General features: G+C 44.2%; 104 protein-coding genes and 7 tRNA genes (2 of these 111 only partly in view). 55 read left to right on the top strand and 56 right to left on the bottom strand.

The genetic code is table 11. The features are described 5' to 3' along the window. A protein-coding gene (locus FLAVO9R_RS11505) for an efflux RND transporter permease subunit (RefSeq protein ID WP_159531416.1) crosses the window boundary here: on the bottom strand, positions 1 to 1,940 show its 5' portion. 1,105 nt of this gene lie to the left of the window's left edge; only the first 1,940 of its 3,045 coding nucleotides appear in the window; its start codon is at positions 1,938 to 1,940; its stop codon lies beyond the left edge, outside the window. A gap of 3 nt (positions 1,941 to 1,943) precedes the next feature. Next, entirely contained in the window at positions 1,944 to 3,017 is a 1,074-nt protein-coding gene (locus FLAVO9R_RS11500) for an efflux RND transporter periplasmic adaptor subunit (RefSeq protein WP_201299261.1), read from the bottom strand. Between the two features lie 156 nt (positions 3,018 to 3,173). On the opposite strand from FLAVO9R_RS11500, the gene FLAVO9R_RS11495 reads away from it, so the two are divergent. Beyond that, complete coding sequence (locus FLAVO9R_RS11495) at positions 3,174 to 3,806, top strand: TetR/AcrR family transcriptional regulator (RefSeq protein WP_159531414.1); 633 nt, start codon at positions 3,174 to 3,176, stop codon at positions 3,804 to 3,806. Between the two features lie 60 nt (positions 3,807 to 3,866). On the opposite strand, the gene pobA is transcribed toward FLAVO9R_RS11495, so the two are convergent. Next, positions 3,867 to 5,102 (bottom strand): 4-hydroxybenzoate 3-monooxygenase, encoded by a 1,236-nt coding sequence (pobA, locus tag FLAVO9R_RS11490; protein WP_232370636.1) that lies wholly within the window; start codon positions 5,100 to 5,102, stop codon positions 3,867 to 3,869. A gap of 119 nt (positions 5,103 to 5,221) precedes the next feature. On the opposite strand from pobA, the gene FLAVO9R_RS11485 reads away from it, so the two are divergent. After that, positions 5,222 to 6,103, top strand: coding sequence for a helix-turn-helix domain-containing protein (locus tag FLAVO9R_RS11485; RefSeq protein WP_159531412.1), 882 nt, complete (start codon positions 5,222 to 5,224; stop codon positions 6,101 to 6,103). A 12-nt stretch (positions 6,104 to 6,115) separates the two neighbouring features. Here the strand turns inward: FLAVO9R_RS11485 and FLAVO9R_RS11480 are convergent, their stop codons facing one another. After that, positions 6,116 to 7,012 (bottom strand): LysR family transcriptional regulator, encoded by an 897-nt coding sequence (locus tag FLAVO9R_RS11480; protein WP_159531410.1) that lies wholly within the window; start codon positions 7,010 to 7,012, stop codon positions 6,116 to 6,118. 227 nt (positions 7,013 to 7,239) lie between these two features. Between FLAVO9R_RS11480 and FLAVO9R_RS11475 the strand changes: the two genes are divergently transcribed. The 9 genes from FLAVO9R_RS11475 (at position 7,240) to pckA (ending at position 16,028) form a co-directional block, all read left to right on the top strand. Next, entirely contained in the window at positions 7,240 to 7,926 is a 687-nt protein-coding gene (locus tag FLAVO9R_RS11475) for a 4-carboxy-4-hydroxy-2-oxoadipate aldolase/oxaloacetate decarboxylase (RefSeq protein WP_159531408.1), read from the top strand. After that, complete coding sequence (locus tag FLAVO9R_RS11470; protein WP_232370635.1) at positions 7,923 to 9,041, top strand: 4-oxalomesaconate tautomerase; 1,119 nt, start codon at positions 7,923 to 7,925, stop codon at positions 9,039 to 9,041. Before FLAVO9R_RS11475 ends, FLAVO9R_RS11470 begins: the two co-directional genes overlap by 4 nt. 94 nt (positions 9,042 to 9,135) lie before the next feature. After that, on the top strand, positions 9,136 to 10,155 hold the full coding sequence (locus FLAVO9R_RS11465; RefSeq protein ID WP_159531406.1) for an amidohydrolase family protein: 1,020 nt from the start codon (positions 9,136 to 9,138) through the stop codon (positions 10,153 to 10,155). Continuing rightward, positions 10,152 to 11,054, top strand: a complete 903-nt coding sequence (locus tag FLAVO9R_RS11460; protein WP_159531404.1) for an amidohydrolase family protein — start codon at positions 10,152 to 10,154, stop codon at positions 11,052 to 11,054. Before FLAVO9R_RS11465 ends, FLAVO9R_RS11460 begins: the two co-directional genes overlap by 4 nt. Positions 11,055 to 11,070: 16 nt before the next feature. After that, positions 11,071 to 11,463, top strand: a complete 393-nt coding sequence (gene ligA / locus FLAVO9R_RS11455; protein ID WP_159531402.1) for a protocatechuate 4,5-dioxygenase subunit alpha — start codon at positions 11,071 to 11,073, stop codon at positions 11,461 to 11,463. Further along, positions 11,456 to 12,295: a class III extradiol dioxygenase subunit beta gene (locus FLAVO9R_RS11450; RefSeq protein WP_159531400.1), complete on the top strand. Its 840-nt coding sequence runs from the start codon at positions 11,456 to 11,458 to the stop codon at positions 12,293 to 12,295. The genes ligA and FLAVO9R_RS11450 overlap by 8 nt, the downstream gene beginning before the upstream one ends. A gap of 9 nt (positions 12,296 to 12,304) precedes the next feature. Next, positions 12,305 to 13,243 carry a Gfo/Idh/MocA family oxidoreductase gene (locus FLAVO9R_RS11445; protein ID WP_159531398.1) on the top strand — a complete coding sequence of 313 codons (939 nt, stop codon included), beginning with the start codon at positions 12,305 to 12,307 and terminating at the stop codon, positions 13,241 to 13,243. A gap of 28 nt (positions 13,244 to 13,271) precedes the next feature. Continuing rightward, positions 13,272 to 14,258 carry an aldo/keto reductase gene (locus FLAVO9R_RS11440; protein WP_159531396.1) on the top strand — a complete coding sequence of 329 codons (987 nt, stop codon included), beginning with the start codon at positions 13,272 to 13,274 and terminating at the stop codon, positions 14,256 to 14,258. A 135-nt stretch (positions 14,259 to 14,393) separates the two neighbouring features. Continuing rightward, positions 14,394 to 16,028 carry a phosphoenolpyruvate carboxykinase (ATP) gene (pckA, locus tag FLAVO9R_RS11435; protein WP_159531394.1) on the top strand — a complete coding sequence of 545 codons (1,635 nt, stop codon included), beginning with the start codon at positions 14,394 to 14,396 and terminating at the stop codon, positions 16,026 to 16,028. Between the two features lie 137 nt (positions 16,029 to 16,165). On the opposite strand, the gene FLAVO9R_RS11430 is transcribed toward pckA, so the two are convergent. Both FLAVO9R_RS11430 and FLAVO9R_RS11425 read right to left on the bottom strand, forming a co-directional pair. Next, positions 16,166 to 16,690, bottom strand: coding sequence for a DUF3237 domain-containing protein (locus tag FLAVO9R_RS11430; RefSeq protein ID WP_159531392.1), 525 nt, complete (start codon positions 16,688 to 16,690; stop codon positions 16,166 to 16,168). 61 nt (positions 16,691 to 16,751) lie between these two features. Continuing rightward, the gene (locus tag FLAVO9R_RS11425) at positions 16,752 to 19,661 is read right to left on the bottom strand and encodes a TonB-dependent receptor domain-containing protein (RefSeq protein WP_159531390.1); all 2,910 of its coding nucleotides are present in this window, start codon (positions 19,659 to 19,661) and stop codon (positions 16,752 to 16,754) included. A gap of 706 nt (positions 19,662 to 20,367) precedes the next feature. On the opposite strand from FLAVO9R_RS11425, the gene FLAVO9R_RS11420 reads away from it, so the two are divergent. The 6 genes from FLAVO9R_RS11420 (at position 20,368) to FLAVO9R_RS11395 (ending at position 28,522) form a co-directional block, all read left to right on the top strand. Continuing rightward, positions 20,368 to 21,993 (top strand): tannase/feruloyl esterase family alpha/beta hydrolase, encoded by a 1,626-nt coding sequence (locus FLAVO9R_RS11420; protein WP_159531388.1) that lies wholly within the window; start codon positions 20,368 to 20,370, stop codon positions 21,991 to 21,993. 53 nt (positions 21,994 to 22,046) lie between these two features. Next, positions 22,047 to 23,081: an AraC family transcriptional regulator gene (locus FLAVO9R_RS11415; RefSeq protein WP_159531386.1), complete on the top strand. Its 1,035-nt coding sequence runs from the start codon at positions 22,047 to 22,049 to the stop codon at positions 23,079 to 23,081. A 267-nt stretch (positions 23,082 to 23,348) separates the two neighbouring features. Continuing rightward, on the top strand, positions 23,349 to 24,695 hold the full coding sequence (locus tag FLAVO9R_RS11410) for an MFS transporter (protein ID WP_201299260.1): 1,347 nt from the start codon (positions 23,349 to 23,351) through the stop codon (positions 24,693 to 24,695). 42 nt (positions 24,696 to 24,737) lie between these two features. Next, positions 24,738 to 26,135, top strand: a complete 1,398-nt coding sequence (locus FLAVO9R_RS11405; protein WP_159531384.1) for an aldehyde dehydrogenase — start codon at positions 24,738 to 24,740, stop codon at positions 26,133 to 26,135. 65 nt (positions 26,136 to 26,200) lie between these two features. Then, entirely contained in the window at positions 26,201 to 27,040 is an 840-nt protein-coding gene (locus tag FLAVO9R_RS11400; protein WP_159531382.1) for a p-hydroxycinnamoyl CoA hydratase/lyase, read from the top strand. Between the two features lie 6 nt (positions 27,041 to 27,046). After that, complete coding sequence (locus FLAVO9R_RS11395; protein WP_159531380.1) at positions 27,047 to 28,522, top strand: AMP-binding protein; 1,476 nt, start codon at positions 27,047 to 27,049, stop codon at positions 28,520 to 28,522. Between the two features lie 62 nt (positions 28,523 to 28,584). Here FLAVO9R_RS11395 and FLAVO9R_RS11390 read toward each other — a convergent pair whose 3' ends face one another. Together FLAVO9R_RS11390 and FLAVO9R_RS11385 are read right to left on the bottom strand one after the other, a co-directional pair. Next, the gene (locus tag FLAVO9R_RS11390) at positions 28,585 to 29,133 is read right to left on the bottom strand and encodes a GDSL-type esterase/lipase family protein (protein WP_159531378.1); all 549 of its coding nucleotides are present in this window, start codon (positions 29,131 to 29,133) and stop codon (positions 28,585 to 28,587) included. Then, positions 29,118 to 29,603 (bottom strand): GNAT family N-acetyltransferase, encoded by a 486-nt coding sequence (locus FLAVO9R_RS11385; RefSeq protein ID WP_159531376.1) that lies wholly within the window; start codon positions 29,601 to 29,603, stop codon positions 29,118 to 29,120. The genes FLAVO9R_RS11390 and FLAVO9R_RS11385 overlap by 16 nt, the downstream gene beginning before the upstream one ends. A 174-nt stretch (positions 29,604 to 29,777) precedes the next feature. Here FLAVO9R_RS11385 and FLAVO9R_RS11380 point away from each other — a divergent pair, with 174 nt between their 5' ends. Beyond that, positions 29,778 to 31,712: an extracellular catalytic domain type 1 short-chain-length polyhydroxyalkanoate depolymerase gene (locus FLAVO9R_RS11380; protein ID WP_232370634.1), complete on the top strand. Its 1,935-nt coding sequence runs from the start codon at positions 29,778 to 29,780 to the stop codon at positions 31,710 to 31,712. 95 nt (positions 31,713 to 31,807) lie between these two features. On the opposite strand, the gene FLAVO9R_RS11375 is transcribed toward FLAVO9R_RS11380, so the two are convergent. From FLAVO9R_RS11375 to FLAVO9R_RS11340, 8 genes are all read right to left on the bottom strand, one after another. After that, a complete protein-coding gene (locus FLAVO9R_RS11375) occupies positions 31,808 to 32,569 on the bottom strand; it encodes a hypothetical protein (protein ID WP_159531374.1) in 762 nt (253 codons plus the stop codon). Positions 32,570 to 32,638: 69 nt separating this feature from the next. Beyond that, the gene (locus tag FLAVO9R_RS11370; protein WP_159531372.1) at positions 32,639 to 33,019 is read right to left on the bottom strand and encodes a VOC family protein; all 381 of its coding nucleotides are present in this window, start codon (positions 33,017 to 33,019) and stop codon (positions 32,639 to 32,641) included. Positions 33,020 to 33,132: 113 nt separating this feature from the next. Next, entirely contained in the window at positions 33,133 to 36,288 is a 3,156-nt protein-coding gene (locus FLAVO9R_RS11365; RefSeq protein ID WP_159531370.1) for an efflux RND transporter permease subunit, read from the bottom strand. A 10-nt stretch (positions 36,289 to 36,298) separates the two neighbouring features. Continuing rightward, positions 36,299 to 37,453 (bottom strand): efflux RND transporter periplasmic adaptor subunit, encoded by a 1,155-nt coding sequence (locus FLAVO9R_RS11360; protein ID WP_159531368.1) that lies wholly within the window; start codon positions 37,451 to 37,453, stop codon positions 36,299 to 36,301. 168 nt (positions 37,454 to 37,621) lie between these two features. Further along, positions 37,622 to 38,731, bottom strand: a complete 1,110-nt coding sequence (locus FLAVO9R_RS11355; protein WP_159531366.1) for a GGDEF domain-containing protein — start codon at positions 38,729 to 38,731, stop codon at positions 37,622 to 37,624. 10 nt (positions 38,732 to 38,741) lie between these two features. Beyond that, entirely contained in the window at positions 38,742 to 39,356 is a 615-nt protein-coding gene (locus tag FLAVO9R_RS11350; RefSeq protein ID WP_159531364.1) for a PqiC family protein, read from the bottom strand. Positions 39,357 to 39,480: 124 nt separating this feature from the next. Further along, positions 39,481 to 41,115 (bottom strand): intermembrane transport protein PqiB, encoded by a 1,635-nt coding sequence (gene pqiB, locus FLAVO9R_RS11345; protein ID WP_159531362.1) that lies wholly within the window; start codon positions 41,113 to 41,115, stop codon positions 39,481 to 39,483. Then, positions 41,112 to 42,107, bottom strand: a complete 996-nt coding sequence (locus tag FLAVO9R_RS11340; protein ID WP_232370633.1) for a paraquat-inducible protein A — start codon at positions 42,105 to 42,107, stop codon at positions 41,112 to 41,114. Before FLAVO9R_RS11340 ends, pqiB begins: the two co-directional genes overlap by 4 nt. A 349-nt stretch (positions 42,108 to 42,456) precedes the next feature. Here FLAVO9R_RS11340 and FLAVO9R_RS11335 point away from each other — a divergent pair, with 349 nt between their 5' ends. After that, positions 42,457 to 43,587 carry a hypothetical protein gene (locus FLAVO9R_RS11335; protein ID WP_159531359.1) on the top strand — a complete coding sequence of 377 codons (1,131 nt, stop codon included), beginning with the start codon at positions 42,457 to 42,459 and terminating at the stop codon, positions 43,585 to 43,587. Positions 43,588 to 43,686: 99 nt separating this feature from the next. Here FLAVO9R_RS11335 and asnS read toward each other — a convergent pair whose 3' ends face one another. Further along, positions 43,687 to 45,084 carry an asparagine--tRNA ligase gene (gene asnS / locus FLAVO9R_RS11330; RefSeq protein WP_013784826.1) on the bottom strand — a complete coding sequence of 466 codons (1,398 nt, stop codon included), beginning with the start codon at positions 45,082 to 45,084 and terminating at the stop codon, positions 43,687 to 43,689. Positions 45,085 to 45,376: 292 nt separating this feature from the next. On the opposite strand from asnS, the gene FLAVO9R_RS11325 reads away from it, so the two are divergent. After that, the gene (locus FLAVO9R_RS11325) at positions 45,377 to 45,772 is read left to right on the top strand and encodes a hypothetical protein (protein ID WP_159531357.1); all 396 of its coding nucleotides are present in this window, start codon (positions 45,377 to 45,379) and stop codon (positions 45,770 to 45,772) included. Here the strand turns inward: FLAVO9R_RS11325 and FLAVO9R_RS11320 are convergent. Beyond that, entirely contained in the window at positions 45,765 to 46,733 is a 969-nt protein-coding gene (locus FLAVO9R_RS11320; protein ID WP_159531355.1) for a calcium/sodium antiporter, read from the bottom strand. The two genes, FLAVO9R_RS11325 and FLAVO9R_RS11320, sit on opposite strands and share 8 nt — an antisense overlap. A gap of 340 nt (positions 46,734 to 47,073) precedes the next feature. On the opposite strand from FLAVO9R_RS11320, the gene FLAVO9R_RS11315 reads away from it, so the two are divergent. Continuing rightward, positions 47,074 to 48,573, top strand: coding sequence for a RimK family protein (locus FLAVO9R_RS11315; protein ID WP_159531353.1), 1,500 nt, complete (start codon positions 47,074 to 47,076; stop codon positions 48,571 to 48,573). Positions 48,574 to 48,575: 2 nt separating this feature from the next. Next, positions 48,576 to 49,787, top strand: a complete 1,212-nt coding sequence (locus tag FLAVO9R_RS11310; RefSeq protein ID WP_159531351.1) for a GNAT family N-acetyltransferase/peptidase C39 family protein — start codon at positions 48,576 to 48,578, stop codon at positions 49,785 to 49,787. Positions 49,788 to 49,954: 167 nt separating this feature from the next. Here the strand turns inward: FLAVO9R_RS11310 and FLAVO9R_RS11305 are convergent, their stop codons facing one another. From FLAVO9R_RS11305 to bioA, 3 genes are all read right to left on the bottom strand, one after another. After that, positions 49,955 to 50,236 (bottom strand): hypothetical protein, encoded by a 282-nt coding sequence (locus FLAVO9R_RS11305; protein WP_159531349.1) that lies wholly within the window; start codon positions 50,234 to 50,236, stop codon positions 49,955 to 49,957. Positions 50,237 to 50,508: 272 nt separating this feature from the next. Next, a complete protein-coding gene (locus FLAVO9R_RS11300; protein WP_159531347.1) occupies positions 50,509 to 51,030 on the bottom strand; it encodes a DUF2937 family protein in 522 nt (173 codons plus the stop codon). An 82-nt stretch (positions 51,031 to 51,112) separates the two neighbouring features. After that, the gene (gene bioA, locus FLAVO9R_RS11295) at positions 51,113 to 52,390 is read right to left on the bottom strand and encodes an adenosylmethionine--8-amino-7-oxononanoate transaminase (RefSeq protein WP_159531345.1); all 1,278 of its coding nucleotides are present in this window, start codon (positions 52,388 to 52,390) and stop codon (positions 51,113 to 51,115) included. A 98-nt stretch (positions 52,391 to 52,488) separates the two neighbouring features. Here bioA and bioB point away from each other — a divergent pair, with 98 nt between their 5' ends. The 4 genes from bioB to bioD are packed head-to-tail and all read left to right on the top strand — an operon-like array spanning position 52,489 to position 56,526. Continuing rightward, complete coding sequence (gene bioB / locus FLAVO9R_RS11290; protein WP_013784818.1) at positions 52,489 to 53,607, top strand: biotin synthase BioB; 1,119 nt, start codon at positions 52,489 to 52,491, stop codon at positions 53,605 to 53,607. Then, complete coding sequence (locus FLAVO9R_RS11285; protein WP_159531343.1) at positions 53,607 to 54,962, top strand: aminotransferase class I/II-fold pyridoxal phosphate-dependent enzyme; 1,356 nt, start codon at positions 53,607 to 53,609, stop codon at positions 54,960 to 54,962. The genes bioB and FLAVO9R_RS11285 overlap by 1 nt, the downstream gene beginning before the upstream one ends. Beyond that, positions 54,959 to 55,858 (top strand): methyltransferase domain-containing protein, encoded by a 900-nt coding sequence (locus tag FLAVO9R_RS11280; protein ID WP_159531341.1) that lies wholly within the window; start codon positions 54,959 to 54,961, stop codon positions 55,856 to 55,858. The genes FLAVO9R_RS11285 and FLAVO9R_RS11280 overlap by 4 nt, the downstream gene beginning before the upstream one ends. After that, positions 55,855 to 56,526, top strand: coding sequence for a dethiobiotin synthase (gene bioD, locus FLAVO9R_RS11275; protein ID WP_159531339.1), 672 nt, complete (start codon positions 55,855 to 55,857; stop codon positions 56,524 to 56,526). The genes FLAVO9R_RS11280 and bioD overlap by 4 nt, the downstream gene beginning before the upstream one ends. Here bioD and pepE read toward each other — a convergent pair. Beyond that, complete coding sequence (gene pepE, locus FLAVO9R_RS11270; protein ID WP_159531337.1) at positions 56,497 to 57,219, bottom strand: dipeptidase PepE; 723 nt, start codon at positions 57,217 to 57,219, stop codon at positions 56,497 to 56,499. The genes bioD and pepE overlap by 30 nt on opposite strands. Before the next feature lie 94 nt (positions 57,220 to 57,313). Here pepE and FLAVO9R_RS11265 point away from each other — a divergent pair, with 94 nt between their 5' ends. From FLAVO9R_RS11265 to FLAVO9R_RS11250, 4 genes are all read left to right on the top strand, one after another. After that, positions 57,314 to 57,781: a low molecular weight protein-tyrosine-phosphatase gene (locus tag FLAVO9R_RS11265; protein WP_159531335.1), complete on the top strand. Its 468-nt coding sequence runs from the start codon at positions 57,314 to 57,316 to the stop codon at positions 57,779 to 57,781. A 2-nt stretch (positions 57,782 to 57,783) separates the two neighbouring features. Beyond that, the gene (locus FLAVO9R_RS11260) at positions 57,784 to 58,752 is read left to right on the top strand and encodes a FecCD family ABC transporter permease (protein ID WP_201299259.1); all 969 of its coding nucleotides are present in this window, start codon (positions 57,784 to 57,786) and stop codon (positions 58,750 to 58,752) included. Further along, positions 58,749 to 59,522 carry an ATP-binding cassette domain-containing protein gene (locus tag FLAVO9R_RS11255; RefSeq protein ID WP_159531333.1) on the top strand — a complete coding sequence of 258 codons (774 nt, stop codon included), beginning with the start codon at positions 58,749 to 58,751 and terminating at the stop codon, positions 59,520 to 59,522. The genes FLAVO9R_RS11260 and FLAVO9R_RS11255 overlap by 4 nt, the downstream gene beginning before the upstream one ends. An 85-nt stretch (positions 59,523 to 59,607) precedes the next feature. Continuing rightward, complete coding sequence (locus tag FLAVO9R_RS11250) at positions 59,608 to 60,951, top strand: class II 3-deoxy-7-phosphoheptulonate synthase (protein WP_159531331.1); 1,344 nt, start codon at positions 59,608 to 59,610, stop codon at positions 60,949 to 60,951. A 95-nt stretch (positions 60,952 to 61,046) separates the two neighbouring features. Here FLAVO9R_RS11250 and FLAVO9R_RS11245 read toward each other — a convergent pair whose 3' ends face one another. The 3 genes from FLAVO9R_RS11245 to FLAVO9R_RS11235 all read right to left on the bottom strand — a co-directional run bounded on the left by FLAVO9R_RS11245 (position 61,047) and on the right by FLAVO9R_RS11235 (position 64,660). Further along, on the bottom strand, positions 61,047 to 62,249 hold the full coding sequence (locus FLAVO9R_RS11245; protein WP_159531329.1) for an MFS transporter: 1,203 nt from the start codon (positions 62,247 to 62,249) through the stop codon (positions 61,047 to 61,049). Positions 62,250 to 62,467: 218 nt separating this feature from the next. After that, positions 62,468 to 62,683: a DUF3820 family protein gene (locus FLAVO9R_RS11240; RefSeq protein WP_013784808.1), complete on the bottom strand. Its 216-nt coding sequence runs from the start codon at positions 62,681 to 62,683 to the stop codon at positions 62,468 to 62,470. Between the two features lie 174 nt (positions 62,684 to 62,857). Next, on the bottom strand, positions 62,858 to 64,660 hold the full coding sequence (locus FLAVO9R_RS11235) for an ABCB family ABC transporter ATP-binding protein/permease (RefSeq protein ID WP_159531327.1): 1,803 nt from the start codon (positions 64,658 to 64,660) through the stop codon (positions 62,858 to 62,860). Between the two features lie 300 nt (positions 64,661 to 64,960). On the opposite strand from FLAVO9R_RS11235, the gene moaA reads away from it, so the two are divergent. Then, the gene (gene moaA / locus FLAVO9R_RS11230; RefSeq protein WP_159531325.1) at positions 64,961 to 65,929 is read left to right on the top strand and encodes a GTP 3',8-cyclase MoaA; all 969 of its coding nucleotides are present in this window, start codon (positions 64,961 to 64,963) and stop codon (positions 65,927 to 65,929) included. Between the two features lie 81 nt (positions 65,930 to 66,010). Then, entirely contained in the window at positions 66,011 to 66,538 is a 528-nt protein-coding gene (locus tag FLAVO9R_RS11225; protein ID WP_159531323.1) for a GNAT family N-acetyltransferase, read from the top strand. Here FLAVO9R_RS11225 and FLAVO9R_RS11220 read toward each other — a convergent pair. The 4 genes from FLAVO9R_RS11220 to FLAVO9R_RS11205 form a co-directional block, all read right to left on the bottom strand. Then, on the bottom strand, positions 66,526 to 68,151 hold the full coding sequence (locus FLAVO9R_RS11220) for a response regulator (RefSeq protein ID WP_159531321.1): 1,626 nt from the start codon (positions 68,149 to 68,151) through the stop codon (positions 66,526 to 66,528). The two genes, FLAVO9R_RS11225 and FLAVO9R_RS11220, sit on opposite strands and share 13 nt — an antisense overlap. A 411-nt stretch (positions 68,152 to 68,562) precedes the next feature. Further along, positions 68,563 to 68,638: transfer RNA gene (locus FLAVO9R_RS11215), tRNA-Val, on the bottom strand. A gap of 184 nt (positions 68,639 to 68,822) precedes the next feature. Continuing rightward, a tRNA-Val gene (locus FLAVO9R_RS11210) sits at positions 68,823 to 68,898 on the bottom strand. Positions 68,899 to 69,008: 110 nt separating this feature from the next. Next, positions 69,009 to 69,084: transfer RNA gene (locus tag FLAVO9R_RS11205), tRNA-Val, on the bottom strand. 313 nt (positions 69,085 to 69,397) lie between these two features. Between FLAVO9R_RS11205 and gltX the strand changes: the two genes are divergently transcribed. The 9 genes from gltX to dusC all read left to right on the top strand — a co-directional run bounded on the left by gltX (position 69,398) and on the right by dusC (position 74,585). Further along, entirely contained in the window at positions 69,398 to 70,807 is a 1,410-nt protein-coding gene (gltX, locus tag FLAVO9R_RS11200) for a glutamate--tRNA ligase (RefSeq protein ID WP_159531319.1), read from the top strand. Between the two features lie 85 nt (positions 70,808 to 70,892). Beyond that, positions 70,893 to 70,968 (top strand) — tRNA-Ala (locus tag FLAVO9R_RS11195). A gap of 273 nt (positions 70,969 to 71,241) precedes the next feature. After that, positions 71,242 to 71,317: transfer RNA gene (locus FLAVO9R_RS11190), tRNA-Glu, on the top strand. Positions 71,318 to 71,606: 289 nt separating this feature from the next. Further along, positions 71,607 to 71,682: transfer RNA gene (locus tag FLAVO9R_RS11185), tRNA-Glu, on the top strand. A 165-nt stretch (positions 71,683 to 71,847) separates the two neighbouring features. Further along, positions 71,848 to 71,923, top strand: a tRNA-Glu gene (locus FLAVO9R_RS11180). 128 nt (positions 71,924 to 72,051) lie between these two features. Further along, a complete protein-coding gene (locus tag FLAVO9R_RS11175; RefSeq protein WP_159531317.1) occupies positions 72,052 to 73,002 on the top strand; it encodes a M14 family metallopeptidase in 951 nt (316 codons plus the stop codon). 67 nt (positions 73,003 to 73,069) lie between these two features. Then, positions 73,070 to 73,300 (top strand): hypothetical protein, encoded by a 231-nt coding sequence (locus tag FLAVO9R_RS11170; protein WP_159531315.1) that lies wholly within the window; start codon positions 73,070 to 73,072, stop codon positions 73,298 to 73,300. Continuing rightward, on the top strand, positions 73,300 to 73,473 hold the full coding sequence (locus FLAVO9R_RS11165) for a DUF1289 domain-containing protein (protein ID WP_159531313.1): 174 nt from the start codon (positions 73,300 to 73,302) through the stop codon (positions 73,471 to 73,473). The genes FLAVO9R_RS11170 and FLAVO9R_RS11165 overlap by 1 nt, the downstream gene beginning before the upstream one ends. Positions 73,474 to 73,646: 173 nt before the next feature. Next, complete coding sequence (dusC, locus tag FLAVO9R_RS11160; RefSeq protein WP_159531311.1) at positions 73,647 to 74,585, top strand: tRNA dihydrouridine(16) synthase DusC; 939 nt, start codon at positions 73,647 to 73,649, stop codon at positions 74,583 to 74,585. A gap of 65 nt (positions 74,586 to 74,650) precedes the next feature. Here the strand turns inward: dusC and FLAVO9R_RS11155 are convergent, their stop codons facing one another. The 3 genes from FLAVO9R_RS11155 to FLAVO9R_RS11145 form a co-directional block, all read right to left on the bottom strand. After that, positions 74,651 to 75,631, bottom strand: a complete 981-nt coding sequence (locus tag FLAVO9R_RS11155) for a hypothetical protein (RefSeq protein WP_159531309.1) — start codon at positions 75,629 to 75,631, stop codon at positions 74,651 to 74,653. Positions 75,632 to 75,710: 79 nt separating this feature from the next. Then, entirely contained in the window at positions 75,711 to 75,899 is a 189-nt protein-coding gene (locus FLAVO9R_RS11150) for a hypothetical protein (protein ID WP_159531307.1), read from the bottom strand. A 74-nt stretch (positions 75,900 to 75,973) separates the two neighbouring features. Beyond that, positions 75,974 to 76,624, bottom strand: coding sequence for an arylesterase (locus FLAVO9R_RS11145; protein ID WP_232370632.1), 651 nt, complete (start codon positions 76,622 to 76,624; stop codon positions 75,974 to 75,976). Between the two features lie 17 nt (positions 76,625 to 76,641). On the opposite strand from FLAVO9R_RS11145, the gene FLAVO9R_RS11140 reads away from it, so the two are divergent. Both FLAVO9R_RS11140 and FLAVO9R_RS11135 read left to right on the top strand, forming a co-directional pair. Next, the gene (locus FLAVO9R_RS11140; protein WP_159531303.1) at positions 76,642 to 77,340 is read left to right on the top strand and encodes an ABC transporter ATP-binding protein; all 699 of its coding nucleotides are present in this window, start codon (positions 76,642 to 76,644) and stop codon (positions 77,338 to 77,340) included. After that, a complete protein-coding gene (locus FLAVO9R_RS11135; RefSeq protein ID WP_159531301.1) occupies positions 77,341 to 79,863 on the top strand; it encodes an ABC transporter permease in 2,523 nt (840 codons plus the stop codon). Between the two features lie 275 nt (positions 79,864 to 80,138). Here the strand turns inward: FLAVO9R_RS11135 and FLAVO9R_RS11130 are convergent, their stop codons facing one another. Both FLAVO9R_RS11130 and folX read right to left on the bottom strand, forming a co-directional pair. Further along, positions 80,139 to 81,035, bottom strand: coding sequence for a TIGR01777 family oxidoreductase (locus FLAVO9R_RS11130; RefSeq protein ID WP_159531299.1), 897 nt, complete (start codon positions 81,033 to 81,035; stop codon positions 80,139 to 80,141). Positions 81,036 to 81,094: 59 nt separating this feature from the next. Beyond that, positions 81,095 to 81,463, bottom strand: a complete 369-nt coding sequence (folX, locus tag FLAVO9R_RS11125) for a dihydroneopterin triphosphate 2'-epimerase (RefSeq protein ID WP_057792815.1) — start codon at positions 81,461 to 81,463, stop codon at positions 81,095 to 81,097. 81 nt (positions 81,464 to 81,544) lie between these two features. On the opposite strand from folX, the gene FLAVO9R_RS11120 reads away from it, so the two are divergent. Continuing rightward, positions 81,545 to 82,582, top strand: a complete 1,038-nt coding sequence (locus tag FLAVO9R_RS11120) for an AI-2E family transporter (RefSeq protein ID WP_013784792.1) — start codon at positions 81,545 to 81,547, stop codon at positions 82,580 to 82,582. Here the strand turns inward: FLAVO9R_RS11120 and FLAVO9R_RS11115 are convergent. Genes FLAVO9R_RS11115 through FLAVO9R_RS11105 form a run of 3 tightly spaced genes read right to left on the bottom strand, consistent with a single transcriptional unit; the run spans position 82,579 to position 84,867 of the window. Next, positions 82,579 to 83,904 carry an ATP-binding protein gene (locus tag FLAVO9R_RS11115; RefSeq protein ID WP_159531297.1) on the bottom strand — a complete coding sequence of 442 codons (1,326 nt, stop codon included), beginning with the start codon at positions 83,902 to 83,904 and terminating at the stop codon, positions 82,579 to 82,581. The two genes, FLAVO9R_RS11120 and FLAVO9R_RS11115, sit on opposite strands and share 4 nt — an antisense overlap. Before the next feature lie 10 nt (positions 83,905 to 83,914). Beyond that, a complete protein-coding gene (locus FLAVO9R_RS11110) occupies positions 83,915 to 84,589 on the bottom strand; it encodes a response regulator transcription factor (RefSeq protein WP_063458348.1) in 675 nt (224 codons plus the stop codon). A gap of 2 nt (positions 84,590 to 84,591) precedes the next feature. After that, positions 84,592 to 84,867 (bottom strand): PepSY domain-containing protein, encoded by a 276-nt coding sequence (locus FLAVO9R_RS11105; protein WP_159531295.1) that lies wholly within the window; start codon positions 84,865 to 84,867, stop codon positions 84,592 to 84,594. A gap of 691 nt (positions 84,868 to 85,558) precedes the next feature. On the opposite strand from FLAVO9R_RS11105, the gene FLAVO9R_RS11100 reads away from it, so the two are divergent. Further along, positions 85,559 to 86,023, top strand: coding sequence for a pyridoxamine 5'-phosphate oxidase family protein (locus tag FLAVO9R_RS11100; RefSeq protein WP_159531293.1), 465 nt, complete (start codon positions 85,559 to 85,561; stop codon positions 86,021 to 86,023). 234 nt (positions 86,024 to 86,257) lie between these two features. Here FLAVO9R_RS11100 and FLAVO9R_RS11095 read toward each other — a convergent pair whose 3' ends face one another. Genes FLAVO9R_RS11095 through FLAVO9R_RS11065 form a run of 7 tightly spaced genes read right to left on the bottom strand, consistent with a single transcriptional unit; the run spans position 86,258 to position 93,264 of the window. Then, complete coding sequence (locus FLAVO9R_RS11095) at positions 86,258 to 86,557, bottom strand: YciI family protein (RefSeq protein ID WP_159531291.1); 300 nt, start codon at positions 86,555 to 86,557, stop codon at positions 86,258 to 86,260. Positions 86,558 to 86,568: 11 nt separating this feature from the next. After that, entirely contained in the window at positions 86,569 to 87,378 is an 810-nt protein-coding gene (gene trpA / locus FLAVO9R_RS11090; protein WP_159531289.1) for a tryptophan synthase subunit alpha, read from the bottom strand. Further along, positions 87,378 to 88,559, bottom strand: coding sequence for a tryptophan synthase subunit beta (gene trpB / locus FLAVO9R_RS11085; protein ID WP_159531287.1), 1,182 nt, complete (start codon positions 88,557 to 88,559; stop codon positions 87,378 to 87,380). Before trpB ends, trpA begins: the two co-directional genes overlap by 1 nt. Positions 88,560 to 88,574: 15 nt before the next feature. After that, a complete protein-coding gene (gene trpCF / locus FLAVO9R_RS11080; RefSeq protein WP_159531285.1) occupies positions 88,575 to 89,972 on the bottom strand; it encodes a bifunctional indole-3-glycerol-phosphate synthase TrpC/phosphoribosylanthranilate isomerase TrpF in 1,398 nt (465 codons plus the stop codon). After that, a complete protein-coding gene (trpD, locus tag FLAVO9R_RS11075) occupies positions 89,965 to 90,996 on the bottom strand; it encodes an anthranilate phosphoribosyltransferase (protein WP_159531283.1) in 1,032 nt (343 codons plus the stop codon). The genes trpCF and trpD overlap by 8 nt, the downstream gene beginning before the upstream one ends. Before the next feature lie 4 nt (positions 90,997 to 91,000). Then, on the bottom strand, positions 91,001 to 91,630 hold the full coding sequence (locus tag FLAVO9R_RS11070; protein WP_373996595.1) for an aminodeoxychorismate/anthranilate synthase component II: 630 nt from the start codon (positions 91,628 to 91,630) through the stop codon (positions 91,001 to 91,003). Then, positions 91,627 to 93,264, bottom strand: coding sequence for an anthranilate synthase component 1 (locus tag FLAVO9R_RS11065; RefSeq protein WP_159531281.1), 1,638 nt, complete (start codon positions 93,262 to 93,264; stop codon positions 91,627 to 91,629). Before FLAVO9R_RS11065 ends, FLAVO9R_RS11070 begins: the two co-directional genes overlap by 4 nt. A gap of 284 nt (positions 93,265 to 93,548) precedes the next feature. On the opposite strand from FLAVO9R_RS11065, the gene FLAVO9R_RS11060 reads away from it, so the two are divergent. The 5 genes from FLAVO9R_RS11060 (at position 93,549) to rluB (ending at position 97,494) form a co-directional block, all read left to right on the top strand. Next, the gene (locus tag FLAVO9R_RS11060) at positions 93,549 to 94,433 is read left to right on the top strand and encodes a PHP domain-containing protein (RefSeq protein WP_159531279.1); all 885 of its coding nucleotides are present in this window, start codon (positions 93,549 to 93,551) and stop codon (positions 94,431 to 94,433) included. Between the two features lie 82 nt (positions 94,434 to 94,515). After that, positions 94,516 to 95,136: an L-threonylcarbamoyladenylate synthase gene (locus FLAVO9R_RS11055; protein WP_013784779.1), complete on the top strand. Its 621-nt coding sequence runs from the start codon at positions 94,516 to 94,518 to the stop codon at positions 95,134 to 95,136. A 9-nt stretch (positions 95,137 to 95,145) separates the two neighbouring features. Next, on the top strand, positions 95,146 to 95,958 hold the full coding sequence (locus FLAVO9R_RS11050; protein WP_159531277.1) for a segregation and condensation protein A: 813 nt from the start codon (positions 95,146 to 95,148) through the stop codon (positions 95,956 to 95,958). Positions 95,959 to 95,960: 2 nt separating this feature from the next. Continuing rightward, a complete protein-coding gene (gene scpB, locus FLAVO9R_RS11045) occupies positions 95,961 to 96,605 on the top strand; it encodes an SMC-Scp complex subunit ScpB (protein ID WP_159531275.1) in 645 nt (214 codons plus the stop codon). After that, a complete protein-coding gene (gene rluB / locus FLAVO9R_RS11040) occupies positions 96,598 to 97,494 on the top strand; it encodes a 23S rRNA pseudouridine(2605) synthase RluB (RefSeq protein WP_013784776.1) in 897 nt (298 codons plus the stop codon). The genes scpB and rluB overlap by 8 nt, the downstream gene beginning before the upstream one ends. A 147-nt stretch (positions 97,495 to 97,641) precedes the next feature. On the opposite strand, the gene FLAVO9R_RS11035 is transcribed toward rluB, so the two are convergent. Then, entirely contained in the window at positions 97,642 to 98,400 is a 759-nt protein-coding gene (locus tag FLAVO9R_RS11035; RefSeq protein ID WP_159531273.1) for a hypothetical protein, read from the bottom strand. A 224-nt stretch (positions 98,401 to 98,624) separates the two neighbouring features. Here FLAVO9R_RS11035 and dkgB point away from each other — a divergent pair, with 224 nt between their 5' ends. Next, complete coding sequence (gene dkgB, locus FLAVO9R_RS11030; protein ID WP_159531271.1) at positions 98,625 to 99,428, top strand: 2,5-didehydrogluconate reductase DkgB; 804 nt, start codon at positions 98,625 to 98,627, stop codon at positions 99,426 to 99,428. Between the two features lie 74 nt (positions 99,429 to 99,502). Here the strand turns inward: dkgB and FLAVO9R_RS11025 are convergent, their stop codons facing one another. After that, positions 99,503 to 100,066: a sugar O-acetyltransferase gene (locus FLAVO9R_RS11025; RefSeq protein WP_159531269.1), complete on the bottom strand. Its 564-nt coding sequence runs from the start codon at positions 100,064 to 100,066 to the stop codon at positions 99,503 to 99,505. A 31-nt stretch (positions 100,067 to 100,097) separates the two neighbouring features. Beyond that, on the bottom strand, positions 100,098 to 100,769 hold the full coding sequence (locus FLAVO9R_RS11020; protein ID WP_159531267.1) for a DUF4097 family beta strand repeat-containing protein: 672 nt from the start codon (positions 100,767 to 100,769) through the stop codon (positions 100,098 to 100,100). A 390-nt stretch (positions 100,770 to 101,159) separates the two neighbouring features. On the opposite strand from FLAVO9R_RS11020, the gene arsC reads away from it, so the two are divergent. Next, complete coding sequence (gene arsC, locus FLAVO9R_RS11015) at positions 101,160 to 101,576, top strand: arsenate reductase (glutaredoxin) (RefSeq protein WP_159531265.1); 417 nt, start codon at positions 101,160 to 101,162, stop codon at positions 101,574 to 101,576. A gap of 3 nt (positions 101,577 to 101,579) precedes the next feature. After that, complete coding sequence (locus FLAVO9R_RS11010) at positions 101,580 to 102,875, top strand: DUF445 domain-containing protein (RefSeq protein WP_159531263.1); 1,296 nt, start codon at positions 101,580 to 101,582, stop codon at positions 102,873 to 102,875. An 87-nt stretch (positions 102,876 to 102,962) separates the two neighbouring features. On the opposite strand, the gene tmpT is transcribed toward FLAVO9R_RS11010, so the two are convergent. The 8 genes from tmpT to FLAVO9R_RS10970 form a co-directional block, all read right to left on the bottom strand. Beyond that, complete coding sequence (tmpT, locus tag FLAVO9R_RS11005) at positions 102,963 to 103,604, bottom strand: thiopurine S-methyltransferase (RefSeq protein WP_159531261.1); 642 nt, start codon at positions 103,602 to 103,604, stop codon at positions 102,963 to 102,965. Positions 103,605 to 103,753: 149 nt separating this feature from the next. Continuing rightward, entirely contained in the window at positions 103,754 to 104,110 is a 357-nt protein-coding gene (locus FLAVO9R_RS11000) for an outer membrane protein assembly factor BamE (protein WP_057792766.1), read from the bottom strand. A 119-nt stretch (positions 104,111 to 104,229) separates the two neighbouring features. Next, entirely contained in the window at positions 104,230 to 105,915 is a 1,686-nt protein-coding gene (recN, locus tag FLAVO9R_RS10995; RefSeq protein ID WP_159531259.1) for a DNA repair protein RecN, read from the bottom strand. 96 nt (positions 105,916 to 106,011) lie between these two features. Further along, positions 106,012 to 106,887: an NAD(+) kinase gene (nadK, locus tag FLAVO9R_RS10990; protein ID WP_013784764.1), complete on the bottom strand. Its 876-nt coding sequence runs from the start codon at positions 106,885 to 106,887 to the stop codon at positions 106,012 to 106,014. Positions 106,888 to 106,966: 79 nt separating this feature from the next. Further along, positions 106,967 to 107,734: a 3-hydroxybutyrate dehydrogenase gene (locus FLAVO9R_RS10985; protein WP_159531257.1), complete on the bottom strand. Its 768-nt coding sequence runs from the start codon at positions 107,732 to 107,734 to the stop codon at positions 106,967 to 106,969. Further along, positions 107,727 to 108,785 carry an extracellular catalytic domain type 2 short-chain-length polyhydroxyalkanoate depolymerase gene (locus FLAVO9R_RS10980; protein WP_159531255.1) on the bottom strand — a complete coding sequence of 353 codons (1,059 nt, stop codon included), beginning with the start codon at positions 108,783 to 108,785 and terminating at the stop codon, positions 107,727 to 107,729. The genes FLAVO9R_RS10985 and FLAVO9R_RS10980 overlap by 8 nt, the downstream gene beginning before the upstream one ends. Before the next feature lie 72 nt (positions 108,786 to 108,857). Then, positions 108,858 to 110,195, bottom strand: coding sequence for an E22 family MetX-like putative esterase (locus FLAVO9R_RS10975; protein ID WP_159531253.1), 1,338 nt, complete (start codon positions 110,193 to 110,195; stop codon positions 108,858 to 108,860). Between the two features lie 12 nt (positions 110,196 to 110,207). Continuing rightward, a complete protein-coding gene (locus FLAVO9R_RS10970) occupies positions 110,208 to 111,503 on the bottom strand; it encodes a GntP family permease (protein WP_159534565.1) in 1,296 nt (431 codons plus the stop codon). Between the two features lie 274 nt (positions 111,504 to 111,777). Between FLAVO9R_RS10970 and FLAVO9R_RS10965 the strand changes: the two genes are divergently transcribed. Continuing rightward, positions 111,778 to 114,072: a TonB-dependent receptor gene (locus FLAVO9R_RS10965; RefSeq protein WP_159531251.1), complete on the top strand. Its 2,295-nt coding sequence runs from the start codon at positions 111,778 to 111,780 to the stop codon at positions 114,070 to 114,072. 207 nt (positions 114,073 to 114,279) lie between these two features. Continuing rightward, positions 114,280 to 114,918, top strand: coding sequence for a response regulator (locus FLAVO9R_RS10960; RefSeq protein WP_159531249.1), 639 nt, complete (start codon positions 114,280 to 114,282; stop codon positions 114,916 to 114,918). Positions 114,919 to 115,053: 135 nt separating this feature from the next. Here FLAVO9R_RS10960 and FLAVO9R_RS10955 read toward each other — a convergent pair whose 3' ends face one another. After that, positions 115,054 to 115,343 carry the 3' portion of a hybrid sensor histidine kinase/response regulator gene (locus FLAVO9R_RS10955; RefSeq protein ID WP_159531247.1) on the bottom strand. The gene runs 3,199 nt beyond the window's last position, so 290 of the gene's 3,489 nt are visible here — the last part of the coding sequence; the start codon falls outside the window, past its right edge — the gene reads right to left on this strand; its stop codon occupies positions 115,054 to 115,056.

Here is a 115,343-nt window from a genome sequence, read left to right as displayed (position 1 = left end):
AAGTTAGCATCAAGGTCGATATTGTTGAGTAAGCCGGAAAGCTTTTCTTGAACGGCAGGAATATTCTCTAACTCATTAACCCGTACCATGAAAAAGCCGTAGTTTTCATTGGCACTTTTGGGTGCGTAAGTTAGCGTAAAGCGGTCTGCACCTTGACCAATAATGGTGGTGACTGCCGTTACATTTTCTTGCGCTAAAATACGTTGCTCAGCTTCTTTAATGATTTTTTCGGTAGCCCGAATATCACGGTCTTGAGGGCCCCAATAATGTACAAAGAAAAGCGGGGCGTTTGAGGGTGGGAAAAAGCCTTGTTTTACCATACCGAAACTGCCATAAGCTACTACGGTAATGACCATTAGCATAGCAATGGTCACCCATCGTAATTTCAATGCCCCGGTGAGTGTTTTGGTGAACCAGCGCTGCAGCAGGGTAGGTTCATCGCCATCGGTTTGCTTCACGCCTTTGCGAAAAACTAACTCGCCAAGCACTGGCACTAAAGTAACGGCTAGCACCCAGCTCATCATTAAAGAAACTAATACAACGGCAAATAAGGAATACAAGAATTCACCGGTGGCATCATCAGATAAACCAATTCCAGAGAAGGCCGCGATACCTATTACTGTTGCGCCTAATAAAGGCCACTGCGTTCGTTTCACAATAAAGCTTGCTGCATCTTTGGCCGACGCGCCGGTAGCCATTCGAAGCATCATGCCTTCGGCAACGACAATGGCGTTATCTACCAACATTCCCATGGCGATAACCATAGCGCCAAGAGAGATACGCTGAAGCTGAATATCCATTAGCCACATGATAAGAATAGTGCCAAGCACGGTAACTAATAGCACCGCGCCCACTACTACGCCAGAGCGCCAACCCATGAATAGGCACAGCGTCAGGGTCACAACGACTACCGACATCACTAGGTTTGCAATAAAGCCATCGACCGATTCGTCAACTACCGCAGCTTGGTCGTAAATCGGGGTAAGGGTAATACCCACAGGAAGGGTATTAAGTAGATGATCCACTTTAGCATTTACCCGAGTGCCTACATCAACAATGTTCACGTTAGACAGCGCTGAAACCGACACAGTTAATGCTTCTTCACCGTTATAACGAATAAGCTGAGACTGAATATCAGCAGGCTCTAACTTGAGGGTGGCTACATCGGAAACGCGAATAGAGCGATTGGTACCAGGAATAACTAACGAAAGGTTAGATATTTCTTTAATTTTATCTGGTGCCCGTTCTACGATTAACCGCACATTCTTTTCGTCTACCAATACTCTGCCGCCGTTAAAAGGGCGCAAGTTGTCTTCAAACAGCGAGGTTAGATCAGGAAAGGATATACCTAATCCGGCAAGCTGATAAGGATTCACGTAGGCAACTATCTGTTCGGTTTGCACACCACTTACAGTGACCTTCGCAACGCCTTCTGTCGTTAACAGGTCTCTTCGAATTAAGCGCGCAAATTCCCGTAACTCACTGGTGGTAAAATCGGGGGCACTTAGGGCGTAATATAGCCCGTAAACATCACCAAAATCATCGAAAACCACAGGGTCTTTTGCACCGGTCGGTAAGGATGTAGCGGCATCTCGTAAGCGCTTCCTAAGTTCATCCCAAATTTGAGGAAGCTCGTTACTGTCATAGTTGCTTTTAACTTCAACGGTAATTTCAGACAAGGCTGGCGAAGAAATTGATGTCAGCTTTTTAAGCTGCGGCATTTGCTGGATAGCAATTTCAAGAGGTTCGGTAATTTCCCGTTCCACTTTCTCTGCGCCGGCGCCAGAGTAGCTGGTGTAAACCTTCACCTGTTTAATCGTGAATTCGGGGTCTTCCAAACGACCAATATTGGTCATTGCGATAATACCGCCTAACAGTAGTATCACTACCATTAGCCATACATTTACGGGTTTATCAATTGAATAACGAGCGATATCCATAACTTACTTCTCTCCCTCGTAAGGAAGCACTTTCATGTCAGCTCGCATTTTGGTTGCGCCTGCTGCAACTACCTTTTCACCCAGCGCCAACGAACCACTTAATACCGCGAAATCTTCGTGAATGTGTTCAACAGTAACGCTAACTTTGTTCACTAATTTACTGCTTTCGTTATAAACCCAAACTCCAAAACCAGAGGCTTTGTCACCTACTAACGATTGTACTGGAACAACAACACCGTCGGGAAATGGTGAACCTTGCAAGCTCACTTTCACTACGGCACGCGCACCTGGCGTAAGAGGTAAATCTGCGCGGGGCTCCATGGCAAAAACGACTTCGTAAGTTTGCGATACAGGGTCGGGCTGAGTGTTGTGCTCTACATAGTTAACTGGGTACCACTGGGTTTCTTCAGTCGTTAAGGATGCACTAGCTTGCTCTATTCCACGATTTAGGTTCGCGGTGAGTAGCCTTTCAGGCACGTTAATATTGAAGTAAATTTTAGAGACATCTTGTAAGCGAGCAATAGGTGTTCCCGCGGCAACAAAGCTATTATTTTCAACAAGACGCTGAGACACCTTGGCATCGAAAGGTGCATATAATTGGGTGTAACTTAAATCCTGCTTCGCCGTTTTTAGCTCTATTTCAGCTAATTCGTAGGTGGTTTTTGCAGTATCAAGGGTACTTTGCGCGACCAGTTTCTGCGCATACATTTTTTCAATACGATCTAATTCGCGTTTGGATTGTTCCAAGCGAGTGCGCTGTTCGTCAACACGGCGCTCAAAAGGTTGTCTGTCAATTGTGGCTAACAGCTTGCCTTCTTCAATATCGCTACCTGTAGTTAAATCGGTTTGAACTAACCTTCCTGATACTTCAAAACTAAGATCTACCGTTTTTACTGCAGAAACGACTGCCGGAAAAGTAAATTCGTCAAATGCAGGAACAGTGCTCACCTCAGCGAGTTTCACATAGCGAGGGGCGACAGTTTGCTCTTGTGTATCATCTTCTGATGTACAACCAGCAAGGGTGAGAACAGACAGGGCAGTAAACGCAACAAGGTGACGAATTCGCGAAATAGACATAGGAAATTTTCGATCCGTATTTGTGGTGAATACAGTATAGACGACTATACTCACCTATAATTAAAGTACACTGTGCGGTGCATTTTAGAGATCATCCATTGAAAAGTAAACTGTGCAGTGTAAAATGACCGCATATTATTTTTAGACAGTAAAATTATGACTAGCACTACACGTACCCGAAGTGATGTTAAGCGAGATGCCATTATACAAGCAGCAAAGCAAGCATTTCAGGAATTTGGCGTTAACGGAACCAGCATGGATAAGCTGGCTGAGCTAGCGAACGTGTCTAAAAGAACAGTGTACAATCATTTCTCAGCAAAGGAAGAGCTGGTCATGCACCTAATTAAAGAGCAGTGGCAATCAGCCCTTGTTGATATAGGTGCGCCTTATGATCCCCAGGCCTTGTTGGCTGACCAACTCACCGACCTGATAATGGCTGACATCAATTTTATGAGCGGGGATGAACACTTAGAGTTGGCCCGCGTTGCTATTGGCCACTTTTTTTATGAACCCACTCGATTGAAAGATGAAGTTGCCCAACTTCAAGCCCAAGAAAAAGCGATGCATAGGTGGTTAAAAGCCGCCAAAAAAGACAACCGTATGGTTTTTGATGACATTGAGCAGGTGGTTGAAGAGATGGATAGCCTTATAAAAGGGCAATGCTTTTGGCCACAACTGTTTAAGTTAGAAGATCCGCTTACTGAAGCGCGGAAGTTGCAAATTGCAAAAGGCGTGACTGCACTAATACTGTGTCGTTATGGCGTGAATGCACCTCACCGCACGACATAAATTTACGGCAACATGTGTTGATACCGCCGTTTGCAACATGGCGGTATCTGCATACTGATTTTACACTTGCGGGTAGGGAAGCCCAACATATTGGGTCGCAATGACCTCTTGCCCTGCTTTGTTGGTCAAAAAGAAGTCGAGCTCAGATTTCATAAAGCGCTCAAAGGTTTTTTGATCTAAATTATTGGCGGTGCCCGCATCGTCTTTAAAGTCGTGCAGCATGTTACTCATCCACCATGAAAAGCGTTCAGCTTGCCAAACCCGGTTAAGCGCCAATTCTGAGTAGCCTTGTACTGCGCTTGGCTCGCCATCATTATAAACTTTACATAACAATCGATACAAAATTGATACGTCAGAAGCAGCCAAATTTAGGCCTTTAGCACCGGTTGGAGGCACAATGTGCGCCGCATCACCCACTAAAAACAAGTTACCTAACTGCATTGGCTCACACACGAAGCTGCGAAGCGGTGCGATACTTTTTTCTATGCTCGGGCCGGTAACAAGTTTCCTCGCGGTATCAGCAGGCAGGCGCTTTTTAAACTCATCCCAAAACTTATCGTCACTCCAATCTTCAACTTTGTCAGTTAGCGGCACTTGAATGTAATAGCGAGAACGGGTGCTAGAGCGTTGGCTGGCCAACGCAAAGCCTCTGTCTGTTTTACAATAAATAAGCTCATCGCTGACGGGAGGGGTGTCACTCAATAAACCTAACCAACCAAAAGGATATACTCGTTCGAACTCAGTTCGCTTTTCTTCTGGAATGGTTTTGCGTGACACCCCATGAAAACCATCGCAGCCTGCAATATAATCGCAGTCAAGTAGGTAGCTTTCTCCCTCGTGCTCAAAAGTCACGGAAGGAGAGGCGCTATCAACATCATTTAACACGACGTTCGTTGAGGAATAATATGTGGAAGCCCCGTTCTCTTTTCGTGCAACCATTAAGTCGCGCGTGACTTCAGTTTGCCCATAACACATGACCGTTTTGCCACCTGTGAGCTCATTAAGATCGATGCGATAAGAGGTGCCATAGTAGCTAATAGCGAACCCATCATGGACATGACCTTCTTCATCCATTCGGTCACTTACATCTGCTTCTCGTAACAAGTCAACTAAGCCTTGCTCAAGTATACCCGCTCGAATTCGGCCTAATACATAATCGGGGGATACGCGTTCGATGATAATATTATCAATCCCTTTTTTGGCTAAGAGTTGACCTAACAACAAGCCTGAAGGACCGGCTCCTATAATAGCGACTTTGGTTTTTATATTTAGCATCATCTTCTCGTGGTAACTCATTCAGTGTCGTTATCATTCACCAATTGATGGAAGTATGTAATTCAACTATGCAGCTGATTATTGTACTTTTGAATCATGTTAACTTAATGTGTTAATACGTAAATGATGAGCTTGTTGCCATGTTTAACCCTATTCCATTCTACGATTTATACGGCGAATCCTTTATCCGTAAAGAGGTTGGGCTTGCTCATGTCGAGGATATTGCATTTCGTAGTTGTGATCTTGAATGGCAAATTGCGCCGCATAGGCACGACAAGCTCTCGCAAGTCGTTTGTACTTTTGATAATACATGGGACGTACAGTTAGACGAAAAGTGTTACACATTAAGTGGTAATTGGCTGGTACTGATTCCGGCAGGGGCAGTGCATGGATTTAAGTTCGAACCCAACACCAAAGGCTTTGTTATTTCATTGAATCAAGACCTTCTAGAGAGCACGAGTATCGGCGAACAACAGTCAACATTGCCAGCGCTATTATGGACTCCCTCAGTTATCGAGTTTCGAGACAAGCTACAACTTAAGCGATTTACGACCTATGTAGAACTGTTAAGGGACGAGCTAAACAGTGGTGAAGCGGACCAAACGGCTGCGGTTAGTCATTTGGTTCAAATGCTGTTACTTATCATAAAACGACAACAGCACATTCACGCCGTTAGCGAAGGTGCTAGCGGCAGAGAGTCAAAAGTGCTACTTGGATTTAGACATCTAATTGAGCAACACTATAGGCAACACTTATCGGTGAAAACTTATGCCGAGCAATTACATGTTTCTGTTTCTACCCTCAATCGATTATGCCAAGGAAAGTTAAATGATTCGCCCAAGGCCATTATCCATCAGCGTTTAATTATTGAGGCCAAACGTCGTTTGGTTTACACCAGTCAAAGTGTTGACGAAATTTCCGCTTTTCTAGGGTTTAATGACCCAGCCTATTTCAGCCGTTTCTTCAAACAATTCGTTGGGCTCACCGCCAGTGCTTTTCGTCAACAAGGGAACAAATTTTAGTGTTGCGGTGAGCTACATCTCGTTACCAATTTCGATCAGGAAGTCTAAAAACACACGTGTTTTGCTTGGCAGCAGACGACGGCTTGGGTATACCAAAGACAGTACAGAGCGGTTCATGTAAAATTCGATGTCAGTACAAACATTCACTAATTCGCCGCTTTCTAGTTGTTTCTTACAGTACTGGATAGGAATAATAGCTACACCATTTCCGCCCGTAACGGCTTCTCGAACTGTAATTGGGTCGTTCACCTTAATGGTCTGGGTTTTCAAGTCCACAAGACGTTTTTGGCCATCAACACGAATAGGGAAGCGGGTATTAGCATAGCGAGTCTCACAAAACTGAACATGTTGTTGAAGTGTTTCCTCATGCTGGGATAAATCGTTCGCGGCGGCATATTCAGGGCTAGATATGCATATGAGGTGACTATCGTTCAGCTTACGGATAATAAGCTCAGAATTTTGTGGTGTACCAACGATAAGCGCGATATCAATGTTATCGCGGATGATATCAACCGGTAGGCTGGTGACAATGATCTCTAATTCTATTTCGGGGTATCGTCGTCGAAATTCGCCAAGGCGGGGTGCTAAAAACTCTCTGGTAAACGCCACTGGCATGGCTGCTACTAGTTTACCTTTTGGATACGTGGTTAACCCTGAAACCAGTGAATCGGCCTCTTTAACCTGCTCCATAATATTTAAACCCTGCTCATAAAATGCTTTACCATCTTCAGTAAGCCTCACATTTCGAGAGTTTCTTTCTAACAGTCGAATACCTAGCGCCAATTCTAACCGTGTAATAGCTTTACTCACATACGACTTGGACAAGCCTAAATGATCTGCGGCATGAGAAATGCCTTTCTGTTCCACTGCCGCTAAAAATAGCGGCAAATCATCTATTTTCCATTGCATGTCAATCTCCAGTGAGGGGGACACCCGTTTTACCTTGTTTGTTTCCATATGGAAACAGTTTGTTCTTATTTACTTAATTGTTTCCTTCTTTATTTGTTAATAAAGTGTGACTGCATACATTAATCAATTAAGTGAGTGAGGCATAAGACATAGCCAGTGGCTTTAAAAACCAATGTTGCTGACTTACTCATTTAGCGTTTTCGAAATCTCCTATACCGAGGTGAACTATGTCGGTTTGTTATACAGATATACCGCGTCCAGACGAGGCGGTAGTTGCTAAGTATCAGGGCGCAGAAGTGGCCACTGTGCATGAAGCCCAAGGCCGCAAAGGCTTATTAGCGGATTACATGCGTCCAATCTATAAACCCGCAAAAATTGCTGGCCCTGCGGTGACGTGCGAAGTCGCGCCAGGAGATAACTGGATGATTCATGTAGCGGTCGAGCAATGTCAGCCTGGTGACGTTTTAGTGGTTAAACCGACGAGCGCGAGTAGCGATGGTTTTTTTGGCGACTTATTGGCTACGTCATTGAAAGCACGCGGTGTACGTGGGCTCATTATTGAAGGTGGCGTGCGTGACACGGCAACGCTTACCGAAATGAACTTTCCGGTTTGGTCGAAAACTATTTTTTCTCAGGGCTGCGTGAAAGAAACCATTGCTAACGTTAACGTGCCGATCACCTGCGCCAATGCTTACATTCGCCCTGGTGATATGGTCGTGGCTGATGAAGATGGTGTCGTTGTGGTTAAACGGGAAGAGGCCAGTGAGGTATGGGGGAATGTTGAAAAACGCATGTCTAACGAAGAAGCCAAAAGAATACGTTTTGAAAACGGTGAATTAGGGTTAGACATTTACAACATGCGAGAGCGCCTTGCCAATAAAGGCTTAGTTTACGCTAAGTATGAAGATAAATGAAAATGCAGGTAAACCCCAATAAGAACGGCAAGGTACAACACGCTGTTCCGTGCTGTCTATTTCGAGGCGGCACATCCAAGGGGCTATATTTTCTTGCTGAAGATTTACCTCAAAACGCTGATGAGCGCGATCAGGTTCTATTGCGTTTGATGGGGTCGCCTGACCCTCGCCAAATCGATGGTTTAGGTGGCGCACATCCCCTTACCAGTAAAGTCGCTATTGTGAGTAAATCAGAGCGCGACGATGCAGATGTAGATTACCTTTTTGTGCAAGTCGTCGTAGATAAGGCGCAAGTCAGTACGGCGCAAAATTGCGGCAATATTCTGGCTGGAGTTGGCCCTTTCGCAATTGAAAAAGGCTTGGTACCTAGCAGCGTTAGCCATACTGACGTGCGAATTCATATGCTTAATACCGGTGCAAATGCTACTGCGCGAGTAGAAACCCCGGGGGGCATGGTTAATTACCAAGGTAACGCACAAATAGATGGCGTGCCTGGCAGCGCAGCACCTATCTTTCTCGATTTTTTAAATATTGCGGGTTCAAGCTGCAAAAAAATGTTCCCCACCGGAAACGCCCAAGATGTGATTTTAGATGTACCGGTAACATGCATAGACAACGGCATGCCAGTAGTTCTGATTAACGCACAGTCATTCGGGTTAACCGGTGCAGAGTTACCTAGCGAGCTTGAAGCAAACGAAGCATTAAAAGCTAACGTTGAGGCTATTCGTTTAGAGGCCGGTAAGCTAATGAACTTAGGTGAAGTGAGTAACAAAACGGTGCCTAAAATGAGCCTGATTTCACCTGCGTTACAAGGCGGGTTAATCAATACCCGTACCTTTATTCCTCATCGAGTTCACGATGCAATTGGCGTGTTGGGCTCAGTGAGCGTTGCGACGGCCTGTGTATTAAGCGGCACAGTAGCAAACGAGCTAATTCAGAAAAGCTTTGATGACAGCGCTATGGCTATTGAAGTTGAGCATCCGACAGGCCAGTTTACCGTCGAAATGGAAGTTTCTGGTAGCCACGATATTAGCCAGTTTTATGTAAAGCGTGCTGCCTTATTACGCACTGCGCGTTTGTTAATGCGCGGCGAGGCAATGCTGTCGTGTGAATAATAACGAGCACAAATTAACCCATTAACTTTTACTGTTGCCCGTTACGTCGTTGGTATGTTGATGAACAAGCAACAGGTGAACTTAGGATAACAACATGATCATAGATTGCCACGGTCACTACACTACCGCACCCGAACCCCTACAGCTATTTCGCGAAGCGCAAATAGCTGCTTTTAAGGCAGGTAAAGCCTTGCCAGAAGTTCCCTATATTAGTGACGATCAAATTCGCGACAGTATCGAGAAAAACCAAATTAAGTTGCTAGACGAGCGTGGTTTGGATATGACCATATTCTCACCTCGTGCTTCAGCAATGGCACATCATGTCGGTGATGAGACCGTATCAAAGCAATGGACCAGTGTGTGTAATGACCTAATAGCAAGGGTAGTTGAGTTATATCCAGAGCGCTTTATAGGTGTGTGTCAGCTACCCCAGTCTGTGGGTGTACCGATTAAAAATTCGATTCAAGAGCTGGAGCGTTGTGTAAAAGAAAAAGGGTTTGTTGGATGCAACCTAAATCCAGACCCATCAGGGGGGCATTGGAATTCTGCGCCTTTAACTGACCCAAGTTGGTATCCATTCTACGAAAAAATGGTAGAGCTTGATGTGCCGGCCATGATCCACGTATCAGGTTCATGTAACGCCAATTTTCATGCCACAGGTGCCCACTATATGAATGCTGATACCACCGCATTTATGCAGTTCTTAGAAGGTAACTTGTTCAAAGATTTTCCAACGTTACGATTCATTATACCTCATGGGGGCGGCGCAGTTCCTTATCACTGGGGACGCTATCGAGGCTTGGCCGATATGCTTAAGCAACCGCCGCTTCGCGAACATGTAATGAAAAATGTCTTTTTTGACACCTGCGTTTATCACCAGCCAGGTATCGATTTGTTGTTCGACGTGATTGATATCGACAACATTTTGTTTGGGTCTGAAATGATTGGTGCCGTTCGCGGTATTGATCCAGAAACCGGTAACTATTTTGATGATACGAAGCGCTATGTAGATTCGATAGCGTTGTCAGAGGTAGATAGACAAAAGGTGTATTCAGGAAATGCTCGCCGAGTTTATCCCGCGCTAGGTAAAAAATTAGAGGCGATGGGGTTATGAGTGCATTTACCAAAGATGCGGATTGGTTAGATTGGCATCCATCACCTTCAAAACCTACATATATGGTGCCAGCCGGCGCCGTGGATGCCCACTGCCATGTATTTGGTCCCGGCGATAAATTTCCGTTTGCACCGCAGCGAAAATACACCCCTTGTGATGCTTCTAAACATCAACTTTGGGCACTACGCGATTATCTCGGTTTTAGTCGAAATATATTGGTACAAGCTACCTGTCACGGGGCAGACAATCGCGCTTTGGTTGATGCGCTTAATACATCAGAAGGGCTAGCTAGAGGTGTGGCTACTGTCACTGAAACGGTTACCGATGCTGAACTTGATGCGCTCCACCAGGCCGGGGTTAGAGGTGTTCGTTTTAACTTCGTGAAGCGCCTTGTTGACGCATTGCCTTTTGATTCCCTAAAGCGCATTGCGGCAAGAATTAAAGAGCTAGATTGGCATATTGTCATTTATTTTGAAGGGCAAGAGCTTCCAGAGCTTTATGAGTTCTTCACTAATTTGCCAACCACGGTAGTGGTTGACCACATGGGCAGACCTGATGTCACTAAACCTTTAGATGGTCCTGAATTCGCCTTGTTCTTGAAGCTAATGCGTGAAAATGAAAACTTTTGGTCGAAAGTCAGTTGTCCAGAACGTTTATCTGTTGAAGGCCCGTCAAAGCATTATTTAGATGTAGTGCCTTTTGCACGCACCGTGGTAGAGCAATTTTCAGACCGCGTGTTGTGGGGGACAGACTGGCCTCATCCAAATATGAAAACCCATACGCCTGATGACGGCATGCTGGTGGATATGCTGCCTTTAATTGCACCAACAGACTCGTTACAGCAAAAGCTACTTGTCGAAAACCCCATGCGCCTGTATTGGCCTGAACAGGTTAAATAGAGTTGAGGAAGCAATAATGTCTTTAGATAAGTCTTATCAAAAAATCCCAGGAACCACCATTTTTGATGCAGAAATGGGCAGACGAGGTTATCACCTCAACCAATTTTGTATGTCGTTAATGAAAGCAGAAAACCGCGCACGGTTTAAAGCTTGTGAGCGTCAGTATTTGGATACATGGGATATGAGCGAAGAACAAAAGGAAAGTGTGCTAGCAAGAGATTACAACCGAATGATGGCTACAGGGGGCAATATTTATTTCCTTGCAAAGATATTCTCATGTGACGGGCTCAGCTTTCAGTTTGCGGCAGCAAGTATGACTGGTATGAGCCAACCAGACTATGCACAAATGATGTTAAACGGTGGTAGGACACCTACTGGCAATATGTATAAGGAAAATAATAATGGCTAAGATTACCGCCGGCGTTGCTACGTCGCACGTTCCCGCTATTGGCGCAGCCATTGATAATGGTAAAACCAACGATCCTTATTGGAAGCCCTTGTTTGCAGGCTATGATTTTGGGAAAGAATGGATACAACAGAGCAAGCCAGATGTCGTCATTCTGGTTTACAACGACCATGCCTCTGCATTCGATATGAATGTTATCCCTACCTTTGCGTTAGGTTGCGCTCCCTCTTTTGCACCAGCTGATGAAGGGTGGGGGCCGCGGCCAGTGCCTACAGTCATGGGGCACCCTGAAATGGCCTCGCATATTGCACAATCGGTTATTCAGCAAGATTTCGACTTAACTATCGTTAACGACATGGACGTAGATCACGGGTTGACCGTACCTATGTCTCTTATGTTCGGTCAGCCCGAAATGTGGCCATGCAAGGTTATCCCCTTGGCGGTAAATGTGGTTCTGTATCCCGCGCCATCGGGTAAGCGATGCTATGCACTAGGTAAAGCCATTCGAAACGCTGTTGAAAGTTTTGATGAAGATCTCAATGTTCAAATTTGGGGAACTGGTGGAATGAGCCACCAACTACAAGGCCCTCGTGCTGGGCTAATCAATCAAGAGTTCGATAACAATTTCTTAGATCGCATTGTCGATGATGCGGAGAATTTAGCGCAAATGCCTCATTTTGACTATTTGAATCAAGCTGGTTCAGAAGGGGTTGAATTAGTCATGTGGATGGTCATGCGTGGCGCCTTAAACGACAAGGTGGAAACGAAAAAGCGCTTTTATCATGTACCCGCATCGAATACGGCCGTTGGCCATCTTATATTAGAAAATAAATAGGAATTAATTATGAAAGTAATCGTAGTAGGACCTGGTGCATTCGGAATAAAACACCTCGAGGGCATAAAAAATATTGATGGTGTTGATGTGGTGGCGTTAGTAGGCCGTTCTGTTGAGAAAACGCAAAAAGTTGCAAATGAATATGGCATTGAGCACGTATTTACTGACTTAGCTGAAGCACTTAACATTGACGCCGATGCAGTTATTTTATGTACGCCTACCCAACAACATGCCGAGCAATCCATTCAATGCATGAAAGCAGGTAAGCATGTTCAGGTAGAGATCCCTCTCGCGGACAGCTGGTTTGATGCTGAAGCTGTTATGAAGGTGCAAGAGGAAACGGGGTTAACTTGTATGGTGGGACATACACGTCGTTTTAACCCTTCGCACCAATGGATAAATAAGCGCATTACCGCCAATGAACTGAACATCCAACAAATGGATGTACAAACTTACTTTTTCCGTCGTAAAAATATAAATGCGAAAGGGGAGCCTCGTTCTTGGACCGATCACCTGCTATGGCATCATGCTGCCCATACCGTTGATTTGTTTGCCTATCAAGCCGGCAGCAAAATTGTAAAGGCGAATGCCTTGCAAGGGCCGATTCACCCTGAGCTAGGTATTGCCCTTGATATGTCTATTCAGCTACAAGCGGAAAATGGCGCAATTTGTACGCTGTCGCTGTCGTTTAACAATGATGGACCTCTAGGGACATTCTTCCGCTATATTTGTGACAATGGCACTTATATCGCACGCTACGATGACTTGGTTAACGGCAAAGAGGAAACTATTGATGTGTCTACTGTAGACGTTTCAATGAACGGGATTGAATTGCAAGACAGGGAGTTTTTTGCCGCTATTCGAGAAGGTCGAGAGCCTAACTCAAGCGTGGGGCAGGTATTAAACTGCTATAAAGTACTGCACGATCTTGAGCAGCAATTGGTGTGACAGCATAACGATGTAACAGGGGGATGGCGTGAAACAACGAATACTTGCGGGACAACACGTATCGGAAATCGGTTTAGGCTGTATGAACTTAAGCCATGCTTATGGTCATCCTTTATCTGAAGCCGATGCGGCGGAGGTTATTACCGAAGCGGTAGAGCTTGGCGTAACCCATTTCGATACCGCGGCATTGTATGGTTTTGGTAAAAACGAAGCCTTGTTGGGGAAGTTACTCAAGCCCCATCGGCAGCGTATTTTTTTAGCAAGTAAATGTGGTATGACGGGCGTTGACGGTAAGCGCGTAATTGATGGCCGTCCGGCCACGTTGCGCGCCACCCTTGAAAAGACGCTAACCAGCTTACAAACCGACAGTATCGATTTATATTACCTTCATCGCTGGGACAAAAATGTACCAATTGAAGATAGCGTTGGTGAGTTATCACGAATGGTTGAGGAAGGGAAAATCCAAGGGATAGGACTAAGCGAAGTGTCGTCCCACACTTTGCGCAAAGCCCATGCCGTGCATCCCATCGCGGCACTTCAAACAGAATACTCGTTGTGGACGCGAAATGCAGAAATTTCAGTACTTGAAGCTTGTGCTGAACTAGGTACGGCCTTTGTGGCATTTTCGCCGTTAGCCCGTGGCTTTTTGAGCGGAAAAGTGACGGATAGTAGTGGCTTAATTGAAGGGGATATTCGCAAAGGTATGCCGCGTTTTCAAGCCGAACATATGCAAAAAAACCTACCTTTGTTGACCGCGCTAAATGGGATTAGTCAGGTACATCAGTGCTCAATGGCGCAAGTCAGTTTGGCGTGGTTACTACAGCAAGGCCGCCATATTCATTTAATTCCTGGTACTACTAAACTGCCACACCTTCGTGAAAACGTTAAGGCGTCAAATGTAACCTTGAGTGGCAGGGAAATTGAAACCTTGAACAGGGTATTCGACCATCAAAAAATTAGTGGAAAGCGATACCCCGCAGCTACGCAGTTGGAAATCGATACCGAAGAATTTTAACAGTGGTTTCGCTAATCTATTGCCTAGCCTAATCCATATGTTGCAGCGCGCCAATGTCTAATAAATAAAACGGCGCGCGTAAAATAACAATGAAAAACATCAATCTCTACTCTACACCCTTAAGGAAATAACCCTATGCGAGTGCTGCAAGAACCTCATTCCGACATTGGAAAAAGCGATATCAATTTATCGACGTTAGGCATTACCGATAACCCAGAAATAATCTATAACCCAAGCTATGAAACCTTGTTTACTGAGGAAACTAATCCATCTTTAATTGGGTTTGAGAAAGGTCATCAAACTGAGTCCGGCGCTATTTCAGTCGACACTGGGGTTTTTACCGGCCGCTCGCCAAGAGATAAGTACATTGTTAAAGATGACACTACACGAGAGACCATTTGGTGGTCTGATCAAGGTAAGAACGACAACAAAGCCATGACACCAGAAACTTGGTCTCACCTTAAAGGCCTGGTTACCGAGCAACTGTCGGGTAAACGTTTATTTGTTGTTGATGCCTTCTGTGGTGCTAACGACAATACCCGTTTAAGCGTGCGCTTTGTAACCGAAGTAGCGTGGCAAGCTCATTTCGTGAAAAACATGTTTATTCGCCCAAGCGACCAAGAGCTTGAAGACTTTGAGCCCGATTTTGTTGTGATGAATGGCGCTAAGGTGGTGAATAACAAATGGCAAGAACAAGGTTTACATTCTGAAAACTTTGTAGCATTTAACCTTACTGAGAAAATTCAAATTATTGGCGGTACATGGTATGGCGGTGAAATGAAAAAAGGGATGTTCTCAATGATGAACTACTTTTTGCCGCTTAAAGGTATTGCCTCTATGCACTGTAGTGCTAACGTGGGTGAAAAAGGGGATGTCGCCATATTCTTTGGATTGTCAGGCACAGGCAAAACTACGCTGTCTACTGATCCCAAAAGAGAGCTTATAGGCGATGATGAACATGGATGGGATGACAATGGCATCTTTAACTTTGAAGGTGGTTGTTACGCCAAAACGATTAACCTCAGTGAAGAGAACGAACCGGATATATACCAAGCCATAAGGCGAGATGCGTTATTAGAAAACGTGGTTGTAAATGCTGACGGTAAGATAGATTACGACGACAACGCAAAAACTGAAAATACACGGGTGTCATACCCAATAAATCATATCGACAATATAGTTAAACCTATATCTCGCGCAGGGCACGCCAATAAAGTCATTTTTCTTACTGCGGATGCATTTGGTGTACTCCCATCGGTATCTAAGTTAACTCCAGAACAAGCCGAATATTATTTTTTATCGGGCTTTACCGCTAAGTTAGCCGGTACCGAGCGAGGAATAACAGAGCCTGCTCCCACCTTTTCCAGTTGTTTTGGCGCAGCATTTTTAAGTCTGCACCCGACCAAATACGCAAATGTGTTACGTAAACGGATGTTAGCATCAGGGGCTCGCGCCTATTTAGTCAATACGGGCTGGAATGGGAGCGGCAAGCGTATATCAATCAAAGACACCCGTGCCATTATAGACGCAATTTTAGATGATTCGATTGAGCAACATACTACCGAAAATTTACCCATTTTTAATTTAGAAATTCCATGTTCGATAGATGGGGTTAGCCCTGAAGTGCTCGACCCTCGACACACTTATTCAAAGGCCGAGGAATGGCAAACCAAAGCAAAAAGTTTAGCGACGCAATTTGTCGAGAACTTCGAAAAGTTTACCGATGTGGAAAATGGTGCTGCGCTCGTGTCTTCAGGCCCACAATTGTAGATATTGTAGAAGGTTGACTGGCTACGATTTAATAAGCATATTATTGTTTAAATCTTCATGTATAAGAAAGGGCGATGTTGATCATCGCCCTTTTTTATATGTGTAGCGTGTTGAGATACATTTAGGTTGGTGTGGAATTAGCGTACTTCATAAACGCTAATTACTACTGACCGTGGATTATGTCGCGACTGTATGGTTCCCACAAAAAAAGACGTATTTAGCCAGTCGTATTGACCCTTTGGGGCGTGAAACACAGGGCGCGTAAACGCATAACGACTTCCGGTAAGGTGGTGCACTATCCCCTTGTTGTGAATAATAATAGTTGTGCCATCATGGGTTTTAATCGTATACAGCGCCTCAATGTTTTTCACCTTGTCGGGCCGGTCAACTTGCCAATCAGCCCCCCCCGGCACAACATGGCCGCGGATATCGTTCCCTTGAAAGCTGCCTCCGGTTATGGGCACTATGTAGCGATGGCCGTCATCGGTATTGCCCACATCGACTTTGTCACCCAATAATACGTTTATTTCCAAAACCGGTTCGGTGGCGATCTGCGGTAAAGGGGAGGGTGATTTAATGAGGGGAAGGTCGTTGTCAGTGTGTGGGGAAGAATGAGCTATTAATGAAAATAGTAAGGATAAAAATAATGCAAAGGTTCTCATGCACTTTCTCCGATAAAAAAAGGGCGCTGCATGCGCCCTGTACTGTTACTAACACAGCGACCTAAATTTTGAGTGAAGCCTGTAAATACATAGTGCGACCAATTGCGTCAAATACGCCCTGGTTGGTCACACCTACAGAGCCGCCAATGACAGGTGGTTCTTTGTCTGTGAGGTTGTTCACCCCGCCTCTAAGAGACAAGTTTTCTGTTATTTGGTAGCTACCTGATAAATCAATATAGCTATAGCTATCGCTGCCTGCGGTATCAGATTCTGGGTTATTAACCACGCTTACATCATCCATACTTGATGTATAGCGCCATCTTGCTGTTAGAGAAAATACATCATGATTTAGGGTGATGCTGTTCATCACTTTCCAATCAGGGTAGCTTTCTGAATTAGATATTGTGCCTGCAAAATCCTGATATGGACTGTCTTCAAATACAGCGGTTTCGAACTTATTCAAATGGTTTGCAAAACTCATAATTTCAATGGTAGTTGAGTCGCTAATAAAACTGGCTGGCAACGACCAATTAAAAGAAATATCGAGACCACTCGTCTTATAGCCACCTAGATTCAAATAAGGTTGATTTACATACGAAAAGATACCACTGGACTGGCGCTCAAACTGCTGACAGAAAAAGTTTTCAGTGTCATATGAAGGGTTAGAGCCGTCTAAGTTGTAGCATTTGGCCAGCGATTGATCTGCTGGAATAGCAGCAATTGCTTTATCTATTTCAATACTGTAGAAGTCCACCGTTAAGGACATATCTTTCAAATACGCTTCGGTAAATGGTGACTCTATTACTGCACCGAGGGTAATAGAGTCAGCCTCTTCTGGAGACAATGTTCTATCGCCATAGGTAGTAGTTACTAACGCATCTGAAGGCTGACGAAAGCGCCCCAGTAGAGAAGGGTTAAGCCCGGTTGCTATGCACAAATTAGCAATTGCTTCGGCATTCTCCCCTGAAAGGCCGGGGTGACGATAGTCACAGGGATCGCCGCTACCACTGTTCGGCGAGCCAATTCCAGATACTTGTTGTGTTCCTGCATTGAAGAACTCTTCAGCGTTAGGAGCACGTAAAGCACTCTGGTAGCCTGTGCGTAATAACACATTACTGATTGGACGCCAATCTAACTCTGCCTTGTAAGTATTTGCGGTGCCAGCCAAATTGTATTCAGAGAAGCGATAACCTAGTGTTAAGTTAAGTGATTCCGCAAATTCATGTCCACTTAGTAAAGGAACATATACTTCAGCGGATATCTCCTTAATATCAATACTACCTTCCGTATACTGCGAAGCTGAAAGGCTTGCTAAACGGTTCGCGGCAATGTCATCATCAGGTTTAAATTCGTATGAATTTTTTCTATAGTGGGCGCCTAATGCGAAGCGCACTTCACCAGCATCTAACTCCATCAACATCCCTTCAAGCAAACCTTCTACAACGGTCTGTTCTAAAGTGGTGGTGTTAAGTGGTGTTCTGGAAATATAGGCTAAACACTCGTCAGAAACTTGGCTTAAGCCATTAAAAACCTGATACCCACCGCTACAAATACTATCGCCGCCATCTGGCGCATCAACAAGTTCTTGCATTGCGGTGTAACTAACTGAGCCTGAAGTCGTTTGGTCTTTATTAACTGTGCGACCTTGCGATACGTGAATATTCCAGGACATATCACGGCTATCGATATACCCGCTAAGTCCTACCAAACCTTGCCATACCTCAGACTCAGTATTGTAAGTTCTAGGGCCAGCCGCACCAAATCGCACTTGATATTCAACTGGGGCATCTGGCGTGTTGCGTGAAGCTAGCAACGTAGAGAGCGCTTCATTTTGCGCTAAGTAGGGGTTAGTAACCGGAACGAATACGCTCCAAGGTGCAGCAAGAACTGGTTCAGAGCCAATATTTTGGGCTTCACTGTTTGAATATTGAAAATGACCATAAGCCGTAATTTCATTATCTAAGGTATAGTCCGCTTTACCAAAAATGGCTGTGCGCTCTAACGGTACTTGAACATAGTTATTATACCCTGGGTGATAACCAAACGAACTATCGGTCTTAATGAAAGGCGCGTCTGTTGGTCCTCTATAGTTAGTCGCTCTGCCGCCACTAACGGCAAATATTGTATTGTCATCATTAACACCGAAAAAACTTCTATTGCTTACACCTGAAATACCATACGAGGCAAATAACGCATCAACGGCAGCTTGGCTAGGGGCTACATCCGGGAGTGTGCGGCTATAAGGGGTGAAGCCACTAGGGTTCTGTTCTAAGAAGAAGGGCCTTTCTTGAATAGATATCCCTTTGCGATCTACATATTCTGCGCTAATAAAAGCGTTACCACGGGAGTCGGCAAAATCACTGCCATAGGCTAACCCATACAGTGTGCTTAATCCGTCACCATCTTTAGGCTGCGTCAACTTGGCGGTAACTTCAATACCATCGAGATCTCGACGACTTTTAAAGTTCACCACGCCAGACATTGCATCAGAACCATAGGTCGCTGATGCACCTCCGCTGACAATTTCAACACCGCCAATTGCATTTGAAGGTAATGTGTTGATATCGATGGCGCTATTGGCGCTTGAAGACTGCAAGCGTCGACCATCGAGTAGCACTAGATTGCGCTGAGGTCCCAATCCCCTAAGGTTTAACGTAGATTGCCCAACCGTTCCGCCGGAGCTACTATTACTAAAGTTCCCCGTCCCTGGTTGAAACTGAGGAAGTTGGCGAAGGTAGTTATCTATAGTGGCATCACCAGACACAGCAAAATCTTCAGCAGAAGTTGAGATGGTTGGACTGGAGGAGACCAAGTCTTTGCGCTTTATGCGAGTGCCGGTAACCTCTATGGTTTCAACAACTGATTCGTCAGCCGCTGTTTGATCTGATGGGACTTGTGCCTGCACCATGGCAGGCGTTAACAAGATATTTAATAAGACCGCTAGTTTTGTTTTTGTGTGCTTTTTAGTCATTGCATTCCCCTTGTAATGCTTATGTTTCCTAATCGTTTCGTCTATATCTATAAAAAACTAAGAGCACTAACTTCACGGTGTATTCTCGTTTTATAGAATTGATGGCAAATATTTGAATGTTGCTTAAGTGTTTAATTTGTTGTGAAGATGTTAATGGCGTGCGGATTTAATGAAATGGCAAAAAATGACTAAATAATTGCCATTTAGTGACAATTAGTATTTTATGCAAAGTGTAAGGGGCTCTCGTTGACGAAAGTTAATCGGTCAATGCGGTGTATAGCGCTGCGTAGCTCGCCTTTTATACCAGCAACAGCGCTTACAATAGGAAGGTATAAATATTAGTAATTTCCTACTAAGTTACTGTAACTATAGGTAATTACGCAAATCCATACGTCAAATAATGTCACGCAGCGTTTTTAATCGTTTAATAATATTCAATGAGGTACTAATACCTTATAAAAGCACAACAGCATTTAGGTGAGAACGCTTTTTCAATTTATGTGCATAAAATTGGTTTTGGCGTGATATGTCACATTAATTGTCATTCTGTGCCATGTTAAATAATATACAAACAATTAACATGTTTATTGCTTGGCCTCAGATACCGCGTGATTTGGTAAAAAAGAGGATGGAGCGGGTGGTCAACCGCCTTCAACAGATAGCTCAAATGCTATATCGACCTATAAATTATGATGAGAAGATTTTTGTGAATATACCTACGCTAGTTGCTTCTGCCTTATTGGGGACCGTGATAGTAAGTGCATGTGCACCAACGCAATCAATCGAACCGCAAGGCATTACAAATGATCCTACTATTCTAACTGGCGCAGAGCGTTGTGCAGCCTTAATCAATACGAAAAATAGTCGGGTTGCGTTAGAGATTACAGAGGCTACGTACGTAAAAAATGTCGATGGCATTCCTCCACAGCAACATAAGCTGCGACAATTACAACGGGAATCGTTTAAACCCTATTGCAAAATAAGTGGTTATTTTGAACAAAGAAAGGGTGTAAATAACGCGCCGTATGCCATTGGTTTCGGTTTATCGCTTCCAGATGATTGGAATGGAAAGTTTTTATTTCAAGGCGGCGGAGGTCTAAATGGCTTTATTCGAGAACCATTGGGTGCACTGGCAGCAGGAGATACACCAGCCGTATTTAGAGGCTATGCGGTAGCCACTACCGACAGTGGACATCAAAGCAAAAACCGATTCGATACTACCTTTTTCGAAGATCAACTTTCACTGTTAAATTTTTACTCGGGTGCGATTGAAAAATCGACGGCGTTGGCCCTACAGATTGTCGAGGATGTTTACCAAGCGCCGCCTGACAATAAATATTTTGTTGGCTGTTCTACAGGAGGACGTGAAGCGCTCACCATGGCGCAACGTCAGCCAGAGCTATTCAATGGTGTGATAGTGGGAGCGCCAGCTAGGCAAACCAATTACTCAGAGGTAGCAGACCTATGGTCGGCCAAGCGCCTGCATCAAGCCAGTAGTATACCCAATTCAACCCCTTTTTCGAAGGCGCAGCAACACGCAATTGTGACAGAGGTATTGGCGCAATGCGATTATAAAGACGGGCTTATAGATGGTTTAATTTTTAATGTGGAAGCGTGCGACTTCAAACCAGAAAAACTTATCTGTAGTAACAATTCAGACGCAAAAGCATGTATTGATGCATCGAGTGCCACCGCATTGAATGAAGCTTTCGCAGGGCCTAAATACGACAGTGGTAGACAAATTTACCCTGGTTTTTATTTTGATACCGGCATTAGCGCTAGCGGGGAAAAGTCGGTACCTGGGTTGTTGCAAGCGAAGGCTGGACCGTTAGGCCGTCAGTATGCAAAAGAAGATTTCAATCTCGAAAAGCAACTTGCATTGGCTGAGAATTTTCCTTTAGCAGGAGGCAATGCATTACTCACTAATTTATCGAGCTTTGCCCACAAAGGCCATAAAGTCATGTTTTTTCATGGTGTGAGTGACCCTTGGTTTTCTGCTAAAGACACATTGCAGTATTACCAACAGATGCGCAAAGATAGTGGCAATTCTGAATTAGCCTCCCAATGGTCACAGTTTTATTTTGTACCAGGCATGGGACATTGCCGAGGCGGCGAAAAGGCACTGGATAACTTCGATATGCTAACTCAATTAGAGCATTGGGTTGAACATAACCAAGCACCTGAATTCATTCTAGCCACTGGCGATTCCATGCCTGATATCAGTCGTCCGCTGTGTCCTTATCCGCAAATTCCTATTTATGATGGGCTCGGTGATACCTCAAAGGCAACGTCGTTTGTCTGTAAAGTATCGAAACCGGCAAGTGCAAAGTAATAGACGGGCAATATAGTGGTTCAATAGCGCGGTTAATAACCTTTGGAAGTGACATGCGAAATAAAAGCGAATACGGAACGGGTTGTAATCACTATATTAGTGCGCTTTATCATTTGTCTAAAAAAATTGGCTTAGATGCAGATGCGCTATTGGCGCAGGCAAACATATCTAAAGACATCATAGACAAACCAGAAATACGCGTAAAAACAGAGAGTTTGTCTATTTTTCAAAAAGCCTGCTGGGATGGCTCTAAAGAAGAAAGTATGGGGCTGCTGCCTCAACGTCTTGAGCTGGGTACCTACTACATGATGGGTAAGCTAACCGTTAATCAGCCTACGTTACAAAAGGCGTTAGAATTAGGCGCACGCTTTTATAATTTGGTCACTCGTTTCGAATTTATTTCAGTAGATGTCGGTGCTGAAGTGACTGTCATGTCATTTAACAATGTTTTTCCAGAAGACGATTTTGGCCACTTGTTTGCTGAAATGTGTTTGCTAGCTTGGCACCGTTATGCATCATGGTTAATCGCTGATGCACTTCCTTTGATTGAAACAAGATTCAATTATCCCAGTCCACAGCACGCAAGAGAATACAGTTATTTATTTCCAGGGATCCACCGGTTCGAATGTGCGTCGCTGAGTTTAGTTTTCCCTAGCCACTATTTGTCACTTGGGGTGAAACAGAACGAGTCTTCATTGAAGTCCTTTATGCATAATTGCCCGCTTGAATTATTCCGCCAGTATAAGGCTGATTATAGCGTGTCGACAGAAGTGAAACGTATTATAAATCGAACGATTACTGCTGGTAATACCTCGATTGACGACGTTGCAGCTAGTTTGTACATGACCACACGTACCATCATGCGTCGCCTGAAAGAAGAAGGCTCTTCATTTCAACAAATCAAAGATCTTGTTCGACGCGACAAAGCCATTACGCTGTTAACGCTTTATTCTTTGCCCATTAAAGAGGTGGCAGAAAAGGTGGGGTATTCAGACCCGGCCGTTTTCACTCGAGCGTTTAAAAGCTGGACGGGTGAATCTCCACGTCAGTATCGAGACAAATATAACCAAAGTACTGCACCATATTAAGTCTCATCTTTACCCTTAATTTCTGCTAGGCCTTTTATGACAAGCGGAAAGGTTTGCAATATTAATTGATATAAATTTCACCATGTCATTTTATGCATGTTATTTAGTCGTAATCTGCCATTCAAGATTTGTACACATAACATTAACATCTTTATCATCTAATCCGACTGGATTTACAGATATGTAACACTTACTAAGGCAATCGCTTAGCCAATATCTGAAAAGTCCTTTTTATAAAATATAACGAAACTAAACGGATAACACTTGATGGGTCAAAGTCCAGCGAACATGCTTAATCATTCTCCTATGAGCCAACTGCAAATAGTCGCCGTGATAATTTGTATCGCGCTCAATGCTTTAGACGGTTTTGACGTGTTAGCAATAAGTTTTGCATCTCCAGGCATCGCAGCAGAGTGGGGTATTAACCGGGCAGAACTAGGTGTTGTCCTCGCCATGGAAATGTTTGGTATGGCATTAGGTTCAGTTATTCTAGGTAATGCGGCGGACAGATTCGGCCGCAAGCCTACCATCCAGTTTTGTTTAATACTGATGACGTCGGGTATGTTCTTGGCCGCAATGGTAGATACGGTTAATCACCTTTTAATGGTCCGTTTTCTTACCGGTTTAGGTATTGGGGGAATGCTAGCATCCACCAACGCTATGGTCGCTGAGTTTGCTAATCAAAAATTCAGACATTTGTGCGTCATTATTATGGCTACGGGTTATCCCCTCGGTGCCATTGCTGGCGGGTCAGTGGTGTCAGTGTTACTAGAGACCCATACTTGGCGTTCTATCTTTGTTTTTGGTGGCAGTGTTACGGCGATGTTTTTAGTGATAGTCGCTTGGCTTCTACCTGAGTCAGTTGAATATTTATCGAATAAACAGCCAGCTAATGCGCTGCAGCGTATTAACGCCACGCTGACCAGAATGGGGCATCAAGGGATTGTGCAACTGCCTGAAAAGGTGCTCACGGTTAAAAAATCAAGCTTCAAGATACTCCTCTCAAAAGATTTAAGGGTGCTGACATTATTATTGATGCTGGCCTATTTCGCCCAAATCATGACCTTTTACTTCATTTTAAAGTGGATCCCTAAATTTGTAGTCGATATGGGCTTTGCACCCGCGCAAGCTGGACAGGTGTTAGTTTGGGCCAACGTTGGTGGTGCGATAGGTGCCATATTACTCGGGTTACTAACCCACAAAATTAAGTTACATAAATTGTTAATTGGCGTGCTGCTTATCGCGTTCGTGATGGTGTCAGTGTTTGGTCGCGGTTATGAGTCATTAAGTAGCTTAGCGATGGTGTCAGCAGCAACGGGTTTTTTCACCAATGCAGGTGTAGTGGGGTTATATGCACTTATGGCTCAATCCTTCCCTTCTGATGTGCGTGCCAGTGGCACGGGCGTCGTGATTGGTTTTGGGCGAGGCGGAGCAGCAATAAGCCCTATCGTTGCAGGTTATCTATTTACTGCAGGTGTAAGCCTTCAAGGGGTGTCTATAGCAATGGGGACGGGAGCCCTCGTCGCTGCACTTTCCATATTTTGTATTGGTATTTTTCAACATCGAACTAGCAACAAGAAATCCTTATCAACTAATAAAAAATCAGTGATTTGACTTAAGTCTAGGCCAAATACGATAACAAATTGCGGAGAAAATATGAATTTTCAGCGAATTAACCCATTAACTGGCGAGCCTGCAAGCGAAGCCGTAGCGATGCAAAGTAGTGACATGGCAGCTATTGCACAAAAAGCACAGCAAGGCTTCAAGCTCTGGTCTGTAATGGGACCAAATGCCCGCAGGGCGGTATTGAATGAAGCGGCACTCGCATTAGAATCGCGCCAAGAATCATTTGTAAATGCCATGATGAATGAAACCGGCTCTACCGCAGGGTGGGCAATGTTTAATTTAAATTTGGCAGTGTCGATGTTGCGAGAAGCATCTTCACTTACCACACAAATAAGTGGGGAAGTTATTCCTTCAGATAAACCTGGGTGCCTAGCATTGGCACAACGGGTGCCTGTCGGCGTTATTTTAGGCATTGCGCCATGGAATGCACCAATCATTTTGGGTGTTCGTGCTATTTCTACCGCGCTGGCTTGTGGTAACGCCGTTATCTTAAAAGCATCTGAAATTTGTCCACTTACCCACTCGTTAATTATCGAAGCGCTAGAAGAAGCTGGGTTTCCAGATGGTACGGTAAATATTGTGACGAATTCACCTCAAGACGCAGGTGAAGTTGTCGGTACGCTTATTGATTGCCCAGAGATAAAGCGTATTAACTTTACCGGTTCTACCACTGTAGGTCGCATTATCGCTAAGCGAGCAGCAGAAAACCTCAAGCCCTGTCTACTTGAGCTAGGTGGTAAAGCGCCCATGCTTGTACTGGAGGACGCCGATTTAGAAGAAGCGGTTAAGGCCGCGGCGTTTGGTGCCTTTATGAATCAAGGACAAATTTGTATGTCGACAGAGCGCCTAGTGGTTGTCGATGCCGTTGCGGATGAATTTGCAGCTCAGTTCAAGCAAAAAGTTGAAACTATGCCTACCGGCGATCCTCGTGAAGGTAATACGCCTTTAGGGGCGGTGGTAGATAAGGCAACTGTGCTGAAGGTCAATAGTTTAATACAAGATGCTGTGTCGAAAGGCGCAACAATACTCGTTGGTGGCACCAGCGACACAGTCTTGATGAAAGCCACCGTTATTGATGGCGTAACCAAAGACATGGCGATTTACAGTGAAGAAAGTTTTGGTCCTGTTGTTGCCATTATACGGGCAACCGATGAGCAAGATGCCATCGAAATATCTAACGATTCAATTTACGGCTTAAGCGCTGCAGTATTCACTAAGGATACTGCAAAAGGACTGAAGGTAGCCGGTCAAATTAATTCAGGAATTTGCCATGTTAATGGCGCGACCGTTCACGATGAAGCTCAAATGCCTTTTGGCGGGGTGGGGGCGTCAGGGTACGGACGATTCGGTGGTAAAGCTGGGATTGATCAATTTAGCGAGTTGCGTTGGATCACGGTTGAAACCCAACCGAGCCATTACCCAATTTAATGCTAGCGGACCATTAAGCCCGCTAGCAATTTGATATTAGTTTATTTGCACAAGAGGAATATGTTGTGAGCATTGAAAGAACTGAACAAGAAACGGTTGCATACGTAGTTGAAAATAATATTGCTTGGGTGAAATTTAATCGTCCTGAGAAGCGAAACTGTATGAGTCCAAAGTTGAATCGTCAGATGCAGCGTGTACTGGATGAATTAGAGTTTCGTGATGATGTTGGTGTAGTCGTGCTAACCGGTGAAGGAACGTCGTGGTCTGCGGGTATGGATCTTAAAGAGTACTTTCGTGAAAATGAAGGTAAAGGCTTAGGCGCGACACGTCAGGCACAAAGAGAAGCTTATGGCTGGTGGCGCAGCTTGCGTTGGTATCAAAAACCTACCGTTGCTATGGTAAACGGCTGGTGTTTTGGTGGTGGATATGGTCCGTTGTTCGGCTGCGATCTAGCATTTGCTAGTGAAGATGCAACCTTCGGTTTAAGTGAAATCAACTGGGGCATTTTGCCTGGCGGCGGGGCTAGCAAAGTAGCGGCAGACTTAATGCCTTTACGTAAAGCTATGTATCACGCCATGATGGGTGAAAACATTGACGGAAAAACTGCGGTAGAGTGGGGCTTAGTTAATGAAGCATTGCCCGCTGATGAACTTAAAAGTCGTGTAGAAGCTGTTTGTAATGTATTACTCGCGAAAAACCCTGTTGCACTAAAAGCGACTAAAGATGCCATACGCCGCGTGAAAGAAATGACCTATGATAACGCTGAAGATTACCTAATTCGTGCACAAGAAGCGGCGAACAGTTTTGATAATGACGGGCGAAAAGAAGGAATTAAACAGTTTATCGACGACAAAACTTACAAACCAGGTTTAGGTGCCTATGACAAAGAAAAGCAAGGCGCATAAGGGAGAATGACACAGATGGACTTTCTGACATTTCAGGCAAATTTTCGACCAGACAGCTTAGCGGTGCAAGACCTTACTTACGATCGTAGTTGGAGCTTCAGCGAATATAATCTGTTGGTCAGTAAGTTTTCTGCGTATTTGCTACAACGTGGCATAAAGCAAGGGGATAGAGTGGCCTGTGTGAGTAAAAACAGAGCCGAGGTGGTAGCCCTACATTTAGCGTGTGCACGGTGTAAGGCTATCTTTGTCCCCTTGAACTGGCGTCTTGCCTTGTTCGAAATTGAAAGCTTGCTTGATGACTGCGAACCTTCATTAGTCTTTGGCGACGAAAAAGCCGCTGAGATTGGTTTAGCATTCGAGCCCATCGACAACCTTATTAGTGATACTGCGGCTATTAGCGGGGAAGATTTAATCGCGTTTGATGACGATGCTGCGAGTTTAATTCTGTATAGCTCGGGAACGACAGGACAGCCTAAAGGTGCCATCCATACTGAAGCTACCTTAATGGAAACCGTACTTAATTCTACGTTACTTTACGAAGTGGACCAACACAGTGTATTTCTGGCTGAATCCCCCATGTTTCATGTTATCGGACTGATTGCATCTGTCAGGCCGGTACTCTACAACGGTGGCAGGTTAGTTATATCAGACGGTTTTATACCTGAACGAACGTTAGAAAGGCTTTCCGATTCCGAGTTAGGAATTACTCACTACTTTTGTATTCCACAAATGGCCAATGCGCTTCGACAAGAAGCGAGTTTCAACCCGGTTAACTTGAAGCATTTGAAGGCATTACTGACCGGTGGGGCTCCTCACCCAGAAGTGCAAATTCGACGATGGTTAAATGACGGAATTGCCATAGTGGATGGTTATGGAATGAGTGAAACAGGTTCCTTGTTGGGAATGCCGCACCAGCTTAACTTAATTGACCAAAGTGCAGGATGCGTTGGTACGAGCCCCCCACGATTGACTATTCGGTTGCTAGACGAACAAGGTAATATAGTGAAAGCTGGGGAACCTGGAGAAGTGCAAGTAAAAGGAGCTAACTTATTCAAAGGTTACTGGCGAAAGTCGGCTTTGTTTAATAATAGTTTCACTGCTGACGGTTGGTTTAAAACAGGTGACATTGCCCGACAAAATGAGCAAGGTTTCTATCGGGTTGTTGATAGAAAAAAAGACATGTTTATTTCTGGCGGTGAAAATGTGTATCCCGCTGAAGTAGAGGCGGTGGTGTTGAAACACCCTCAGGTATTTGAATGCGCAATGATTGGAGTACCCGACGACAAGTGGGGAGAAGTTGGTTGTTTATTTGTGGTGTGTAATTCTGATGTGAAATGCCTTGATCTTGAAGGGTTGAATCACTACTTAGCGTCGCACCTTGCGAAATACAAAATACCCAAATCTACTGTTGTACTTGACGTGTTGCCACGCAATGGCGCAGGTAAAGTTCTCAAGCACGTGTTATTAGAAAGTGTGGCCTGATTTCAGGCCCTTTTCTATCTGAATTTTCAAGCATGCCCGATAGTATTGGTTCTGAGCCAACGTCACCAGTTCTGGGGACTATTTTTGCTTCTGGAGAGTGCATTATTCAGTACGTTAAGCTCAAAGCCGTAAGCCATCTCTTTGTTTCCTGCCTCTCCGGGATGAATATAATCACCAGAGTCATATTCAGGTGCGATGTGGTTTAACGCGTTGGCGTATCGTAAAATACTGTCAAAATCGATTACGTTATCGAAGGCCTGGCTGGTTTTTATCCATTCATTTAAGGCAAGGCGTAACTGATTTTTCTCATCGCTGTAATAGTGGGTAATTGGCGTGCCCTCAAGTGTCCCTTGAAAAGGGGGAATTGTTGCGTCTATCATGCTGACGCCTTGCATATGTGCCTGCTTAACAAGCTGTGTAAATCCGGCGGTTAGTTGCTCTATATTCGGTAATGACGTCTCAGGCGCAAAAGGCGTACCCGGCCAAGCGATGTCATTTATACCCAATAGTACGATTGAGGAGCTAATGCCGGGTTTTGACAAGGCATCGCGCTGTAATCGACTCAGCGCATTACTGCCCATCAAAGGCGGTCTTGTTATATGCGCAGCCATTTATACATAATGTAGCTATCAACAAGTCCTAATTGACCGTGTTTATATGCCTTAGGTATTGTACCTATAATGGAATAACCGAGCTTTTCCCAAAGCCTAACAGCTACATTATTAGTCGATACCACACTATTATATTGCATAGCATCAAAGCCAAGCTCAATGGCTTTCTTTTGTGAGTGCTCACACATAAGACGAGCAATGCCTTTACCCCTAGCTTCAGGTGATACCATATAACCGCAATTACAAATATGGCTACTCGGACCCATGGCATTTGGCCTAATGTAATAAGTACCAAGAACAGCGTTACTTTCAACAAACACGTACGCGTTCAATGGTATTTCACACCACAAGGAATATGCCTCTTCCAGCGTCATATTGGGATCAAACGCATACGTTTCTTGGGCTTGAATTACCGAATAAAACGTTGGCCAAAATGACTCAAAATCTAATTTTGTGATTTCTCTAATCATGAATTTTCCCCAAAAATAACCACTTCATCGTCTGATTATTATCTAAACCGAATCTACGGTCGACGGTTTTTCGATGACCGACGGCTAGCCTCAGTACGAAAGTTCTACATCTGTTTTGCTAATTAAAGGTTAATAATATGTAAATTAAAGTGTGTGGGTAATAAATGAGAGGGCATGATTATGATATTAGGTAAACGATTTACGTTAATACGCATTATTGGCAATAGTTTGTTGGCTAGTATGGTGTGTTTATTCACTTCACTGGGGGTGAGTGCTGGTAGTTGGCAACAAAACGTTGCTGCAGGCGGATTTAACAATGTGCACATATATACCCCCGATACCCAATCGCCTATTGGTGAAGGACGGGCGTTATTAGTGGTATTACACGGATGCACACAGTCGATAAGCGCTTACCTCAGTGCCAATCTTGAGGAAGCAGCTGAAAGTTACGGTATGGTAATTGCTGTGCCCGATGCAATGAATAAAGCTGGATTTAGCTGTTGGTCCTATTGGCAGGGCGCTAAATCTCGTAGTGCAGGTGATTACGCTAATTTACTGTCGTTGGCTAACACACTAACCGCTGATAGCAGCTATGGCATCGATGCTGATCAAGTGTACATTGCTGGGTTGTCGTCCGGCGCAGCATTTGCTAATACCACGGCTTGTTTAGCGCCAGATGTGTTTGCTGGCATGGGAATCAGTGCCGGGCCGAGTATAGGTACAAGTTCAAGCGGTGCTATTGGTAGTTGTGAATACGCTGATGTTGCCACTCGCTGCCAACAATATGCCGGGAGTTATACCGCATCCTTCGATGATCAAATTGCCTCCATCGCTCATGGTGATGCAGATACCACCGTTGATACTTGTTACAACCGGCAAAATGCTGAAGGGATGGCGGATGTATACGGTGTTTCTGAACTAGCGGGCAATTCTATTATTGGTGCTACAGGTCGCACTGCTGAAGAAGTTCTCTGGCAAGAAGGGCGTGTATCAATGTTGTGGCTAAACGGAGTGGACCATGCATGGTCGGGTGGGGACGGTGCCAGTGGCTCTTATATCAATGGGAGCGGTATTAACTACGCTAGTTACTTGGGGCAGTTCTTCATTGATAATAATAAGCGAGTGGACCGCAATCAAGCGCCCGTACTTAGTGGTGTAACCGCGCAGGAATCGGGTGGGCAGTTAATTGTGCAAGGTAGTGCCGTTGATGAAGAGGGAAGCGTTGATCAAATCAATGTACTTATTAGTGACAATATAGGAAACGCTTATCAATATACAGCGATTACCCAGTCTGATGACCGTTTTTTAATCACCAGTGCTGCACTTGCAGATGCGTTGTATGTGGTTTCTGTGACAGCAGTGGATAATGAAGGGGCGGTGTCTGCAGAAACAAAGCTAACGGCGCGAGTAGGCCCGCCGCCACCGCCAATTGCTCCGGTTATATCCAATGCAATTGCGAACGTTTCAGGTCAATGCGCGGCGGTGTCTGGTGATGTTTACGATGAAAATGAAGATCTTACTAATGTCATCGTAAGCTATTCAACCGGCGATATTAGCGCCACTATCGAAGGTTTGTCTTTTTCTGCCACAGCCTGTGATCTGCCTGGTGGCCAGCAAAACATCACGATAACGGCCAATGATGCGGCTGGCTTGTCGAGCAATACTCAGCTGAATGTCTTCATTGACGCTGGCGTTACCGCAACACTATCCGAGCACATTTCTGCAGGTCGTTTGGGATACACTGAATACGCCACCTGCTATTTGGAGTACGGAACTGACACGTTCAAACTCACTGAAGCAGTACAAAGCGACGGCAATTGTATTTGGCAAGACAATGATGTGTCGTGCTTCGGGGTTGCACAATCTTGCAGTACTGGAGGGGGTAACAATGGCGGAGGAAACGGTGGTAGCAGTTCCTGTGTCGAGTTTACAACTAGCAACTACTATCATAAAGTTGCGGGTAGGGCTTACAGCACCGGTAATCTCTTTGCGCCTGACTATTTTGCAAATGGGTCTGATGACGCAATGTTAGGTTCTACGTGGGGGACCGTTACACTGTACTCTAACAACGATACCCTCTGGTATGTGGGGGCTTGCCCATCGGTATAATGTCTATTGGTATAATGTATGACTAACGTTTGCGTGGGGCTCAATATCAAGTGTATTAGGGCCCTGCGTATATGCGTTGTAGCCACAACGTTTTGCTAGAGCGCGAAACGTCCAATCAATGTGGCCCACTCGTTCTCCAGTTGACTAAACGTTTTACCAGTAACTGATTGCAAATCCTCTCCAGCATAAATTTTTAGGTATAGACCTAAACCGTAGTTTTCAATTAAAAACTGTGTAAAGGCACCTTCTTGCAGATAAGCAAGCTTTCTGCCTTTGCCTGTTTTTGCTGAATGCCTTACATTTTCTGTTTCTTTTAGAGGAATCAATCCTCCGTAACTTATTGAAGTTTCGGCGACTGCTCTATATAGATCTTGGCCAAAGTTAGGGTATTCGGGGGTCTCACCAAATCTATGTTGTAGGAATACTGCTAAGCCATCATCGAAAAAACGGTCCTCGTATCCATTTTTCTTCTTTTTACGAAAATAACTGACTGCATAGACGTGTGTCAGTTCGTGAATTACAGCCATGCCGCTATTTTCTGATTTGTCTTTAGAAAAAGCGGATAGCACCCTTTTTTCTGGAATATGGATCGTATTCCAATCCTGATAGGGTGTCCGGCGTTTTTTCGAAATGTATACAATTACATCTTCCTGAATAGGAGTACCTTGATATTCTACTGACTGGTTAAGATAAGCTTTTACAACGTTTCTATTTGCGCTGATCGTTGATGCTAGTTGTTCAACGATTGAAATGGAAACATTCTCATCATATTCGATGGTAAAATCTTTAGCCTGAAAAGTTTTTGCAAATGTCGACGTGGAAATCAACAGAGAGATCAACAAGTACTTCTTGAACATAAATTCTTCCTTTGTCACTAAGCTATGTGTTTTTGTCCCAATGAGCCTGCGAGATATTTAATGGGCTTGTTATACGCGTATTTCCACTTTCCACGGTGGGTTCAAGCGGTTTTCGCCAGCCCAATAGAGTTTGATTTTGTTACCTGAAGGGTCTTTCAGAATAGCCTCTTTCCAAAGGTAACTTTGTTCCGTAGGGGGTTGCACAATCTGAATACCTTTTTGTGATAAGTTTTTACAAAGCTCATCTAGGTCTTTGTGTTCAAAATAGATTACCGAGTTATTCTGAAGCTCTTCATTTTCAAGCGATAAAGAAAATGTAGAGTCGCCGTCTGGGCATGAAAACCTAGCGTAGTGAGGTGTTTCGACAATTTGAGTGAAGCCGAGCTTTAAGTAAAAACTAACCGCATCGTTCATATTTTTTACGGGCAAAGTAACCTGATTAAGTTTCATTTAACTTCCTAAAATATAACGTTTAAATAAATGAGTTAGTAATGTGAACGATACCATTATTCTGCACTTTAAAATGTCGCTAAATCGAAGGCTGAAAAATGAGCAAGGAAAGACTACTCATTCTCAAGTTCAATCCCATTGCTCACATTAAGGTTTAAAGACCTTTTCTGTCGAAAAACGTTGTTTTTTATCCATGAAAACGGAATGGTTAAATCGAGTAATATTAAATATAAACACGGTACTAAAATAAGCGTGACCAGTGTGGCGTAAAGTACAGCAAAACCAAGAGCGGCCGCCATGGGCACCACGAACGCAGCTTGTAGGCTACTTTCAAACATAATCGGCAGTACACCGGCGAAGGTAGTGATGGAGGTCAGAGTGATAGCCCGAAAGCGAGCACTTCCGGCTTCGGTTACCGCTTCTTTAATACTGTAGCCCTGGGCGCGGCGTTGGTTCACAAAATCGGTCATTACCAACGAGTCGTTTATTACAACACCAGCAGCAGCGATAAGACCGAAAGTAGACATCATGCTTAAATCGAGGCCCAGTAAGAAATGACCCCATATCGCGCCTGTAAAACTAAAGGGAATGACAGACATGATAATAAGCGGCTGCCCATAGCTTTTAAGGGGCACTGCTAGAAGGATATAAACCATAATCATCGCGGCTAAGAAAAACAAAATTTGCTCGTTTTGCTGGGCTTGCTGTTCTTCTATATCGCCGCCAAGCTCGGTCATCACTGATGGGAATTCTTCTTGAAGTTGTGGCAGTAATTTTTCACGAATTTGTTCTACTACTTCATTAGGCTCCACCGCCTCTTCATCAATGTTGCCCCACACATACACGCTGCGATAACCACCTTCACGGCGAATATAACTAATGCCAGGCTTTTCTTCCAACAACACGATGTCACCTAGCATTACGTCACGGCCTTCGGGCGTTTTGATAACGGTATATTTCAAATCAGCAAAACGCTCACGGGTAAGTTCGGGATAGCGCACCATCACCTTCACTTCTTCACCATTACGAATAACACGCTGGGCTTCGCCGCCATAGAAGCTAGCACCAACTTGAGAAGCAATGTCAGAAAGGGTTAAACCTAAGTCGTACGCCACGGGCAACATGACTAATTGCACTTCTTTGCTGGCAGGATCTATGGTTGAACTAATATCAAATAGTCCATCTTGTTGTTGCAGCATTTCAATAAACTTCAAACCTGCAGCGTTCAATGTGTTGATATCAGGGCCAAATAAAAGATAGCCAAACTCGCCATCATCGCCACCACCATTCACATCATCTATTACCGTGAATGACTTCATACCAGGAATTTCTGGTATGGCTTCTCGCCAGCGTCTTGCTAACTCGAAGGTATCAATAGGGCGCTTGTCTTCGTGCACTAAGGGGGTCAAAATTTGGCCTTGGGTGCGTTCTTCGTTGAAAGCGAGTCTGTCGCGGATCATACCGGTGCCAAACTCTTCAATAACCTGTTCTTCAACGTCTAAGATCGTTTGTTCTATGGTTTTTAACGCGGTGATGGTGGCAGCATCCGACACGTTTTCATTCATTTCAATGCGAACGCTAGGAAAATCATGAGGTACTTTCGGGTTGGGTACCATACGCACATAGTTTGCATTGATTAGCCCAACGCTAATCATCAAAATACCGAAGAAAAGGAAAAATACCGCCCAACGCCACTTTAACGCACGCTCTACCGTTCGTTTATAAGGGCCGTTTACAAAGCCGTAGAATCGAGCGTTAAATTTATCCCGCCAGCTTCCTTTTTTAATCGGTGTAAAGTGTGTATGTGCAATATGTGCTGGTAGTATTAGCTTTGATTCAACCAGGCTGAACGCTAAGCAAAAGATAACCACAATAGCGATATTGTAGAAGAAGGCTCCTTCAGGGCCGCTACTTAGGGTAAACGGAGCAAATACCGCAATGGTTGTTAAAACACCGAATGTGGCTGGCGTAGCAACACGCTTTGCGCCGCGTACTACGTTATCAATACCGCCGCCTTTGCTTTCTATTTCCGTATAGGCACTTTCTCCTATGACAATGGCATCGTCTACCACAATACCCAGCACCATAATGAATGCAAATAGCGAAAGAATATTAATACTAATGCCAAATATCGGCATCAGCATAACGGCACCTAAGAAGCAAACCGGTAAGCCTACCATTACCCACAAGGCTAGCCTGAAACGTAGAAATAGGGTTAGCATCAAGGCGACAAGAATGGACCCTTGAAACAGGTTTTTTAGCATCATGTCCAAGCGAGCATTCAAGTAGTAGGTCATATCTACCAGTATTTCTAAGCTCACTCCATTTGGAAGGGTTTTATTTCTCTGCTCAATGTAAGCTTTCACCGTGTTAGCAACGGGGATGGTATTTTGTGATTTAGTCGCACTTACCGACATGTAAATGGCGTTTTTGCCATTGTATTTAAAGTAGCGTTCGCCTTCGGTAAAGCCATCTTTAATTGTGGCTATGTCACCTAAAGTCACTTTTGCACCTGCAGTACCAATCTTAACTGGAATTTGGGCAAACTCAGTGCCGCTGTAATATTGGTTTTCTACCCGAACAGAAATAATACCTGCGTTGGTACGCAATTGCCCGGCAGAAATATTAGTGGAATAGTTGCTTATCGCACGGCTAACATCGGCAATGCTAAGGCTGTATTTACGCAGCATTTCTGGTTTTATTTCAATGGCAATTTCATCACTGGGCGTAGATATTTCTACTAAGGACACGTTGCCTAATTGAAGCAGCTCATCTTCAATTTCTTTGGCGATAACTTTAAGCTCGGGCAGGGGTAAGTCGCCCACCAATGGCATTTCAATTACGTCTTGTTGAAACTCAATTTGCGAAATATTTACCGGTTCCATTCCCGCAGGAAAGGTAGCAATACCGTCAACTCTTAGTTTCACTTTATCGAGTACATCGGTAAGTTCTTCATCGGTATCGATTTCAAGTGTAACGGTTCCAGAATCACGAAAGGCGCGAGCTACCGTTCTTTTAATCTCGGTAACGTCTTTTAGCGCCTCTTCTACCTTAATAAGAATACTTTCTTCTATTTCTTGGGGAGATGCCCCAGGATATTGTGCCGACACCGTAATGTAGTTTATTTCGATGTTGGGAAACATTTGGCGCTGAATCGTAAAGTAACTGGCTAAGCCCATCAAAATGATAAATATCATTAATAGGTTAGCCGCCACGGCATTATTAGCAAACCACGCGATGATGCCAGTTTCGGAATTCGTTTTATTCATGGTGGCGCTCCTATTTCGCGGTGTCGCTGTTCGCCACAAAATCAGCGCTGTTATCGATGACTTTTACTTCCATGCCATTTTGAGGGTATTCAGGTAAAGACATCACCACTTTGTTCGGGTTGAAATTACCTTGAATAAGAAAATCGCTGCCATCTTCACGAATAACCTGAATTTTTTGCGAGACTAACTTACTTTGTTCATCTATTGTCCAAAGTGTGCGGTTGGTCACTAATTCTTGAGGAATACGGTACACATCTTCTAGTCTTTTGCCCTTAAAGCTAATCGTGGTATAGGTGCCGAATTTAACGATGGGTTTGGCTGCATTTAAGGCGTAAGGGTCTTCAATTCTGGCTACAAAATGCGTCATGCGGGTGGCACTATCGATAACCCCCGTATCGCGGTGGATAGTGGCGGTAACTTGTGTTTTGCTTACATCGTCTAGGGTAAGTATTGCTTTTTTCCCTAGGGTGTCTTCATCTAAAAATACCCGGTCGAAGCCTGCGATTGGGAAGGTGATTTCTGCCTGCTCAATATTATTGATAACCGCAGCGGTAGTCCCTTGGGTAACATAATCGCCGGTACTGATCTCTCTTGAAATAATGAGAGCATCATAAGGAGCAGTTACTTCACAGTTATCTAAGTCGCGCTTGGCAATTTTGAGTTGAGCTTCTGCCGATTTAACCGCTGCTTGTGCACTCATAACCTGTGGCTTTCTAAGGTACAAGTCGGTGATCCTAGCATCAGGCATAGATTTGGCTTCTAGTGCTGCTACATCCGCCTGTGCTTGCTCTTGAATTAATTGTGCTTGTGCACTGGAAAGGTTAGCTTGCGCGAGTAATAGTGCTGCCTCGTAGGCGTCTTTTTCTACCGAGAATAACACTTCACCTCGACGAACCAGTCCGCCACTTACAAATTTGGGGTTCCAAGACTCAACCTCACCAGAGACCTGAGCCGCAAGATTAGTGCTTTCTAGCGGCTGCACTTCTCCATAAGAAGATAATGTGATGACAGAGCTCTCGACATCAATTTGCTCGATAGTGACGGTGGGACGAGTGTCTACCGCTTCCGTTATGGCTGAATCTGAGGCAGAGGCCTCAATGCCTTTCATTATAAAGTAACTCACTACCAGGATGGCAACGGGAAGTATGAATTTCATCCATTTCATAATCGGGTCTTATTTGAAAAAATTACCTGAGCGTAGTTTAACGTCAAACTGTGTCAAAGTTATTCATCAATTGTAACTAAACGTGAGTCAATAAATGTAAAGACTTAGGGAGATCAATACTTACACGTGAAAAGGATTTTCGGGAGGGGATATCACTGGTTGATAAGTCTAGCGACTACTTTTACGCTTAAGCTCTGTTGCAGTACATACTTTATTTCTACCGTCATTTTTTGCTTGGTATAACGCTTGGTCGGCCAAGTTTAACGCAGCAGTAAGTGTCATTGATGGCGTAATCTCGCACACCCCAAAACTTGACGTGACACGGTGAGATTTGTCGTCAACCGGAATGGCTTTAGCACTCAGATTTCCTCTTATTTGTTCAGTCACAATCTTCGCATCTTGCTCATTAGTTTCTGGAAAAATAAACAAAAATTCTTCGCCGCCCCATCGCGATAGGCCATCTTGTGCGCGCAAGCGGCTGTTGAAAACGCCGGCAACCTGTTTTAATACCTCGTCACCCGCATCGTGTCCGAAGGTATCATTTATAGATTTAAAGCGGTCGATATCAGCGAGCGCGATAGAAAACGATTTTTTGTTTCTCTGCATTCTGCTGAGTTCCTGCTCAAGCTGCTGCTGGCCTCCTCTGCGGTTTAGCAGGGTAGTTAGAGGGTCATATCTTGCTTGACGTTCAAACTGTTCGCTCAAATACATGGCCGTATTGTAGCTACGTTGACGGCTATACTCATAAAATGCGGATAGGAAAGAAACCGTGATGAAAGTATAGACAATGCGAGTTTTAAACTCGAAAGAATACTCTGTCGCCAATAAGGCATTATCGGGTGCAAAAAATATGACAATAATAACTGCCGCAAAACCTGTTAGCGCCATTAGCCCCCGGCGAAAACCAGTAAAAAACATGGTGACGGAGGGGACGGTAAATATCCAAAGCGGCCCCGTATTTTCGCTACCGCCAGTCACGACTAGTGTGAGCATAAGTGACATGAGGCAGGCAATTAAAACGGTAGCAGAAATGAAACTGCCTCGCTTTGCCCCTATCATGGCCTGTAACTTGTGAGATATTGCAAACAGTATGGTGGAAGAAAATAACACGCAGGTTAAGAAGGCTTCTTGTGCAAACAGTGCCCGAAACCCAAGTAAAAAAGTCACGGTCATTCCAACCGCAGAAAACATGTTAACGACTCTGATTCGACGATTTAAATCGTCAGACAGCGATGCATCGGTTCCAAGGTCTACAAACTTTTTAAGGGCACTAATCATAAAAATAGGGTTATCCCTTAGTGATTTCGCTAGCTATATTTTCCGCCAAGGCATGAATAGCTTCTCGCATCACTTCGATACTTGCAGGGAATCCATCGACTTCAAGAGGGAGTATGTACTCGAAATCCCGTGCTGACTGCGAATCGTCTATGTGCTTTACAACGTATTGCCCGCTCAGAATAATATCGCCTTGCCATGTAGTGATAAAGTCATCTATCTGTAGGGTTAAATAGTCATTAACCTCTTTAGCATTCACATTATGGGTAACTAACATTACACCTTGGGTACGTAACGATGCTTTTAATGACTTAGTAATACCCTCATCAAGGGGCTCGGCCCAAAGGTGATCAGTCGCGATATGTAAACTGGTAGAGCTGGTTTGATAAACAAGGCCTCGTTGTTTCAGATAATCGGGGAGGATAATCTTATTTATTAATAAACCATGGGGGGCAGTTTCATACTCAGTTGCAGAAGACGAAGTCGTTGAATGTAGCAAGTAATATTGCAGTGCGCTGCCAGATGAAGCACAGCCTACTAATGAAGCGCCAAGAAAAGCAGCGAAAATTAATCTTGCTCTAATAACTTTGCAAACCAGCGCATTCCTATTATTAATAAAAGTGTTCATTATTATCCTTACAGTACTTAGATAGCGCTTAGCTCAGCCGCTTCTAGGTTGGCATTTACTTGCCTACGTAAACCCACAAGCCTTATACGTATTTTAGTTCTTAGTTGACTAAGTTTCTATTTCGCTAATTTTTCGCTTTTGGTTCAATACCAGCGCTATTGCTATCAGTAAAAATCAAGCTATTCGGTGACTGATTCAGCTTTAATAACAAAGGCTGAAGATTACGCATAGTATCTTGCATAGTATCTACCGTTTCTTTGATTTCAGACTGGCTCAAGCCCCCTTCGCTGTAGTTTTTTAACAAGCTGTCTAAGCTTATCAATACTTGATTTAAGTTAGTGTTAAGCAGCTCTGTATCTACATTTTCAATAAGCAAATCAAAGTCATCACTCGCCGTTTCAACAGACTGCGCAGCCAGTTTCATATCTTCTACGGCCAATAATACGTTTGATACCATGTCATCCAAAGGCAGTTGATTTATCTTGTCTAAAATCGCATCTGCTTTTTGCGTAATTTGCGTAAACTCGTTAGATACAGTTGGGATCACTTCGTAACCGTTCAGCACTGCTATCTCATCACTGTCGTCAGGTTTTGAAACGTGCTGTAAGTCTACAAAAAGACCACCGGTGAGTACATTACCCATTCGGAGGGTAGCCCTTAAATCTTTACGAAGCCAATTGCGCATGGTTTGTTTGATGGCATTCAATCCTTCTTCTGTGTCCGGCTGTCTGACTTTTCCAGGGTAGATGTTAATAATGACGGGGATGGGATAATCCCGTTCAAGTATGTTGCCTTCCACGGCAGGAAACGAGTTAATAGCCGTTACATTACCGATTTCAATTCCTCGGTATTCAACGGGGGCGCCTACGGTAAGCCCACGAACACTTTCATCAACTAAAAGCACATACTCGGCGGCAAGCTTGTACCGTGCATTGGAGGCAGTAGCAATATCACCGTAAATAGTAAAAAACGCGTTCTCTACCACTCGCTCACCAATTTGAACCCCTTCAGGTACACCAAAGGTAATACCGTTGGCTAACAGGGTTTCTAAACTGCCGGTTTCCATTTTTACGCCGCTTGATTCAAGCTTAAGCTTTACGCCGCTCACATCCCAAAAACGCGTATTTTCGGTAACAAGCTTATGGTAGGGGGCTTCAATAAACGCATCGTAGTACACCACACGTTCTTCAATATTAAAGACCGCATCTTCAAACTCACCGACTTTGAAGCCTTTATAAATGATGGGGTCACCTGGTTTATAAGCAAACTCATCATCGCTTTGCAGAATGACGTGTAATCCAGGTGTGCCAGCAGGTGTTACAGGAGGGCGCTCGAGGGCGATAAAATTAAGCTGTTCTTTACCGCTGTCATTCGCCGCCATGGCGATATAACTACCAGAGAGTAAGGTGTTTAGACCGGACACTTCTGAAAAACTAATTCGCGGGGCCACCACCCAAAATTCACTTTTATCGGTAAGTAGGTGAGATGCATTGGCATCGATGCGCGCAGTTACTAATACACCGTCCAAGTTAGGCTTAAGCGTAATTTTTTTCACTTGCCCCACATCCAAATCCCGCACTTTGATTGGGGTTTTGTTAACTTCGATGCCAGTGGCAGATTGCAACTCTATGGTGATCAGAGGCCCTTGGTTTTTCCATTGTTGATAAACCATCCAGCCACCAACCACTACTACTAATATGGGAATGATCCATATACGAGAGATTGATTTTGTGGACGTAACTTTTGCCTCTTCTGTCATGGTAGTTGTTTCCAATGCTGCCAAATTAACCGTGAATCAAATGTCATCGCGGCTATCATCGTAGTAAAGACCACCGCGCAAAACGCAAGCGCTGCGGGGCCAGGAAAAATAGAAAGTGTATTACCCATTTGAATCAATGCAACCAATACCGCGACAACGAAAACATCAATCATAGACCAGCGTCCAATTGCTTCGGTGATGCGGTAATAGCGAATGCGTAATTGTGTAGAGCCTGTTCGGCCCAGTTGAACACTTAGATTCAACCAACACAGAATGATAATTTTAGCGACTGGTACCACTACGCTGGCCACTAAAATAATAATGGCGATGGGGTAGGAGCCCCCCTCCCACAGCGTGATCACGCCGCCTATAATGGTATTTGGGGTTTCTTGACCAAAAAATTCAGTTCGCATGATAGGTAATACGTTAGCGGGGATATACAAAATAGTTGATGTAAGTAGCAGCGCCCAAGTGCGTTGTATACTGCCACTGGCTTGTTTTTCTTCTAAAGGTTTTGGTGGTGGCAACTTGCCTTCGTGCAGCCACAACGCAAACCCTGTACTGTCAAAGTTCGACATAGAAAGAGCCATAAATGCGGTAAAACCAATAAAAGCGTAAAAAGACATACCAATAGCTACATCGGCGAGTTCGGAGACTTTTATCAAACTAACTAATGTTCCAACTAAGAATATCTCGGCCATACTCCACGGTAGCAAGGCTCTTACCCAATAAAACATTCGCTTAATAAACGGTGTTCTCGCATTGTTTAAATGTGCTAACCCAAGGGTAATAAAACCTAAAAGCACCATGCCGGGTAAAATTAACGTCGCTAATCCGGTAATAATAGCCAACGATAAATAGTCATTTTCCATTAAAACTGAAAGACCACCGGGAAGATCGATACTATGCTTCTGACCACTTGATTTAAAAGTCAAAAAGTTAAAAGGTAGGGATAGGGCCAAAAACACAAACGCACTTATTGAAAACGCCAAAAGCCGCTCGCTTGCATTTCTCTTAAATGTGAGCAAGGTATGATGGCATCGAGGGCATACTGCCCGTTCTCGATGATTCAATTCTGGCAATACAACGCGATGATGGCATTGTTCGCAAACGAGGGTTAACCTATTACCTTCAGCCATAGGGGTAAGAAAACGACTACCTTATTTTAAATGGAAACATCGAACTGTAGATCCAAGCCTTAGAGCCGGAATGTAAACCCAAACTATAAAAACGACGGTTAAACCGTTGAATTGTAATTGTTAACAGAATAGCGTATTCCACGGTTAGCGGGAAGCTTCGCTGAGAAGTACAACTAAAAATAATCACAACATAAGACATTACATGAGCATAATAATTCAATTCCAGCGCCGCTTTGGGGTATTTAAGCGCGTAATCGAGCGTGGCTTACTAAAACGATCTTCAAGGGGAACAACGTTTTGGAAAAGCCTGAATTTGGCGCAGCGTTGTTATGCTGCTGCAACCTTGGTGTATTTTAGTGTACTGTTTTTCGATATTCAGGGTGTTTTCTTTAACATCGTAATTGGCGTATTGGTGACGATTGCCATTCTTCATGAATTCTGGCCAAGGTTCATGGTGGTATGGAATAGCTTACCAGGTAAAGCTTTTATCCTTTTCATTTATGCTGTAATCGCCAATTTTGCGTTGGCTTCGGCAAGTGGATTAGTGAATAGCGTTTCGGGTGTCAGCGCCGCATCACTGCCTTACAGTCATAATTTTGCCATTATCCTCATGCTACCAAGCTGGTTTTTCATCACCACGCTTTTAGCGCTGGTACTTGTTCAATTAGTCATGCCGCTGTACTTAATCGCATTACTGCTGCTAAAGCCTTTTGGCGTTCATGGCTTATGGCATGCGCCAGACTACCGGTTTGTGTTCACCACCGCTTTAGTTCGCTACGTGTGGACGATATTGATATTGGTAAAGGTGTTAGAAGTGTCGATGGAGTCGGGGGTGGTGAGCTTTTTCTCAGACACGCCCTCTGAAGTCGTGTCGACTAGCTCAGAAGTTGAAGATAAAGGTGTGAATGATGCCCAAATCGGCAACGCAAAAAAAACGGTTAGGTTGGCTGACGCTGCTAATAATTTAAAAGGGCTGATTGAGGCGGAATTTGAAGCTGAGCGTAAATCTACTGCAGTTCTCGAAGCCGATTCAAAAGCATTACCAGATGCTACCTCGCCAGGCTCAACCGAAGATGAAAAAGTGGTTAGCTTTGACCTTGCTGCTCAAAGTGCTAAGTTTCGACTTATGCAGATGCAATTGCTTGCTGAGTTTATTTTCCATTATGAAGCTGACGAATTCTCTCGCTGCGCTAACCCCGAAGGTACACGAGTTGTGGAATTGAACGACTATGAAATTTTAACTATCAGCCTTTTAGAAAATGATGATATTGGCTATTCCTATACGGTAATACCGTGTCGCTCAGCAGCGATTGGCAATGGAATAACGCCTTAATAGAATAGCGTGAAGTGATGAGTGGTAAGAAACGCTGACTGCAGAAAACAAAAAGCCAGCACAAGGTGCTGGCTTTACATAAACAAGATTTACCGCAATTTAGAAGCTTGCGTTACCTGGTGTACGTGGGAATGGAATAACATCACGTACGTTTTGCATACCAGTCACATAAGCAACCAAGCGCTCGAAACCCAGTCCGAAACCAGAATGAGGTACGGTGCCGTAACGGCGAAGGTCGCGATACCAAGCGTAGTCTTCTTTCGACAATTCCATTTCTTCCAAACGGGCATCGAAAACATCCAGGCGTTCTTCACGCTGCGAGCCACCAATAATTTCACCAATACCTGGTGCAAGTACGTCCATAGCTGCAACGGTTTTACCGTCGTCGTTAATACGCATATAGAATGCTTTAATATCCTTAGGATAGTTTTGCATAATGATAGGCGCGCCAACATGTTCTTCGGCTAAATAGCGCTCATGCTCAGAAGACAAATCGATTCCCCATTCAACAGGGAATTCGAACGTCTTTTTGCAGTTTTGTAGAATGTCGATAGCGTCTGTGTAGTCCATGCGAACAAAGTCAGAACTCACTAGCTTTTCTAAGCGTTCAACGGCATCTTTTTTAATGCGCTGAGCAAAGAAGTTCATGTCATCTGGCAGCTCTTCAAGTACGGCTTTACATACATACTTCAGCATATCTTCAGCTAGTTGAGCAATATCGCTCAAATCAGCAAAAGCGACTTCCGGCTCAATCATCCAAAACTCAGCCAAGTGGCGAGATGTGTTTGAGTTTTCTGCGCGGAAAGTAGGTCCAAAGGTATAAACCTTAGACATAGCTGTACAGTAAGTTTCAACGTTCAACTGACCCGAAACGGTAAGGTAAGTTTCTTTACCGAAGAAATCTTCTGAGTAATCAACGTTACCTTTGTCGTCTAGTGGTAAGTTCATCATATCTAATGTAGATACGCGGAACATTTCACCAGCGCCTTCTGTGTCACTTGCGGTTAAAATTGGGGTTGACACCCAAAAGTGGCCGCGTTCGTGGAAAAAGCGATGGATGGCCTGTGATAAGCAGTTACGCACACGGGTTACCGCACCAATTACGTTAGTACGAGGGCGCAAGTGAGCGTACTCTCTCAAATACTCGATACTGTGACGCTTAGCTGACATTGGGTAGGTATCAGGGTTTTCTACCCAGCCTAATACCTCAACCTCTGTTGCTTCAATTTCTACCGATTGGCCTTGGCCTTGAGATGCTTTTACCACACCCGTTACCGATAGTGAGCAACTTGCTGTTAAACGCTGTACGTCAGCGTAATTTGACAGAGAACTCAGTGCCACCACTTGAATAGGGTCAAAGCAACTACCATCGTGTAGTGCTATAAAAGATAACCCAGCCTTAGAGTCGCGGCGTGTTCTTACCCAACCTTTAACGGTTACCGATTCGCCAACTGCGTACTTACCTTTAAGTACGTCGACAACGGGCGCATGCGTCATGTTAATTTCTCCGTCTCACTGATTTATGCTGTTTTGTGTCATTGGCCACAAGCAACAGCAATGTGCATTTGCACTAATAATGGTTTTTACGTCAATCTTTTGGATTTTCTGCCGATAATTCAGCATGTTTTAGAATTTTCATCCTGAAAAAGCGAGATAGCACTTAGTCATTTTAAAAACGCGAGAATGGCGTTTACAAGAGGACTAAAAATAAATACCGCTAATAACGCATAATCCAATAGCACGCTAGTATACTCAACCTAAAGCGGGATGCCAGAGAACAGAGTGACAAATGGGAAATAAATATAATCCGTACGGTGTTGAAGAGCGACGTTCAAGACCTAGAACCGAAACGAATTTCTTTCGCGTGATGCTGGCCCTGAATGTAGTAGGGTGGTTAGCCTTAGTCGTAACTCTGGTTCTTTTTCACTTTGCGCGCCCCGATTTTATCAGTGGTGTACAAGAATATTGGGGAATTGAAGGCGACACAGGGTGGTCGGCTGAATATGTAAAAGCCATGCAAATCATGCTGCAAGTGTGTTTATTGGTAAGCTTGGTCAGTATTGTAATGCGCGCCCGCCGAAGCAGGCGACAGGGCGATCAATTCGGTTTTAATTTATTCGTATTGGCCAGCATAGCTGTTATTAGCCTTATTACACTGGCCACTACTATGGGAGCCGCTACATAAAGGCGATGCTAATAAGCCAATAGGTGTAAATGGCGTAAGCTGCCACAAATGCGCCCCCTTCTACTCGATTTAAGCGCCCTTGGCGCTTGTAGCCAATGCAAAATACAAACAGTGCTACGGTGGCTGCTAGCATCACCACTACATCGCGATATAAGAAGTCAGCACTTACCGTCATCGGCTGAATAGTACCTGCAATACCTACTACGGCGAGGGTGTTGAACATGTTAGAGCCAATAACATTACCCAAGGCCAAATCGTGCTCCCCTTTTTTCACTGCAATGAGGGATGAGGCAAGTTCGGGCAAAGACGTACCAATGGCAATAACCGTCAAGCCAATGATGGTATCGCTAACGCCAAAGAAGGTGGCCACTTCAACAGCTCCCCACACTAATATGCGAGAGCTGGCTACTAGCAGCAATAGGCCGGTAATAAGCCATACAATATGGGTTTTAATAGTACCTTCTGTTGCATTGATTTCCTCACTGTATTCATCGGCTAGTTTATCTTTACTGCCTTGCATGCCGTGCCAAATACTCCACGAAATAAGCAACACAAACAGGCCTAGTAATGAGAAAGCATCATCCTTTGATACCGTTTGGTCTAGTACCTGCCAAGAGGCAAAAAAGGTAATGCCCAGTAGTACGGGAATTTCCTTTTTAATAATGTTCGATTTAACCGCAATAGGGCTGATAAGTGCGGTTAATCCTAAAATAAGCAGTATGTTAGCGATGTTTGAGCCGTAGGCATTACCTAGCGCAATACCTGAGTTACCCTGAATGGCCGCGAAGATTGAAACAATGATTTCAGGGGCTGACGTTCCAAAACCAATAATGAGCATACCAATAAGAAGTGGAGATACGCCAAAGTGATTGGCGACGGATGCTGCGCCGCCTACAAATTTCCCTGCACTCCATAGCAAAACCGGTAGCCCGATAAGAATGGCTAAACTGGCTAGTAACATACAATCTCCTATTTGTTTACTGAAATCTGTTCGCAGTATTTTTTATAAAAAAGCTAAGTGAAAACGACAGCTGTCTTGGGCTTTCGCCTCATTTCGGCTGAGCTTGAATCACAGCCTAGCGCCTTCTAACGGGCGATAGCTCTTCACCATCAATAACCCTACTGGATAGATTAGTTTTCGTTGTCTTAACGATGAAAAAAAGCCGTGCTCAATTCACTTTGCAATTTTCACTTTCGGCGTAAACTCAGCGCCATTCTTACTCGAGTGGTGGCGAATATTACTTTCAAATATCGCATCACTCGAATTGTAACTTACTTAATATTATTTAGAAGCGAATTACATGCACAATACGTTGATTGTGGCTGACGATGTTACGCCATTTAGCGAAACAGCGTTATCGGTACTTACTTTTCAAGATTACTTGGCGGAGTTTCCGAAACTTAATGAACCAAAAATACGGGTGATAAACCTGTGTGATACTACCCGCTATTTAAGCCAAGGGTACTATTGTTCATTGCTAGCGCAGGCACGTAACCATTTAGTATTGCCCGGTGTAAACACCATTAACGACCTACGACTAGCAGAAGCACGCAGTGTGGATAGGCTGCCTTTTGCATTGTCGTTACCCGTGGATGAAATTGACATTCCTACTGCACCTTTATTAGTACTTTTTGGTGAAGTTAAAGATCAGCGTTTCAAGCGTGTCGCCCGTCAAGCGTTTGAAAAATATCCGTGTCCGATTTTGCTACTTACCCTGTCGGTATCTGATTCCCGTGCAGATAAAAAGGAGGGTAAAAAAGTAAGTGGTAAACATAATGTGGTTGGCTTTGCTGATATTGCTGCGAAGCCCTTTACCGCGCTAGACAGTAAACAACAGCAGCAGTGTATTGCACAGTTAGAAAACTACACTACGAAACAGTGGCGTGCTTCTAAAGTAAGTAAGCGCACTCGTTGGGACATGGCTATTTTAGTTAACCCTGATGAGTCGACGCCTCCTAGCGATGAAAGAGCCATTCGCCACTTTGTAAAAGCGGCTGAGAAGGTGGGTTTTAGAGCTGATGTGGTTTCACGTTTGTCGCCTGAAGATTTGGGCCACTATGATGCGTTATTTATTCGTGAAACTACGGCGATAGACCATCATACCTACCGTTTAGCCAGAGCGGCTGAGCGAGAAGGGGTAATAGTGATGGATGATACCCAGTCTATATTGCGCTGTTGCAACAAAGTGTTTTTACAAGATGCGTTTACTTATCAAAAAGTACCGGCACCGAAAGCCACCTTTGTGTCGAACTCAGATGATGAAACCTGCGATAAGCTTATTGAAGAATTCTGCTTACCTTTGGTATTGAAGTTGCCAGAAAGCTCGTTTTCAAGGGGGGTACACAAAGCAGAAAACCGCGATGTGTTAAAAGCCCGATTAGTCGAGATGTTAGCAGAATCTGCCTTAGTATTGGTTCAAGAATATATTTTTACCGAGTTTGATTGGCGTATTGGTATGTTGGGCGGTAAGCCGATTTACGCGTGTCAGTATTTTATGGCGCGAAATCATTGGCAAATTTATCACCATCAAGGCGAGCGTTTTTCATCCGGTGGCTTTACTACTATGCCAACCTTTGAAGTACCTAAGCCGGTATTGCAGGCAGCAATTAAAGCAGCAAAGGTTGTGGGTGATGGTTTATACGGTGTAGACATCAAGCATTCAGGCAATCAGGTATACGTGATTGAAGTAAACGATAACCCGAGCATAGATGCTGGGGTGGAAGATAAGTATTTAGGCAAAGCCTTGTATGAGTTAATTATGCAAGAATTTGCGGACAGACTAGAGCGGCGAGGACGATAAGCATGAACAGTGCACTTGCTTCTGAATACAATAAACTTGCGCCTGAATATAAAGGTGGGGATGAAGCTGAAAAGAATGCCGTGAACAATGTTCAATTGAGAAAAGCCACGTTAGATGATGTGAAACGAATACAACACATCGAAAACACGTGTTTTAAAAGCGATAAGCTGAATGTTCGCCGCTTTCGTTTTTACGTTACAGCCAAACATGCTGAATTTTATATTGCCGAGCATCATAGCGCGCAAGGGGTTTCGCTAGCGGGTTATGGATTACTGTTGCTACGCAGAGGAACACAACTTACTCGGTTGTATTCCATCGCGGTGTTGCCCGAAGCCCGTGGCCTCGGAATAGCTGAAAAGTTGATAGCAAGGCTAGGGGAGCAGGCGTTAGCCAGGGGAAAGCGCTTTATGCGCCTAGAAGTGTCTGCGGACAATAAGGGCGCTATTTCACTTTACCAAAGGCTAGGTTTTAAACAGTTCGGTATGTACGTTGATTATTACGACGATCATTCAAACGCCTTGCGTATGCAAAAGGTATTGGTGTCATCGAAAGCCATGTCCCATGCTATATACCCTTGGTATCAGCAAACGACTGAGTTTACCTGTGGGCCATCGGCATTGATGATGGCCATGTGTTCATTGCAAAATGGTTTTGCAATGAACCAGCAAAAAGAATTGGCGATTTGGCGTACGGCGACCACAATATTTATGACGTCAGGCCATGGCGGTTGCCACCCTATTGGATTGGCGCTAGCGGCACAATTGGAAGGGTTTACGGCAGAAGTTTTGATTAACCAGCCTTTGCCATTGTTTGTGGATGGCGTAAGAAGTGAGCATAAAAAGCATATTGTTGGGCAAGTAGAAGCTGACTTTTTGCTTCAAGCGCAAAAAAGTAATATGGCTATTGCTACTGAAGAGTGGCGTGTTGATGCTATAGAACAAGCGCTAGATGCTGGTAAAGCGGTGGTGTGCTTAATAAGCACCTATGCATTTGACAAGAAAAAAGCACCACATTGGGTGGCTATTACCAGTTACGATGAACAATGCTTTTATTTGCACGACCCCGATGCTGACGAAGGCAATAGTCAAAACGAAAGTCAGCGTGTTGAATTTCAACACATTCCAGTGGCAAGAGACGACTTTGTTCGCTTAGCCAGTTACGGTACACGCAAAGTGCGTACGCTAGTGCTACTGTCTACAAAAGCTGCTATCTAAAAAGCTACTTTCTAAAGCATTTCGCGGCTGATGGGAATGACTGATTAGCCAAGATTGCTTCAATAATAAAAGCGCGGTTGTTTTCATAACGCTAGGGACTACAAACTTAAGGCAGAGTGAAAAGCCTTAATTTAGGCACCTTGAGCTAGAATATAGCAGCGCAGTTATTAATGCCTAACCTGCGCAATTGTTACTTCTTCATTAAGCGCGTTTAGGCGGTTAACTAAACCTGATAATTCTTTAACTGAACCAGAATAGGCAAGTTGCTTGCTGGTGTGTTGACCTTTCACCGCAGACTTGAAAATGGCCGTGCTTTCGAAGCAGGCTGTTTTCTTATCAAGTGCGTCCCACTCAGTTTGTAGCTCGCTAGGGATACAATGACGTTTTGCACTGATTTTGTCTTTTATTTGCAACACTTTCCCAATAAGTAATTGTGCGTCAGTAGGCATTATGATTCTTCCTTACTATTTAACTAACTAAAATAATTGCGCTTTTTTGTTATTGGCACGGTTTATTTATGCTAAAACAAAAAACTCCTATTAAGCTTACTGCATGGAGAATGCCAAATTTGCATAGAAATTATTCAAAGTGCATTTAGGATGAATAGGTAGGGGAATAGTGTAGGGAGAATAGACGTGCAAGTGAGGGGCATAGTTGCCTTGCTCTGGCTTTACATTGTTTGCCTCGCTATATAGGGCGTAATAGGCTGCGCCAAAGAGCGTTAACGATAACTGGCGTGCCGTGGCTTGTGCTTCAAGTGCCTGACTTGGCAGTAGCAAAGGTATGGGCCCCACAATAGTAAATTAATCAGTAAAGCAGTGATAAAGCTGAAAATAATTGATGATGGGGTAAGCGGCACGGATGGGCTGAAATTACCCAATACCTTCTGCAGTGTAGGCGCGTTTGAGGGTGTGAGCATATACCAAGCTTTTTCATAATAGTGGCCGTGCTCAAGGTTCTTGATCCCTTGTTCTATATGGTCTAGCTTGGTGAAAAGCGTCGATTTACGTTCTGCATCTGCTCTTACCACGGCTTCACTGTTTTGCCTTAGTGCACTTAACATTGCCCCCACTGATGCATAGCCATGCTGCGTTGCTAATGCCGACATGGCAGACACTTCTTCGCGGGTTGCATCGTAATAGCCGCTCAAGTACTGACGATAGTGATCGGCTAAAATAGGCACCTGCAGTGCGGCAACAAACAGAGTGGCAAAAACGATTTTATCAAAAACGCGTACAAACATATAAATGACTGACCTAGAGTTATTTTTCAGCGATTAAGCAGTGTATAAATTACGGTAGACCAGTCATCGCACCCCTATATTTTCACCTTATACTTCCGCTTAAATAGGTGTAGATAGCATGGGTCAGTTTGCTGAGTTGGTCTGGGCTAATGATGTATGGAGGCATAATGTATACCAGCTTACCAAAAGGCCGTATCCACACACCTTGTTTTACAAAGTGGCGCTGAATATCGGCCACGTTGACAGGATGAACGGTTTCAACCACACCTATTGCGCCTAGCACTCTCACATCGGCTACCGTAGGCAGGTTGGCACATTTTGACAGTTCAGTGTGTAATTGTTTCTCAATGGCGGGGATTTGTTGCTGCCAGTGATTTTCGTTTATCAATGACAAGCTAGCATTAGCTACGGAACAGGCAAGTGGGTTACCCATATAAGTGGGGCCGTGCATGAATACGCCAGGTGAGCCTTGGCAAACACCTAATGCAATATCTTCAGTACATAAGGTGGCCGCTAAGGTCATGTAACCGCCAGTAATAGCTTTTCCTAAACACATAATGTCTGGAGAAATGCCTGCATGTTCACAGGCGAATAGCTTGCCTGTTCGCCCAAATCCAGTAGCGATTTCATCACAGATAAGTAGCACGTCGTAGTTGTCGCAGAGTTGGCGGCAGCGTTTTAAATATTCAGGGTGGTAAATACGCATACCGCCCGCACCTTGGACAACGGGCTCAAGAATAAGCGCTGCCATTTCATGGTGATGGTTTTCGAACAGCTCGGCCAAAGGTAAAATGTCGTCTTCGCTGAACGTCTGGCCGAAACGGGTTTGTGGGGCTGGGGCAAATAGCTGTTTGCTTAAAACACTCTCAAATAAGCTGTGCATTCCGTTTACCGGATCGCATACCGACATGGCCGCAAACGTATCGCCATGATAACCATTGCGTGGTGCTACAATGCGAGACTTTTCTGGGCGACCTTGGCACGCCCAATATTGAATGGCCATTTTGATAGCCACTTCTACCGAGACCGAGCCGGAGTCGGCTAAAAAGACCCGTTCAAGTCCATCAGGTACCATTTCTAGAAGCGTGCGACATAGGTCGACCGCTGGCTGGTGGGTAATGCCGCCAAACATCACATGGGAAAAAGCATCTATTTGACTGTGGGCCGCTTGGTTTAATACAGGGTGGTTGTAACCGTGAATGGCCGCCCACCAACTCGACATGCCATCTACTAAAACGTCGCCCGTTGAAAGCGTAAGCTCTGCTCCTCTAGCGCCAACCACTTCATAGCAAGGCAAGGGGTTAGTTGCTGACGTATAAGGGTGCCAAATGTGTTTCTTATCAAAATCTATATTGTTCAAAATTCAACCGTTAGTAAAGCTTTTGAAATGGTCAGAGTTGACAACTCGTGTTTGGAGCATAGACTAAGCCAGCATTCTTAATTAGTAAAGGACAGTCAATGACTCTGGCTTCAGCGCCTGACGCGCAAAATAATACAATTCGTCACGATTGGTCACAAGCCGAAGTAGAGGCGCTTTATGCCTTGCCATTTAACGACTTGCTGTTTCAAGCGCAGGTAGTTCACAGACAACACTTCAATCCAAACGAAGTACAAGTAAGCACCTTGTTGTCGATTAAAACCGGTGCATGCCCGGAAGATTGTAAATACTGTCCGCAAAGCGCGCGTTACGATACCGGCCTAGAAAAAGAGCGCTTGCTTGAAATTGAAAAAGTGATTGAACGAGCAAAAGAAGCCAAGCAAGTAGGCTCTACTCGTTTTTGCATGGGTGCTGCGTGGCGTAACCCACGTGACAGAGACATGCCTTATATTGTGAAAATGGTGGAAGAGGTTAAACAACTTGGCCTTGAAACCTGCATGACACTTGGCATGTTAACCCGCGACCAAGCGGTAGCGCTTAAACAGGCTGGTCTAGATTATTACAACCATAACCTTGATACCTCGCCTGAATACTACGGCGATATCATTACCACTCGTACCTATCAAGACAGACTAAACACCCTTGAAAACGTGCGCGCGGCAGGCATGAATGTGTGTTCTGGCGGTATTGTGGGTATGGGCGAAACTGCAGGCGACAGAGCCAGCTTATTGATTCAATTAGCGAACTTGCCGGAACAACCTCAAAGTGTACCCATTAACATGTTGGTTAAAGTAAAAGGTACGCCACTAGCCAGTTTAGAAGATTTAGATTATTTCGAGTTTATCCGCACCATCGCGGTGGCCCGTATCATGATGCCTAAATCTCATGTGCGTTTATCTGCTGGTCGCGAAGCCATGAATGAACAGATGCAAGCGCTGTGTTTTATGGCGGGTGCTAATTCTATTTTCTATGGTTGTAAGTTGCTGACTACGTCTAACCCAGACACCCACGAAGATGTTATTTTGTTTAAAAAGTTGGGTATAAACACCGAGCGAACTCGCGATTTTTCTGATGAAGCACATCAGCAAGTGTTGGAAGAAGAAATTGCACAGCAACAAGAGCAAGGCTCTGATGCTAGCGATTTATTTTACGACGCTAGTGCACCGCGTAAACAGAAACAGCAGCCCGCGGAGGCATAATGGCCTTCGATTGGCTGGAAGCCCGCTTAGCCGAACGGGCTCAGCAAGGTTACCTGCGTAAGCGGGTATGCCAGCAGTACGAAAAAGACAACATTATCTGTATTGATGGTGAGCACTATTTGAATTTTGCTAGCAATGATTACCTTGGCATGCGCCATCATGAAGGTGTGTTGCAAAGCTGGGTAGAAGGCTTGGCGCAATTTGGCGGTGGCAGCGGCGCGTCGCCGTTGGTAACGGGCCATACCCAAGCACATTTGGCTCTTGAAGCGTACATCGCTGACGGTTTAAATCGAGACGCTGCGTTATTGTTTAACTCGGGCTTTGCGGCTAACCAAGCGTTATGTATGGCGCTGTTTAGTCGTGATAATCATCAAGGCGCTAATCATCAAAACCCAAGTGCCGCGGCCGGCAGTAAGCATACCGGTGAAATTTTTGCCGATCGGCTTATGCATGCGTCCTTCCTTGAAGGCGCTATGGCAACCAAGGCCAAGTTGCGTCGCTTTAGGCATAACGATCTAGCTCACCTATCCAATTTATTAGCTAATTTACTGAACAAGGCGGATACAACCAATAACTGTGACAAGCTAATAGTCACTGAAGGTGTATTCAGTATGGACGGCGACAGCGCCCCCCTTCGTGATATGGCGGGTGTAGCAAAGCAAAACAAAGCATGGCTAATGGTAGACGATGCACACGGTATGGGCGTATTAGGTGAAAACGGACTGGGAAGCATTGAAGCGCAGGCGTTATCTCAAACCGACGTACCTATAGTGATGGGTACCTTTGGCAAAGCCGTGGGAACCGCCGGTGCGTTTATAGCTGGAAGCCAAGCGCTCATTGATTACCTAGTCAACTTTGCCAAGCATTATGTCTATTCCACTGCCATGCCGCCGGCCCAAGCAGTAGCAACATTATATTCGTTAACGCACATTGCTGCTGATTCGAGTCGAACCGACGCGTTGAATCACAATATCGCGTATTTTCGCGAACGGTTTAGTGCCCAAATCGGGAGTGCACGTCGTAGCAATGATGACAGCGAAGACGAAAATGGATACACACTCAAAGCGTCATCGAACAAAGCTTCGTCAACCAAAGCTTCGTCAAATACCCATCATGATTTAGTCTTGGCTAATTCACATAGTGCAATCCAACCTATTATTGTAGGTAGCCCTGAGCGCGCGTTAGCATTGAGTTATGCGCTAAAAGCCCGAGGCATATGGATACCTGCTATTCGCTATCCTACCGTACCAAAAGGGGAAGACCGATTGCGCATTACACTAAGCGCTACTCATACCCAGCAAGATATAGACGTACTTGTTGATGCTATTGCCCTTGCGATGGAGTCGATATCATGAGCCCGCAATCTTTAGCTAAACAAGCGCCACAGCCGCTTAAACAAGATTTATCTCAACCGCTTTGCCAACAGGGCGCAGTTGCAGTGCATGCTGCTAGTCACTCCGATGGTTTATTAGACTCACAATCTGAAAGCGTGATCAGTGAAGCGGTGATCGCGAAGCAATTTTCAAAAGCCGCAAATAAGTACGATAACGAAGCGCATATTCAGCGCGAAATTGCACAGGCAGGGTTAAACAACTTACCTATTTCTTTAAAAGGCGACTTACTTGATATTGGCTGTGCAACGGGAGCCCACAGTGACGAACTTCAGCAACGAGGTGCTAACGTCACCGGGGTAGATATTGCACTTGGTATGGTTCAAAAAGCGCAAGCAGCCTTTCCTGAGGTTAGTTTTAAGCAAGGTTCGGCGCAGTCTCTACCATTTCAAAATAACTGCTTTAGTACGGTATTTTCCTCTATGGCATTGCAGTGGTGTAACAGCCCGCAAGCAGTGGCTAGCGAACTTTATCGAGTACTTAAGCCATCGGGAATGGCAGAAATTGCCATTATGGTGAGTGGTTCTTTTTCTGAGCTTCATAAAGCGAGAAGTGTTGCCCAATTACCTGCTGCGGTTACGCGTTTGCCTGAAGCTAGGTTGTGGCTTAATTCATTTCTTGGGGCTGGGCTGCGGGTTAGTCGCCTTATCAATAAAAACTATGTTGATGAGCATCAAGATGTACTTTCTTTACTTCGTTCAATTAAAAATGTTGGGGCGGGAACTACGGGGGCTAAACAGCAATCCCTTTCGCGCAGTGACATTAAGAAATTGTCGTTGGCCTATAAAAATATTAGCGCTGTCGATGGCGTGCTACCCCTTACTTACAAAGTGTGTCATTTCAGAATAGAGAAACCATGAAGCAGTATTTCATTACCGGAACCGATACCGAAGTAGGTAAAACCTACGTTACCTGTCACCTACTAAAAGCCGCTGAAAGTGAGCAAAAAACGAGCTTAGGTTATAAACCTATTTCGGCAGGCTGTGAAAAAGTGGGAAACGACTGGGTAAACGAAGACGCATCTGAAATTCAGCAAGCAAGTAGTATTAAACTGCCTATCAGTACTATCAATCCTATTACGTTTGTTCCGCCGATTGCGCCGCACATCGCAGCTAAAGAAGCGGGCGTAACATTAACCAGTGAAGCTGTGATTGAAGGGCTAGTTCGCCTGCAACAAGAGACTCCAGATCTTTTGTTGATGGAAGGAGCGGGAGGTTGGCGATTGCCGTTAACCGATACACTGTTTCTTTCAGATGTGGTTAGCGACTTAAAAATGGACGTGATTTTAGTGGTGGGTATGAAGCTGGGCTGTTTAAACCATGCATTGCTTACCGCGCAAGCTATTCAAAATGATGGGCTTAATATTGTAGGTTGGGTAGCCAACGATATCACCGGCTGTATGTCTAGATACGATGATAATTTGGCTACGCTTAAAAACGTCATGCCAGCGCCCTTATTGCTGGAAGTGCCTTTTTCAAGCGAGCCAAGTAAAGATGCCTTAACGGCTGCTATTCATAAGCTCTGTTAAATCTTCATTTTGCGCTATTGGGCGTTTTTCATTACCTAAAAAGATAAACCCGCCTTTCTCACCCACCAGTGTTAATTGCTGCTGGGACAAAGAAAGGGCGGTACCTTCACGAATGGCTACCACGGGCGTGGTGGGGTTTAGCACTGTAAATTCAGCCAATCGCTGATCACGTGTTTCACCATTATGCCCCAGAGGGTGATAATCGCTGTAGTGCGGATTCAACTGAAAAGGGACTACATCGAGCGCATTAAAGCTTTTTGGCTCGACAATTGGCATATCATTAGTTGTACGAATGCTTAACCCACAAATGTTTGAGCCTGCGCTCCAGCCAATATATGGCGTGCCTTCAGCAATGGCGTGCTGAAGTGGTTCCAATAAGTTTTGTTGGTATATAGTATGCATCAAATGGAAGGTATTTCCGCCACCTACCACAATGGCTTGATTATTTGCCTTTGCATTTTTGATAGCCTGTACAGGGTTATCAAAGGTATGAAGCCCTGTCACTTTACATTCTGGCAAGGCCGTTGCGACAGCTGAAACATAGTTGTCGTAACTTTGTGTCACTGCTGCGTAGGGAATAAATAGTAGGTCGCGAATGCCACCTAAGTGTGCAAGAATAAGGCTTCTCGCATGTTCAAGGTACGCTTCGTCGCCCTGACGAGAACTACTTAACATTAATACATGTGCGGTCATTACTGCTCCACAATTTTTTTAAACGGCGTTATTTACGTGAAAGTTAACATAAAGTTTAGCTTAGTGCCGTTATTGGTTTTAAAGGAATTTTTATATGGGTCAGAACACATCGGTGTTATTCGTTTGCTTGGGTAACATTTGCCGTTCACCTACGGCCGAAGCTGTGTTTCTTGCTAAGGCTGCTCGAGCTGGCTTAAAACTAGACATAGACTCTGCAGGAACCCATGGGTATCACATTGGCAAACAACCAGATAAACGCTCGCAAGCGGTTGGCGTGGAGCGTGGTTATAGCTTCAAAGGCTTAAAGTGTAGGCGGGTAGATGAAAAAGACTTCGAAAAGTACGACTACATTCTGGCAATGGATAATAGCAACCTAGACAATCTACGTGAAATGTCCGCGCCGGAACACCACGAAAAAATTCACTTGTTCTTAGACTTCGCTGACAGTGAAGATAAGGAAGTTCCCGACCCTTATTATGGCGGAAAACGGGGCTTTGAATTAGTGTTAGATTTAATTGAAGAGGCCTCTGACGGGCTAATCGCACATATTCAACAGAGCTAGATATGCACACTGTGTTAAAGGGAAGGGCTGCTACCTTCCTACTTTGTGGTGTTACCTTCCTGCTCACCGTTGGCGTGTTAGCCACGGTATGGCTAACCGATTCACCCACGGCATTAAAACAACACATCACACTACAGCTTCAAATTCCGCTTATCATTACCGCCGTTTTAGTCGGTAGTGTATTGGCAGTCAGTGGTGCTACCCTTCAAATAGTATTACGCAATCCGCTGGCAGACCCAGGTATTATCGGTATCACTAGCGGCGCCAGCTTAGTGGCTGCAACCCTGTTATTACTCACCCCTTTGTGGGCACAGCCTTATCTCCATTATATATTGCCTCTAGGCTGCTTCATTGGTGCATTAATAACAACGTTTGTTATCTATCGCCTTGCAAGAAAACTTCTGGGTTCAGCGGTTGCTGTTATTTTATCTGGCATTGCTATCTCTACCTTGAGTGGGGCTGTTATTGCTTGGATGTACATGTTTAGTGATGCCCAATCCTTGCGTAACCTAACATTTTGGCTGATGGGAAGTGTGTATCAAACCACGTGGCCTATTTTGTGGGTAAGTGGCCCACTTATTATAGGGAGTTTGTGGTATCAAATACGTCAATCTGCCAAATTCAATCGTCTGTATGCTGGTGATTTAGCCGCGTTAAGCAGCGGCGTGCATGTGCAACAACTTACCGAACGTAGCCTTATTGCTACCGCCGTAGGGGTAGGAGCGGCGGTGTCTATTGCGGGGGCTATTGCCTTTGTTGGGCTGTTAGTGCCGCACATTCTTCGGCTTATTCTTGGCCATGACAATAGGATACTGTTACCCGCAAGCGCGTTATGTGGCGCCAGTTTATTACTTATTGTGGTGCTCATGTCTGAACTTACTCGTGCGATAACCCTGCCTGTATCTATGATCACTGCCACCTTAGGCGGCCCCTTACTCATTTGGGCATTAATGAAGGGGCAGCTTCGATGAACCCAGTTATTTCATTGCGCGATATTTATGTGAAAAAGCGTTTAACTAATATTACCCTTGATATCAATCAAGGCGATTGCGTACATATTTTAGGCCCGAATGGTGCAGGAAAATCTACCCTGTTATCGATAATGGCTGGCGTATTAGCCGCTGAACATGGCGAGGCTTTGCTGCTAGAACAACCCCTACATCAATGGCCTTTAAGTGTATTGTCGACATTTAGAACCTTATTGGCACAGCAAAGTGAAGCTGTGTTTGCGGTCTCTGTAAAAGAATACCTTTCGTTTTTTTCAAGTGAAACCGTGTTTGAACTTCCCAATTTGCTAGAAGCCACACTGGAAGTAACCGGTTTTTTTCCTACGCCCTTAAATAGACTTTCAGGTGGGGAGCGCCAGCGTGTTGAAATTTGCCGCACATTACTGCAAGTTTGGCCTGCCATTAAGCGGGGCGAAGCGATTTTGCTATTAGATGAACCCTTGCAAGGGGTGGATATTCGACACCAATATGCGCTGATGGCGCTGTTTCAAACCTTATGCAATAAAGGGAATACCTTAGTGCTAAGCAGTCATGACATTTTATTAAGCGCAAACTATAGTAATACAGTACTGCTAATGAAACTCGGTACGAGCGTAAGTTTCGGTTTGCCCGAGTCGGTATTGTCAGTCAAAAACCTAGAACATACCTTTGATTGTCATTTTGCAGTGAATAAGCGCGACGACTTTCTAGATATTCAAGTTTGCGCACCTATTGTATTAGATCAAATGTGGTAAAGTAGCGCGCATACAGATAAGCGCTCACACACAATGAGATTAACGTTTGCCTAAACGTAAAAAACATTTAAATCAGGAGAACCCCTTGAGTAATTGGCAAGTAGACAGTTGGAGGCAAAAACCTATCCTTCAACAACCAGAGTACGATGATGCGGCACAACTTAAACAAGTAGAGCACACGCTAAGTACATATCCTCCGCTGGTTTTTGCCGCTGAAGCCCGTGATCTTCGCCGTCAACTTGGTGAGGTTAGTTTAGGTAAAGGTTTTCTGCTTCAAGGCGGTGACTGCGCCGAATCGTTCGACGAATTTAATGCGCCAAAAATTCGCGATACGTTTAAAGTATTGCTTCAGATGGCTATTGTTTTAACCTTTGCAGGCCGTTGCCCAGTCACCAAAGTGGCTCGTATGGCGGGTCAATATGCTAAGCCTCGTTCATCAAATTTTGAAACCCGCGATGGTGTTACACTGCCAAGCTACCGCGGCGATATTATTAATAGTTTCGAGTTTAACGAAGCCGCTCGCCGCCCAGATCCGAACCGTTTGATTGAGGCGTACCACCGCAGTGCATCGACGCTTAATTTACTTCGCGCTTTTTCTCAAGGTGGTTTGGCCGACCTTCACGAAGTAAACCGTTGGAATATGGCTTTCGTTGAAAACAACCCGCTAAAAGAACGCTACCACGATATGGCTGTGCGTATTCAAGATACATTGTCGTTCATGGACGTGATTGGCATTAATTCGCAATCTAGCCCAACTTTACATGAAACCTCGTTGTTTACGTCGCATGAAGCATTGCTGCTTAACTATGAACAAGCCCTAACACGAATTGATACACTAACTGGCAAGCCTTACGATTGTTCTGCGCATATGATTTGGATTGGTGAGCGTACCCGTCAGCTAGACCATGCTCACATTGAGTTCTTCCGTGGTATTCACAACCCTATTGGTGTGAAAGTTGGGCCTAGCATGGAAGAAGATGAACTTATTCGTTTGATTGATGCACTAAACCCGAATAACGACCCTGGTAGGCTGACGTTAATTACCCGTATGGGGGCTGATAACCTAGCTGATAACTTGCCGCGTTTATTACGTCGCGTTAAAGCAGAAGGTAGACACGTAGTATGGAGTTCAGACCCCATGCACGGAAATACGTTCTCTGCATCAAGCGGTTATAAAACTCGTAATTTTGATGCCATTTTGCGTGAAATTAAACAGTTCTTCCAAGCACATAACGATGAAGGCACGCATGCTGGTGGTATTCACCTTGAAATGACAGGCCAACACGTGACCGAGTGCACTGGCGGTGCGTATGAAATTAGTGATGAAGACTTAGCACAAGCGTACAAAACTCAATGCGATCCTAGACTAAACGCCGATCAAGTACTTGAAATGGCATTCTTAGTTGCAGACCATTTGCGCAACGCATAAGCGTTAGCAAAACAGAGTGAAAAGGGTAAATCGCATGTCGACTTACCCTTTTTTTGTCTGACCTTTAGATTAAATCATCACCTATGTGCACAGCACTAAACGCTAGTATGAGAATGAAGATTCTTTATGCACAAGCGATTCAAATTATTAACGAATAACGCACTACTAACAAATGCTAGGCTAACCACAACCACACCGAACCAAGAAAATGTGTTAAACGCAATGAGGCCAGTATAAGAGCCTAGTGCACCACCGAGATAATACCCCAGCATGTAAATACCATTTATTCGACTTTGCGCTGAAAGGTCGATTGAAAATACGCGAACTTGGTTGGACACTTGGGCACTGAATATCCCCAGATCGATAAGAACTATACCTACAATTAACCCCCATAAGTTTTCACCGAACAAACCTGAAATAGTAAACCCAAGAAAGATAAGCCCCAACGCTATATTTATCATATTGCGAACACCCACTTTGTTTACCAAGCTCCCCGATACTTTTGCACCCACAATACCTGCCAATGCCACTACACCAAAAAGCCCCGCTTGTTGCGCATTGTAGTTAAAAGGAGACTCATGAACATGTAAAGCTAAGGTAGCCCACAAGGCGTTAAACGCAGCGAACCACAAGCTTCCGGTTAACGCAGACTGACGAAGCGCAGCATGTTGTTTTATTAGCGAAATCATACTTAATACTAACTTGGGATAAGGCATTGTGCTGGCGGGTTTATTCGCAGGTAAGTATAAATGGAGCAAGATGCCAAAACATGTAGCTAGTAGTGCTGACATGAGAAACACCGCGCGCCAATTAAAGAACTCTCCTACAAACCCACTTACGGTTCTAGACAATAATATGCCCACGGTTAGCCCTGTCATGATAGTACCGATAACTTTCCCTTTATTCTCTGGGGTACTTAAGGACGCCGCGAATGGAATAATTTGTTGCGTAATATTGGTCCCAAGACCAATTGTGAAACAGGCGGCAACGAGCATAAATAAGCTAGTTGTTGAAAATGCCACGAGTGAAGCGATAACAAGTAAAAGAGACAGTAAACCAATTATCGTTTTACGGGATACGGTGTCGCCCAAAGGAGATAGAAATAACAAGGCCACAGCATATCCAATCTGGCCAGCAGACGGAATAGCACCGAGCTGGTGGGTACTTAGCCCCAGATCTTTGCCTATTTGCGGCAATATAGGTTGATTGTAATATAGATTAGCAACGGTAGCCGCTACCGCGCTCGACATGAGCAACAATTTACCTGTTGTGAGAGAGGGGGATGATTTGGTATCCATAATAATATCTACATGTTGTGTGAGCTGTTAATGGAGGTATTTTATGGTGTTTTTATTTATTACAGAAATGATGGATTTGTGTTTAATTAATCCCGGTTTTGCATAAGTTATCTTTTGAGGTGTGTCATTCACAGCGCATAAAAACTCGTAGTAGGATAATAGAGTGGGTTAAGCGCTTACTTGTTATGCACCATTAAAAATAAAATAGTGAACCGAACTTAGTCGTCATTAAGGAGTGGCTCAACAACTGACTCTAATCCATTTAGTTTAATTTCGTACATGAGCGCGAGTTGCTGCCCCAGCTTTCCTTCGGGAAAACCTTGTTTGTTAAACCAAACTAAATAAGGTTCTGGTAGGTGAAACAGGCGCCGTCCTGCATACTTTCCGAATGGCATGGTTTGGTTGATTGCACTTTTTATTGCTTCTGGATCCATATTGCTCAAAATTACTTTAATGTCGTTAGGTTGTTAGAGTGCCTACAAGGTGTCAATATTCTCGTCTGCGATGAGCAGGTATATGCACTTGTGTTCACGGTTTGAATATAAATGTCGAATATGCTGAATGGGTACATTCGGTAAGAGCCTCAAGCCGCATCACTTCTTTAGTCTTCACTGGCCCATACTTTCATGATTTGAATCTCGCTGCTGAGTAGCCCACAGCCGATTGTATATACCTTGTTGTGCTAAAAGAGTCTCGTGGGTGCCATGTTCGGCAATCATGCCCTTGCTTAACACTAAGATGGTATCGGCATCGACGATAGTAGACAGTCTATGCGCAATAACCAAGCTAGTGTGACCTCTTGCGGCGTCTCGCAGCGCGCCTAATATCGCTTGCTCTGATTGACTGTCTAACGAAGAGGTCGCTTCATCGAATATCATTATTGGCGCACCTTTTAATAGCGCACGAGCGATGGCAACTCGCTGTTTTTCGCCGCCAGAGAGTTTTAGCCCACGTTCGCCTACTGTTGTGTCTAGTCCGTCTGGCAAGCTTTCAACAAATTGGGTTAAATGCGCAAGCTTAATAGCATGAGTAACTTCTTCGTCGCTAGCATCAGGGTTGCCGTAACGGATATTTTCTACCAAGGATGTATTAAACAACACGGTATCTTGTGGAACAATACCGATATGGCTTCGTAAACTGTGTTGGCTAAGTTCGCGAATATCCTGCCCGTTTATGAAAATGCCACCCTCGGTGGGGTCGTAAAAACGAAACAGCAACTTCATGATGGTGGATTTTCCCGCACCACTTTCGCCAACCACAGCAATCTTAGCGCCTGATGGCACCTCGAAGCTGATTCCTTTTAAAATAGGCCGTGCTTGCTGATAGTGAAATTGAACGTTAGTAAAACGTATGTTGGCCTGTTTTGCTGAGAGGTGGGTAGCATTGGGTTTATCTTCAATTGCAGGTTTTTGGGATAGCAGGGAAAACAAGTTTTGAATGTTCGCTAGCGAGCCACGGATTTCCCGATACACAAAGCCCAAGAAATTGAGGGGCATAAATATTTGCATGGTGAAGGCGTTAATTAGCACGAAATCACCAATGGTCATCTCGCCTTCCATTACGCCATAAGCTGCATTCGCCATCATGGCTGTCATTGCTAGGGCAATAATGCTGGCCTGTCCGCCATTTAAGGCAAACAGTGATAACCGATTTTTACGCCTGGCTTTTTCCCAGCCAGCTAAATCTGTATCGTATCGATTTGCTTCGAAGCGCTCATTGTTGAAATACTTTACGGTTTCAAAGTTAAGTAAGCTGTCTACCGCGCGTGAGTTGGTGGTGGAGTCGGCTTCATTCATTTGCTGCACAAATCGCGTGCGCCAATCGGTGGCTTTCATCGAAAACATGACATAGCTGATGACACTGACCACAATGATCATCGCAAACGACCAGCCAAACTGAATCAATAGCAATACCACGACTAAGCCAATCTCTAAAAGGGTAGGCACAATATTGAACACCATAAACCGCATTAAGAAACTTACGCCGTTTGTGCCACGTTCTATATCTCTGGATAAGCCGCCCGTTCTGCGGTTTAAATGGAAACCTAAATCTAGATTGTGCAGATGATTAAATACCTTTAAACCTAGCCGGCGCATAGCACGTTCGGTAACACGCCCGAACAGAGTATCTCTTACTTCGCCAAGTAAAACATTGGTGAGCCTAAGTGCGCCATACGCAATAATTAAGCTGATAGGCACGGCAATGGCCAATGCTTCCACATCACCATTTAAACTATCTACCGTGTATTTGAGTACATAGGGTAGACCAATGCTGGCAAGTTTGGCAGCGACTAAGCACAGTAGCGCTAATGCTACCCGACCTTTGAACTCAAGAAGATAAGGCCATAACTGTTTGAGCACTTGCCATTTGATAGGCTCATTCTCGTTTAGCGGGAATCGATTTTTTCGCATGGTGTAATTATGTTCTCACTGCATATTTGTGACGTTGTAAAACGATGACGCTAGCGGAAGGCAGGAAGGAAAGCCTCTGTACAAAGGTGAATTATGGTAGATTAACGAACTCTAAACTAAATCGTCTACGGTGAACCGTTATATTTATTTAAGATAAATAAGGCAACGGTACGATAAAACGTTCTAATTTATGCGTTATCGAGCATTTCATTCTTATTTGCAGCCGCGTAAACTGGCTCAAAGACATCATAGTCTATTTAACCACACTATTTGTTTCACGTAGCCCTTAAGGGAGAAAATTTGTTAGAAGATAGCTTTGGACGACAATTCCATTATTTGCGTTTATCAGTAACGGAGGCGTGTAATTTTCGCTGTCAGTATTGTTTGCCTGACGGTTATCAAGGTCCTTCTAGTGAGCATTTTCTTTCCTTAAGCGAAATCAACACGCTATTGAGCGCGTTTTCAGGGTTGGGTACAACAAAAGTCCGGCTTACAGGCGGCGAGCCAACACTTCGCCGCGACTTTCTTGATATTTTAAGCGCAACGGCAAATACACCTGGTATTAAGCGCGTGGCTATGACCACCCATGGTGGCCGTATGGCTGAATATGCTGCCGCGTGGAAGCAGGCGGGTTTACACCAAGTGAATGTCAGTATTGATAGCTTAGATCCCAGGCAGTTTGCCGCAATAACTGGGCAAGATAAATTGAAGCAGGTGTTAGCTGGGCTCGATGCTGCGGTTGAGGCCGGTCTTGATGTAAAAGTAAATTCGGTGCTGTTAAATGACTTTTCTGATGCTAGGTTGAATCGCTTCCTTGATTGGCTGAAAACCATGCCTGTCACATTGCGGTTTATTGAATTGATGGAAACCGGCGATACCACTAAATTTTTCAAAGCGCAGCATCAAGGTGGAACACCACTTAAGCAAACGCTTAAAGATGCTGGATGGCAACCCATGGTTAGGCGCAAAGATGCCGGGCCGGCGCAGGAATTTTATCACCCTGATTATGCGGGTAAAATTGGCCTCATCATGCCGTACAGCAAAGATTTTTGTAAAAGCTGTAATCGACTTCGCGTTGCGGCAAATGGTAAATTACATTTGTGCCTATTTAGTGAGCACGGCATTGATATGCGACATCTATTAGCTGACCAAGATGTAGTAGGGCTACAACAGTTCTTAGTCGAGTGTTTAGGTGAAAAGCATGCGACGCATTTTTTACATGAAGGCAACACAGGGGCAACGAAGCATTTAGCCATGTTAGGCGGCTAACAGTTACGTTTGTTGCGCCAAAAAATACGAAAGCACTAGTATAAAGTGGCTCGTAAAAATAACGATAAGAAAGGGAAGTCTATGTTTATTGAAGATAGTGCGCGTCTGTCTTTCCATTATATCACCGATGCTGATGTTGAGTTCCTTTGGGAGCTTGACCAAGACGAAGATGTAATGCGATTTATAAGTGGTGGTAAAAAAACATCTCGTAAAGATATTACCAACACGTTCGTACCACGCTTTCAAGCGTATTCAAACCCTGCTCTAGGTTGGGGGTTATGGCGAGTGCAAGAAAAAGAGAGTGAAGAGGATATCGGTTGGGTTTTAGTTCGACCTTTTGGCTTTTTCACAAAAGAACCTGAGATTGATAATATTGAACTTGGTTGGCGTTTCAAACAAGCTAGCTGGGGGCGGGGATATGCCACTGAGGCTGCGATACAAGTGAAAGACGCCCTGTATCAAATTGGTATCGACAAATTTTGTGCTATGGCAAAACCTGAAAATCTAAATTCCATAAAAGTGATGGAAAAACTAGGCATGAGTTTTAGTCACGAAGTTGAATATAAAGATAATCTCTACCAAGAAAAGGTAGTGGTTTACACTACTTGATCTAACAGCCCTTTAACCGTTTCATAGCGTTGGCTTTGTTCTTCAGATAAAGAAGCACTTTCCAGCGTAAAGCGGCACTTCTTCATTACCGCATTCATACTGGCTTCTGCTTTTCCTTCACGGGAACGCCGCATTGCTGACGCTTGAAGTAGGTTTAACGCAATGGCAGGGTTGCGGGGCATAACCCTGAATGCTTGCTCAAAGGTTTGGTAAGATTTCATTAATTCGCCACGCTTATATTGCACGACGGCCACGTCATTAAGGTTTTTAGGGCTGATTGATATTGCCGTTTTCTCCTCTACTTCTTGATTAATATAACGGCTGAGTAAACTATTTGGCGCATCCAGCTCTTTTTGTCGTAACGTCGCCTTGTCGAGTAATTTGAGGGCGCTTCCTCTTAACCCCAAGTCGTGGAAGGCTTTTGCCGAGTCTAATAACGTTTCGACAGATTGGTCTTCTAGGTTATCAGTATCTAGGGCGTCGAGCAGATCTTTTGCTTTATCATTTTCATCTTTTAGATAGTGAATACGGGCGCTAATAACGTGGAGCTGATGATCGAGATTCACCTTTGGGTAGGCGCTTTTCAATTGGCGTAGATATTCATTGGATTGTTTAATAATTTTGTTTGTTTGTGAGGTTTCTGCCGTCATCGCAAAATCAATACCCGCCCTAGCAACAGACAAGTACATCTCTGGGGTATCGTGTACCGAGTTTTTACCGAAACGAACCACTTTTTTAGCGCTATTAAATTGCCCTTCATAGTCGTGGGTTAGCCTCGCGAGTTGCACCGCAGTAATATGGCGCATGACATTTCGAGGTGAAATGTCACTGGCTACATTTACACATTCTAGTGCTTCATCATAGGCTTCTAGCTTAATTTGCAACTCGGCCAATAAATCGTATGCACTCAGCATACTTTCTGGTTGCAGCGCTAGCTTAATAAGATCTTTTTCTGCATCATCAAACTCATCTAGGTGGATATAGCATTGAACGAGGCCGAGCTTTGCCCACGTAAAATTTTGAATATTGATGATTGATTGGTAAAAAAGCTTCGCGTTTTCAAACTGGCTATTCAATAACAATAAGTCGCCCTTAGTTTTAAGTGCTAATGGGAAGTGCTCAGCATTTTTAGGTTCAACTAAAATAAACTCTAATTCTTTAAGTGCTTGCTCGGGATTCTGGTCATCCATGTAACGATATACATCATGAAACACCTTTTTATGAGTGACGACTTTACTAAGTCGTTTATCTAGTTCGTTGACGGAAAATGGTTTTGCTAAGAATTCATCGGGTTGCAGTTCGATGATGGCATGGACCACATCAATAGCAGTGTCGGCACTGGTAAAAATGAAGCCGGTAGTAAGAGGAATAATTTTTTCAGTTTTCAGTTGCTCGAATAAATTGTAGCCGCCTTGTTCGTGCCTTAAGTCATAAGCGCAAACGATAACATCGTACTGCCGGGTGCGAAGTGAGGTAAGGGCATACGTGGCACGATCTACATAATCAATATGTTGGAAGCCAAGCTGCTCCAAAGCATATTTTATATGACTTTTTGCCAAAGCCTGATCTTCCGCTATTAATAAACGGGTTTGTCTAGCCAACTGTAGGTTCATTACAACCTCGTATATGCGTCAATGCTTACTTGTGTAAACAACCTAATCAGAGTTTAGTTGATTAATTAACCTATCACCATCGTTAAATAGGGTCTTTAAGATTGCGATGCATGGCATGAAAAACAGGTAGAGGGCAGGGGGAAGTAAGTTTTCTTTTGAAAGAGTGGTGGACGTCTGCTGTGGTTCCTAACGAAGTTATCGTAACGAAGTTATCGCAACGAAGTTATTGAACCAGTGATTTTTGATTTTATAAAGATAAGAAAGATGGTGGACGTCTGCTGTGGCTCGTAACGAAGTTATTGAACCAGTGATTTTTGATTTTATAAAGTTAAAGAGAGTGGTGGACGACTGCTGTGGTTCGCAACGAAGTTGTTGAACCAGTAATATTTTATTGTATGAAGATAAGAAAGATGGTGGACGCTACTGGGCTTGAACCAGTGACCCTCGCCTTGTAAGGGCGATGCTCTCCCAACTGAGCTAAGCGTCCGATATATCAGAGTTGATTTGAAAAAGTGGTGGACGTCTGCTGTGGCTCGCAACGAAGTTGTTGAACCAGTGACTCTCGCCGTACATTTTCAAAAAAAGTGGTGTACGTCTGCTATGGTTCGTAACGAAGTTATCGTAACGAAGTTATTGAACCAGTGGCACTCGCCAAACACTTTCAAAAAAAGTGGTGGACGCTACTGGGCTTGAACCAGTGACCCTCGCCTTGTAAGGGCGATGCTCTCCCAACTGAGCTAAGCGTCCGAATACTTTTTCTAATAAACAAAATTGGTGACGTCTGCTATGGTTCGTAACGAAGTTATCGTAACGAAGTTATTGAACCAGTGGCACTTGCCATACACTTTCAAAAAAAGTGGTGGACGCTACTGGGCTTGAACCAGTGACCCTCGCCTTGTAAGGGCGATGCTCTCCCAACTGAGCTAAGCGTCCATCTTGTTTATTATCTTGCCTAAGCAAGTGGGGCGGTATTATAGAGTCGGTTCTCATACTGTCAATAATAAAATGAAAGAAAAATGACTGTATGCCTGAAAAGTGAACATTTTGGCCTTTTTTTATCTGAATTGATGAAATTGTAAGCGTGATGCGACGCCATGCTATCAAACAAGACTTCATTAAAGCATAAATATAAGTTTCTATTGGTAGCTATATGCCAAGCAAATGCATCGTGCTGCTTTTGTCGTGAAGCGGAGACTGGTAGAATGCGCGCAATTTCACAATCTAATAAAGATAGAGAGTTTTTATCATGTCGGTTGTAACACGATTTGCACCAAGCCCTACTGGCTACCTTCACGTTGGTGGCGCACGCACCGCTTTATATTCTTGGCTACTTGCTAAAAACAATGGCGGCGAATTTGTACTTCGTATTGAAGATACAGACATTGAACGTTCTACGGAAGAAGCGAAGCAAGCAATTTTAGATGGCATGCAATGGCTAGGTTTGACTTGGGACACCGGTCCTATCTTTCAAACTGATCGTTTCGACAGATATAAAGAGCTTATTCAACAATTGTTAGACGAAGGTAAAGCGTATAAGTGCTTTATGAGTGCAGCAGAGCTGGATGCGATTCGTGAAGCGCAGAAAGAACGTGGGGAAAAACCTCGTTACCCGGGCACATGGCGTGACCGTACAGATCACCCCGAAGGCGAACCTTTTGTCATCCGTTTTAAAACGCCATTAGAAGGCACGGTTGTTATTACCGACCACGTACGCGGTAAAATCGAAATTAACAATAGTGAATTGGATGACTTAATCATTCAGCGCACCGACGGCACGCCAACTTACAATTTCTGCGTTGTAATAGATGATTGGGATATGGGCATCACACACGTTGTGCGTGGTGAAGACCATATCAATAACACGCCCCGTCAAATTAATATTCTGCAAGCATTAGGTGCGCCTGTACCTGAATATGCTCATGTATCTATGATTTTAGGTGATGACGGTAAAAAGTTGTCGAAACGTCATGGCGCAGTAAGTGTTATGCAATACCGTGATGATGGCTTCTTACCTCAAGCGGTACTGAATTATTTAGTTAGGCTAGGGTGGTCACATGGTGACCAAGAGATATTTACTCTTGATGAAATGATTGAGTTATTCAGTTTAGACGCAATTGGTCAGTCGGCTTCTGCATTTAATACTGAAAAATTGATTTGGTTGAACCAGCACTACATTAAAAGCTTACCAGCCAGTGAAGTTGCCACACACTTAAAATGGCACTTTGATGGGTTAGAAGTTGATTTAACTGCGGGGCCAGCACTCGAGTCTGTTATTGCCATTCAAGCTGACAGAGTAAAAACGTTAAAAGAACTTGCTGAGATCTCTACTTACTTTTATCAAGATTATGAAGAATTTGATGCCAATGCTGCCAAAAAGCATTTACGCCCAGTAGCCCGAGGGCCACTAGAGCTAGTTAAAGAGAAGTTGATGGCTATTGAAGCGTGGGAGCCGGAAAATATTCAGGCTGCTATTAATGCAACAGCTGAAGAATTAGAAGTGGGTATGGGTAAAGTAGGGATGCCATTGCGTGTTGCTACCACCGGAAGTGGCAATTCTCCGTCTTTAGATGTAACCCTTAATTTGCTGTCAAAAGAGAAAGTTGGCGAGAGAATCGACAAAGCGCTTACTTTTATAGCAAACAGAGAAAATTCATAAAAAAACCGTTGACATAAATGGGGTGGATGCCTAGAATGCGCCCCGCTGTCACGGAACAGTCACACAATAGTGACTATGACACAACGGGGCCATAGCTCAGCTGGGAGAGCGCCTGCATGGCATGCAGGAGGTCGGCGGTTCGATCCCGCCTGGCTCCACCAAATCTAACTACAGTTTTATATTGTGGTTTAGGCTGAAGGTTTTACCTTCGGGCATAAATTTTTTTGTAAGGATAATGTCGCTCAGCTCGCAGAGCTCGCTTCACCTTACAAAAAATCTCAGAAGCGTTGCTTTTGAGTTAAGTTAGGCCGGTAATCTTTGAAATTACCAGTGACAAAAATTTAGTACCTCTGTAAGAAAAGGTCGTTCGGTTCGCGGAGCTCACCTCTCCTTACAGAAATTTAGTGAAGTGTTACTTCACTAGCAAAATTTCTGTCCCCATCGTCTAGAGGCCTAGGACACCGCCCTTTCACGGCGGTAACAGGGGTTCGAATCCCCTTGGGGACGCCATTTTCCGGTGTCACAGTCCGTAACTGTGAAATAGGCCGGTAGTAATTAGAAAGTTACTATCAGCGACAAAAATTTGTTTTTGTAAGGATAATGTCGCTCAGCTCGCAGAGCTCGCTTCGCCTTACAAAAAATCTCAGAAGCGTTGCTTTTGAGTTAAGTTAGGCCGGTAATCTTTGAAATTACCAGTGACAAAAATTTAGTACCTCTGTAAGAAAAGGTCGTTCGGTTCGCGGAGCTCACCTCTCCTTACAGAAATTTAGTGAAGTGTTACTTCACTAGCAAAATTTCTGTCCCCATCGTCTAGAGGCCTAGGACACCGCCCTTTCACGGCGGTAACAGGGGTTCGAATCCCCTTGGGGACGCCATTTTCCGGTGTCACAGTCCGTAACTGTGAAATAGGCCGGTAGTAATTGAAAAGTTACTATCAGCGACAAAAATTTGTTTTTGTAAGGATAAGGTCGCTCAGCTCGCAGAGCTCGCTTCGCCTTACAAAAAATCTCAAAAGCGTAGCTTTTGAAAGAGGATTTTTTGTCCCCATCGTCTAGAGGCCTAGGACACCGCCCTTTCACGGCGGTAACAGGGGTTCGAATCCCCTTGGGGACGCCATATCGTTAAGCCAACCTTCGGGTTGGCTTTTTCGTTTCTACAGCTTAATTCCTGCCGTTCTTATCGATATTCCACATACAAACTAATACCATCTTGATAATATAGCCGTGTTAACAAAGAGGTTATTTATGCAAAATTATCCTATCGGCACGCCAGGAAAACCTTGGGGTGAAGAAGAGAAAGAAGAATGGAAACAGCGCCAAACGATTAAGCGTTCGTATAATGATGAAGTGCTTAAGCAGTTAGGCAGTATTCCTGAAGGGTTTGAATTAAAGCAGTATGGCGCGTTGCCTTACGATGAGTCTCGATACCCGTTGTATGCCGTAATTCCTAAAAATATCCCTAAAGATATCCCTAAAAATATGCCTAAAGGTATGCCTACAAATATTGATGCAACCAAGCCTGCGGTGCTAGTTACTGGAGGGGTGCATGGGTATGAAACCAGTGGTGTGCAGGGTGCGCTTCAGTTTATCAATACTAAATTAAGTGACTACGCAGAAGATTTCACCATCATTGTCGTACCGTGCGTTAGCCCTTGGGGTTATGAGACTATCAATCGTTGGGATCAGTATGCGTTAGATCCTAATCGTTCATTTTACCCTAATTCTCCGGCACCTGAGTCAGCCCAGCTAATGGCATTTGTTGAATCGTTGAACTTACCATTTTCATTGCATGTCGATTTACATGAAACCACTGATACGGACAACAGTGAGTTTAGGCCTGCATTAGCAGCAAGAGATGCAACGACTCATGATAATTGGAATATTCCTGATGGCTTTTACCTGGTGGCTAATACCCAGAATCCACAAAAACAATTTCAGGAAGCTATTATTGATGCAGTTAAGCAAATAACTCATATCGCGCCTGCTGATGAAAGTGGCAAAATTATAGGTGCTGACTTACTGTCTGAAGGTGTGATTTGTTACGACAAAAAAGCATTGTATCTTTGCGGCGGAATGACAGATGCAGCTTATGTAACTACAACAGAAGTCTACCCTGATAGCGCTAATGCAACGGCTGAAAATTGTAACGCTGCCCAAGTGGCTGTAATCACCGCAGCGTTGGAATTTATAAAATAGACGTTTAGATGTTTGAATGTTTAGACGTCTAGATGTATAGTTAAGCCTTCTCGATGAGGAGGCTTACGTGTTTACATTTTCTGCATTAATTTATGATGGTTATAAACAACAACTGGTGACTGGGGATTATGAAGATAGAACCCAGTTCGACGTATTTTTAAATGCGAAGTTCGGTGTGCATGTTTGTATGTGGGCTGCCAAAGAGCCTACACAAAAAGTAATTGATGCTATGTTACATGCCTCTCTCGTCGCTAAAGGTAATTCAATAAAAAATAAGAATCTTAAGGCCAAGTATTAGTGAGTATAGTTTCCCCCTGTATTGCCAACTGTAAACTAGACGAAGACGATGTATGCACCGGATGTAAGCGCACCATCAAGGAAATTGGCAACTGGTCGAATTACAGCACACAGCAAAAGCAAAACATCCTCACCCGCCTAGAACAACAAAAGTTGGACACACACTTAAGTTAGGGTTGGACAGTCACTCAAATTTCTCCCAGTAACGCATTAATATGTATAAAATCGGACAGTCAAAAAAACGTACACAAACTCTGCTCGACACTTAAATAGCATGGTCATATAACCCGCACTTTGCTACACTCTCGCGCCCATTTTAATCACTCAGTTTTAGCGAAATTTTAGTTATGAAAATCATGCTGGCGCCTATGGAAGGTGTTGTCGACCATTTAATGCGAGATATGCTTACTCATGTGGGTGGGTTCGATCAGTGTGTAACTGAATTCGTTAGAGTAGTGGATCAAAAACTTCCCAATAAAACCTTCTACAAACTATGTCCCGAACTACATAATGGCGGCAAAACCCCAAACGGCGTGCCTGTGCGCGTGCAATTATTAGGGCAGCATCCACAATGGCTGGCAGAAAATGCTCATACTGCGGTTGATTTGGGTTCACCGGGTGTAGATTTAAATTTTGGCTGCCCTGCAAAAACCGTCAATAAAAGTAAAGGCGGGGCGGTTCTGTTAAAAGAAACTCAAGCTTTGTATGACATCGTAAAAGCGGTTCGTGATGCCGTACCAGCCTCACAACCTGTATCAGCTAAAATCCGGTTGGGATTTGAAGATAAATCTCTTGCTGTAGAAAATGCTATCGCTATCACTGAAGCGGGCGCATCTGAGCTAGTTGTGCACGCCAGAACAAAGACGGAAGGCTATAAGCCGCCAGCTTACTGGGAGTGGATTGCTAAAATAAAGCAAAATACCGATATTCCATTAGTGGCAAATGGCGAAATATGGAACGAAGAAGAAGCCAAGCGCTGCCAAGAGCAATCAGCCTGCACCAACTTAATGGTGGGGAGGGGCGCACTTGCCATGCCAAACCTAGCAAGGTGTATTCGAGATGGAGAACCGCCTATGGCATGGGAAGATGTGGCCGCATTGCTTATTCGCTATTCGGGCTATGAAATCTACGGTGATAAAGGGAAATACTACCCAAATCGAATAAAGCAGTGGTGTGGCTATTTAAAAAGGCAGTACCCTGAAGCTGAATTGTTGTTTAACGACATCAGGCGCTTATCAAAATCACAAGAAATTGTAGATGTATTAGCCAGGCAAGCCTCACACTAGACTTTTAAAATATATCAACCGCGATGTTTTGTTGATTTTGCCTAGAAAAACTCAGACCTGAACGCCTATTGAAGATACCTTCTGGCATTTGCTATGTTTGGTTTTCTGCCATATTCGCATGCAGACGCAAACACGCAAATTCGCTCAGCAGAGCCGATCGGGCCCGTAAATTTTCTTTCTAGTTTGGTTGAAAGGGTAATCCAAGAATTACCAGAGAGTTTAAGTCTGTCCAAGATAGGCTTAATTTTCTGAGGAATAGCACCTTTTTTGTCTGGGCGCATAATACGGCCGGTTTCATCTACAAGCACTAAGTAGTCGCTCAATTTAAAAGGCAGGCTGCTTTCATTAACCGGAACTTGATCATTAAACGGCATAAGCCGAGCAGGTATTTTGTTTACTTTCAATGCGTTAATTCTGTATTGAATACTAGTGAAGTTTGATTGCTCAGGTGTTTTGGCGATATCGGCTCGGATAGGGTTTAAATCGGTATAGGCCATGGTTGCCGCTAACGCATTTTCCGACAATATTGCTTGGCTTTTAAATCGGCGCTCCCAAAAATAACCTGTACATTCATCTTCTTTGTTAGCTTTTCGCGCAATAAATTCATTAAGCAAGCGCATGAACCAACTTACGCTATATAGCCGATGCCGATAAATTTCGCTTAATTCTTCAACTTTTTGAAGCTCTACCTCAGATAGCGAACCTCGGGCCTCTTCATCAAGATAACGTTGGACTAATGAGGGGCAGCGATAAAAACATTTCCACCGAAGTAACACTTCATCCATGGTCCAGTGTTCAGCTCTCGCTTTCGCAATATGCACAACGACATGAGTATGATTATGCATTACTGCATAGGCACACAAGTCAATAGCAAAGGTTTTCGTGAGCCTATGTAGTCTATCTACAATCCACTGTCTGCGGTGGTTGTAGTTTTTGCCTGTACTAGCATCAACGCCACAAAGGAAAGATTGCCGCACACAACGTGATGTGCAGTGATAGTAAGGCGTGACTTCTAAATTGACTTGCTTGTATCGAGGTAGCGGCATTTCCATATCTCCGAGTGATTCGGAAATAATTATGCTGGAAATGCGTTATTAAACTACTGTGCTTAGGGCGGGTTTTCAACTAAACATAAGTGTCGATACGAGAACCCACTCTACTATCTGAGGCAGGAGCCGCTTGTTGTGTCTGTTGGGGCGCACTTACTTCAGTTTGCTGACTAGCACGTTGTTGCTGAACCTGTCGTTGTGGCTCCTGCTGAGGCGACTGAAGTACATTCGATACTGGTGTTGACGTTGATGATGTAACGTCCATAACAATCTCCAAATTGAGCTGACTTTCGTTCTAGCATTTAACATATAGCGGTAAAAGCATAGCACAGATTAACGTTATTTTATGATTAAAGGTGTCAATTTTTCGAACATAAAATCAGCAATAGTTGGCTGTGCTTTTGCGTTAGGATGAATACCATCACGTTGCATTAGGTCTTTTTGAAGTGCTATGTTCTCAAGAAAAAAAGGAATTTTTGTAACTTCATGTTGCTCTGACACGGTATCAAAAGTGTCGCTAAACATTTGCGTATAGCGTTTACCGTAATTAGTGGGGATCTGCATGTCTTGCACAAAAACGGTTGTATTGTCCGATTTTGCTATGCTAACAATTGCGCTCAAGTTGTCTCTAATCTTACTGATACTGTGCCCTTGCAGGCCATCATTACCCCCAAGTTCTATTAAAATATGGCTTGGTGTATGCTGTTCAATTAACCTTGGAAGCCTAGCTAAACCGCCATCAGTGGTCTCACCACTTACCGCAGCATTTACAATATCGATCGATATATTCTCGTCACGCCAGCGTTTTTGTAACAAACTCACCCAACCTTCTTGTTGATCTAACCCATAAGCAGCAGATAGGCTGTCACCTACAATCAGTAATTTAGCTGAATTATTGGGGACGATGGTATCGGTCTGATCTGATAATGCAGATAACGGTATTAATAAAAGCAGTGTGAACAAAACGGCGCTGCGAAAACGATAAATCACGAATTGATGACCCCTATATGATAAAAACATCCAAAGTAACTAAGTCTGTAAATACGAGCGAAGGTAAGCTTGAGATCCTTCATCCTATCTCTTTTGAAGTCAAGTCCGGTGAGTCCGTTGCTATTATCGGTGCGTCAGGTTCAGGTAAATCTACACTGTTGGGGCTGTTGGCCGGCTTAGATGAAGTTTCCGAAGGCGAAATTTATCTAGATGGTGAACCACTGCATACCATGGATGAAGAGGCTCGCGCTGTACTTCGTGGACAAAAAGTAGGGTTTATTTTTCAAAGCTTTATGTTAGTGCAAAGCTTAACCGCTATTGAAAACGTCATGCTGCCAGCCGAAATTGCTGGTTTAGATAATCCTAAGCAGATGGCGAGTAAGATTCTTGAACAAGTAGGCATTGGGCATCGCGCGAGTCATTACCCAAATCAACTTTCAGGCGGTGAACAGCAGCGTGTTGCTATTGCGCGTGCTTTTATTACTTCACCTAAAATTCTATTTGCCGATGAACCTACTGGAAACTTGGATGCAACAAACAGCCATAAAGTAGAAGATCTTCTTTTTGCGCTAAACCGAGAGAAAGGCACAACATTGGTACTGGTCACCCACGATAACGAGCTTGCCGATAAGTGTGACAGGCAGTTAACTATGCAGGCGGGTGTTTTGACAGAGTCAACCCTAGTATCGCCTCTACAGCGTACAGAGGCTGTATAGATGAGTACCACATCGACCTTGGCATGGCGATTATTTCGGCATGAGGCGAAGCGCGGAGAACTTACCATTATCTTGTTGGCAATTGTATTGTCGGTAGGCGCGGTATTGTCTCTGTCTTTATTTAGTGAACGGTTGCAAGGTGCGCTAAAAGAGCGCTCAGCGGCATTTATCGCGGCAGATGCCCAGTTACGCTCTGATACACCCATTGATGAGATTTGGTTACAGCAGGCTCGAGATGAGGGGCTTAATACCGCCAAGCAGGTCACTACTCGGTCGATGGTTTTTCATCGTGACGAAATGTCATTGGTGGACCTTAGGGCTGTAAACGAGAACTATCCGCTAAAGGGCACGGTTAATATTACCGATGTGCCTTTTGGACAGAAAGAAGCGGCAACAGATTTGCCCATGCCTGGCGAAGTGTGGCTGCAGTCTCTGTTGTTTCAAACCCTGAAGCTTAGTTTGGGAGACAGTATTGAAATAGGTGATGCTGAATTCATTGTCACCAAAGTATTGGTTGATATTCCTGATGCAGGATTCAGTGTATTTAACACCGACCCCATCGCCTTGATTAGACTGTCCGATTTGGATGCAACGGCCATAACTGGGCCAGGCAGTCGGGCACGTTACGTGGGCTATTTTGAAGGCGAAAGTAGTGCTATTAGCAATTTTTACGACTGGCTCAGCCCTAACTTGCAAGATGACTTACATAACTGGCGTACGGTTGAAGATGATGAATCAGCCATTGGGCGTTCGGTAGCCAGTGCTGAGCGGTATTTTTTATTGGCGAGTTTACTTGCAATAGTGCTTGCAGCGGTTTCCATTGCGGTGGCAGCCCAGCGTTACAGTCAACGTCATTTCGACCCTGTCGCTATCATGAAAACACTCGGTGCCACAAAGCAAGTCATTCGCCGTATCTATCTTCTTCAAATTCTATTTATTACTGGGCTAGGCATTATTATTGGATTAATAATGGGCTTCATTGGCCAGCAAGTTGTGGTGTGGTTAGTTGCTGAACAAGTTGACGTAGCTTTATCAATTTGGCACTGGCGGCCAGTGCTAATCGCTGTTTTCACAGGGGCAACCTGCTCGTTATTATTCTCGCTTTATCCATTGATGCAGTTGTTTTCAATTCCTCCACTGCGTGTGCTAAGGCGTGATTTAAGCACTAATTTACGTTCTCGGACCATTCAGTATGTGGCCTCAGGCGGTGCGATATTTCTCTTGATGTGGATTTACAGCCAAGACTTGATGATCAGCCTTATTTTATTTGGGTCAGGTGTTGTTTTAGTCGCAGGGCTGCTAGGCGCTACCTTCTTGCTCATTGCAGCAGGCCGTAAATTCGGCTCGGGTAAAATGGGCCCGTGGCAGCTTGCTTGGGCGCGGATCAAGCGTCGTTCAATGGAAAATAGTGTTCAGCTGATTAGTTTTTCAGTCACTATCATGTTGTTGCTAGTTGTATTGGTTATGCGCAACGACATGGTATCGCAGTGGCGCTCTCAGTTGCCAGAAGGTACACCCAATTACTTTTTGATTAATATAACCGGCGATCAAAAAACAGAATTGGACACACACTTCAAATCAAACGGAATTACCATCGAAGAATTTTACCCGGTTATACGAGGCCGCTTTGTTGCGGTGAATGATGATAGCGTGAATACCGAAGTGTCCAAAGAAGACGATTCGAATATTGAGGGTAGGCAAGGACTCGGGCGAGAAGCTAATTTAACTTGGAGTAATTCGTTGCAAAAAGAGAACGAAATTACTAGTGGTATATGGCATGGTGATAACACCGATACATTAGAGCAAGGTGTATTCGCGGTTTCAGTCGAAACGGATGTAGGTGAACGACTTGGCATTGAATTAGGCGATATGTTGACGTTCAATGTGGGCAGTGAAATTGTTAAAACCAAAGTAACTAGTTTCAGAAATGTGAACTGGCAAACCATGCAGCCTAACTTTTTCTTTGTTATTCAACCTGAAGCCATGGCGGCGTTCAATCCAACCTACATCACCAGCTTTTATTTGCCTGAAGTGCAGAAGTCAGAACTGACTACGTTGTTAAAACCATTTGCGTCAATCACCATGTTCGATGTTGATGCGCGAATTAATCAGCTAAGAGATATTGTCAACCAAGTGTCGGTGGCCATTGAGTTTATCTTAGTCTTGGTGCTAGTAGCAGGCAGTTTAGTGTTAATAGCCCAGGTCCAAGCCAGCATGGATGAAAGACGACAAGAGCTAGCTATTTTAAGAACACTTGGCGCTAAAGGCAGTTTAATCCGCAAAAGTGTAGTGTTTGAGTTTCTGATCATAGGCGTGGTTGCAGGTTTCATGGCAGCGCTCGCCAATGAGCTCAGCTTGTATATGCTGCAAACCAAGGTGTTTCAAATGACTGCAAGTCTTCACTTTGAGTACTGGCTAATTGCACCGATAGTAGGGGCAATTGTGGTAGGCGCTTTAGGTGCAGTTGGCTGCTGGCGCTTGCTTACCTTAAATACATCAGCACTGCTTAGGAAGATGGTCTAAAGGATGTATAGCTAACGAGAGTTAGGAAAGACTGTTTTAATGCCTAAGGGAGATCAAAGCGGGATGAAAGGGACAGTCACTCGAAAATAAATAGAAAATAAATCGGACAGTCACTCAAGTGAGTATCTGAAATCGGTACAAATAGTCGTACGAGTCACTCGATTAAATGTTGGACACACACTTAACTTTGAGTGTGTGTCCAATTTCGTTCTGTGTCCGATTAAGCCGGATGGTTCAAGTTAGAGTGTGTGTCCGATTAAGCCTTCGATTAAGCCTCAGTGCTTATAAATTGCATCCAACGCCCCTTGCAAAGTAGGGTAAGCAAACGTGTAGCCTGAGGTTACGAGCTTTTCAGGTAGCACTTTTTGTCCTTTTAAAATCATGTCAGAAGATTCACCCATCGCTATTTTTAATACAAAGCTTGGAACGGTAAACAAGCAGGGCCTTGAAAGCGTTTCTGCTAATGTTTGCGAGAAGAATTTATTAGTTGAAGGTGATGGAGCCGTAAGGTTGAACGCCCCATGGCAACTATCATGTTCAAGTAGGTAAGCAATAGCTGACACCATGTCCTCAATGTGGATCCAAGATAAATACTGCTCACCATTTCCTATTTTGCCGCCCAATCCTAGTTTGAAGGGCAGTGCCATTTTCTCTAGTGCACCGCCATTTTTAGCTAACACTACACCGGTTCTTAGCGTACATACCCGCGTTTCGTCGCGAGCGACAGAGGTAGCGATAGCCTCCCATTTTGCACAAAGATCGTGGGTGAACTCTTCATGAGGGGGCGTTTGCTCGGTTACCTCAACACTGCCTTTACTGCCATAAAAGCCGATTGCTGAACCAGAGATAAATAAAGGTGGTGGGGTGCCCGCACTATTAATTTTTGCGACAAGTTTAGAAGTAATATCCCATCGGCTATCGCAAATTCTTTGCTTTTGCGTGTCTGTCCAACGTTTGTCTGCAATGGGTTCGCCCGCCAAATTGATGATGGCATCGAAAATTCCAATATCATCAATGTCACTCACATCTGAAACCAACGATACATTGCCACCCAGCAGGTGCTTAGCTTTTTTGGGGGATCTCGTTATGACAGTAAACTGATGCTCGCTTTTAAACTTTTCAATGAACGCGCTACCGATGAGGCCTGTGCCACCTGACATTAAAATTTTCATACAATGTACCTATAAGAGTGACTATAAAAAGTGCTTATAAAAGGTCGTGCAACAAATAATCAGCCGGTTTTATTACACGAAAGCGTTAGCGACACCGAATCAGAAAATCGCAGTGCATGCGGCTTATCCACCTCTACTTCGGCGTAACGTACTGATGAGTGTTCAGCAGCCAAACTTAATACGTCGGCGGTGAGCTTTTCGAGCAATGAAAATCGGTTGTCCTCTACCAGCTTAATGATGGCCTTGGTAATCACCTTATAGTTTAACGCGTCTTCCATATTATCGCTGTCTGTCGCTCTTTGGGCATCGTAATCAATCTTCACATTAACGATAACGTCTTGTTTATTGATGATTTCATCTTCGTTAATACCAATATAAGTTCTCAATCTCAGGTTTTTAATTTTAATTGTGGCTAAGTTGAAGGTCATTGTATTCTCGTATTTGTAGTTATGTATAAGTCACTGTAAAGTGTTTGAGTTTTTTATTAGGAATGAAGCAAAAAAATGTCCATGGAATTGCGCTCACCCATAGCGAAAGTACTTATTGTCCTCGCATGTTTAGTTGTTGTGATGGCGGGAATAAAGTCCGCTAGTACGATTATGGTACCTTTTTTCTTATCAATATTTATCGCTATTGCGTGTAGCCCAATAATTCATTGGACCGGACGTTTTGGCGTGCCTAAATGGCTTTCTATCACCTTAGTAATACTAATAATTCTAGTCTTTGGATTTCTTCTTGCTGGCCTAGTAGGACAGTCTATGACGGAATTTAGAGAAAATCTTCCACAATATAGGGAACAGCTCGATACCGAATTTTCGTGGATTATAGAAAAACTCGCACAATACAATATTAACGTTAACCAAGAACTGATTGCTACACACTTAGATCCTGCCACCGCGATGTCAGTAGCGACCAATTTTATCAGCGGTATGGGCGGCGTATTGTCGAACTTATTCCTTATATTGTTAACGGTTATTTTTATGTTGTTTGAGGCAGACAGCATTCCAAAACGTCTACACATTGCATTGTCAGACCCGGATATGAAATTGAAACACATCGACCGTTTCATTCGTTCTGTAAATAGTTATTTAGCTATTAAAACCGTGGTGAGTTTAGGTACTGGGTTAATTATCGGTACGTGGCTTTATGTGATGGGAATCGACCACTTTCTATTGTGGGCTGTTTTGGCATTCATGTTGAACTTCATCCCAAACATAGGTTCGATAATTGCTGCACTTCCAGCGGTACTTATTGCTTTTGTTCAATATGGTTTAGCTTCAGCTGGCATGGCTGCGTTAGGTTTTGTTTTAGTTAATACAATTATGGGAAACATGGTAGAGCCAAGACTGATGGGGAAAGGTATGGGGTTATCTACTTTGGTGGTGTTTTTGTCTTTAATCTTCTGGGGATGGTTATTGGGTACGGTGGGAATGCTACTCTCTGTGCCTCTTACTATGGTGGTAAAAATAGCACTAGAGTCTCGAGAGGAAAGCCAATGGCTTGCAGTGTTATTGTCTAGTGCGGGCGATAAAAAAGGAAAAGCTTAAACCGGAAATTTGATAATAAACCGAGCGCCGCCAATAGGGGCGCGCTCGATAAGCAATTTACCTTGGTATATTGCAACAAGATCGCTTACTAAGGCCATACCTATGCCTTGCCCGTCGGTGTAAGTATCTAATCGTGTCCCACGTTCTAACAGGGCTTGTTTCTTATCTGAAGGTACGCCGGGACCATCATCATCAATGGTCAACACAGCCCAATTTCCTTCGTTTGTCAGCGTAACCAACACTTTTGAGTCTGCAGCCTTACACGCGTTGTCTAACAGGTTACCCACCATTTCCATAATATCGGTTTCGTCGGCTTTTATAGCGACCTTGTTAATGGCTTCAATTGTTATCGATAATTGCTTATGTTGATACACTTTATCCATAGCGTTAGCCACTTTTTGCGTAATAGGCAACAGAGGAATAGCCGCTTGCCACCCCGTTTTACCAGCACTAGCACGTTTTAATTGGCGTTGAATAATTTGGTCAATTTGGTTGAGAGATTCAACAGCTTGTTTGGGCAGCTTTTCAACCCCTAATGCTACAGCCAGTGGCGTTTTTAAACTATGGGCAAGGTCGCCCAAGCTATTCTTATAACGAGCACGCTGCTGAGATTCAGATTTAATCAGTTCGTTGATTGACTGTTTCAATGGGTTAAATTCAACGGGGTAGTGCGCATCAAGCTGTTGTTTCTGCCCGCTAGAGGTAAGTGATATTTCACTAATAAGCTTTCTTACTGGCATAAGTACAAGGCTGATACCCACAATTATCAACACAAGCAAACCGCCGGATAGGATCAGTAACCAACGCCACACCACCGATATAAAGGTTTCGCGCTCTTCATTAAACAGGTGTTTATTATTAAAAATATAAAAACGAACTGGCTCGAAGTTGCTTTCTGAGGCAAATTCAGCCGTAAACGCGTAGGCGAAATAATCGGTATTATTGTCGAAATTGGCTATGTACGATTCAACAAAAAGTTCGTTGCCCACATTGATGTTTAAATTTGGGGCTGGCAATGTGTAATCTAACGCTGAAGCCGACTGCCATACTACGTGGCCGCGAAAAACAATCACGCCCAAGTAACCAGAGCCAGGCAAGTTAAGTTGCTCTTCGTATAAAATCTCGGGCATAAAGGGAATATCGCCATCTAGCTCAAAAGCGGACAGCAACCCTAGGTTCATGAGTCTAAGTTCACTCATCTTGGCTTGAGTTAAACTTGTGGTATAGGCGTCATCTAAAATAACCACAGTAAGCGGTGCAAATAGGGCAAGTACGCCCATCGCTAATAAAATGCTCCTTATTCTCAGCGACAGTTGTTTCATAGATTATGCTTCATAGGTTACGGTTAATCCTATACCCACGTCCGCGAAGGGTTTCAATGGGTTTAAAGCTACTTTCTGGATCTAGCTTTTTACGCAATCGGCCAACAAAAACTTCAATGACGTTACTATCAAGATCAAAATCTTGGTCGTAAATGTGCTCTGTTAACTCTGTTTTCGAGACCACTTTTTGCGGATTCAGCATTAAGTACTCCATGACTTTGTATTCGTACGCAGTCAACTCGAGAGGGGCATCATTTACAGTGATTTCTTCAGCGACCGTGTCCAGCGAAATAGGACCGAACTGTATAACAGGATTTGCCTGGCCAGAGGCGCGGCGAATCAGCGCCTTAACCCTTGCCAGTAACTCTTCATTGTGAAAAGGTTTGGTAAGGTAATCGTCCGCTCCTGCATCCAAGCCTTCAACTTTTTCCTGCCAGCGATCACGAGCGGTTAAAATAAGTACGGGGCAGCGTATATCTTCTTGCCTTGCCTTTCGAATAACTTCAAAGCCATCCATTTTAGGTAAGCCGATATCAATAATAGCTAGGTCGTAGGCATACTCATTGAGTTGATAAAGCGCATGCTCGCCGTTGTCGGCCAAATCTACACTGTAGCCATGTTGTTGTAATAGGCTATCAAGCTGGGTTAGAAGGCGACTGTCGTCTTCAGCAATGAGTATCCGCATAGTTAATCCTTTGAGTTGTTCTTAGATGTTTTCACTTTTCCAGAGCGTTTGTCTACGTCAACAGAGACAACTCGCCCCGATTCCTTTAGCACCTTAACGCGGTATTTTTGATTGGTTTGGCTTACGCGAAGTACACGACCTGACTCGGCTTTTCGAGCGCGTTCTACAGCTTGGCTTTTACTTAACTCACCACTTTTTTCCTGCTGTGCATAGGCACTGCCACCACTGCCTATAAACAGTGCTAGCATCAAAGCTACAGCGCGAAGTATGTTCACCATATATCCTCACCAAAAAAGCAGGCAAAGCCCGATAGGAACCTAGTATAGAGACCTGAGCTGAACCATTACTGAATATCTGTGTAAGTCTACCTTGCCAAATAGTGCGTGTACATAAAGCTATAATAAGAATGAATATGAGACAGTCACTTAAGCAGACAAGTAATTCAACAACGTACTAGATTGGACACACACTCTAATTTCAACTTTTCGGGTGACAAAAGATACTCGTACTTGAGTGACTGTCCAATATGAAGGGCTAAGAATAAAGCGGCTTAAATTAACGAGAGTGTCTAACTTTCCTTTCGAATTTAAGTGTGTGTCCAACCTTAGTCCTAGATTGGACACACACTCCAATTTCAACTTTTCGGGTGACAAAAGATATTCGTACTTGAGTGACTGTCTAATATGAAGGGCTAAGAATAAAGCGGCTTAAATTAACGAGAGTGTCTAACTTTCCTTTCGAATTTAAGTGTGTGTCCAACCTTAGTCCATCCAATCTTAGTCGGTGTGAAAAACTTACTGCAAGAGTGAATAGGTTATAGGTAGAAGTAGCAAGTGTTTTACTCTTTTACAGAGCGTGATGCTTATGTAGCCCTTTCTTAGTAAGACCTGTAGCGTCTAGAGGTTTTTCTGGCACGTAGTGTGAATTGTAATTGGGTAAGTTTATTCAAATGTATGCAACGGAGGCAATATGTCGCACGATATTAAAACGGCAATGTGGGAAGCTATGTCTAGCAGTCCAAATGTAATGGTAAGCCTTACTAGTAAAAACACGCACGCTGAACCAATGCGTGCCCAGCTCGATAAGCATGCTAATAGCGAATTTTGGTTTTACACCACTAAAGATAATCGCATCGCTGAAGGTGGTGAAGCAATGGTTCAGTTTTCATCAAAAGGGCATGATGTGTTCGCATGTATTCGCGGAACATTGGTGCGGGAAACTCGCCAAGATATTATCGATAAATATTGGTCTAACGGCGTAGAAGCATGGTACGAGAAGGGTAAGGAAGACCCGAATTTACTCATGCTGCGATTTAATTTGGCAGATGCCGAAATTTGGGGGACTGACCCATCTCTTAAAGGAATGTTTAAATTAATGACAGGCAAAACCATTTCACCTGATGAAATGGGCGAACACGACAAAGTTACTTTGTAATTAGAGTACTCAAATGAGTGTGTGTCCAATTTAGATTCGCACACAAAAAAGCCTGAAAGGAATGCGTTAGCATTTCTCTCAGGCTTTTTTATGAGCAGTAATCGAAGCTGAGTGCTCAATTGACGCTCGCTATTCATGAGGCCGAGTCAGTTAACATCACGATTGCTACTGTACCTTTACTAGTTACAACAAAACGTAAAGTAGGCACAAATCGATAACCGCTGAGAGTGACCGCTAAGGAAGCACTTTCTTGTAAGGTTTAACAATTACACTTTCGTAAACACCCGCTTCAATATACGGGTCGGCATCTGCCCAAGTTTGCGCCGCTTCTAGCGATTCAAATTCTGCAACCACCAATGAACCTGTAAAACCAGCTGGGCCCGGGTCTGGACTGTCGATAGCAGGGAAGGGGCCAGCTATAACTAACCTACCTTCATCTTTTAACGTATTTAAACGTGCTAAATGCGCAGGGCGGGCCGCTAAACGATTTTCCAAACTGTTTGCCACATCGGTAGCACAAATCATATAAAGCATATAATGACTCCTTAACCCTTAGCAGTGGCGGCTTTCATAGACTGCACAAACTCACCCAATGCACTTAGCATAGCATCGTTGTCATCTAGGTTTGCTGCAATCAAGTTCACTGTAGCTGAACCTGAAATAGCGCCCGCTGCACCAGCATCAATGGCCGACTTTACTTGTGCTGGCGTAGAAATACCAAACCCAAGTAGTGGAGGTGCACATTTGTGTGCCGTTAGTCTCGCAATCAACTCAGCGGCAGGAATTTCTACAGCAGTTTCAGCGCCAGTTACCCCAGCTCTACCTAATAGGTAGGTATAGCCTTTCGAGTACTCACCAATTTTTTCCATGGTTTCATCGGTCGCATTCGGCGGAGCAATCAAAATTTGTGATATTCCATTAGCATCAGCCGCTTTTTGGAATGGTGCAGCTTCGCGAATAGGTACATCAGCAACTAAAATAGAATCTACACCTGCATCACTGGCCTTTTTATAAAAGCCATCGATAGACTGTGCCATCACTAGGTTGCTGTATAGAAGTAAACCAATAGGCACTTGTGGGTACTTACTACGCACGCGAGTGAGTAATTCAAAACATTTAGCTACTGTAACGTTGCTTTTGTGCGCACGAATACTCGCCGCTTGAATGGTAGGGCCATCGGCGATGGGATCTGAATAGGGAATACCAAGCTCTAGTGCATCAGCACCACTTTCAACCAATTGGCAAATTATCGCTTCAGATTGCGCTAAATCAGGGTCGCCTATCATCACGAAGGGAACAAAAGCGCCTTCATTTTTTGCGTCTAGGCGCGCAAACATTTCTGCATATCTTTCCATTACAGTTTGTCCCCTAAAATTTTGGTTACATGTGCTAAATCTTTATCGCCACGGCCAGATAAATTCACCACAATAATGGTTTCTTCTTCTGCTTCGTCGGCCATATTTAATGCGTGTGCTAGGGCGTGTGAAGACTCAAGCGCGGGAATAATACCTTCTTTGCGTGCAAGCAATTGGAACGCGTTAAGGGCTTCTTCATCGGTAGCGGCAACGTACTCAGCACGGCCAGTTTCGGCTAAATAAGCATGTTGAGGGCCAACCGCTGGGTAATCTAGTCCGGCAGAAACTGAATAGCTCTCTTCAATTTGGCCTTCGTGGTCTTGCATAATGAAGGTATAAGCGCCGTGCAGTATACCTTTAGTGCCCGTCACAATAGTGGCGCCGTGCTCTTTGGTGTGCACTCCTTTACCCGCAGGTTCAACACCTACAAGGCGTACAGAAGGTTCGTCGATGAAATCAGCAAACATACCAATAGCATTAGAACCACCACCTACACAGGCAACAACCGCATCTGGTAAACGGCCTTCTTTTTCTAGAATTTGTGCACGTGTTTCTTCGCCAATCATACGGTGGTATTCACGTACAATAGTCGGGAATGGGTGAGGGCCCGCAGCCGTACCTAACAGGTAATGTGCGGTATCGTAATTAGCAGACCAGTCACGCATAGCTTCGTTTACCGCATCTTTAAGTGTGCCAGAGCCAGCATTTACTGGAATAACTTCTGCGCCCATTAGCTTCATTCGAAAAACGTTAGGCGCTTGACGCTCAACATCTTTTGCCCCCATATAAATACGGGCTTTTAAGCCTAATAATGCGCATGCTAACGCTGTAGCAACACCGTGTTGACCAGCCCCAGTTTCGGCAATAACTTCGGTTTTACCCATACGCTTGGTTAATAACGCCTGACCCAGAACTTGGTTTGTTTTGTGGGCACCTCCGTGAAGTAAGTCTTCACGTTTAAGGTATAATTTCACTTTAGGGTTGCTCACCAAGTTGCGGGTTAGCGTCATTGCTGTTGGGCGGCCTGCGTAATCTTTTAATAACCCCAAAAACTCTTCGTTGAAGCTAGGATCATCTTTCGCATCTAGAAACGCTTTTTCTAGTTGGTCCAGTGCAGGAATAAGTAGTTCTGGCACATACATGCCACCGAACTCTCCAAATTTTGTATCTAATTGATTCATGCGTTGTCCTAAGTGTTAATAGCGGCGACAAATTGAAAATAGCTCGGCTAATTTTTCAGCCGACTTTTCGCCTGGGGCACTTTCTACCCCTGAATTTATGTCGATGGTTGCGCAGCCTACCTCAATGCCTTGAGCAATGTTGGCTGCGTTAATTCCACCGGCTAGAATAATTTTTTGCTTGTTGGCTATATTGTCTAACAATCGCCAATCGAAGCTTTCCCCTGTACCGCCTTTGGCATTACCTACTTGGCAATCAAGCAGTACATAATCGATATTTTCATCTTCTAATAACTGAGGTAACTGTTCAGGCAATGCGCCTTTCACGCCTTCGGCTTGCCATATTTCACAACGTGACGGCAAGGCGTCTTTCAGTTTTGTTCTATATGTTGCACCTTCGCTGCCGTGTAATTGAACGGCGGCTAGCGAAAGCGTTGCAGCTAACCTAGCAACATGGTCTATGTCATGATTCACAAACACGCCCACATAATCGCCTTCAACGGTTTCTACAATATCTTTTGCGACAGATTCGGCTACAAACCGAGGTGATTTTTCAGCGAAAATTAGCCCGCCCATGCTCGCGCCACTTCCAAAAGCAAGTTGTGCCTGTTCAACACTGGTTAACCCGCATACTTTTACCGAACCGTAAATTAAGCTTTGAACGGCGCGTTTCAAATTAGCTTGCGACATAAGTGCACTGCCTACCAAGAAGCCTTGGCAAAGCGGGCTTAAGCGCAATACGTCTTCATGGGTATAAATACCCGATTCTGAAATTACCACAAAGTCGTGTGTGGCACTTTCCAGCATAGGCACCAAGTGTTCTGTGGTGGCTAAATCGGTTGATAAGTCGCGCAGGTTACGGTTGTTAATACCAATGATGTTTGCTTCAAGAGCAATCGCGCGACGCATCTCTTCTTCGTTGCTTACCTCAGTAAGAATATCTAACGACAAGCTATTGGCTACGGTAGCGAGCTCGCGATACTGCGCATCGTCTAACACGCTTAGCATGAGCAATACGGCATCGGCATTATAATGGCGAGCCAAATAAACCTGATAAGTATCAATAAAGAAATCTTTGTTTAATACAGGTTGTGCTACACGTTCTGTAACGTAGGCCAAATATTCAAATTTACCTTGGAAATACTTCTCGTCAGTAAGCACTGAAATGCCCGCTGCATAGGGTGTGTATGCAGCTAAAATTTCGTCTAGGTCGAAATGTTCACGAATAAGCCCTTTTGAGGGCGAGGCTTTTTTACACTCAAAAATAAAGCCAGCATTCGGTTCATTCAATGCATCAAACAAGCTTTTGTTCGAAGGCACTAAATCTGCTTTAAAGCTTTCAAGTGGCAGAGCCGTTTTTCCAGCATCAACTTCAATGCGTTTATCGGCAACAATTTTTTCTAGCACATTAGGCATCAGAGCTGACCTCCTGACTGATTTTGGCAACTTGGTTTAATACCGCCAAAGGTTTTGCATCTTTCATTGCTTGCATGGCCATTTCGGTGCCGTCTTTAAATGAATCGGCGGTACCGGTAACTTTAAGTAGTGCGCCGCAGTTCATTGCAATGGCAGCGCGATGGGCTTCTTGGCCTTCACCGGCTAATGCGGCTTCAATGTATTTCTTGTTTTCTTCTGGCTCGCCGCCCTCAATCGCCGATAATGGGTATGAGGAAAGGCCAAAGTCTTCAGCGGTGACAGTTAACTTACGAATGTCACCATGCTCAAGATCGTAAATAATAGATTCACCATGCAGAGCAAGTTCATCTAAGCCATCGCCGTGAACAATCATGGCGCGATGTTGGCCAAGAAGCATAAGGGTTTTTGCGTAAGGTTCAAGCAGTTCAGGGGAGTAAACGCCGAACACACCATGTGTTGGGCCCGCTGGATTGGCAAGTGGCCCTAGTATGTTAAATAAGGTTCTGGTCTTCAGGGCAGCACGGACGGGGGCTGCGAAACGCATGCCTGCGTGATATACCGGCGCAAAAAGAAATGTGAAATTTGCTTCATCTAAGCATTTTCTCGACAATTCCGGTGTAATTTCTAAGTTTAAACCGAATTGTTTGAACAGATCAGCCGAGCCAGACTTGCTAGATACGCTTCTGTTGCCATGTTTGGCCACTTTCACACCACATGCTGCTGCCACCACCCCTGCGGCGCTCGAAATGTTAATGGTGTTATGACCATCGCCACCTGTGCCTACAATGTCGGCAAACGGGTAAGTGGGTGCAGGAAACGGCTTGGCGTTCGCAACCATGGCACTGGCTGCTCCGGCAATTTCACCCGGAGATTCATGCTTAATCTTTAGCGCTGTGAGAACCGCTGCAATAACGGCTTCGCTTTGCTCACCGTGCATAATACTGTTGAACAACGTGTAAGCTTCGGTTTGAGACAGCGCCGTTTGTTTGATGAGTTTTTCAAGTAATGGAGTAGCGTCAAACATGGCTTTATCCTTGTTGCGTTAAATAGTCGATGCTTTGCTTCAGCAGCACACTGCCTTGAGCCGTTAATATCGACTCAGGGTGAAATTGAAAGCCCAACATTTTATCAGTATTGTTAAACACGGCCATGACGGTTTCAGTTCCATCATCGTTAACACAAGACGCACAGGGCTCAAGGGCGTCAGGTAGTGTTTGTGCGGCTAACGAATGATAACGTGCTACATGTAATGGCTGTGGCAGGTCTGTAAACATGTCTTTTTCTGAATGGGTAATAGCAGAACTTTTACCATGCATAACTTGCGTGGCGCGGCCGACAATACCGCCATAATATTCAACAATGGCTTGATGACCTAAACATATACCCAGTACTGGAAAAGTACCTGCTACTTTATCAAGTAAAGCCGGCATGCAGCCCGCTTCGCTTGGTGCGCCAGGGCCTGGCGACAGCATTAGCAGTACTGGGCTCTTGGTGGCTTGTTCTTGCATTTTTTCGAATAACATATCAGCGCACACTGTGTTGCGATATACGTTTATTTCTAAATCAAGCGCACGTAATTCATCTACCAAGTTATAGGTAAAAGAGTCGACGTTATCGAGTAAGAATAGGGTGGTTTTGTTGCTCATAGTCATACTCATGCTTGTGTCTCCGCTTCCGCTTTGAGTGCTGCGGTAACCGCGCTAATAACCGCTTGCGCTTTTGCACGGGTTTCATCGGCTTCAGCTTGTGGAACAGAGTCGTAAACCACCCCAGCGCCTGCTTGAATGAAAGCACGGCCGTTTTTCACAAACGCCGAACGAATAACAATACAGGTATCCATGTCACCTTGTCCGTTTATATAGCCTACTGCGCCGCCATAGCTACCACGACGTTTTTGTTCTACTTCACGAATCAGCGTAGCGGCACTCACTTTTGGCGCACCCACTAAGGTGCCCATGTTCATACACGCTTGATAAGCATGTAGCGCATCTAAATCGTCACGAAGTTGGCCAACAACACGGGAAACAAGGTGCATAACATGAGAGTAGCGGTCTACTTTCAATAAGTCTTTAACAAAGCGGCTTCCCGGGCGGCTTACTTTCGCCACATCGTTTCGCGCTAAATCGACCAGCATAATGTGCTCAGACTTCTCTTTGTTATCTTCACGCAAGTTAAGTTCAATGCGACTGTCTAAGTCGTGATTAATCGTGCCATCAGGGCGTTTGCCGCGAGGACGGGTGCCGGCAATGGGGTAAATTTCAACTTGGTTGCTATCACTTTCATATTTGAGTGCAGACTCTGGTGAAGCACCAAAAATAGTAAAGGCTTCATCTTGCATAAAGAACATGTAAGGGCTGGGGTTTTGTTCTTTTAAATGGGCGTAAGCAAGAAGCGGAGAAGGGCAAGGCAGTGAGAATGTACGAGAAGGAACCACTTGGAAAATATCCCCTGCAAGAATGTGCTGTTTTAACTCAAGCACATTGCTACAGAATTCTTCATCACTTTTATCTACGTTTACCGAAATGTCTCCACCGATAACAGCGTCATCAATACCTGCGCCATCAATACCAGTGCCAGAAGTTAAAGTAGGTGTCTCGGGCATAGACTGCAATTGCTGATGCAATGATTCTAAGCGCTGGGATATTCCAAAATATTGCTGGGCTACGTCTTCGCCACTAAACACGCTGCCAATCAAGTGGGTTTCGCGAGTTTGGTGATCTACCGTAATAAGGGTTTCAGCCAAGTAAAAAACAAAATCTGGACAATCATTATCGCCATCTTCTACATGAGGAAGCGATTCAAATCCCGCTAGCATGTCATAGGCAAATACACCGCCTAAAAAAAGCGCGTGGGGATGTTGACGAATAGGCGTGATTTTTTTCACGATAATACGCAAGGTATCCATTACGCTGGCAGACTTTAAACGGCTATCTTCGTCTAACTGCGCATCAGCAGGTTCACATAACAAGGTGACCGATGTGTCGGTACTGTCAACGCATGTTACCCCATCAGGGCACTGAGATTTAAATATTGGCAACACGGAAGCGCCGTTTTCCGTAAGGGCTTTTACGTCAACACGGTTTCCAGTGCACTCTAGGCGTAAAGCCGCTTGTACCATTAATAAACTTTGTAAATCGTCTTTCGAATCGATTTCTGCCGACTCTAATAACAACGCATTAGGACGTTCGGCACAAATGTGTGCGAAGGCTGCAAGAGGGTCGTCGATGTAATGCCCAACCTGCTCAATTGTTTCGACTTTGCCTGGGGTTGTGCCCAGTTCCGCTAAACTCATTTTTGCCACTCTCCGACTGCAAAAAGATAAAAAAAAGGCCCGTAAATACGGGCCTTTTGTGTTTTATTCACGCACAAATGCGCACACCACCCGTTAATCGAGGGAGTGCCACCACCAAGAAGCAATAGTTGTTGCAGTTGTGATTGTCATTAATTGCATGAATAAACTCGTGTTTGGTTCAATCTTGTACGAACATCGATAGTTATCGAAGGCGTAAATCTGTATACTTGTGCGTATAGAAGAAAACAAATTCACCTTTGTGTCAACCAATTATTGAAAAGCCTTTGAAAATAGATCTCCACAGCCATACAAAATTCTCCGATGGGCACCTCACTGTAGAGGAGCTTATACTGCGTGCGCACACCATGCAGGTTGACGTACTAGCCATTACCGACCACGACACAGTGGCAGGATTAGAAACGGCGCATAACACGCAGGCGAAACAAAAACGGCCTTTAAAGATTATTGATGGTGTTGAAATTTCCACCAATTGGCATGGTTTCGATATTCACGTTGTGGGGTTAAATGTTGATAGAACCAACCCAACATTTCTAGCGCAACTTGAAGGTCAGGCTCATACTCGAAAAGTAAGAGCAGAAAAAATAGCGGAAAAGTTGGGCAAGTGCGGGTTTGAAGGGGTACTTCCTCGGGCCATTGCATTAGCCGGTGAAGGGCAGGTAACCCGCGCACATTTCGCGCGCGTGCTGGTGAATAACTATGGCGTTGGCACCATGAATGCAGCCTTTAAAAAGTATTTAGGCAAAGGCAAGCGAGCAGCGGTAAAAGCAGAGTGGCCAAGTGTTGAAACTGCCATCGAGTGGATTCACGGCGCGGGTGGACAAGCCGTACTTGCACACCCCGTTCATTACGATATGACCGCAAAATGGTTACGCCGATTGGTCGATTTATTTGCCCAAGCGGGCGGCGATGCAATTGAAACTGCGTTTCCTGGTATTAGCAAAGACAAGCAAGCGCTGGTGAATGAACTCGCCGCTAGCCATAATTTATTGGCCTCGGCAGGCTCAGATTTTCACTTTCCATCGCGATGGACAGAACTAGGTAAAAATTTGGGTATTAGCAGTAGCTTAACGCCTATTTGGCACGATTGGCCTGTGGTCGCAGGGGTTGCAGACGCTGTGAACCAATCTGCACCTAGTATTAACGATTAGCGGCTAGTGGTTCGCAGCGTGTTATTAGCTGCCTTCTTTCGCTAAACAATAGCCAAGCAATAGGCATGAACAGGACATTATCATGAGTCAGTTTTTCTATATTCATCCTGAAAACCCACAGCAACGTTTGTTGAACCAAGCTTGTGAGCTTATACGTGAAGGGGCGGTAGTGGTTTATCCTACCGACTCTGGTTATGCCATTGGTTGTCAGATGGAAGATAAAAAAGCCTTAGAGCAATTATGCCGCATTCGAGATATTGGCAAAGACCACAACTTCACCCTGATGTGCAGAGATATGTCTGAATTATCTATTTACGCAAAAGTGGATAATACGGCATTTAGACAAATTAAAAATAACACGCCAGGTTCGTACACGTTTGTACTAAAAGCCACCCGTGAAGTGCCTAAGCGTCTGCAAAATCCAAAGCGTAAGACCATTGGAATTCGTGTGCCCGATAACGCCATTGCATTAGCGCTACTTGAAACCTTAGGCGAGCCGCTAATGTCTACCTCACTTATTTTGCCAGGCAATACCATGGCAGAATCAGACCCTGACGTTATTCGCGATAATTTAGAAAAGCAGGTGGGGGTGATTATTCACGGCGGGTATTTAGGTGAGCAACCTACCACCGTAATTGATTTATCTGAAGATACCCCTGTCATCATGCGCCGTGGTACCGGCGACCCTGCTCCGTTTGAATAGTATATTCAGATGAGCAGTGAGCAATCGCCCATTCAGCAGCCGCTTCCGCTCGCATTTGTTCATGGTGAGGCGTTAATAGAAAAGCCTGAAGACTTATTTATACCGCCTGATGCGCTAGAAGTTATTTTAGAAACGTTTGAAGGGCCGCTCGACCTTCTGCTGTACCTAATACGAAAACAAAAATTCGATATTATTACCTTGCCGGTGGCGACAATCACTAAGCAATACATGGAATATGTTGATGCCATGATGTCGTTAAAGCTAGAACTAGCGGCTGAATACCTGTTGATGGCCGCTATTTTAGCCGAAATAAAATCACGGTTATTGCTACCTAAACGTAGCAGCGATAGCGAAGAGGAAGAAGATCCACGCGCTGAACTTATTAGGCGGCTAAAAGAATATGAACTCGTGAAACAAGCCGCTGAAGATTTGGATGTTCAACCTCGTTTAGAACGTGACATATTCGATACTCATGTACTGACAGCTGAGAGTGTTGCGCCAGTGCGAATTGAACCAGAGATAAGCCTAGCGGAAATTGTACTTGCGTTTAGTGGAGCAATGAAACGGGCAGCTGCCTTTGAACACCATACTATTGCCCGTGAAGCCCTAAGTACGCGTGAGCGTATGTCGATGATACTCAGTTTGTTAAATGCCAGTGAATTTACGCCACTTGAAGGGTTATTCACGGTGGAAGAGGGGCGCGCTGGTGTGGTGGTCTGCTTCCTAGCCATTTTAGAGTTGGTAAAAGAACAACTGATTTTTTGCATTCAGGCAGGTCCTTACGCTCGAATTCATGTAAAATTAGGCAGCAGCGTTGAGTAATAATGAAAAAAATTAAAACAGCTCAATTAAAACAACTGGTTGAAGCCGCCATATTCGTCGCCGATGCCCCTGTGTCTATTCAGCAATTAAGAGACACGGTGCTAAGTGACTTCGCGGTAGCAGAGAGAACCTTAAAAGCAGTTATTAATGAGCTAACCCTAGATTATCAACCTAGGGGTATACAATTAGTTAAAGTAGCCAGTGGCTACCGATTTCAATCTGTGGATGCGTTAAGTCCATGGTTGAGCAAACTATGGCAGGAAACTGCCCCAAAGTATTCCCGTGCTATGTTGGAAACTTTGGCACTTATTGCCTATCGTCAACCTATTACTCGCGGAGAAATTGAGCAAGTAAGAGGCGTAGCGGTAAGCAGTAGTATAATGAAGACACTCACAGAACGAGAATGGGTAAAAGTTGTGGGGCATAAAGAAGTGCCAGGTAGGCCAGCATTGTATGCCACCACCCATACTTTTTTAGATTACTTTTCGCTTTCATCATTATCGGAGCTTCCAAATTCCGATGCCTTTGATGAAATGGCAAAGAGTATTGATTCCACCTCGTCGCTTAAGGTGTTAAATGAGGCACCGTCTGAGGTAACAGACCGTGCGACCGAAAACAAGCAAATAAAGAGTGATACAAATGACTGAAAAGTTGCAAAAAGTACTAGCTAACCAAGGGCTAGGCTCGCGACGAGAAATGGAACGTTGGATAGAGCAAGGCCGCGTTTCTGTGAATGGTACATTGGCAACATTGGGCGACCGTGTTGACGAAACAGGGCAGATTCGTGTTGATGGGCATTTGTTGTCTCGTCAAACTGAACAGCCAGTATGCCGGGTTTTAATGTATAACAAGCCCGAGGGCGAGTTATGTAGCCGCCACGATCCTGAAGGGCGTGATACGGTGTTTGACCGTTTACCTGCTATTCGTATGGGCCGCTGGATTGCGGTAGGGCGTTTAGATATGAACACGAGCGGCCTATTGTTGTTTACCAACGATGGTGAGCTTGCAAACCGGTTGATGCACCCTAAGTGTGAAGTAGAGCGGGAATATGCTGTTCGTGTATTTGGTGATGTAACACATCAAACGTTAAATACCTTGAAAAAAGGTGTTCAACTTGAAGATGGCGAAGCTAAGTTTTTAAGTATCTCGGGTAAAGTCGCTCCTCCAGGCTCAGAAGAAGAAAGCATGAACCGTTGGTTCAACGTTACGCTTAAAGAAGGACGTAACCGAGAAGTACGTCGTTTGTGGGAATCACAGGGTGTACAGGTAAGCCGATTAATCCGTGTTAAATACGGTCCAATGGACTTACAAAAGCGTTTACCTCAGGGAGCTTGGGTAGAGCTGGGTTTAGAAGACGTAAACTCACTACGGGACATTGTGCAATTACCTGAAGAAACGCAAACTATGGTGGATGTACGCCAAGGCAAATTAGATCATGCACGTTTAAGCCGTATGCGTCGCTCTGTGAAAAAACACAAGGTACGTAAAGAGAATGGCGGTGTTAAAAAGCGGGTAGCGAGAACGCCTAAGCGTTAATAACAGTGTGAAATAGTAGATTAGAAAAAGCGGGCATTGCCCGTTTTTTTTTGCAGAATTATTTTTCGTGCACAGCTATGCCATGCAAATATTGGGGCTGTGCGATGTTGAGCATGTATGCGCTTCTAAAGCCTACACCTAAAATAATTAGTCGCAATTAGTCCCAGCAGCAATACCATATTCACGCGCTTTAGCATTTATTGATTCGCGGTTTTCAACAACATAGCGATTAAGTTTAGTGAGCACTTCTGGTTGAGACTGAGTAGAGATACGATACTTTACCCCATTAGCAGGAACATTTTTTGCGATCGCCACTAAATCTTCAGGCAAGCCCTGCGATACCAATTCACTTTTAATCGTCGCAATATTTAAATCAATAGCATCCACTAACCCTTTCAAAAGCATGCGAGTAAGAATACGAACCGAACGCTCATTGGCGATAGTCAGCGTGCCGTCTGAACGCTTTTCTTGCCATTTTTCGGCAGGGGTAAAGCCGTTTAATAAACCGAGCCGAGTAACTTCATCCATTGGCATGTCACTGTTTTCGGCGAGCACAACCGAGGTATCGCATACGGTAATTAGCGCTTCACCGTAAATCAGGCCTGGGGTACCACTTTGGGTCCACCTAGGGTTATCAGGTAAGCGAAAATCAATGGCATTGTCTTCGAACCAGTGATTGAAGCGTTGTAAGGGAAGGGGGATGAACTCAAAAGAAATATGATGTACATCACCAAAATCCGCCATGATGTCGCTTAATAACCCGCGATGTGGCGTAGTGGTAAAGTCCATCACAGGGAAGTAATTCATGGCTTCAACACCGACTCGTAGGTGCTTAACATTAGAGGCTGTAGCTAAGTCACTGACAGGGATGCAGAAAATTATCAGCAGGAAAAAACGGTTAAACATTAGGGCTTCACGGCATGTGTTTCATGGCGGGCAGGATACTTTTTCACAGATCCATTTTCCACTTTTATATCCTTTTCGATGCAGATGGGCGAATTGTTGTGTCAATGCCGACGGCCTTGAAATGTAGATTAACTTTTTTCAATGAATTCGATCTCCCCGAGGTTTGAGTGCGTAGGAACAACACATCAATGATTTGATAAACGTGCACAAAAAAGGAGACTGATATGAAAGATATGCCTCAGTTAGGAATGGGAACATTCCGTTTGGAAGGTGATACTGCACTCAATGCCGTAACCGATGCACTTGATGTAGGTTTTAGGCATGTAGATACCGCACAAATATACAAAAATGAGGAGCTCGTTGGCGATGCGATTAAAACCAGCGGCATTACACGCTCCGATTTATTCATTACCACCAAGGTGTGGTACGAGTCTTTAAGTGAAGATAAGTTTATTCCTAGTGTTCACGAGAGCTTGTCGAAGCTAAAAGTTGAGTATGTTGATTTACTGCTTATTCACTGGCCTTACCCAGGTAATGACATTTCTTTAGAAGATTACTTGATGCGCTTGAAACAAGCTAAAGAGCTTGGTCTTACGCGCCATATAGGGGTGTCTAACTTCACAATAGATCAGATTAAACAGGCTGAGAAAATCCTAGGTAAGGGAGAGATTTACACCAACCAAATAGAGCTGCACCCGTTTATGCAGAACCGTCAAGTTGTACAAGCCTGTGAAGAGCGCGGTATCGGCGTAACGGCTTATATGCCATTTGCCGTCGGTGATGTAATGAAGGATGACACATTAAACGCTATAGCCGATGCGCATGACTCCAGTCCTGCTCAGGTGGTATTGGCATGGTTAGATAAAAAAGGGATTAACACCATTCCTTCTTCAACCAGCAAAGAGCACTTGGCGCAAAACTTCTCTTACACTGATATCTCACTCACAGATGATGATATTACCCGCATCGATGAGCTAGATAACGGTGAGCGCATCGTTAATCCAGACTTTGCGCCTAACTGGGATTAAACGTTAGAGGAATTAAACGTTAGAGAGGTTGACGCTAAGCTGGATTAATCGGTATCTAGGTTAAATAGGTATTGTTAATTTTTAGCGTCAAGATGCTTGATAATTTTGGCTGGATTACCGCCAATAACAACGTTGTCACCAAAGCTTTTGGTGACAACGGCCCCTGAAGCTACCACCACATTATTGCCTAAGGTAACACCTGGATTTATTACCGCCATACCGCCAATCCAACAATTGTGACCGAGAGTAATTGGCTTTGCGAACTCGATACCGGTTTGTCTAGATGTTGGATCGATAGGGTGTGTGGCAGTATAAATACCTACTTGCGGTGCAATCATACAATTGTCACCAATAGTGACTTTAGCGGCATCCAATATGACGCAATTAAAATTAGCGTAAAAGTTTTCACCCACATGGATGTTTTCGCCATAGTCACACTTGAAAGACGACTCTATGTATAGGCGTTTGCCCGTAGTGCCAAAAAGCGCCTTTAATTGACGAGTGCGGGCTTTGTGTTCTGTTTGACAGGTAGCATTAAGCTCGTCCAATTTTATCCTGCAGGCCTTGCGTAATCCGGTTAACTCACGATCGCTAGGGTAGTAGAGTTCACCGGATAACATTTTCTGTTTTTCGTTCATGCCAATCTACATTTGGAATAATACCAAGACCTTACTTGCTAGATGAATAACTGACAATCACTTTTTCTTGTAGAGCGGCGTTAGCAATATCCATATTTACAGGGCGTTCAAGAATTATTGAGCCGCCGATAGAAACATCATCGTCGATGGTGAGCTTAGGTTTTGTGCTATTTCTTTCCAGCCAGCCTTCATCACGCATCTTATATATAATGTCGCCCTTAACTAAGGTATCGCCTTTAAGGGTGATGTCTCCATTCATACTTTCAATATTGTTCTCAACTACGCTGTCTACAATTTCAATATCACCATTAACCGTTTCTACGCTGCCTTGAATGGTACTTTGCTTCTCAATATTAATATCGCCGTTAACGGTTTCAATACTGTTAGTTACATGCAGATTCGATCCCGCATCAAGGTCGCCATTCACGATGTTGATGTCGTCAATGCGTACATGAGAACCTATCTCTACACCGCCGTTCACAACGCTAATATCTTCCGCTTGTGCATGATCTTCAATCGATACATTGCCATTGACCGAAGAAAGATCGCCTACCGAGCGATGTTCTGCTACATCTACACTACCAAACACGCTACTTATATCCTCTCCCTCTTGGGCACTGGCATTACCAACATGAATTACGCAGCCCGAAAGGATTGTTGTCGCTGCAAAGCATAAAGTGCTGGCAATAAGTGTTTTTTTCATCGTGAAGCCTTTTCAGTGTTGTTTAACGTTCTAAATTACTCATTAATGTATGTTTTTCTATCACAGAGCATGCCAAGATAAAAATAGTATAATTATCAATGTTTTAATAGTTTCCGTGTCATCTCTCAACCATAGTTTTTGATGACTTCACTAGATAATAGCGAAATACACCAATTGTTCGGCATTCAAGTTATTTCTATTTAAACAGCTGAGCGTTGTGAAAGGCTGTTAGTAAAAGCAGCTTTGGTAACTAATCAAAAACTATGAGAATTGGACACACACTCGAATATGTAGGACACACACTCAAATGATAATAAATATGAAATATCATATGTGTTAAGCTGTTATTATCTTAATTCAGTAAGTCACTTTTCCTACAAGGTCTAAATTATGATTGTTATTCACCATAACCCCGCCTGCGGCACATCTCGTAACGTGCTTAAAATTATTGAAGATGCTGGGTACTCGCCAATTGTTGTAGATTATTTGAACGAAGGTTGGACCCGTTCTCAGTTACTTGGTTTATTTGCAGCTGCGAACTTAACCCCTAGGCAAGCACTCAGGACAACAAAGTCACCGGCAGAAGAGTTAGGGTTACTGGATGAGTCTGTATCAGACGATGCTTTGCTTGATGCTATGTTGGTACACCCAGTTTTGGTAAATAGGCCTATAGTTTGCACAGAAAAAGGCGTAGGGCTTTGTCGGCCTAGTGAAAAAGTACTCGACTTGCTACCTTCATGGCCATCAGGCCCTTATTTTAAAGAAGATGGTGAGCAAATATTAAATGAACTTGGTAAAAGGATGTAATTTATGCACGACAAACATTCGCAGTTAAAGCGAGCGAAGCAAAATGCATTAATTTGCTTATTGATAGCCGCGGGTGTTTTCGTGATAGCCATTGTCACACAAGTGTATGTTCCCAGCTTGGCTAGTGCTAAATGGTTGGGGCTGATAAAAATGGCTAGTGAAGCTGCATTAGTCGGTGGGCTCGCCGACTGGTTTGCGGTAACAGCGCTTTTTAAACCGATACCTGCTCGGTATCCCATTCCTCATACCAATATTGTCGCGAGCAATAAAAGAGTGATAGCGCAAAACTTATCACTATTTGTTAAAGAAAAATTCTTTCATGCTAGTGCCATTGAAAGCTTAATTGCATCTAGTCAACCTGCCAAAGGGGCAGGGCGATGGTTGGAAGACCCTCAACATGCGAAAAAATTAAGCCGATTTTTATGTGATGCACTTGCCGGCATTCTTCGTTTAGTGGATGACAAGCCAGTTAAAGCCTTTATCGGTAAAACAGCTGAAAAAGGAATTAATCAACTCGACTTACAACAGCTTATAGCCACTGTGTTGAGCAGTATTACCCGAGAGCGGCATCATCAGCTTGTATTAGATAAGCTGCTAGGAAACGTTGCTAAATTGATGGGTGAGCCTGAAACGCAAGAATATATTGCTGCCACACTCATAGATTGGCTTAAAACAGAGCATAACCGTTTAGAAAAACTACTTCCTTCAACTTGGTTGAGTGAGCGGGGAGCACTTATTGCGGTAAAAGCGGTTTCTCGCGTACTTGATGACGTGTACGCCGATGATAATCACCCTTTGAAACATGCGTTTGACGAGCAGGTAAATGACTTTTTACACGAAGTGCAAACCAGTGACTCGATGGCTCAACGTATCAACAATTATAAAGCGCAACTGGTTCATGCTCCCGCCCTTAAAGCGTTTTTAAATAAAAGCTGGGTAGCGTTACATAGCCGAATGCTTGAATCGTTAACGGCTGAAAATGGTAAAGCAGAAACTAAAGTGATGCATTGGTTAAATGAATTAGGCCGTTCTTTAACCACCGATGAGCGCTTATCGAGCGCATTCGACCGGCATATTGGTGAAGCTGGAAAGTACATGGCACCAGAGTTGGCAGACTTTTTAACCAAGCATATTGAAGACACCATAAATAGTTGGGATGAAAATGAGATGGCTGAGCAAATTGAGCTAAATATTGGGCGCGATCTTCAGAAGGTACGAATTAACGGCACCTTGGTGGGAGGCTTAATTGGCGCATTGTTATTTGGTCTAGAGCAAGTTATCGCACTTACGTCGCAATAGAGAATGTTGGGTTATGCGATGTTTTAGACAATAATTGAAGAGGGAGCACGTTCTAAAGCCTGTGCTACTGCGCTTTAAACTTACTATTTATGCTTCAGGCTTTAGATTGAAGACTAGTGAGTCTGCCGCTACTTTACCCTTAAGGCCACCTTCCAGCGGTTCACGTTCAAGCAGAGTAATAGAATAACTAGCGTTGTATAGCCGAGCTACTTCTGTTTCGTCAACGCAAAATGGAGGGCCAGGAATGACGCTTTGGTCATAATCGAAGCTTATCAAAAGGATGGGGGCGCATTCGGTGATATCACAAATATGCGCTGCATATTTCTCGCGAAGCTCGGTAGGCAAAGCAACCAATGCAGCCCTGTCATAAATACCGGTTACGCCACCCAGTGTTTTGTTGGTTAGCTCAAAAATATCACCAACAAAAATACTTAGTGGTCCATTTTTAAAAAGCTTAAGGCTACCTACGGTTGTGATCTCTGGCTCAATATTCAGTTCGGTGAATAGCTGCGTAATTGCAATTTCACTTAATTCAGCACCTACCACTTCGCAGCCATTAGCAAGCAACCAATGAATATCCTTAGTTTTACCGCACAAGGGGACGAATACTCGCGGTGTGGTAGGAGATAATAAGGTATCAGCATATTTAACTAAAAGCGCATTGCCCTCAGGTTCATGGAAACCAATTTCATTTTTATGCCACTTACTGTGCCAAAAATCATGTTCCATCAATATATTCCTTAACGTGTGAGGGCTACAGACAAATCGAGGGGATAAACTTGTTTAAAGCAACTTGTGTAAACCTCTAACTAGCTAGGAGCAATCTGTTAATAAACAAACGCTCCTTCGCTATATCTGTTGGTACTTACTGTTGCTATTTAACTGTCTAGCGGCGTATTAAAATCTTCAGACAGTTCAAAGTCACCTTCTACAGACGTTACTTTGCCGTCTTCAAATGTAATAACCATTTGCTTTTGGAAATCTTCACCGCGTTTTTTCATGCCGCGTTTCATATCGTAAACGTAGTACCAGGTATCATCATCGAAAGAATCTTGTACTACTGGGTTACCAAGTACGTAGATAACCTGTTCTTTAGTCATGCCGATGCGTAGTTTAGAAACGTCTCGTTGATCGAGAAAGTTACCTTGAGGCACATCAATACGATAAATCCAGTTAGAACAAGCGCTTGATGTAAGGGTTAAACCTAAAATTATTAATAAATGTTGCAACTTCATGCGTAAATCAGTCCAGTATTGCTTTTTCTTCGTTACCCAACAGCATACAAGCGGGTGGGGTGCGTTAATGTAAGCACGAAGGCATGCTACATCGACAAGTATGACCAATCAACTGCATTTTAGTTCGATTGCGCGCTTTTCAACAACTCTTTTGCGTTAGCAAGGGCCGACTTGGTTACTTTGTCGCCAGCTAACAAGCGTGCTAATTCATCCACTCTATCTTGTTTCGTTAACGCCAACATTTGTGTTTCAGTACTTTCACCGTCGGTAAGCTTAGTTACAAAGAGTTGGTTATGCGCTTGAGCAGCAACCTGAGGTAAATGGGTAACGCACATGACTTGTACCTGTTTGCCTAAACGGCGAAGCAACCCACCCACAATCGACGCGGTAGGCCCGCTAATGCCCGTATCTACTTCATCAAAAATCATAGTAGGCGTCGCATGGTTATCGCTGGCAATAACTTGAATGGCTAAGCCAATTCTTGAAAGTTCACCACCAGATACGACTTTATCTAGTTTGTCAGCTGCTTGGCCGGGGTTAGTAGAAACTTTAATTTCTACCGAGTCTTGGCCTAAAGCTGATGGCTTTTTAAACTCATCGTAATTGACTTCAATGGCTACCTTAGCGTGAGGCATGTTCATTTGATGAATTTGTGTTTCAATTTCACTAGCCAAATAATTTGCAGCTTTTGATCTACATTCAGACAATACTTTCGTTTCACTTAGATATTGGGCTTTAAGTACATCTACTTCATCTTCTAGTGTGGTCAATAAAGACTCTTGATCGCCTAACGACGCAAATTCGCTGGCTAGGGATTGGTGGTGCGCAAACAATTCTTCAGGCATAACGCTGTGCTTACGGGCTAATTCCATCGCTTTAGCGTACCGAGCTTCTACCTGCTGTAAACGAAGAGGGTCTATTTCTAGGTCATCGCAATAGTGGCGCAATTCCCCAGCCGCTTCTTCAACCTGAATGGCCGCTTCGTTTAACAACACAAGAATAGGGCTTAAACTGGCATCGTGAGATTCAAGTTCGCCCAAACGGTCTATGCTATTTTGTAATATAGACAGTGCGTTGCCTTCGTCACTTTCGTACAAGTGATAAAAACTAGTTTGTGCTTGCTCTAGCAAACTTTGCCCATTGCTTAAACGCTTATGTTCAGTTTCGAGCTCTGAAAACTCACCGTCTTCTAAGGCAAATTCGTCTAGCTCTCTAACTTGATAAGTAAGCAATTGCAATCTGTCTTCACGCTGCTGAGCTTGTGCTTGTAGCTCGCTAAGCATTTTTTGCTTTTCACGCCATAAGGCAAAGTGTTGTTTTACATTTGAAAGGCTGTCTTTATGGTTGCCCACAGTATCAACAAGCTGGCGTTGATAATCTTCTTTCAAAAGTTGAAGGTGAGTATTCTGACCATGTATAGCAAGCAAGTGTTGGCCTAAGCCTTTCAATTGCTGAAGTGACGCTGGAATACCGTTAATAAAGGCTTTGGAACGGCCTTCTTTCGATATAACTCTACGGATGAAACAGCTGTTTTCATCCTCGTCTGAGGTGAGTTCATGCTCATCGAGATAGCGCTTTGCATTCGCATTTGTGGCCAATGCAAAATGAGCAATAATTTCTGCTTTAGACGCGGTGCTTCTTACGGCGTTTGCATCAGCACGCTCGCCTAAGCACAAGCTTAAAGCATCAATGGCAATAGATTTACCGGCACCGGTTTCCCCTGTGATGGCAGTAAGCCCTTTTTCAAGATTAACTGACAGTTGCTTAACCACTGCAAAGTTACTAATAGAAAGATGCGCTAACATAACTATACTCGATGTTTATACAGTATGTGTAAATATATACAGTATTTTGCGCATGTAAAGAGGCGGGGTAAAATTAATTTACTTCTTTTGCTTTACTCAATAAAGCTTACTACCCCAGCCTAACTTTTTGCGTAACACATTGAAGTAGCTGTAACCCTTTGGATGCACTAAATAAAGTTTATCTTCACTTTTGTTGATGCGTATTTCATCGCCAGGAAGTACAGGAAGTACAATGTGGCTGTCGCAACTTATTTGCAGTGAGTCGCTGTTAACCTTCGATACTTTCATCGACACTTGGCTATCAGCGTCTACCACAATCGGTCTGCTGCTTAGTGTGTGGGGAAACATAGGCACGAGTGTAAGCGCATCAAGCTTAGGCATGATGATAGGTCCACCTGCCGACAGTGAGTAGGCGGTAGAGCCAGTAGGCGTCGCAACAATTAGCCCATCGGAGCGTTGGCTGAACACAAATTGGTCATCTATATAAATTTCAAATTCCATCATGTGCGCCACTTTTCCGTGGTGAAGCACCACTTCGTTCACCGCGGAATTGCTACTTTTTAGTTTTTCATGACGATATACGCCCACATCTAATAAAAAGCGTTTTTCAACTACGCATTCACCTTCAAAAATGAGATCAAGTTGCTGAACGATTTCATCGGGGTGAATATCGGTTAAAAAACCCAAGTTGCCTCGGTTTACGCCTACTACATGGATATCAAAGCGTGCCAATACTCTTGCTGCACCTAGCATACTGCCATCACCGCCTACTACTACGGCAAGGTCGGCTTCTTTACCAATGGTCACTAAGTTGCATGCTCGATGGTTATCACTTTCTAATTCTTTTGAGATGCTCTCTTCAACCAATAATTCACAGCCTTTTGCGGTGAGGTATTGGGCCAATAGATTTAAGCTGTCGTGCGTAGCAGCGTGTTGAGGTTTGCCAATTAAAGCAACGGTTTGATAGGGCATGTGGTGCTAATGTGTTTTCCTTACTGGTGTCAGGACATTAGCACAGATATTTTCCGAATGGAAAGCCTTAGCGTAACGTTTATCGGGCTGTCCAGCCGCCATCCAGTACCATGGTTTGGCCGGTAATATTGCGTGCACTATCCGACATTAAAAATGCCGCTGTGTCAGACAACTCATCTACGCTAATAAACTGCTTTTTAGGCATGGGCTCAAGCATTATTTTGTTGATTACTTCCTCTTCTGTAAGATTGTTTTCTTTGGCCTGAGAGGCAATCTGCTTTTCGACCAACGGTGTTTTTACATAAGCAGGGCATAGGGTGTTGATGGTGACATCACAGTCGCCGGTTTCAAGGGCGATAGTTTTAGCGAACCCCAGCAGGCCATGTTTCGCTGACACATAAGCCGATTTATAAGGGGATGCCACCAGTGAGTGAATTGAACCAATGTTGATTATTCGCCCAAAGTTTTGCTCGCGCATGTTAGGTAAAAACGCTTGGGTTAAAAGCGCGGGGCCAACCAGCATAATATTAATTAATTGCTGCCATTTTTCAGGTGGGAAATCTTCAATGCGTGAGACATGCTGAATACCGGCATTGTTAATCAACACATCTACTTTTTGCTCTTTGAGCAAGTCGGGTAAAGCGGCTACTTGCTGTGCATTGCAAACATCAACTTCAATAGCGCTGGCACTGCCGTTTTCTCGTATAATATCGTTCGCAGCACGCTGTGCGGCTTGTTCGTTAATATCGGCAATAATCACATGATGTCCCGCTTTTGACATTGCTTGTGCTATACCAAAGCCAATACCGCTTGCGCCACCAGTTATAAATACAGTTCGTTTAGTCATTATTTGCAGTTCCTGTATTCGTCGTTGGTTTATTGATAGCGCCTGTGTTAATGCCTTTAATCATATTGGCCACAGCAGAAATTTGCGCGCCTTTTCGATTTGCATAATCATCTGAAGTGTATCCCCACCAATCCCAGCAACCTTGGGGGTTTAATGGCATAAATAACGATTTTTTAGTTTGCGGGTACAACACAACGATATTGTTATCATCGGCCCATCGGTTGATACCTGTTTTGGTTACATAGCTATTGCCAACCACTTCGGCATATTGATTGCAGCCATGGAAACTAATATGTAGGCTGCACGAATCGCCCGCTGCACAATTTTCGGGTACAAAAACAAACCCTTTTTCCGCCAAGGTTTCGCCATCGCTGCCCGCAAGTTTTTGCTGAGAAATAGTGTAAACCTTGCCTGAAACCGAATCATCGGGTGCGGTTAAGTTGGGCAACAGGTGGTTCAACATATTACCCGCAGCGTCGTAATTACAGTTACCAATAAAAGGGCTTTCTGAAACGCTGCAATTACTGCCCTCATTCAAGGTAGGGAAGTGGTGTGCTGCGCTTTGGTCATTCACGTATACAATATTTTGAGTGTCTGTCCAACTTTGGTATTGGCGGTACAGTAAATCGCTGGCTTGCGCCGTTACACGCACGTCGTTTGTGCCGTGAAATAACCATACTTTGGCATCTTTAAGGCCCGTTAAAGGCGCAATGCTGCCTTCGTTTGTATAGTCTATGGCAACGCTTGAAAGTGCATCTAGATTAATTGGTGTATCTACCTTATTCACGCACTGGTTTAATGCAGTGGTGATATCATTTTGCGCACAATAATAAGGCCCCGCAGCAATGATGCCTGCGCCTTTTACCCAATCACTGTGTGCAATATGAAATTGCGTCGCCATATATCCGCCAGAAGAAAGGCCAGATACCGTAACTTGCTCTACATCAAGACTTAGCGGTGGTAGTCCATTGCCTGAACTAGCTGCGTTGGACAACGCTACGCCACTGTATAGCGCACAAAAGCTGACCATTATTTTATAAGTTGTTTTCATATCAGGTTCCTACAGTTAAATGCTTAGTTTGCCGCTAAGCATTGCACTTATTTAAACGGTTCTTTTTAGTCTTTATAAAGCGCTGGAAAGAAACGCGGCAATCCGCTCGCCTTCGGCTTTTACATTCACTATGCCTTCAAGGTGTCCGAAGGGGCCATTCAGTGTTTCCAGTTCGCTGTTTTTTCCCAAGTGCTTGAGTTGATAGTCTGCCGATTCTGCTAAATAAGGCATGAGTAACAAGTCGGTGGATGCCGGCAAGAACAAGGTTTTGGCTTGAATGTGCTTAAGTCCTTCTTCTAAGTTATTCCCATGGCCTGCTACAAATAATTGGCAGGCGCGAACTAAATAAAGAAGATGATTTGCATCCATTTTATCAGCGCGCTGACGAGCACGGCTTTCCAACCATTTCACAATAGAGTGCTGAGCATTAATGTTCTCTAATGGCGCTTGCTCCACCGCTTGATAGCCTAGCGTTTTACCTTGCTGATTAAAATAAGTAGGGTACAAGGCATGTTGGGTGATCATCATCAAAGAAGCCACTAACCCTTCTGTTGGTTGGTTATGTCGAGCGTAACTACCTTGTTTCCAGTTAGTATCTAATCGAATAGGCGTTGCCCAGTGAGAGAGGGCGGCGGTTGTCCACGCATCGCTTTCACCCGTGCCAATAACCGATATCATTCTTGGCACCCAGTCGGGGTAAGCACTAGCCCAGTCGATAGCCTGCATCGACCCCATAGAAGGGCCAACCACAGCATGCAGTTTCTGAACGCCCAAGCTTTCAAGTAGCGCCTTTTGCACATTGACGAAGTCGCGGATTGTCACGACGGGGAATTCTAGCCCCCAAGGCTCACCGGTTTCTGGGTTGATAGTCGCTGGGCCGGTAGTAATAACGTGGTCATCATAGGCGTTTAAATTCACTAAACTGTCTACACTTATAACGTAATAGATATCGGTATCGATGGCTTTGCCAGAGCCAATTAATGCACCCCAGTAGCCTATGTTAGGGCTTGTCTTTTCCTCATTTTGTTCATATACACCCGCCGCATGGGATGTGCCCGAAAAATGGTGGGTAATAAGAATAACGTTACTTTTATCTGCATTTAATTGCCCATAGGCTTCCCAACCCACTTTCACGTTATTAATGGTTTTGCCTCCAAATGTGGTGAAGCTTTCCATTGAGAACGTTTCTTTCTTCGTAATCAGCGTTGGTTGATTAGTTTCTATGCCATTTGCATCAAAATTATTTTTATCTAAAGCGCTTGTATCAGCTGCACTCGGCCCATTAACTGTGTTAATAGACTTCGCTGATTCAGTTGATGCTGGATTGGCTACATTAGCACTACACGCTGTTGTAGTAATTACCGGCAACGCCAGCAAAGTACAATATAGAAAAGCTATTTTTAGTTTCATGGAAATCCTTGTCTAAAACACGCTAAATAGGCCTATGGCAAGGGCTAGCCCTATAACCGGTACGACTACGGTTAATGCTGCGACTGCACCGTAGGCTGCCTTATGAGTTTCATGGCATATGGCGCGAATTGTGGTGACAACATACCCGTTATGAGGCAGTGAATCTAGCGCACCTGAAGAGATAGAAACAATACGATGTAATTGTTCTGGCTGCACGCCGTGGTCGAGGTAATGCGGCGCTAGCAATGGCAGCGCGATGGCTTGGCCTCCTGAAGCCGAGCCGGTTAATCCCGCTATTACGCTAATCGCTATTGCAGCGCCAATTAACTCGTTGCCAGGGATTTGCGTCATTAGGGTTACCGTTTGCTGAAATGCCTCGGTGTTTTTGGCTATAGAGCCAAACCCTACTACTGCCGCAGTATTACCAATAGCGACCAGTGCCCCCGTGGTGCCGGTATTTATCGCCGCTTGTAAATTGTGAAAGTGGGCGTGGTTTATAACAAGCAAAGTAAGTACGCCTCCCCCTAAGGCTACAATAAGCGCAAGTTGCGCTAGTGCTTCATGTAAAAAGAAGGAAATACATAGCACCACAAGCAATGGAATAATGCCTGTGAGCGGGTGAGGGTAGTCTCGTTCGCGTATTTCAGGGTCGGTAATACGCGCTTCAAACTCCTCGCCATTAGCTATCGCTTTGCGGATCATTTTCGCCAGCCACCAGTAACCAAGCACTGCCATGAAAATAGCAACTACTAAGCTTACTTCCCATGCAGCAAAGGGCGACGTGCCCAAGTACTTAATAGGGATCCAGTTTTGGATTTCTGGCGAACCAGCAGAGGTCATGGTAAAAGTGACAGAACCAAAGGCCATGGCTGCGGGAATAAAACGGCGCGGCAAGTTAGCGTCTTTAAATAAGCTTACTGCCATGGGGTACACCGAGAAGGCGACAACAAAAACGCTCACGCCCCCGTAAGTTAAAATAGCGCAAGCCAGCACCACTGCCAACACGGCCTGTTTGTAACCTATACGTTGTATTATCCAACGAGAGACCGAATCGGCAGCGCCACTGTCTTCCATGAATTTGCCAAATAAAGCACCAAGCAAAAACATAAAAAACCATGCGGCGATAAAGCCTGAAAACCCACCCATGTAGGTTTCTACAAAGTTTACATCACCAATAAAAACAGACATACCGTTGGTTAATGCCACCACCAGTGCACACAAAGGGGCTGCAATGAATAGATTCATTCCCCGAATGGTTAACACTATTAATAGCACTAGTCCGCCTACCAGACCAATCATACTTAACATCATTATTTTTCCTTAAAAATCTGTGACCGCAGATTCTCCATAACAGTTAAGTTTATGTTTATATAGCGCTTATGTAGCTTTTAGTCATAACTTTTTATATCAATAATTGATTGGTGAAGTTATGTCCTAGGGCTAAAGTGTGGCGGTAGTGGCGCTAAATTCCCATAGTACGATGGTACTACATACGACGAGGGTAAAATTACCTAGAGTAAAGTTCGACCGCAGGCATTACATCCGACAGTAACGATAATTTAGAATTAAAAAAGGACACACTATGTCACTCACTACACACATGCAGCGTTACCCTCGCTCTATCTGTGCAGCAGCTGTTGCGAGCGCACTGTTAATTTCACCCACTACGTTTGCTCAAGACGCAGATGCTGACGAAAAAGGCAAACTGGAACGTATTGAAGTTACCGCACGAAAAACCGTTGAATCGTTGCAGGAAACTCCTGTCGCTATTACCTCAATTGGTGCTATTGAGTTAGCCGAAAAGGGCATAAGCGTACTCACCGAAGTTCAACAGTTCTCGCCGAACACTACATTGCAAACCAGCCGTGGCACGAACTCTACGTTAACCGCGTTTATTCGTGGCTTAGGTCAGCAAGACCCGCTTTGGGGATACGAGCCTGGCGTAGGTATTTACGTTGATGATGTATACATTGCTCGCCCACAAGGTGCGGTACTCGATTTGTTAGATGTACAGCGCATTGAAGTACTACGCGGGCCGCAGGGTACGCTTTATGGCAAAAATACTATTGGTGGGGCAGTTAAATATGTCACCAAAGAAATGACAGGGGAAACCCAGTTAAATGTGCAAGCTACCCTTGGTAGTTATAGCCAGCGGGATCTTAAGGTCACTGGGCAAATTCCACTAATAGAAGATACGGTGTATTTGGGCGTAGGTTACGCTAATTTAAATCGCGACGGCTTTGGCGAATATTTAGTAAGTGCATTAGACGGCCAAGATAAAGAAAACTATAACAAAGATTTATGGGCTGCTCGTCTTACCTTAGAAGTACACGCTAGTGATGATTTGTTTTTCCGTTTCGGCTGGGATAAAACCGAAGATACCTCGAACGCAAAAGGTGGCTATCGTCTTATCCCCAGTATTCTAACCGACGCGCCCGTGCCTGATTCAAAGTTCGATTCGTACACCAGTTTGCCTACCTGGAATAAAGTAGAACTTGAAGGGTATAACTGGCTAGCCCGATATAATGTAAGCGATAATTTAGAACTTAAATATATAGGCTCACATCGCGAGAGTTACTCGCCTACAAATATTGATTTTGATAATACGGCATTGCCTATCTTTGATGTGCCCGCCGAGTATGACGATAGCAATGACACCCATGAATTACAGCTAAATTACATGGGAAATAGCTACTCGCTCGTATCTGGCTTATATCTTTATGATGGTGAGTCATGCGGAAACTTCGATGCGGTTTTAGGTGTGTTAGGTGTAGCGCTAGGCGCGCCAGGTTTAACACGTGAAGTAAGCGGCTGTAACAACTCAGAAAGTTGGGCTGCTTATGCGCAATTTAATTACGACATCAACGATAAGCTTTCTCTCTCACTCGGCGCCCGCTTCACTGATGAAGAAAAGTCGGCAACCGTAAATAACGGCTTAATCTTCGCCAACGTATACCCTTATACCGATTGGATTGATGGGTATGTTCGCCCTGATGGTGACTTAGTGCCTCAAGTGCTGGGTACTGACAGTGACGGTGATGGGGTATTTGAAGGACCTGCAGTGGAAAGCTGGTCACGCTTTACGCCGCGAGTTGGCGTGGAATACCAAATGAGCCGCGATACAATGTTTTTTGCGAGTTATTCGCAAGGCTTTAAATCGGGCACCTTTAATCCACGAGCTACGGTAAACGAGCCCGGGGTTGAACCCGAAGTAGTTGATAGCTACGAAGTGGGCATGAAAAGTGACTTAAACGAAGCATTGCGATTGAATGTAACCTTGTTTTCGTATGACCATTCAGACCGACAATACATTGGTATTGAAGGTGATTTAAGCGATCCAACTGCGCTAGATCAACGTTTGCGTAATGCTGCTGAAACGGCCGCAAAAGGCGCAGAAGTTGAAATGACGTGGGTAGCCTCGGATAACTTACAATTTGACGTGGCTTACGGGTATATCGACTTTGAAATTAAGAAAAACAATGCGATACCCCCTCTCATTGGTTTGGCTAGCACACCTGAAAATACATTGAACATTGGTGCTAATTATCTGCTTGAAACCGGCTTTGGCGATATTACGTTAAATGCCAACTACTACTATCGTGATGACTACTTGCTGTTTGAAACCAGCGATCTAATTGAACAAGATGCTTATGGCATGGTGAATTTAAGTGCGCGATGGGAAAGTGTAGAGGGCGACTGGTACGCAGGCCTTCATGTGAAAAACCTTACCGACGAAGAATATTTGGTGGGTGGATATGATTTTGTTACCCGAGACGAAGACGGTAATTTCGGGCCGGGTCTAGGTGGTGATACCACGTTAATTGGGTATTATGGCGACCCACGTACGGTTCACGTTACGCTAGGGTATCGTTTTTAATATTGACAACTAGTATAACGGTTAGCGTTATAGTTAACGACCAGACATAAGCCGGAATATCATGTTTCGGCTTTGTTATTTGCGGCTACGTTTATTAGGTTATCGTATTTTACACCCTATATAGGCGCCTTTTAATACTAGGTATTTGTAACTATCGTGTTATTATGTGGTTAACATTATTGTTACAATTGTGCGGTAGATATTAAAATGAAAATACGCGTACTTATTGCAGACGACCACCCCTTATTTCGAGCGGCAATGTGTCAAGCTCTTGGCGATATTGTGGGCCCAAACATACTGCAAGCATCCACGCTGAATGAAACCCTAAGTCAGCTTGAAGCTAACCCAGATATCGACTTGGTATTTTTAGACGTGAAGATGCCGGGTAACGATGGCCTGATAGGGTTGTCTGAGGTGCGTGCACGATTCCCCGATGTGTTGGTGGTAATGGTGACGGCATTTGAAGAGGTAAACCTTATTCGCAAGGCACTTTCTTTAGGTGCGTGCGGTTTCATTCCTAAATCGGCATCCATTGAATGTATAGCTGAGGCGGTTGAACGTGTACTAGAGGGCGAGCAATGGCTTCCTGAGTCGGTAGTGAATCTTACTAAAGATAACATTGAAGTTGACGATTTTAGCGTTAAGCTAGCCATGCTCACGCCTCACCAATTAAAAGTGCTGCGGATGGTAGCGGATGGGCTGTTAAACAAGCAAATTGCCTATGAACTGGATATCTCCGAGTCTACCGTAAAGCAGCACGTTTCAGCAGTATTAAGAAAGTTGAAGGTTATTAATCGAACGAAAGCAGGTATTGCGTTTAAACATGCTATGGCTGTACACGAATAGGTCTAAGCTATTAATTAAACAAGCCGATTTTAACTAACGCATCAAACAAAATAACCCATCAAGCAAACTCACGCATTAATAAGCATAACCTGTTAATGAAGCATAACCATTTATATTGTTCATCTGCTCATTTGCCTAATCATTACGTTTCAATTCATTTTTAAGCAAGCGCTTAAGGGCTAAAGGTTTAACAGGCTTGGGTAAATAATAAAGCCCTAAGTCGCTAGCAGCATCCCTAATCCCCTCACTTCTGTTTGCAGTAATTAAAACCCCCGATACCTTGCGCCCCCAAATAGCTTGTAATTGAGAAACAGCTTGCGTACCGGTTTCACCTGCATCTAAATGATAATCAACAAGAAGCAAGTCCGGTGGTGTAGGACATGTTTGTATCGATTCATTGGTATTCTCGGCAACTAGCACTACTG

Origin of the sequence: Alteromonas sp. 38 (assembly GCF_902506055.1) — a bacterium.
Lineage (GTDB): Bacteria > Pseudomonadota > Gammaproteobacteria > Enterobacterales > Alteromonadaceae > Alteromonas > Alteromonas lipotrueae.
The sequence above is the reverse complement of the archived record's forward strand: the minus strand, read 5'-3'. Positions and strand labels throughout refer to the sequence as shown.

Excerpts from the sequence above, each read along its gene's own strand:
- asnS (WP_013784826.1), bottom strand. The coding sequence starts at position 45,084 with ATGACGCATGCGCCCGTTGTCGACGTACTTAAAGGTAAGTACGCAGTT.
- scpB (WP_159531275.1), top strand. The coding sequence starts at position 95,961 with ATGAAAAAAATTAAAACAGCTCAATTAAAACAACTGGTTGAAGCCGCC.
- FLAVO9R_RS11480 (WP_159531410.1), bottom strand. The coding sequence starts at position 7,012 with ATGCAATGGAAAATAGATGATTTGCCGCTATTTTTAGCGGCAGTGGAA.
- FLAVO9R_RS11070 (WP_373996595.1), bottom strand. The coding sequence starts at position 91,630 with ATGAGTATGACTATGAGCAACAAAACCACCCTATTCTTACTCGATAAC.
- pobA (WP_232370636.1), bottom strand. The coding sequence starts at position 5,102 with ATGAGTTACCACGAGAAGATGATGCTAAATATAAAAACCAAAGTCGCT.
- FLAVO9R_RS11095 (WP_159531291.1), bottom strand. The coding sequence starts at position 86,557 with ATGCTTTATATGATTTGTGCTACCGATGTGGCAAACAGTTTGGAAAAT.
- FLAVO9R_RS11310 (WP_159531351.1), top strand. The coding sequence starts at position 48,576 with ATGAACAGTGCACTTGCTTCTGAATACAATAAACTTGCGCCTGAATAT.
- gltX (WP_159531319.1), top strand. The coding sequence starts at position 69,398 with ATGTCGGTTGTAACACGATTTGCACCAAGCCCTACTGGCTACCTTCAC.
- FLAVO9R_RS11355 (WP_159531366.1), bottom strand. The coding sequence starts at position 38,731 with ATGATTAGTGCCCTTAAAAAGTTTGTAGACCTTGGAACCGATGCATCG.
- pckA (WP_159531394.1), top strand. The coding sequence starts at position 14,394 with ATGCGAGTGCTGCAAGAACCTCATTCCGACATTGGAAAAAGCGATATC.
- FLAVO9R_RS11265 (WP_159531335.1), top strand. The coding sequence starts at position 57,314 with ATGGGTCAGAACACATCGGTGTTATTCGTTTGCTTGGGTAACATTTGC.
- FLAVO9R_RS11430 (WP_159531392.1), bottom strand. The coding sequence starts at position 16,690 with ATGAGAACCTTTGCATTATTTTTATCCTTACTATTTTCATTAATAGCT.
- FLAVO9R_RS11120 (WP_013784792.1), top strand. The coding sequence starts at position 81,545 with ATGGAATTGCGCTCACCCATAGCGAAAGTACTTATTGTCCTCGCATGT.
- dusC (WP_159531311.1), top strand. The coding sequence starts at position 73,647 with ATGAAAATCATGCTGGCGCCTATGGAAGGTGTTGTCGACCATTTAATG.
- FLAVO9R_RS11325 (WP_159531357.1), top strand. The coding sequence starts at position 45,377 with ATGGGAAATAAATATAATCCGTACGGTGTTGAAGAGCGACGTTCAAGA.
- FLAVO9R_RS11410 (WP_201299260.1), top strand. The coding sequence starts at position 23,349 with ATGGGTCAAAGTCCAGCGAACATGCTTAATCATTCTCCTATGAGCCAA.
- FLAVO9R_RS11235 (WP_159531327.1), bottom strand. The coding sequence starts at position 64,660 with ATGCGAAAAAATCGATTCCCGCTAAACGAGAATGAGCCTATCAAATGG.
- folX (WP_057792815.1), bottom strand. The coding sequence starts at position 81,463 with ATGACCTTCAACTTAGCCACAATTAAAATTAAAAACCTGAGATTGAGA.
- arsC (WP_159531265.1), top strand. The coding sequence starts at position 101,160 with ATGATTGTTATTCACCATAACCCCGCCTGCGGCACATCTCGTAACGTG.
- FLAVO9R_RS11395 (WP_159531380.1), top strand. The coding sequence starts at position 27,047 with ATGACACAGATGGACTTTCTGACATTTCAGGCAAATTTTCGACCAGAC.
- FLAVO9R_RS11460 (WP_159531404.1), top strand. The coding sequence starts at position 10,152 with ATGAGTGCATTTACCAAAGATGCGGATTGGTTAGATTGGCATCCATCA.
- FLAVO9R_RS11025 (WP_159531269.1), bottom strand. The coding sequence starts at position 100,066 with ATGAACGAAAAACAGAAAATGTTATCCGGTGAACTCTACTACCCTAGC.
- FLAVO9R_RS11415 (WP_159531386.1), top strand. The coding sequence starts at position 22,047 with ATGCGAAATAAAAGCGAATACGGAACGGGTTGTAATCACTATATTAGT.
- trpA (WP_159531289.1), bottom strand. The coding sequence starts at position 87,378 with ATGGAAAGATATGCAGAAATGTTTGCGCGCCTAGACGCAAAAAATGAA.
- FLAVO9R_RS11450 (WP_159531400.1), top strand. The coding sequence starts at position 11,456 with ATGGCTAAGATTACCGCCGGCGTTGCTACGTCGCACGTTCCCGCTATT.
- FLAVO9R_RS11130 (WP_159531299.1), bottom strand. The coding sequence starts at position 81,035 with ATGAAAATTTTAATGTCAGGTGGCACAGGCCTCATCGGTAGCGCGTTC.
- FLAVO9R_RS11065 (WP_159531281.1), bottom strand. The coding sequence starts at position 93,264 with ATGAGTTTAGCGGAACTGGGCACAACCCCAGGCAAAGTCGAAACAATT.
- FLAVO9R_RS10985 (WP_159531257.1), bottom strand. The coding sequence starts at position 107,734 with ATGACTAAACGAACTGTATTTATAACTGGTGGCGCAAGCGGTATTGGC.
- FLAVO9R_RS11475 (WP_159531408.1), top strand. The coding sequence starts at position 7,240 with ATGTCGGTTTGTTATACAGATATACCGCGTCCAGACGAGGCGGTAGTT.
- FLAVO9R_RS11000 (WP_057792766.1), bottom strand. The coding sequence starts at position 104,110 with ATGAAGTTGCAACATTTATTAATAATTTTAGGTTTAACCCTTACATCA.
- FLAVO9R_RS11445 (WP_159531398.1), top strand. The coding sequence starts at position 12,305 with ATGAAAGTAATCGTAGTAGGACCTGGTGCATTCGGAATAAAACACCTC.
- FLAVO9R_RS11385 (WP_159531376.1), bottom strand. The coding sequence starts at position 29,603 with ATGATTAGAGAAATCACAAAATTAGATTTTGAGTCATTTTGGCCAACG.
- FLAVO9R_RS10980 (WP_159531255.1), bottom strand. The coding sequence starts at position 108,785 with ATGAAAACAACTTATAAAATAATGGTCAGCTTTTGTGCGCTATACAGT.
- FLAVO9R_RS10975 (WP_159531253.1), bottom strand. The coding sequence starts at position 110,195 with ATGAAACTAAAAATAGCTTTTCTATATTGTACTTTGCTGGCGTTGCCG.
- FLAVO9R_RS11370 (WP_159531372.1), bottom strand. The coding sequence starts at position 33,019 with ATGAAACTTAATCAGGTTACTTTGCCCGTAAAAAATATGAACGATGCG.
- FLAVO9R_RS11155 (WP_159531309.1), bottom strand. The coding sequence starts at position 75,631 with ATGCCGCTACCTCGATACAAGCAAGTCAATTTAGAAGTCACGCCTTAC.
- FLAVO9R_RS11280 (WP_159531341.1), top strand. The coding sequence starts at position 54,959 with ATGAGCCCGCAATCTTTAGCTAAACAAGCGCCACAGCCGCTTAAACAA.
- FLAVO9R_RS11405 (WP_159531384.1), top strand. The coding sequence starts at position 24,738 with ATGAATTTTCAGCGAATTAACCCATTAACTGGCGAGCCTGCAAGCGAA.
- FLAVO9R_RS11135 (WP_159531301.1), top strand. The coding sequence starts at position 77,341 with ATGAGTACCACATCGACCTTGGCATGGCGATTATTTCGGCATGAGGCG.
- rluB (WP_013784776.1), top strand. The coding sequence starts at position 96,598 with ATGACTGAAAAGTTGCAAAAAGTACTAGCTAACCAAGGGCTAGGCTCG.
- FLAVO9R_RS11140 (WP_159531303.1), top strand. The coding sequence starts at position 76,642 with ATGATAAAAACATCCAAAGTAACTAAGTCTGTAAATACGAGCGAAGGT.
- FLAVO9R_RS11335 (WP_159531359.1), top strand. The coding sequence starts at position 42,457 with ATGAGCATAATAATTCAATTCCAGCGCCGCTTTGGGGTATTTAAGCGC.
- FLAVO9R_RS11470 (WP_232370635.1), top strand. The coding sequence starts at position 7,923 with ATGAAAATGCAGGTAAACCCCAATAAGAACGGCAAGGTACAACACGCT.
- FLAVO9R_RS11100 (WP_159531293.1), top strand. The coding sequence starts at position 85,559 with ATGTCGCACGATATTAAAACGGCAATGTGGGAAGCTATGTCTAGCAGT.
- FLAVO9R_RS11285 (WP_159531343.1), top strand. The coding sequence starts at position 53,607 with ATGGCCTTCGATTGGCTGGAAGCCCGCTTAGCCGAACGGGCTCAGCAA.
- FLAVO9R_RS10960 (WP_159531249.1), top strand. The coding sequence starts at position 114,280 with ATGAAAATACGCGTACTTATTGCAGACGACCACCCCTTATTTCGAGCG.
- FLAVO9R_RS10970 (WP_159534565.1), bottom strand. The coding sequence starts at position 111,503 with ATGTTAAGTATGATTGGTCTGGTAGGCGGACTAGTGCTATTAATAGTG.
- FLAVO9R_RS11390 (WP_159531378.1), bottom strand. The coding sequence starts at position 29,133 with ATGGCTGCGCATATAACAAGACCGCCTTTGATGGGCAGTAATGCGCTG.
- FLAVO9R_RS11150 (WP_159531307.1), bottom strand. The coding sequence starts at position 75,899 with ATGGACGTTACATCATCAACGTCAACACCAGTATCGAATGTACTTCAG.
- FLAVO9R_RS11425 (WP_159531390.1), bottom strand. The coding sequence starts at position 19,661 with ATGACTAAAAAGCACACAAAAACAAAACTAGCGGTCTTATTAAATATC.
- FLAVO9R_RS11315 (WP_159531353.1), top strand. The coding sequence starts at position 47,074 with ATGCACAATACGTTGATTGTGGCTGACGATGTTACGCCATTTAGCGAA.
- trpCF (WP_159531285.1), bottom strand. The coding sequence starts at position 89,972 with ATGCCTAATGTGCTAGAAAAAATTGTTGCCGATAAACGCATTGAAGTT.
- FLAVO9R_RS11300 (WP_159531347.1), bottom strand. The coding sequence starts at position 51,030 with ATGTTTGTACGCGTTTTTGATAAAATCGTTTTTGCCACTCTGTTTGTT.
- pqiB (WP_159531362.1), bottom strand. The coding sequence starts at position 41,115 with ATGACAGAAGAGGCAAAAGTTACGTCCACAAAATCAATCTCTCGTATA.
- FLAVO9R_RS11260 (WP_201299259.1), top strand. The coding sequence starts at position 57,784 with ATGCACACTGTGTTAAAGGGAAGGGCTGCTACCTTCCTACTTTGTGGT.
- FLAVO9R_RS11495 (WP_159531414.1), top strand. The coding sequence starts at position 3,174 with ATGACTAGCACTACACGTACCCGAAGTGATGTTAAGCGAGATGCCATT.
- FLAVO9R_RS11055 (WP_013784779.1), top strand. The coding sequence starts at position 94,516 with ATGAGTCAGTTTTTCTATATTCATCCTGAAAACCCACAGCAACGTTTG.
- FLAVO9R_RS11105 (WP_159531295.1), bottom strand. The coding sequence starts at position 84,867 with ATGGTGAACATACTTCGCGCTGTAGCTTTGATGCTAGCACTGTTTATA.
- FLAVO9R_RS11380 (WP_232370634.1), top strand. The coding sequence starts at position 29,778 with ATGATTATGATATTAGGTAAACGATTTACGTTAATACGCATTATTGGC.
- FLAVO9R_RS11365 (WP_159531370.1), bottom strand. The coding sequence starts at position 36,288 with ATGAATAAAACGAATTCCGAAACTGGCATCATCGCGTGGTTTGCTAAT.
- FLAVO9R_RS11305 (WP_159531349.1), bottom strand. The coding sequence starts at position 50,236 with ATGCCTACTGACGCACAATTACTTATTGGGAAAGTGTTGCAAATAAAA.
- FLAVO9R_RS11010 (WP_159531263.1), top strand. The coding sequence starts at position 101,580 with ATGCACGACAAACATTCGCAGTTAAAGCGAGCGAAGCAAAATGCATTA.
- FLAVO9R_RS11020 (WP_159531267.1), bottom strand. The coding sequence starts at position 100,769 with ATGAAAAAAACACTTATTGCCAGCACTTTATGCTTTGCAGCGACAACA.
- tmpT (WP_159531261.1), bottom strand. The coding sequence starts at position 103,604 with ATGGAACATGATTTTTGGCACAGTAAGTGGCATAAAAATGAAATTGGT.
- FLAVO9R_RS11175 (WP_159531317.1), top strand. The coding sequence starts at position 72,052 with ATGCAAAATTATCCTATCGGCACGCCAGGAAAACCTTGGGGTGAAGAA.
- FLAVO9R_RS11500 (WP_201299261.1), bottom strand. The coding sequence starts at position 3,017 with ATGTCTATTTCGCGAATTCGTCACCTTGTTGCGTTTACTGCCCTGTCT.
- recN (WP_159531259.1), bottom strand. The coding sequence starts at position 105,915 with ATGTTAGCGCATCTTTCTATTAGTAACTTTGCAGTGGTTAAGCAACTG.
- FLAVO9R_RS11465 (WP_159531406.1), top strand. The coding sequence starts at position 9,136 with ATGATCATAGATTGCCACGGTCACTACACTACCGCACCCGAACCCCTA.
- FLAVO9R_RS11110 (WP_063458348.1), bottom strand. The coding sequence starts at position 84,589 with ATGCGGATACTCATTGCTGAAGACGACAGTCGCCTTCTAACCCAGCTT.
- bioB (WP_013784818.1), top strand. The coding sequence starts at position 52,489 with ATGACTCTGGCTTCAGCGCCTGACGCGCAAAATAATACAATTCGTCAC.
- FLAVO9R_RS11485 (WP_159531412.1), top strand. The coding sequence starts at position 5,222 with ATGTTTAACCCTATTCCATTCTACGATTTATACGGCGAATCCTTTATC.
- FLAVO9R_RS11360 (WP_159531368.1), bottom strand. The coding sequence starts at position 37,453 with ATGAAATGGATGAAATTCATACTTCCCGTTGCCATCCTGGTAGTGAGT.
- bioD (WP_159531339.1), top strand. The coding sequence starts at position 55,855 with ATGAAGCAGTATTTCATTACCGGAACCGATACCGAAGTAGGTAAAACC.
- FLAVO9R_RS11375 (WP_159531374.1), bottom strand. The coding sequence starts at position 32,569 with ATGTTCAAGAAGTACTTGTTGATCTCTCTGTTGATTTCCACGTCGACA.
- pepE (WP_159531337.1), bottom strand. The coding sequence starts at position 57,219 with ATGACCGCACATGTATTAATGTTAAGTAGTTCTCGTCAGGGCGACGAA.
- ligA (WP_159531402.1), top strand. The coding sequence starts at position 11,071 with ATGTCTTTAGATAAGTCTTATCAAAAAATCCCAGGAACCACCATTTTT.
- FLAVO9R_RS11320 (WP_159531355.1), bottom strand. The coding sequence starts at position 46,733 with ATGTTACTAGCCAGTTTAGCCATTCTTATCGGGCTACCGGTTTTGCTA.
- FLAVO9R_RS10965 (WP_159531251.1), top strand. The coding sequence starts at position 111,778 with ATGTCACTCACTACACACATGCAGCGTTACCCTCGCTCTATCTGTGCA.
- FLAVO9R_RS11225 (WP_159531323.1), top strand. The coding sequence starts at position 66,011 with ATGTTTATTGAAGATAGTGCGCGTCTGTCTTTCCATTATATCACCGAT.
- FLAVO9R_RS11115 (WP_159531297.1), bottom strand. The coding sequence starts at position 83,904 with ATGAAACAACTGTCGCTGAGAATAAGGAGCATTTTATTAGCGATGGGC.
- trpD (WP_159531283.1), bottom strand. The coding sequence starts at position 90,996 with ATGTTTGACGCTACTCCATTACTTGAAAAACTCATCAAACAAACGGCG.
- trpB (WP_159531287.1), bottom strand. The coding sequence starts at position 88,559 with ATGAATCAATTAGATACAAAATTTGGAGAGTTCGGTGGCATGTATGTG.
- FLAVO9R_RS11350 (WP_159531364.1), bottom strand. The coding sequence starts at position 39,356 with ATGAACACTTTTATTAATAATAGGAATGCGCTGGTTTGCAAAGTTATT.
- nadK (WP_013784764.1), bottom strand. The coding sequence starts at position 106,887 with ATGCCCTATCAAACCGTTGCTTTAATTGGCAAACCTCAACACGCTGCT.
- FLAVO9R_RS11050 (WP_159531277.1), top strand. The coding sequence starts at position 95,146 with ATGAGCAGTGAGCAATCGCCCATTCAGCAGCCGCTTCCGCTCGCATTT.
- FLAVO9R_RS11220 (WP_159531321.1), bottom strand. The coding sequence starts at position 68,151 with ATGAACCTACAGTTGGCTAGACAAACCCGTTTATTAATAGCGGAAGAT.
- dkgB (WP_159531271.1), top strand. The coding sequence starts at position 98,625 with ATGAAAGATATGCCTCAGTTAGGAATGGGAACATTCCGTTTGGAAGGT.
- FLAVO9R_RS11245 (WP_159531329.1), bottom strand. The coding sequence starts at position 62,249 with ATGGATACCAAATCATCCCCCTCTCTCACAACAGGTAAATTGTTGCTC.
- FLAVO9R_RS11035 (WP_159531273.1), bottom strand. The coding sequence starts at position 98,400 with ATGTTTAACCGTTTTTTCCTGCTGATAATTTTCTGCATCCCTGTCAGT.
- FLAVO9R_RS11255 (WP_159531333.1), top strand. The coding sequence starts at position 58,749 with ATGAACCCAGTTATTTCATTGCGCGATATTTATGTGAAAAAGCGTTTA.
- FLAVO9R_RS11240 (WP_013784808.1), bottom strand. The coding sequence starts at position 62,683 with ATGGATCCAGAAGCAATAAAAAGTGCAATCAACCAAACCATGCCATTC.